Source organism: Nocardioides sp. Z24_21 (assembly GCF_058134345.1).
This window is the reverse complement of sequence record NZ_JBYTTH010000004.1, coordinates 166,184-278,002: the sequence shown is the minus strand read 5'-3', so window position 1 is coordinate 278,002 and position 111,819 is coordinate 166,184. Positions and strand designations below refer to the sequence as shown.

Here is a 111,819-nt window from a genome sequence, read left to right as displayed (position 1 = left end):
GTCCGCGCGAGCAGCGGGACTTCACCGTGCCCTCCGCGCACCCGAGCATCCGGGCGACCTCTGCGACGGGGTAGCCCTCCATGTCGACCAGCACGAGCGCGGCGCGCTGCTCGGCGGGCAGGGTCGCGAGCGCGTCGAGCACGCGCCGACGGCGCTCGGAGTCGACGGCGACCTCGTCGGGCCGGTCGTCGCGCACCGCGGCGGCCACCACGGTGCCGCGGTCCTCGACGTCGTCGGGCAGCGCCTCGAGGCGCCGGATCCGCGCCGACCGGATGCGGTCGAGGCACGCGTTGACCACGACCCGGTGCAGCCAGGTCGTGACGGCGGCCTCACCGCGGTAGGAGCCGGCGCGACGGAACGCCGCGATCATGGCGTCCTGGAGTCCGTCGGCAGCGTCCTCGGGGTTGCCCATCGTGCGCAGCGCGACCGCCCACAGGCGGTCGCGGTGGCGGGCGAACAGCACGCCGAACGCCTCCGCGTCGCCGTCGACGTGGGCCTGCAGCAGCGCCTGGTCGGAGCGCTCGTCGCTCGCGGCGGTGCTCACCCGAGCACCTGCACCTCGGTGATCGTGCCGCGGAAGCCGTCGTCGACCTGGGGCAGCAGGGTGAGCCAGACCGTGACGTAGCGCCCGGACACCGCCTCGTCGAGGTCGACCGTCAGGTCGCCGGTGCCGGAGGCGGTGCCGACCGGGGTGAGCTCGGCGACGCCGGTGGGCGGCTCGGAGGTGACGTAGGCGGCGAGCGAGGTCTGTCCGCCGGTGGTGGAGACGACCACCCGGCGCACCGCCTTGGTGGCGCCGAGGTCGACGACGAGGCCGACCCCGGTCTTGAGGCCGGCCGGGCCGAAGTTCTGCTCGTAGGTCGAGGTCGACCACGAGGTGGCCGGGTCGCCGTCGAGGACGTTGGGCACCGAGTCGGGGTTCTCCTCCTGCGGGGCGGCGCCCTGCGGGTCGAAGTCGACGGCACTCAGGTCGGCGAAGGCCGTCGGCTCGGCGACGCTGGGGCTGGCCGTGGCGGTCGGCTCGTCGCCCGAGCCGGGCGTGGGCGGCTTGAGCCCGAGCTGGTAGGCGGCGACGGCGGCCACCCCCACGAGCAGGCAGATGCCCATGATCAGCGCGAGCCGGATCCAGCGGCGTCCGGGCACCTGGTCGCCGGTGTCGTCGACGTCGCCGGTGTCCCAGCGGTCGTCCGACCACGACCCGGAGGCCCACGACCCGGTGTCGCGCCCGAGCGGACGTACGCCGGAGTCGGTGTTGGGGCCCGAGTCCCACGGCCAGTAGGACGAGTCGGTGACGGCCCGGCTGCCGGGGCGCGGGCGGCGTACGGGCTGACCGTCAGGCGGGTCGGGGGCGAAGAGCGGCTTGGGCTCCGGCTCGTCGAGCGGCGGCGGCGGCGCGGGCCGCTCCGCGCGCGCACGCAGCCAGTCGACCTCGTCGTCGTCGTGGAACACCGGCATCCCGGCCTCGGTGGGCAGGTCGGTCACCGACGGAGCGGGAGCGGGAGCGGGATCGGGAGCGGGCGCCGACGCCTCGGCAGGCGGCGACCCGGGGTCGGCGTCGGCCGCGGGACCGACCCGGGGGGCGACCTCGGTGTCGGTGTCCGAGCCGGACGGGACCACCAGCTCGACGTCGGTGCGGGTGCCGTCCTCGACCTCGGTGGCGGTGTGGGTGGCGGCCCCGGGGGCCAGGTCGGGGGCCAGGTCGGGGGCCACGTCGGGGGCCAGGACGGGGGTGGGCGGCGCGCCGGAGACGGTGGGCGGCGACGAGGTGGCGATGGGAAGCACGGCGTGGAGGGGGTGGGCGGGCACGTGGGTGCCGGTCGTCTCCCCGACGTGCTCGAGGAGCAGGTCGCGCACGGTGCGGGCCGAGGGCGGCGGGGCGTCCTCGCGCTGGGGGTTGAGCACCTGGTCGCAGAGCGCGTCGAGCATCCGCGGGATGCCGGCGCGGACCCGCCGTGGGCGCAGCACCCGCCCGTGCACCTCGGGTGCGGGAGGCAGGGCGGAGGGGGAGACCCCGGCCCACTTGCCGGTGAGCGCGCAGTAGAGCAGCCCCACCAGGTCGACGTCGTCGACCTGCGCCCGACCGGGCGGGAGGCCGCGCAGGGCGGCCTCGACGCCGAAGCCGATGATGCGTACCTGGCCGTGCTGGTCGACCAGCACGTGCTCGGGGGTCAGGCAGCCGTGGGCGAGCCCTGCCTCGTGCGCCCCGACGAGGCTGTCGGCCACCTCGGCGACGAGCCAGGCGGCGCGGCGGGGGGCGATCGGCCCCTCGCGGGTGAGCAGGATGTCGAGGGAGTCGCCCTGGCCCCACTCGTTGACCACGAAGCAGCGGCCGTCGGCCTCCTCGGCGTCGAGCACCCGCAGCAGCCGCCGGTCGATGACCGGGCCGGTGCGCCGCGCCGCCTCGAGGAGCGGCTGGGCGCGGTCGTCGTCGCGGCCGAGGATGTGGACGGCGACCGGGCGGTGCAGCACGAGGTCGTGGGCCCGCCAGAACCGGCCGGCACCCGACTCGGCCAGGAGGTCGTCGAGGCGGTAGCGCCCGGCGAGGACGTCACCGGCCTGCATCGACGCAGCCACCGCTCACCCCACCTCTCCTCACACGTCCGGTTGCGGGTCCACTCTAGGCAGTCTCACCCGCGCCGGAGGCGCGCCGCGACGGTGTCCAGCACGGTTGTCACCTCGCGGATGCGCAGCAACCGGGCGCCGCCGAGCACGACCACGAACCCGGCCAGCGCGCTGGCCCCGCCCCGGACCAGCCCGACCAGGGGCCCGGGACGCTCACCGAGGTCGGCCAGGGCGAGCCCGACCAGCCACGCCGTCGCGCCCGCGAAGGCGAGCACCACGGCCATCCGCACCAGGAACCGGAGCAGCTGGGGCGTCTCGAGCCCGCCCACCGTGCGCCGGAGCAGGGTGAAGCTCACCACCGCGCCCACGACGTACGACGCCAGGTAGGCGACGACGAGCATCGGCGCCGTCTCCTCGGCCGGGCGCGAGGGCACCAGCACGGTGGCGACCAGGACGTTGGTGGCCGACACCGCGACCTGGATGAAGAAGACCAGCCGAGTCATCTCCATGGCGTAGAAGCCGCGCAGCATGAAGTAGTGGATGGTGAAGAACACCAGCGCCGGACCGAAGAGGGCGAGGGTCGGGGCGAAGCTGGCGGCGGTGTCGGCGCCGCCGCCCCACCCGAACGCGAAGCCGGCCACGTCGCCGGCGACGACCGGCAGGATGACCGCGAAGGGGAGCACGAGCGCGAGCGCGGTGCGCAGCGTCGAGCCGACGGTGCTGCCGAGGTCACGCAGCCGGCCGTCGTGGGCGTGCACGGAGAGCTGGGGCAGGATCGCGGTGGCGAGCGACACGGTGATGATCGAGTGCGGCACCATCATGATCAGCAGGCTGCTGCTGTAGACGGTGTAGCCGGTGCCGTCGCCGCCCCCGGCCGTGCCGCCGGAGGCCAGCCTGACCACGACGAGGTAGGCCGCCTGGGTGACGATGACGAACAGGACCGTCCAGATGCCGAGCGACAGGGTGTGGCGCAGCTCGGGGTCGCGGAAGTCGAAGCGCGGGCGGTAGGTGAAGCCCGACGCCCGGAGGTAGGGCACGAGCACCACGAACTGGGCCACGATGCCCAGCGTCGAACCGAGGCCGAGCAGCACCTCCTGGTCGGTGCCGAGCGGCGCGTACTGCTCGGGGCCGTCGCCGACCGATCCCCAGACCACGAGGTAGACCAGCAGCATCACCACGGAGATGAGGTTGTTGGCGATGGGCGCCCACATCATCGGGCCGAAGCGACCGCGGGCGTTGAGCACCTGGCCCACCAGGACGTACATGCCGTAGAAGAAGACCTGCGGCAGGCACCATCGGGTCAGGTCGACGATCGACTCCAGGTGCGCGACCCGGTCGGGGGCGAGGAGGCGGCCGTCGAGGTAGAGGCGCAGCAGCTGGGGTGCGAGCACGACCAGCAGCACCGTGACGGAGCCGAGGAAGAGCGCCGAGAGGGTGATCACCCGGCTGGCGTAGGCGTCGCCGCCGTCGGGGTCGTCGGTGATCCGCCGGACCAGCTGCGGCACCAGCACGGCGTTGAAGATGCCGCCGGCCAGCAGGATGTAGACCATGTTGGGCAGGGTGTTGGCGATGGTGAACAGGTCGCCGCGCAGCCCCGCGCCGAGCGCGGCCACCAGCAGCGCGCTCCGGATGAATCCGGACGCGCGGGAGAAGATCGTGCCGGCCGCCATCACGGCCGAGTTGGCCAGGACCCGCTGGTCGCTCACGAACGCTCCCCGACGGGGGACTGCGGCGCGGGCTCGTCCCGCTGGTCGTCGGGCTCGTCGGGTGGGTCGTCGGCGTCGGCCTGCTCGCGCTCGGCTGCCTGGTCTGCGGCTTGGTCTGCGGCTTGGTCTGCCGCGAGCTGCGCGCGCCGCGCCCGGATCTGGCCCGGCAGCCGATAGCCGACCATCCCGAACAGCACGAGGCCGCCGAGGGCCATGACGATCCAGATGAGCGCGCTCACCCGGGCCGCGCGGATGGGGAGCTCGTCGGACGCGCCGAGCGGTACGCCCTCGAGGCTGGTGACCGCCAGCTGGACCTTGTGCACACCGGCGCGGCTCGTGGTGGCCTCGAAGCGCACCACGCTGCGCGCCCCGGGACCGAGGCGTCGTACGCCGCCGCCGCTGAGCGTCAGCGCGCCGTCGGTGCGCACCCGCACCCGCACCTCGACCGGCTGGTCGAGGCCGTTGACGAGGGTGACGCCGAGCGGGCCGGAGTCGCCGGAGAGGGTCACCGCGGGCGGTGCCTCGATCCCGATCCTGCCCAGGTCGGCCTGCAGGGACTCCTCGATCCGGGCGGCCGCGGTGCGCGCCATCCCCTGCTGCTCGCTGTGCTGCTGGGAGAGCGACACGAGCACCTCGTCGAGCACCGTCGCCTCGATGGTCGTCACGGGGACGAGCACCTGCTCGAGCAGGGTGGCGGCCGCGGTGGCCCGGGAGACGGCGGAGAAGACGGAGCCGCCGATCTCGGCGGCGAGGTCCTCCTCGGTGTAGGCCAGGCTGGCGGCCGGCACACCCTTGGCGGGGCGGCTCGCGATCTCGTCGACCGGCACCACCTCGAGCCAGCGTTGCTCGAGGTCGGTGAAGAACGACGCCGCGTCCTCGCCACGCCACACCGTCGGCAGGGTGACGACCAGGGGCGCGGTGTCGTCGGAGTCCAGCCGGAGGGCCGCCTCGCTGATCAGGCGCTGCCGCAGCGCGAGGGGGTCGTTGGCGGGGGTGGGGCCCGGGCCGCCCGCCTCGGCGCCGGTGCTGGTGACGACCACCTCGTGGCCCAGGAGCCGCACGACCGAGGTCGGGCTGGTCGGTGGGATCTCGAAGGCGTTGTCGCCCAGCAGGACGACCGTGCCCGCGGTGACCGCGGCGAGGGCCTCGGGGCTGAGCACGTCGTTGTCGGGCGCCACCGTGGGCTGGGAGGGGATCCCGAGCTCGGACATGACGGCGGCCGCACGGGCGACGGCCTGGTCGAGGCGGGTGCGGTCATGGCGGACCGCCGCCGAGACGTCGATGTCGCCGTAGGGAAGGGTCAGCACCGGGGTCGAGGCAACCAGTCCCCGGAAGCGATCCAGCCACGCCGCGGCGGCGGCGGCCAGCGCGGCCTCGCCCTCGGTCGGCTCGTCCGTGGGCGCCGCGTCGGTCGGGCTCCCCGTCTCGCCCGCGGGGTCGGTGGTCTCCTCCCCGTCGGGCTCGACCGGTGTCGGCTCCTGGCCGGGCACGGTGGGGTCGGGGGCGAGGTCTCGCGGGGGGTTGCCCGCCGCCAGGCGGGCGAGGGCGAGCAGCACGGCGGGGTCGACCAGCCAGCTGTAGGGCGTGGTGCCGGCCGACTCGGCCATGTCGAGCACGCCGTCGAGACTGCCGCCCTCGGCGAGGCGGCGGGCCCACCGCTCGGTGCCGGCGACGGAGCCGTCCTCGGCGAACCAGACGCGGCTGCGGATCGGCAGGATCACCGCCGCCTCCTGCACCCTGTCGCCGGTGGGCAGGCGGGGGATGAACGTACGGGCGCGGCCGTCGGCGACGAGGTCGCGCGGCACCGCCCCGTCGCCGAGGGCGTGGATGCCGATCCAGTAGACGCCGGGCTCTCCGGAGGTGGCCAGGAGCTCCACGGGGATGGAGTCGCTGAACTCGGCGGTGGCTCCGGGCGGGAGCTCCTCGATGGTGTCGAACGTGCCGGGCACCGTCACCCGCTCGCCGACGTACTCGGTCGCGTCGATGGTGGCCGAGGCGGCGAGGTTGGCCGCGTCGAGGATGGGGAGCTCGGAGGAGAACGCGTGCAGGTTGACCCGGGTGAAGGTGTCGTCGCTGACGTTGGTGACGGTGCCGGAGATCTCCACGTCACCGCGACGGGGCAGCACCGGACTGATGGTGTCGATGTGCACGACGAGGGGGTCCGACAGGGCCGCGGGGGCCGCCGGAGCGGGTGCGGTGAGCCCGGCGCCGGCGATGCCGACGGTCAGGAGGCCCGCCAGGGCAGCACGGAACGACGACGGGCGGGGCACGCCCCGATGCTAGTTGCTCGGCCCCGTCGGCCCGGCACGTAGACTGGCCTGTCGTGTCCGACGTCGCACTGCAGCCCCTCACGATCGTCGAGATCCAGCGACGGGTCGGTGACGAGCTCGACCGGATCGGGTCGGTCATCGACGAGCTCGGCACCCTGTTCGCCGACGCCGGCGAGGAGCTGGCGCTGGTCGGCGGTCCCGTGCGTGACGCGATGATCGGTCGGCTGCAGAACGACCTCGACTTCACCACCTCCGCCCACCCCGACGTGACCGAGCGGCTCGTGTCGGGCTGGGCCGACGCGGTGTGGGACATGGGCCGCGACTTCGGCACGATCGGCTGCCGCAAGGGGCCGTGGCAGGTCGAGATCACCACCTACCGCTCGGAGAGCTACGACGCCTCCTCCCGCAAGCCCGACGTCGACTTCGGCGACTCCCTCGAGGGCGACCTCGGGCGGCGCGACTTCACCGTCAACTCGATGGCGGTGCGGGTGCCGAGCCGTGAGTTCGTCGACCCGTTCGGCGGCATCGTCGACCTCGCCGAGCGCGTGCTCCGCACGCCCGGCGCCCCCGAGGACTCCTTCTCCGACGACCCGCTGCGGATGATGCGCGCCGCGCGGTTCTCCGCCCAGCTCGGCTTCACCGTCGCGCCCGACGTCGTCGAGGCGATGACCGCGATGGCGGGCCGGATCGAGATCATCTCCGCCGAGCGGGTGCGTGACGAGCTGGTCAAGCTGGTGTGCGCCCCGCACCCCCGCCTCGGCCTCACGCTCCTCGTCGACACCGGCCTGGCGTCCTACGTCCTGCCCGAGCTGCCGGCCCTGGCCCTCGAGCGCGACGAGCACCACCGCCACAAGGACGTCTACGAGCACACCCTCACCGTGCTCGAGCAGTCGATCGAGCTCGAGCACCGCCTCGGCGGCGGCCCCGACTTCGTGTCCCGCTTCGCGGCCCTGATGCACGACGTCGGCAAGCCGCGCACCCGGCGCTTCGAGCCCGGCGGCGTGGTGACCTTCCACCACCACGACGTGGTGGGCGCCAAGCTGACCCGCAAGCGGATGCAGGCGCTGCGCTTCTCCAACCACGACATCGACGCCGTCTCACGCCTCGTCGAGCTGCACCTGCGCTTCCACGGCTACGGCTCGGGCGAGTGGACCGACAGCGCCGTGCGGCGCTACGTCCGCGACGCCGGCGACCAGCTCGAGCGGCTGCACATCCTGACCCGCGCCGACTGCACCACCCGCAACCAGCGCAAGGCCGACCGGCTGCGGCGCACGTACGACTCGCTCGAGGAGCGCATCGCGCGGCTCTCGGAGGAGGAGGAGCTGGCCTCGATCCGGCCCGACCTCGACGGCAACCAGATCATGGAGGTCCTCGGGATCGGCCCGGGCCGCGAGGTCGGCGAGGCCTACCGCCACCTCCTCGAGCTGCGGATGGACGAGGGCCCGATGTCCCGCGAGGCCGCCGAGGCGGCCCTCCGCGCGTGGTGGGCCGCCCGCCAGGGGTAGCGCCTGGCGTCGTGCTCGTCCCGACCTGTCGGCCTCTGTCGGGTCCCCCTGTCGGAGTCCCCGCTGTCGGAGTCCCCGCTCGAGCGGGGACTCCGACACTCGGAGGGGGTTGCAACCCCCTCCAGGTGTCAGACTTCCCCACCAAGTACGCGCCACGCCCCCGTCGGGTCCGCGCCCGCCACGCCCCCTCCGGCCGGGGCACCGCCGTCACCGCCCACCCGCGCGGGTCCCGCCGTGCTCGCGTACGACGTGCAGCAACCGTTGGTGCCGCCCGCGGGGGGTCACGGGCCGGGGTCGGTTCGCCGCGCGGTAGAAGTGGCGCTTGAGCTGCTCCGCCGCCACGACGTAGCCGAGGGTGATCAGCAGGAGCGCGCCGACCACGGCCATGGGCAGGGACTCCAGGCCGAGCACCTCCGACACGCCGGGCACGAACGGGAGGGCCACGGTCAGCAGCCCGACGGCGAGCGAGGAGAGCAGGAGCGCGCGCCCCGGCCGGCTGCGGAACGCGGCGCGGCGGGTGCGCAGCACCATCAGCACCGCCAGCTCGGTCAGCGTCGACCCGACGAACCACGCCGAGCGGAACAGCGTCGAGCCGGCGTCGAAGACCTGCAGCAGGACCGCGAAGGTCAGCAGGTCGAACAGGGTGCTCAGCAGTCCGAAGACCACCATGAAGTCGCGCACGAAGCGCAGGTCCCAGTGCTGGGGCCGGGCCAGCTGCTCGGGGTCGACGCGGTCGACGGCGAGGGTGGTGCTCGGGATGTCGGAGAGGAAGTTGAGCAGCAGGATCTGGCGCGGCAGCAGCGGCAGGAAGGGTAGGAACGCCGAGGCGATCACCATGCTCGCGACGTTGCCGAAGTTGGCGCTGACGGTGGTGAAGACGTACTTCAGGGTGTTGGCGAAGGTCTGCCGCCCCAGGCGGACGCCGTGGCCGAGCACCGCGAGGTCCTTGTCCAGCAGCACGATCGAGGCGGCGCTCTTGGCCACGTCGACCGCGGTGTCGACCGAGATGCCGACGTCGGCGAGGTGGAGCGCGGCCGCGTCGTTGATCCCGTCGCCGAGGTAGCCCACCACCGACCCGCTGTCGCGCAGAGCCTTGATGATCCGCTCCTTGTGCAGCGGGTCGACCTCGGCGAAGACCTCGACGTCGCGCACCCGGCCGACCAGCTGGGCGTCGTCCAGCGCGTCGATGTCGTCGCCGGTCAGCACCGTCGCGGTGTCCATCCCGACCTGGCTGGCGATGTGGGCGGCGGCGAGGTGGTTGTCGCCGGTGATCATCCGCACGCTGATCCCGGCCTCCCGCAGCTCGCTCAGGGCGTCGGCGGCACCGGGCTTGGCCGGGTCGGCGAACGCCAGGAAGCCGACGAACTCCATCTCGCGCTCGTCGTCGGCGCGGAGGTCCTCGGCCCCCGGCATCGGCCGCCGGGCCAGGCCGAGCACCCGGTAGCCCTGGCTGCTGAGCGCGGCGAACCGGGCGTCGAGCGCGGCGCGGTCCACGCCGGCGCAGGCGTCGGCCACGGAGGCGTACGCCCCCTTGCACACCAGCTGCCGCCCGGTCGGGCCGTCGACCAGCACGCCGAGGCGCTTGCGCTCGAAGTCGTAGGGCAGCTCCGCCACCGCCCGGTGGTCCGGGTCCGGGCGGCGCCGCTCCACGATCGCCGCGTCGACGGGGTTGACGAAGCCGGTCTGCAGCCCGGCGTTGAGGGACGCCAGGGCGAGCACGAAGTCGCTCGGCGCGCCGTCGGCGTCCACCGCCGCGTGCAGCCGGGTCGTCCCGACCGTGAGGGTGCCCGTCTTGTCGGTGCAGAGCACGTCCATCGCGCCGAAGTCCTCGATGGTGTCGAGGCGGCGTACGACGACCCGATCGCGCGCCATCCGCCGCGCCCCGGCCGACAGGCTGACGGCGATGATCGCGGGGAGCATCTGTGGGGTCAGCCCGACCGCGAGCGAGAGCGAGAAGAGCAGTGAGTCGACGAACGGTCGCTCGAGCACGAGGTTGAGCAGCAGGATGACCAGCGCCAGCCCGGCGGTGACCCGGGCGAGCAGCAGCCCGAACTGACGGATCCCTCGCTGGAACCCGGTCGCGGGGGGCTGCTGCTCCAGGCGCTCGGACAACCGGCCCAGCTCGGTCCGGGCGCCGGTCGCCACCACCACCGCGAGGCCGCGGCCGCTGACCACGTGGGAGCCGAGCAGCAGGACTGCGTGCCGGTCGGCCGGCGAGGCGTCGGCGGACGTCGCCCCGGGGCGCTTGTGCCGGGGGAAGGTCTCCCCGGTCAGCGCGGACTCGTCGACCTGGAGGGCGTCGGCGCTCAGCAGCCGGCAGTCGGCCGGCACCACGTCGCCGGCGTGCAGCACCACCACGTCGCCGGGCACCACCTGCTCGAGGGCCACCTCGACCTCGGCGCCACCGCGGAGCACGTCGGCGTGGACCTGCACCAGCGCGAGCAGCCGGGCGACGGTGAGCGAGGCCCGGTGCTCCTGCCAGAAGCCGAGGACGCCGCTGAGGCCGACGATGGTCAGGATGATCACCGCGTCGGTGACGTCGTGCAGCACGAGGGAGATCAGGCTGGCGACGACCAGGATCAGGGTGATCGGCTCGGTGAACTGCATGGCCAGGGCGAGGGGCCAGGAGACCCGGTGCGGGGGCGCGAGCCGGTTGGGACCGGCCGACTCGAGCCGACGCGCGGCCTCGTCGGCGGCCAGGCCGGCGTCGGTGCTGCCGAGGGAGGTGAGGAGGTCGTCGTCGGGCAGCGCCCACCATGCCTCCGGCACCGCGGCCGCGGGTCGGTCGCCCTCCCCCATGCGCAAGCCCCTCGCCGTGCGGTGCCGTGCGGTGCCGTGTCGTTTCACGGTACGCCGACGCGCGCCGCAGCGACATGCCCCGCGCGCCGGACGTGGCGCGGGCGCAGCGGACACGCCAGCGGCCCCGCGGGTCCGGAGACCGGCCGCGGGGCCGCTGGTGGTGCTGGGTGGTGCTGGCGTCCGGGGACGCCGGGGTCACTCGCCCCTGATGAACTTCTCCAGCTCGGCGCGGCCGAGGTCGTCGGCCATCTGCACCGGCGGGGACTTCATCAGGTAGGCCGAGGCCGGCAGGATCGGGCCGCCGATGCCACGGTCCTTGGCGATCTTCGCCGCGCGGACCGCGTCGATGATGATGCCGGCCGAGTTGGGGGAGTCCCAGACCTCGAGCTTGTACTCGAGGTTGAGCGGGGCGTCACCGAAGGCACGGCCCTCGAGGCGGACGTAGGCCCACTTGCGGTCGTCGAGCCAGGCGACGTAGTCGGACGGGCCGATGTGGACGTTGCGGTCGCTGATCTTGTCGGCGAGCTCGCCCTTGAGGTTGGACGTCACGGCCTGGGTCTTGGAGACCTTCTTGGACTCCAGGCGCTCGCGCTCGAGCATGTTCTTGAAGTCCATGTTGCCGCCGACGTTGAGCTGGTAGGTGCGGTCCAGCGCGACGCCGCGGTCCTCGAACAGCTTGGCCATCACGCGGTGGGTGATGGTGGCGCCGACCTGGCTCTTGATGTCGTCGCCGACGATCGGGACGCCCGCGTCCTCGAACTTCTTGGCCCACTCGGGGTCGGAGGCGATGAAGACCGGCAGCGCGTTGACGAAGGCCACGCCGGCGTCGATCGCGCACTGGGCGTAGAACTTGTCGGCCTGCTCGGAGCCCACCGGGAGGTAGGACACCAGGACGTCGACCTCGGCGTCCTTGAGCGCCTGGACGACGTCGACCGGCTCGGCGGCCGACTCCTCGATGGTCTGGCGGTAGTACTTGCCGAGACCGTCCATCGTCGGGCCGCGCTTGACCTCGACACCCAGCGTGGGGACGTCGCAGATCTTGATCGTGTTGTTCTCCGAGGCGTCGATGGCCTCGGAGAGGTCCTTGCCGACCTTCTTGTCGTCGACGTCGAAGGCGAGGACGAACTCGACGTCCTTGACGTGGTAGTCACCGAAGACGACGTGCATGAGCCCCGGCACGGTCCCGGTGGGGTCAGCGTCCTTGTAGTACTCCACGCCCTGGATGAGGGACGTGGCGCAGTTGCCGACTCCCACGATCCCTACTCGTACAGAACCCATGGGGGTCTCCTTCTCTTTCTGGTGTTCCCGGCTGCTGGTCGGTGCTGCTGGTCGTGCTGCTGTGCCGTGCTGTGGTGCTCGGTGCAGGTGCTGGGGGAAGGTGCTCAGTGCAGGGGTTCGGTGGTGGGCCGCGCCGACTGGTTGAGCGCCTGGGCGGCCGCGGAGCCGCCGGCCTCGTCGCCGCGCTCGGCGCGGATCAGGTCGGAGAGCCAGCGGACCTCGCGCTCCACCGACTCCACGCCGTGGCGCTGGAGCTCGCCGGCGTAGCGGTCGACCTCGGCCTGGGTGCGGGCCAGCTCGTCCTGGACGCGGGCCAGCCGCTCCTGCAGGCGCGAGCGGCGACCCTCGAGGACCCGCAGGCGGATCTCCATGTCGGTGGAGGAGAAGAAGGCGAAGCGGATGTCGAAGTTGTCGTCCTCCCACGCCGTGGGTCCGACCTCCGACATCAGGCGCTGGAACTGCTCGTGGCCGGCCGGGGTGACCTCGTAGACGATGCGCGGGCGGCGGCTCGTCGTGGTGGTGGTGGTGCTCACCTCGGTGATGAGGTTGGCGCGGAGCATCTTCTTGAGGGCGGGGTAGAGCGAGCCGTAGGACAGCACGCGCCCCCAGCCGAGCATCAGGTTGAGCCGCTTGCGCAGCTCGTAGCCGTGCATGGGTCCCTCGTGCAGCAGTCCGAGGACTGCGAGCTCGATGGTGTCCCCGCGGCGTGCCATGTGACCTATCGTACCGATATATCCGCTGGCGACGAATCGGGATGCCCTGAGCGTTCCCCTTACCCTTGCCGCGTGAGTGTGAAGAAGCGGAGGGCCGACGGCAAGGCCCAGACCCGGCGGCCCCAGCCGCGGCGTACGGGGAAGCAGCGAGCGGCCAGGATCGCCAAGGTCCTCGCCGTCCTCGGTGTGGTCGGAGCCATCGTCCTCGGCGGCGTGGTGGTCGTGCTCTACCAGGCGATCAGCATCCCCGAGCCCAACGAGGACTTCGAGTCCCAGACCACCTTCGTCTACTACCGCGACGGCGAGCAGGAGCTCGGCACCTACTACGAGGAGCAGAACCGGGTCTCCATCCCGCTGTCGCAGATGCCCGAGACGATGCAGGACGCCGTCGTCGCCGCGGAGAACCAGACCTTCTGGACCGACAAGGGCCTCGACCCCAAGGGCATCGCCCGCGCGCTCTTCTCCAACGCCCGCGGCAACGCCCGACAGGGCGCCTCCACGATCACCCAGCAGTACGTCAAGATCCTCTACCTGACCAGCGAGCAGAGCTACAAGCGCAAGATCCGCGAGGCCGTCGTCTCGCTCAAGATCCAGCAGCAGCTGAGCAAGGAGGAGGTGCTCGAGGGCTACCTCAACACCATCTACTTCGGTCGCGGCGCCTACGGGATCGAGGCCGCGGCGGAGGCCTACTTCGACCGCCCGGCCAGCAAGCTCAACCTGCGCCAGTCAGCCGTCCTGGCGACGGTGCTCAACAACCCCTCCAAGTACGACCCCGCCAACGGCAAGGAGGCGCGGCAGGACCTCAAGGGCCGCTACGCCTACGTGCTCGACAGCATGGCCGAGATGGGCACCATCGACCCCGAGCAGCGCGACAAGGCGGTCAAGCGGCTGCCCAAGTTCCCCAAGATCGCCGCCCAGAGCCAGTACGGCGGGCAGCGCGGCCACATGCTCTCGCTGGTCAAGCAGGAGCTGCTGGCCCGCAACATCGCCAGCGAGGACGAGATCGACGGCGGCGGCCTGCGGATCACCACGACGTTCGACCCCGAGGTGATGAGCGACGTCGCGGAGGCCGTGACCGCGCAGCGCCCGGACGCCGGGATGCCCGGCCCCGCGGGCAACAAGGACCTGCACGTCGGTGCCGCCACCGTCGACACCGCCACCGGCGAGCTGCTCGGCTTCTACGGCGGCCAGGACTACCTCGAGTCGCAGATCAACTGGGCCGTCGCCGGCGGCATGGCGGGCTCGACGATGAAGGCCGCCACCAACGTCGCAGCCATCCGCGAGGGCTACTCCCTCAACGACACCTTCGAGGGCAACAGCCCGATCGACATCGCCGGCACCGAGTTCGGCAACCAGGGCGACACCGACTACGGCTCTGCGGTCTCCATGCTCGAGGCGACCGAGAACTCGATCAACACCGCCTACGTCGACATGGTCGACTCGATGGACGGCGGCCCGCAGAAGGTCATCCAGGCCGCCGAGGACCTCGGCATCCCGGGCAACGAGCCGCAGCGCTGGGGCATCCCGCGCAGCTCGATCGACTTCCAGGACAACATCGGCGTCACCCTCGGCACGGCGCAGGTGAGCCCGATCAACATGGCCAACGCCTACGCCACCCTGGCCAACGGCGGGGTGCGCAACGAGGTCCACGTCGTGCAGAAGGTCGTCGACCGCAGCGGCGAGGTGCTCTACGAGGCCAGCGAGCGGAGCAAGGAGACGGTGGACCCCGACATCGCGGCCGACGTGACCTACGCGCTGCAGAAGGTCGTCGAGTCCGGGTCGGGCACCGAGGCGCTCGCGCTGGGCCGCCCGGCCGCGGGCAAGACCGGCACCGCTACCAACGACAAGGAGGAGGTCTCCTCCTCGTGGTTCGTCGGGATGACGCCGCAGGTCTCCACCGCCGTCATGTACGTCCGCGGCCGGGGCCGTGAGGGCCTCGACGTCCCGCGACCCGACGGGGCCGACCTGTGGCTGCCGACCAGCTCGGACGGCAAGTCCGGTTACTTCGGCGGCAACTACCCCGCCAAGACGTGGACCGACATCATGCAGCGGGTGATGGAGGGCAAGGAGGTCGAGGACTTCCCCGAGCCGGTCTTCGTCGACGGCGACGCGCCCGAGGACGGCCACGAGTACACGCCGCCCCCGCCGCCGCCGTCCTCCTCGACGCCGCAGCCGTCCAACACGCCGTCGCCGACCCTCGAGCCGAGCGAGCCGAGCGAGACCCCCACGGAGACTCCCACCGAGACGCCGACGGAGACGCCGACGGAGACGCCGCTGCCGACCGAGACTCCGGTGCCCACGGAGACACCGACGCTGCCGACCGAGATCCCGACGCTGCCACCCGAGACGCCGCCCACGCCGGGCGTCCCCCCGCCGAGCGGGCGCCTCCAGCCCCGCTCCCCGTTGGCCGACGTCCGACCCTGACCCCGGCCGTGGACCGCGCCCAGCCCGAGCAGCCCGAGCCCGTCGAGGCGCCGACGCGCGTCGACCCGGTCGCGGCGGCCATGTCGGAGGTCGCGGGCGGTCCGCTGGGAGCGCACGCCGCCGGCCACCCCTGGTGGTCGGCCGCACGGGTGCTCGCCGGCGCCACCGCGGTCACCCTCGCCGCCGGGATGCTGGCCAAGACGGCCTGCGTGCCCACGGGCTGGGGCAACGAGCACCAGCCCCTCACCGAGCTGTGCTGGACCGACCTGGCCGGCAGGTCGGTCGACGCCGGGTCGCCGCCGCGGGTGGCCGCCTGGCTCACCGACGGGGTCGAGCGCGCCACCGCGGTGCTGCCCGGCTCGGGCACCGTCGCGACCACCGCGGGGCTGGCGGTCCTCCTCGCCGCGCTGGCCCTGCTGGCGACGGCGCTCCTCGTGCGGGTCGACCGCCGGCGGCCGTGGGCCGCCGCGGGCTGGGCGCTCGGCCCGGTGCTGCTCGTCCACTGGCTCTCGTGGGAGCTCGTCGCAGCCGTGGGCGTCGCCGTCCTGCTGTGGGGCTGGACCTCCGGGCGTCCGTGGCTGGCGGGGGTCGGCGCCGGCGTGGGGGCGGCGTTCGCGCTCCCCGTGGCGCTGGCGTTGGTGGGCGTGCTCGCCGTCGGAGGACGGCTGCGCGACCGGGTCGACGCGCTCCTCGCGGCGGGTGCGGCCTACGTCGTCCTCACCCTGCCCGGCCGGGCGACGGGGCCCGATCTCGACATCGGCTCGATCTGGCTGCTGCTCGACCAGACGGGCATCGGCGCCTCGACCACGGTCCGCACGCTCGGCCAGGTGGTCGTCCTCGCGCTCGCGGCGGCCGCGGCGTGGTGGCTCGTGCGCCGGGCCGGCCGGCCGACGGCGATGACGACCGCGCGCGCCGGGCTGGTGCTGCTGGCCGCCGGCCTGGTGGTGGCGCCGTCGGCCCCGCCCGAGTCGGCGCTGCTCCTGCTGCCGCTGGCCGCGCTGGCCGTCCGCCGCTGGCGCGACCTGCTGGTGTGGCAGGGGCTGCACCTGGTGAGCTGGGTGATCACGGGCTGGTACGTCGGGCTGGCCCTGGAGCCGACCGTGTCGGACGACGGCCGTGCCTACTGGGTCGCGGTGCTGCTGCGGGTCCTCGGTCTGCTCTGGCTCATCGGTGCGGTGCTGCGTGACGCCGCGTCCGGGCCCGTCGACGGGCCGGACGACGACGCCGGCTGGCGGCCGCCGGGGTCAGTCGACGACGACGCGGTCGAAGTGGGTCGCGGTGAAGCGCACCCGCACCTCGATGTCCTCACCGACGTGGGGGACGCGCGCCCCTGAGGGGACGAACAGCATCGAGGCCTGCATGTGGGGCGGCTCGGCGAACAGCCGCTGCTTGCCGTCGATGGAGAACGGCGAGCGTACGAAGCCGACGGCGTCGAGGCCGCCGCGGGCCAGCGTCGCGGCCCGCGCCTTCAGCGACTGGTCGCCGGTGGGGGCCTCGAGGCCGATGCCGTGGGCGGTGCCACCGCTGACCACCACGATGTGGCCGTGCTTGGGCGCGCTGCGGCCCCGGTAGCCGAAGGTGTCGCCGCGCTCGACCTCGTGCACGTCGAGGACCGTGGCGGTGACCGAGAGGGCGCCACGGTCGCCGAGCCAGAGGTCGGTGCCGATGCGCGGGCGCACGGTGAAGTCGGGATAGGTGGTGGCCAGGGCGGCGAGCTCGGCGCGCGTGAGGTGGGAGACGAAGACCGTGCGGGTCGGCAGCCCGGACGCGACGATCTCGTTGATGAGGCGGTTGACCTCGCCGAGGTGGGAGGTGGTGTTGAGCGGCAGGTGCATGGCCACCCCGCGCAGCCCGCTGCGCGCCGTGCCCAGCGTCGCGGCCGCCGTGGCGAGGTCGCGGCGGGTCATGCCGTGGCGCAGCATCGAGGTGAGCTGCTCCAGGACGAAACGGGCGCCGGGGTCGCGCTCGCGCAGCGCCACCAGGTCGTCGGGGCGGCTGACGGTGTGTACGACGCGCGAGGCGGTGCGGGCGTCGAGGTCGAGGGCCGCGCCGAACGGGCGCCAGGGGGTGAGCACCAGGAGGTCACCGGAGTAGCGGCTCGCCGCCGGCTCGACCTCGTCGTACGTGCCGACCGCGAGGGTGTCGAGCGGCGCGCCGGTCTCGTCGGCGTGGTCGGCCAGCCACTGCGCGCGCCGGGCGAGGCGGGGGAGCGAGAGGCCGTAGCCGTTGCCCTTGGCGACCGGGACGATGCCCGGGTGGTCGCGGACCGTGCGGAGCAGGTGCGAGCGCCACCGCTCGCCGTCCACCGTGAGGGTCAGGCTCATCCGCGCCTCACCCCCTGCGCGCCAGGTAGAGCTGGAAGGCCTTGTAGATCGCCCGGTTGAGCGGCAGGTCCCACTCGCCGGCGTGCTCGACCGCCTGGCCACCGGTGCCGACCTTGAACTGGATCAGACCGAGGTGCGGGTCGTCGGCGTCAAGGGTCTCGGTGATGCCGCGCAGGTCGTAGACGTGGGCGCCCGCGCCGAGCGCGTCGCGCATCATCGCCCACTGCACGGCGTTGGAGCCGCGGACCTCGCGCTTCTCGGTCGACGAGGCGCCGTAGGAGTACCAGGCGTGGGTGCCGACCCGGATGCCGATGGTCGCCGCGACCAGGTCGTGGTCGTGGCGCGCCAGCCAGACCTGGATCCGGCCGGGGTCCTCGGCGGCCAGGGCGTCGTACATCGTCTCGAAGTAGGACAGCGGGCGCGGGGTGAAGTGGTCGCGCTCGGCAGTGTGGACGTAGAGGTCGTGGAACGCCTTGAGGTCGGTGCGCTGGCCCGGGCTCACCTCGACCCCCGCCTTGTCGGCCTTCTTGATGTTGCGCCGCCACAGCTGGTTCATCCCGGCGAGGACGTCGGCCTCGGTGCGCGGGCGGCCCTCGTCGTCGACCAGCGGGACCTGGAAGTTGAACTGCGGCTGACCGGCGGAGAAGCCGCCCGCCGCCGACTGATGCTGCCAACCGAGCTCGTGGAGCTGGGCGACCACCCGGGCACCCTGCTGGGTGCGCTCGAGCGGAGGCACGTCGCCGAGGCGGTGCACCGCCGGGTCGGCGATCCCCGCCTTGACCTGCTCGGCCGACCAGCGGCGGGTGAGGACCGGCGGTCCCATCCGCACCGCGAAGGCGCCCTGGTGCCTGAGGTGCGCGACCATCGGCGCCAGCCAGTCGGCGAGGTCGTCGCCCGACCAGTCGATCACCGGGCCCTCGGGCAGGTAGGCGAGGTAGCGCCGGACCTTCGGCAGCTGGCGGTAGAGCACCAGGCCCGCGCCGACGAGCTCGTCGCCGCGGAACCAGCCGATCGACTCGGCGCGCCACTCGGCCTTCACGCTCGCCCAGGCCGGGGTCTGCAGGAAGCTCGCGGACGACCGGCTGGCGATCAGGTCTCGGTGCTGCAGCGCGGAGATCGGGCGCAGCGTCAGGGGGGTCGTCACTCCGGCAAGGCTACAAGGGACCAGACACGACCCCCGTGCGTGTCTGGTCCCTTCGCCAGGAGAGACGCACGCCACAACGGATCGGTTGCACGGCGTCCGCCCTTTTCCCGTGGGGCACCCCCGAACGGGTGTACCCAGGGGGATCGTCGGAGAAACCTCGGACTTCCCCAACGCATCGTCGAGGTCGGCCCCGGGGTGCTTCGGACCCGTAGCTGTCCGCGCCCCCGCCACGACGGCTCACCCGGCGCCGCGACCACCGTGCCGGGCACTGCGTCGACGGCCCCTCACGCGCTGAACGCCGCGACCGGTGCTCCCTCGACGGCCACGTCGACGCAGAACACCGCACCCGCCGCGGGGTCCTCGGACTCACCCAGGCCCTGTCGGGACGTGGTGATGTAGAGATGGGTGTCGCCCGGTCCGCCGAAGGCGCACGACGACACCTGGACCGCATCCACCTCGACGACCGCGGTGAGCGTGCCGTCGAGGGAGTAGCGGTGCACCGCGGACCCGCCCCACAACGCGACCCAGAGACCCCCGTGCGCATCCTGCGCCATGCCGTCGGGGTCCCCCCCGGACACGTGCGCCACCGGTCGCCGGTTCGCCAGGGCCCCGGTGTCGCCGTCGTGCTCCAGCACGTCGATCGAGCCCCGCGGGGTGTCGACGTGGAAGGCGCGGGTCCCGTCCACGGACCACACGAGCCCGTTGGGGATCGTCAGGTCCGTGATCGCCGGCGAGACCGTGCGGTCCGGGTCGAGCCTCCACAGGGTGCCCTGTCCGGGCATCGCATGCACGTCCATCGAGCCGCAGTAGAACCGCCCCTGCCGATCGCACCCTCCGTCGTTCATGCGGCGACCGGGGCCGAACAGCGAGGGCGAGGTCCACTCGAGGGCGCCCGTGGGGTCGAGCAGGACGAACCGGTCGTCCGTCGCGACCACGACGCCCCCGTTCGTGCGGGGACGCCACGCCCCCACGACAGCACCCACGTCGAGGCGTGACTCGAGGCGCTCCCCGTCGAGGGTGAGGAGGTCGCCCTCGGAGACGTCGACCAGGCGCAGCCGCGACAGGGCGGGGTCCCAGCAGATGCCCTCTCCGTGGTGCGTGACGACGTCGGTCAGCTGCGCGGCTCGGATGGCTTCCTCCGGAACTGGGACGAGGGCGAGGCGTACGCACGAATCCTAGAGAGAGGGTCCGTGAATGGAACCGATTGCACGCGCTCCCCGGCGGCGTTGTCAGCTGGTGCACGCGCAGCCCTTGACGCTGTGTGTGATGGCCGTCATAGTTTCACGGCAACAACGGTGGAACCGATTCCACCATCGGCTCGACCGCGAGGAGCACCAGACCATGCGCCACTCCACCACTCGACGAAAGGCCGCCGTCGGTGCCGCCCTGGCACTCGTGGCCGGCACCACGGCCGCCTGCGGAGGCGACTCCGACGCGAGCCAGGCCTCGCTCGGCAAGGACGACGTCCTCACCATCACGACGTTCAGCGACTTCGGCTACGACGCGCTCATCGAGCAGTGGAACGCCGACCCCGAGCGTCCCTTCTCGGTCAAGATGACCAAGATCGCCGACTGGGACCCGTGGAAGCAGACGATGACCCAGGCCCTGCAGGCCGGTGACGGCCTGACCGACGTCATCGCGATCGAGGGCGACGCGATGCCGCAGTTCCTCACCGATGGCGCCTCCGAGCAGTTCGCCGACCTCACCGACCCCTCGCTCGACGACCGCTGGGTGGAGTACGCGTACGAGAACGGCCAGACCGCCGACGGCAAGCAGGTCGCCTACCCGACCGACGCGGGACCCGAGGGTTTCTGCTACCGCGCCGACCTCTTCGAGAAGGCCGGGCTGCCGAGTGACCGCGAGGAGGTCAAGGCTGTCTTCGAGAGCTGGGACAGCTACTTCGCCGCCGGCGAGCAGCTCACCGAGGAGCTGCCCGGGACGAAGTGGTTCGACTCGAGCGGGGCGATCGCCCAGGCCATGCTCAACCAGACCGAGTTCCCCTTCCAGACCGAGGACAACGAGGTCGAGGTGAACAACCCCGAGTTGCAGAATGTCTGGGAGACCGTCACCAGCAAGGTCGACACCCTCTCCCCGCGCGTCGTGCAGTGGGACGAGGACTGGGAGGCCGGCTTCACGAACGACGGCTTCGCCACGATCCCCTGCCCCGGCTGGATGTTCTCCAACGTGAAGTCGGCCGCTCCGGACGTCGAGGGCTGGGACTTCGTCGACGCCTTCCCGGGCGGCGGCGGCAACTGGGGCGGGTCCTACCTCGCCGTGCCGATGCAGTCCGAGCACCAGGAGGAGGCCAAGGAGCTCGCCAACTGGCTGACCGACACCGAGCAGCAGCTCGCCGCCTTCGAGGCCGCCGGCAACTACCCGGCCAACATCGGGGCGCAGGAGTCCCTCGCCGCGGACAACATCACCGACCCCTACTTCAACGACGCCCCCACCGCGCAGATCCTCGCCAACCGGGCCGCCGCGGTGGAGCCCGGCCACCCCTACAAGGGTGACAAGTACTCCGACATCCTCGGCCTCTTCCTCACCGCGATCCAGCGCGTCGACGAAGGCACCTCGCCGGACAAGTCGTGGGCGACGTTCGAGCAGGCCGTCGAGAGCCTGTCCTGACCGATGTCCCCGTCCAGCACGGACGCCTCCGCCGGGGAGGTCCCGACGACCTCCCCGGCCCGGGGCACCGGCCCCCACCCACGAGAGGAGCAGCCCGATGACGACCGTCGAGGCGCTCAGGGCCGGTGAGTCGGAGGAGCGGGCCCGTCCGCCGACGCCGCCGCTGACGTGGCGCCAGAAGCTGTCCCGGTGGGACTTCCGGATCTCGCCGTACCTCTACTTCCTGCCGTTCTTCCTGGTGTTCCTGCTCGTCGGGGTCTACCCGATGGCCTACTCGGGGTATCTCTCCTTCTTCTCCTGGCCGCGCTACGGGGCCGACCACGGTGCCGGCGTCGGCTTCGCCAACTACGCCCACGTGCTCACGGACCCGGTGTTCCACAAGGCCTTCTGGAACACCATCGGCATCTTCCTGCTCTCCTCGGTGCCGCAGGTCGTCATCGCCACGGTCATCGCCGGGATGCTGGACACGCCGTTGCGGGGACGGACCTGGTGGCGGATGAGCGTCCTCCTGCCGTTCGTCGTCGCTCCGGCCGCGACCGCGCTGATCTTCGGCAGCCTCTTCGCCGACAAGTCCGGTCTGGTCAACGAGGTCATCCGCGCGGTCGGCCTCCCCGGCGTCAGCTGGCACTCCGACCGCTTCGCCAGCTGGACGGCCATCGCCACGATGGTCAACTACCGCTGGACCGGCTACAACACGCTCATCATCCTCGCCGCGATGCAGGCGGTCCCGCGCCAGATCTACGAGGCGGCGGCGATCGACGGCGCCAACCGCGTGCGGCAGTTCCTCCACGTCACGCTGCCGTCGATCCGCCCGACGATGTTCTTCGTCATCGTCACCGCGACCATCGGCGGGATGCAGATCTTCACCGAGCCCCGGCTCTTCGACACCAACCTGCAGTTCCAGGGCGGCGCGAACTACCAGTACCAGACGCTGACGATGTACGTGTTCAACACCTCCAACAGCGGCACCGACCCCTACCCGCGGGCCGCCGCGGCCACGTGGCTGATCGTGCTGCTCATCATCGGCATCGCGCTGCTCCAGTTCCTCCTCACCCGCCACCTGCAGAGGAGGGCCGAGCGATGAGCCGGCGTCCCGGGTTCCTCGTCTACGGCCTGCTCTCCGCCTTCGTGGCGGGCTCGGCCTTCCCCCTCTACTGGTCGTTCGTCATCGGCTCGGTGACCAAGGAGCGCGCGATCCAGAGCCCGCCGCCGCTCTACCCGGGCGGCCACTTCCTCGACAACGCGCGGCGCGTCTTCGACCAGATCGACTTCTGGTCGGCGCTGGGCAACTCGGTGATCATCTCGAGCCTCTCGGCGGCGTCGGTGGTGTTCTTCTCCACCCTGGCCGGCTACTCCCTCGCCAAGCTGCGGTTCCGGGGCGCCAACCTCGCCATGGGCTTCGTCGTCGCGACCTTGGCGGTGCCCACCCAGCTCGCGTTCGTGCCGCTGCTCAAGGAGTTCAGCAACCTGGGGCTCGCAGGGACCCGCACCGCCGTGGTCCTGCCCTTCCTGGTCACCGCGTTCGGCGTGTTCTTCATGCGCCAGTACCTCGTCGACGCGATCCCGGACGAGCTCATCGAGGCAGCGCGGATGGACGGCTGCACGCAGATGCGCACCTTCTGGACCGTCGCGGTGCCCGCGGCCCGACCGGCCATGGCCATCCTCGCCCTGTTCACGTTCATGCACACCTGGACCGAGTTCATGTGGCCGCTGCTGATCCTGCAGGGCTCCGACGTGCAGACCCTCCAGACCGCTCTCGACCAGCTCAAGATCGCGCCCGCGGGAGGCATCGCCGACATCGCGCTGCTCCAGGCCGGCACCCTGCTCGCGACGATCCCGCTGCTGCTTCTGTTCATCGCGACCGGCCGCCAGCTCGTGGCCGGCATCATGCAAGGAGCCGTCAAGGGATGACGACGATCCGACCGTTCCCCGCCGACTTCCTCTGGGGAGCCGCTGCGGCGGCCTACCAGATCGAGGGCGCCGTGGCCGCCGACGGGCGCACCCCGTCCATCTGGGACACCTTCACCCGGGTGCCCGGTGCGATCCTCCACGGCGACACCGGCGACGTGGCCTGCGAGCACTACGACCGGATGCCGCAGGACGTCGCGCTGATGAAGGCGCTCGACCTCGGGTCCTACCGCTTCTCCGTCGCCTGGCCGCGGGTGTGCCCCGACGGCGGCGCGGTCAACAGGGCCGGGCTGGACTTCTACAGCCGGCTCACCGACGAGCTGCTGGCGGCCGGGATCACGCCCTGGCTCACCCTCTACCACTGGGACCTCCCACAGGCGCTGGAGGACGACGGCGGCTGGACCAACCGCGACACGGCGCACCGCTTCCTCGACTACGCGATGGCCGTGCACGACGTCCTGGGCGATCGCGTCGACAGCTGGACGACCCACAACGAGCCCTGGTGCTCCGCCTTCATGGGCTACACCAGCGGTGGCCACGCGCCCGGACGCCGTGAGGGAGTCGCCGGCGTCGTCGCCGCGCACCACCTGCTCCTCGGGCACGGCCTGTTCGTCGACGAGTTCCGCCGCCGCGGCGGAACCCCCGACAACGGCAAGGCTGTAGGCATCACCCTCAACCCGACGGTGGCCGATCCCTTCGACCCGACCCGTGACGACGACGTCGACGCGGCCCGGCGCCTCGACGGCTTCCACAACCGGGTCTTCCTCGACCCGCTGTTCCTCGGGAAGTACGCCGACGACCTGTCCCGTGACACCGCGGGGATGCTCTTCCGGGGCCGGCCCTGGGAGGACTTCGTCCAGGACGGCGACCTCGAGCTGATCAGTGCGCCGACCGACTTCCTCGGTGTGAACTACTACCACCCCGACCTCCCGGCGGCCCTGCCGTGCGACGTCGCGCCGGACGAGCTCCTCGGGAGCCGCATCCAGCACTCCCCGCGTCCCCGCGAGTCGCCGTACCCCGGTGGTGGCTTCGTGTTCCCGCGCACCGGCCGGCCGACGACCGACCGCGACTGGGAGATCGACCCGGACGCGCTGACGCGCCTCCTCGTCCGGCTCGCGGAGACCTACGATGCTCCGCCGATCTACATCACCGAGAACGGTGCGATGGCCGACGACGTGGTGGTCGACGGTGCCATCCACGACACCGGCCGGCAGCAGTTCATCGAGCAGCACCTGCACGCGGTGCTGGACGCGGTGGACGCGGGCGTCGACGTGCGCGGCTACTTCGTGTGGTCGTTGATGGACAACTTCGAGTGGAGCTACGGCTTCGCCCACCGCTTCGGCATCGTCCACGTCGACTACGCCACCCAGGTGCGCACGCCGAAGGACAGCGCCCGGTGGTTCTCGGAGGTGGCCGTGGCGAACGGCCTGCCAGTAGCGTGACCCACGTGGTGGGGAAGGCGCACGCGTCCACGCTGGACGATGTGGCCAGGCTGGCGGGGGTCAGCAAGGCGACGGCGTCGCGTGCGATCAACGGCAGGTCCAAGGTGAGCGCGAAGGCGCAGGCCGCGGTCCTCGACGCCGTCCGGGAGCTCGGCTACACGCCGAACGGTGCCGCCCGCTCCCTCGTCATGCAGCGGACCGGCTCCGTCGCGGTGATCCTGCCCGAGTCGGACGAGCGCATCTTCTCCGACCCGTTCTTCGCGCGGATGCTGCACGCCGTGGCGCGCTCGCTGCGCGAGCACGACCTGCAGCTCGTGCTCCTGCTCGCCCAGCCGGGCGACGAGGCGCGGATGCTCCTCTACCTGCGCGGGCGCTACGTCGACGGCGCCATCGTCGCGTCCCACCACCGCGACGACCGTCTCGCCGAGCACCTCTCCGACCTCGGGCTCCCGTGCGTGTTCATCGGCACCCCGTGGGTCGGCGCCGACCGGGTCTCCGTCGTCGACAGCGACAACGCCGGTGCCGCCGCCCAGGCCGCACGGGTCCTGGTCGAGAGTGGTCGGCGCAGGATCGCCGCGATCGCCGGACCGCACGACATGCGCGCCGGCCACGACCGGCTCATGGGCTGGCGCCAGGAGCTGGACGCCGCGGGCCTGGACAGCAGCCGGGTCGCCTACGGCGACTTCACCGAGCACAGCGGGACCAAGGCCTGCGCCGAGCTCCTCGACATCGACGGCGACATCGACGGCATCTTCGCTGCCTCCGACCTGATGGCACTCGGCGCGATGCGCGAGCTCGAGGCCCGCGGCATCCGGGTCCCGGACGACGTCGCGATCGTCGGCTACGACGACCTCGGCGTCGCCGAACGCACCCAGCCGCCCCTGACCACGCTGCGCAACCCGATCGACCAGATGGTCACCGAGGCGGTCCGGCTCCTCACGGAGGCCATCGGCCAGGGTGGACGTGGCGCCCCGCGTCGCGTCGTCTTCGTGCCCGAGCTGGTGCGTCGGGACACCGTCTGAGCGTCGCGCCGGCAGGTCGGCGGCTTCACCACCGGGCGGTGCCCCACGGTGAGCGGCGGGCACACCACCTGGTCCCGCCCTCGCTCCGCCGTGTCGTCGGTCAGAGGTGCTCGCGGAGCCAGGCGAAGTCGGCCAGGTGCTCGCTCGCGCCGCCCGGCGTCTCGCAGATGACCGGGGCGCCCGCCTCCCGCACGACACCGGCGAACTCGTCGGGCGGGAGGTGGCCCGCGCCGAAGTTGGCGTGCCGGTCGGCGCCCGAGCCGAACGCGTCGCGCGAGTCGTTGGCGTGCACGAGGTCGATGCGGCCGGTGATGGCACGGACCCGCTCGACGGCGTCGCCCAGGTCGATCCCACCGGCCCACGCGTGGCAGGTGTCGAGGCAGAACCCGACCTGCTCCGCGCCCTCGGCCGCCGAGATCGCGTCCCACACGCCGGCGATGCGGTCGAGGTGGCGCGCCATGGCGTTGTCGCCGCCTGCCGTGTTCTCGATGAGGAGCGGGATCTTGAGGTCGGTGGCCTCGATCGCCTTGCGCCAGTTGTCGAAGCCGACCGCCGGGTCGTCGCTCTTGTTGACGTGGCCGCCGTGGACGATCAGCCCCTTCGCCCCGATCTCGGCCGCGGCGTCCATGTGCTGCTGGAGCAGCTTGCGGCTCGGGATCCGGATCCGGTTGTTGGTCGTGGCGACGTTGACGATGTAGGGGGCGTGGACGTAGAGGTCGACGCCGGCGTCCTCGGCCGCCGCGCGCAGCGCCGCCGGCCCGCCCTCGAACCGCACCTCGGGGCCCTGGTAGCCCTGGGGGTCGCCGAGGAAGAACTGCACGAGGCCGGTGCCGCGCGCGACGGCCTCGGCGACGGGGTCGGTCTGCTCGACGTGGGCGCCGATGGGGAGGGTGCTGGCGGTGCTCATGCGGCCCAGCCTAGGAGGACGTACAGACACCCGGCGACCACGCCGACCAGGGAGGCGACCGCCAGCCAGGCGAGCCAGTCCGCGCCGTCGGTGGGCACGGAGGGCGTACGCCGCGGGCGGGGAGCCGGCCCGAGCCGGTCGGGCACCGGCGGGCACTCGGGGGGCGGCACCGGGAGCCGCCGCAGCAGTCGCAGCGCCGCGTCGGCGGTGGCGATGCGCTGGGCGGGATCGGCGACCAGGAGCCGCTCGAGCAGCGGGCGGAGCGGGTGCGAGGGGATCGCAGGTTGGCCCGACGGCGGCAGCCCGGTGAGCAGCTCGAGGGCGACCCGCCCGACGGCGTAGAGGTCCTGCGCGGGGTTGGGCGGAGCGCCGCGCGCCTGCTCGGGCGCCATGTAGCCCTCGGTGCCGACGCCGCCGGGCACCGTGGTGAAGCGCCGGTCGGCCACGGGGGCCGCGACCCCGAAGTCGGCGAGCCGCAGGTGGGGCGGCCCGGTGCCGGTGGCCTCGAGGAGCAGGTTGGCCGGCTTGACGTCACGGTGCACCAGTCCCGCGGCGTGGACGGCACCGAGCCCCCTCAGCAGCTGCTCGACCAGCAGCGCCACCGTCCCCGCGTCGAGCGGGCCGTGCTCGCGCAGCAGCTGGGCCACCGAGCCGCCCGCCACCAGCTCCATCGCGAGCACGACGAGGTCGTCCTCCGCCGCCCAGCCGTGCGGTGCGACGACGTGCGGGTGCCGGACCCGCACCGCCTGCTCGCGCACGAAGCGCGCCAGCAGCGCGGAGCCGTGGCGCCCCAGCACCTTGAGCGCCACGTCGTGCCCGGTGCGCAGGTCACGCGCGCGCCACACCGAGCCCATCCCGCCGGCGCCGACCTGGTCGAGCAGCTGGTAGCGGCCCGCCACCACCGCGGGGGTGCGCGATCGGGTGCGGGAGGGGATGCGGGAGCGCGTCGGGACGGGCGTCATCGAGGAGGGGGTCGACGAGGGGGTCGCGGCCACCCGCCGACGCTAGCCCGGAGCGACGGCGCGTGGACCGTCCTCCACAGGCCGGTGCGACGATTCCAGCCGCCGGGGCGGTCGCTGATAATCTGCTCCGGTTGCCTTCGGGTGACCGTGCCGTGCGACCGATGTCGCCAGCCACGAACGCACAGTCCTCCTGCCACGGAGAGCCCGTGGCCGCTCTAGCCCAGAGGAGGTGGAGACCGCTATGCGTGCCTATGAAGTGATGGTCATCCTCGACCCGAGTCTCGACGAGCGCACCATCGAGCCGTCGCTCGACAAGTACCTCAACGTGATCCGCAAGGACGGTGGCTCGATCGAGTCGCTCGACGTGTGGGGTCGTCGCCGGATGGCGTACGAGATCAAGAAGAACGCCGAGGGCATCTACGCCGTCATCACGCTGACGGCCGAGCCCGCGACGGTCAAGGAGTTCGACCGCCAGCTCACGCTGAACGAGTCGATCCTGCGCACGAAGGTCATGCGTCCCGACGCCCACTGATCGCCCCGACGGGCGTCTGTGGATAGACCCTTCCCGCTGTCGGTGAGTGCCTGTTTGATGGGCGCAGCACCGGGAGCACCCGGATCAACCGGCACAGCAGCAGGACTTTCTGAGGAGACCTGACATGGCAGGCGAGACCACCATCACCGTGATCGGCAACCTCGTCGACGACCCGGAGCTGCGGTTCACCCCCTCGGGGGCCCCCGTGGCCAACTTCCGGATCGCGTCGACGCCGCGCACCTTCGACCGCCAGACCAACGAGTGGAAGGACGGCGACACGCTGTTCCTCTCCTGCGCGGTCTGGCGCCAAGCCGCGGAGAACGTCGCCGAGTCCCTCCAGCGGGGCATGCGTGTGATCGTCCAGGGTCGCCTCAAGTCCCGTCAGTACGAGACCCGCGAGGGTGAGAAGCGCACCGTCTTCGAGATCGACGTCGAGGAGGTCGGCCCGTCGCTGCGCAGTGCATCGGCCAAGGTCACCAAGACGACGCGACAGGGCGGCGGTGGCGGCTACTCCGGCGGCGGCGGTGGCGGCGGCGGCTACTCGGGTGGTGGCGGGCAGCAGTCCGCGCCGGCCGACGACCCGTGGTCCACCCCGGCGCCCGCCCAGGGCGGCGGCGGTTGGGGTGGCCAGCCCCAGGGCGGGCAGCCCCAGGGTGGCCAGTCCCAGGGCGGTCAGTCCGCTCCGCCCAAGGACCCGTGGGCCACGCCCGGGGTCAGCGGCGGCAACGACGAGCCCCCGTTCTGAACCGGTTCCTGATCCGGACCACCTGCACCACGTTCACATTCCATTCCGTCCCTGATTGCCTTCAGGGCCGGGCTCACTGAAAGGGAGCACCACAATGGCCAAGGCAATTCTGCGCAAGCCCAAGAAGAAGGTCTGCCAGTTCTGCAAGGAGAAGGCGACCGGTGTCGACTACAAGGACACCACGCTGCTCCGCAAGTTCATCTCCGACCGCGGCAAGATCCGCGCCCGCCGCGTGACCGGCAACTGCGTCCAGCACCAGCGCGACGTGGCCATCGCCGTCAAGAACGCGCGCGAGCTCGCCCTGCTGCCCTACACGTCCACCGGTCGCTGAGAGGAGCACGGATCATGAAGCTCATCCTGACCCAGGAGGTCGACGGACTCGGCGCTCCCGGCGACGTGGTCGAGGTCAAGGACGGCTACGGCCGCAACTACCTCGTGCCCCGTGGTCTCGGCATCCGCTGGACCCGCGGTGGCGAGAAGACCATCGAGTCGATCAAGGCCGCCCGCACCGCCCGCGCGGTGCGCGACGAGGACCACGCCAAGGACGTCAAGGCCAAGCTCGAGGCCAACGCGGTCAACGTGAAGGTCCGCTCCGGTGAGGGTGGCCGCCTGTTCGGCGCCGTCACCACCACCGAGATCGCCGACGCGATCACGGCCGTCTCGGGCGAGAAGGTCGACCGCCGCACCATCGTGGTGGCCAACCCGATCAAGTCGCTCGGCGCCCACGAGGTGTCGGTCAAGCTGCACGACGAGGTGTCCGCCGCGGTGGCCCTCAACGTCGTTCCCGCCTGACCCGGCGCACGACACGACCACGGCCCGCCGCCCCTTCGGGGGTGGCGGGCCGTGGTGCGTCCGCGACCGGGCGACGCGGGGGGCGGTGGGTCACTGCGTGGGGTGGTCGCAGCGCGTGGGGCGTCCGCTCGTGCCTGCGTGGTAGGCGTAGGTCCGGGAGCCGACGCGCAGCGTGATGCGTGAGCCCTCGACCACCGCCTGCGTGTAGGCCATCTCGGGCTCGGCGCAGCCGCGGCTGCCGTCTCGCCACGTCACGTCCTGGACCGCGACCACCTCGACCGTGTCGGGGTCGACGCCGAGGGAGGCGGCGAGGTCGGCGACCGCGTGCGTGACGGCCGCCCCGGCCGGCAGGGAGGACGAGGGGGAGGACGAGGGGCCGGTCGAAGGGCTGGTCGAGGGGGTGCGGTCCACGGCTGTCTGCTCGGGATCGGGCGATCCGCCCGGCGTCCCGCACGCGGTGAGGACCCAGGCCGCCGCGAGCAGGGTGAGGCGTCGGGGCGCGGTCGTCATGGCGGTGTGACGGGCGACCCGCTGGGAGCGTTCCGCGTGACCCCAGACGTCACCGGGGGAAGGTGTGGAGGCGGTCTCGGAGGCCCGGGGCGGAGGTCGTCCGCCGGGGTCGCCGGCCCTCAGCGGGCGGTGGCTCCGGTGACGAGCCAGTGGTCGCCACGGGCCCGCCAGCCGAGCAGCAGCCCGCGCGCGCCCATGAACACGACCGTCATCGCCACCCAGACGGCGACCAGGCCGTGGGGGAGGGTGGCCGCCCACAGCGCCGCGGGGGCGTACGCCGCCAGCACCACCAGGCCGGCCCACGCGAGGTAGGCGCCGTCGCCGGCCCCGATCAGGACGCCGTCGAGGACGAAGACCACGCCCGCGACCGGCTGGCCGAGCGCCGCCACGAGCAGCACGGGCACCAGCAGGTCGCGCACCGCCGGGTCGGGGGTGAAGAGGACGCCGACGAACGGGGCGAGCGCCGCGAGCGCCAGCCCGGCGACGACGCCGCTGCCCCAGCCCCACCGCACCATGCGCCGGGTGAGGCGGCGGGTGCTCTCGACGTCGCCGCTGCCGAGTGCCCGGCCGGTGAGGGCCTGGGCCGCGATCGCGATGGCGTCGAGGCCGAAGGCGAGGAAGGTCCACAGCGTGATGGCGATCTGGTGGGTGGCGACGTTGACGTCGCCCGCCCCGGTGCCCACCCGCGTGACCGCGTAGGTGCCGACGAGCAGGCACGCCCGCAGCGCCAGGGTGCGGACGACCAGCGCGACGGCGGCGTGCGCGGCCGCGAGGATGCCGGCGCGGTCGGGGGCCAGGGGCGCCTCGTGCTCGCGGGCGGCGCGGACGACGACGACCAGGAACCACGCCGCGCTGAGCACCTGCGCGAGCACCGAGCCGATCGCCGACCCGGCGATGCCGAGGTCGAGGCCGTAGACGAGGACGAGGTTGAGGACGATGTTGAGCCCGTTGCCGACGACGGCGACGAGCAGGGGCGTACGCGTGTCCTGCAGGCCGCGGAGCACCCCGGTCGCGGCCAGCATCACCAGCAGCGGCGTGGTGCCGAGGAAGGCGATGCGCAGGTAGGTCTCGGCGTGCCCGGCCACCTCGGCGCCGGTGCCGAAGGCGCCCACGAGGGCCGGGGTGAGCGCGACGCCCCCGACGGTGGCGAGCACCCCGATCAGCACCGCGAGCCAGATCCCGTCGACCCCCTGGGCGAGGGCGGCACGGAGGTCGCCGGCCCCGAGGTGGCGCGCGACGCTCGCGGTCGTGCCGTAGGCGAGGAAGACGCACAGCCCGACGACCGTCTGCAGGACCACCGCCGCGACGCCGAGCCCGGCGAGCTCGGGGGTGCCGAGGTGTCCCACGATCGCGGCGTCGGAGAGCAGGAACATCGGCTCGGCCACGAGCGCGAGGAAGGCGGGGACAGCGAGTCGCAGGATCTCCCGGTCGGTCCCGCGGGCGGTCTCCCGGGCCGTCTCCGGGGACGTCTCCGGTGCCGCGCCGGGATCCGACCCGGGGGTGGGGTGGGGTGGTCGACCCCGGGGCTGGGTCCGGGGCTGACTCCGGGGGGCGGGCCGTCACGGACCCAGCCTAGGAACCTCCCGGCGCGGTGGCGGGGCGGGGACCCGGGCACCTCGCGGTCGCGTCGTCCATAGTCCATTGGGACTACCTGTGCATGGCCGTGTGGATGACGGCCGGAGGCGGTCGTCGGGGTACGGCGACGACCCGGGCCGGCGGGCATCTTCCAGATGGCGGACAGATGAACGGTCCCGACGGCAACATATTTTCCCTCCACAGGGTGTGAGGCCCATCGGTGCAGGTCAGCGCGCTGAGCAGGGCTGATTCTCCACCTGTCTCCACAGCCTGTTCCACTGGCCGCCCGCGTGCTCACGCGTGTCGTCCACGGCGTTGCTCAGCTTGTCCACATGCCCTGTGGATAACTCGGCGTCGTCGGCTTCCCCCGGGACGCCGTGAGGACGTACGGTCCTGCGCGGGCCAGTGAGGAGACGACTGGTGGACCCGGGGGCGAGCGCGCCCTCGGCGACGAGGTCGTCGATGTCGGAGGTCGTCCCTACCGTCATGGTCGGCGGACCCGAGCGAGATGGAGGGAGCACCGGTGAGCGTCACCTTCGAGGGGGACACCGACGAGGCCTGGGGCGACGGCCCGGCGGCCTACGAGCCGGGCGCCTCGCCCCGCTCGCCGGGCAACCGGACGCCCCCGCAGGACAACGCCGCCGAGCAGAGCGTCCTCGGCTCGATGCTGCTGTCCAAGGACGCCATCGCCGACGTCGTCGACGTGATCAAGGGCGTCGACTACTACCGCCCCGCCCACGAGGTGATCCACGACGCGATCATCGACCTCTACGGCCGCGGCGAGCCGGCCGACCCGATCACCGTGGCGGCCGAGCTGGTCAAGCGCGGCGAGCTGCAGCGCATCGGCGGCGCCCCCTACCTCCACACCTTGTCGGCCAACGTGCCGATCGCGGCCAACGCCGGCTACTACGCCGAGATCGTGCGCGACAAGGCGATCCTGCGCCGCCTGGTCGAGGCCGGCACCCGCATCGCCGCCCTGGGCTACGCCGGCGAGGGGGAGATCGACGACGTCGTGGACCACGCGCAGGCCGAGGTCTACAAGGTCACCGACCGCCGGGCGAGCGTCGACTACGCCCCGCTGAGCGACATCATGAGCGGCGTCCTCGACGAGATCGAGGCCATCGGCAACCGCGAGGCCGGCCTCTACGGCGTGCCCACCGGCTTCGCCGACCTCGACGACCTGACCAACGGCCTGCACTCCGGCCAGATGATCATCGTCGCGGCCCGCCCGGCCATGGGCAAGTCGACCCTGGCCCTCGACTTCTGCCGTGCCGCGTCGATCCACAACAACCTGACCAGCTGCTTCTTCAGCCTCGAGATGACGCGCTCGGAGATCATGATGCGCCTGCTCTCAGCGGAGGCGAAGGTGCCGCTCAACCACATCCGCAACGGCACGATGCGCGACGACGACTGGGAGAAGCTCGCCCGCAAGATGGGCCAGGTCTCCGGTGCGCCGATGTTCATCGACGACAGCCCCAACATGACGATGATGGAGATCCGGGCCAAGGCGCGTCGGCTCAAGCAGCGCCACGACCTCAAGCTGATCGTGATCGACTACATGCAGCTGATGAGCTCGGGCAAGAAGGTCGAGTCGCGCCAGCTCGAGGTCTCGGAGTTCTCCCGCAACATCAAGCTCCTCGCCAAGGAGCTCGAGCTGCCGATCATCGCGCTGTCCCAGCTCAACCGTGGCCCCGAGCAGCGTGGTGACAAGCGCCCGATGATGAGCGACCTGCGTGAGTCGGGCTCGCTGGAGCAGGACGCCGACATGGTCATCCTGCTCCACCGCGACGACGTCTACGAGAAGGAGTCGACCCGCCCCGGCGAGGCCGACCTCATCGTGGCCAAGCACCGCAACGGCCCCACCCGCGACCTCACCGTCGCGTTCCAGGGCCACTACTCCCGCTTCGTGGACATGGCCCAGGGCTGATGCAGGCGCCGACGATGGTGTCACCGGGAGTGGACGGTCACCATCGACCGGCCCCGTCCCATGCGCGCGTCCCACGTCACGAAGGTTCCTCCGCGGTCGGCGTAGCGGCCGCGAAGGCCCACGTCGGGTCGCCGCCCGCTCTCCGTCGCGTCATCGGGAGCGCGGCCGTGTCGCGCTCTGGGGCGCCCGTGCCCATGCACGCCGGCCACCGCGCGTAGTCCCTGCCGCCCGTCTCGACGGGTGTCTCGACCCGGATTGCGTGGAATCCCCCACGTCCGCGCTCTGAGTCCCCGTCGCGACCTGTGACCGGCCCCGTCCGCGGATCCGGAGGCCGGGCCCGATCCCATGTCCCTGCGGCCGCGACGGGAGGGTGGCTCGACGGGTCGTCGGGCGGGCGGAATCTCGCCCGAAAGAAAAGATGGCAATGAATGCATAGATGGCATAGTGTGACGTCCGTCGCTCGCGCCGCTCCAGACGATCGGCCCGCGCCGCTCACAGCCCCAGGGAGGCACCCATGAACCGCGTCAGGATCACTTCGCTCGCTCTCGCACCGTCACTCGCCCTCGCCCTCGCTGCCTGCGGAGGCACAGGGGGCGACGACGCGTCCGCCGACTTCCCCAGCAAGGAGATCACCTGGGTCGTCCCGTACGACGCGGGCGGCAACACCGACTCGATCACGCGCACCGTGGCGGAGGCGATGTCCAAGGAGCTGGGCGAGGACATCGTGGTCGAGAACCGTCCCGGCGGATCGGGCGCCATCGGCATGCAGCACGTCCAGAACGCCGACCCCGACGGGCACACCATCGGGCTCTACACGACCGGGACGATGGTCGTCACCCCGCTGGTCAGCGACCTCGGCTACAGCGAGGAGGACTTCGACAACGTCGGCCTCATGCTCACCCAGCCCGTTGTCTTCCTGGCCATGCCCGACTCGGACTACTCCTCGATCGACGACCTCGTCGCCGCCGCGAAGGACGCGCCCGGCGACATCTCGATCGGCGTTCCGGGAGCGACCACGCCGCAGGGCTACGAGCTCGCCCGCATGGCCGAGGACTACGGCGTCGAGTTCACGCCGGTCCCGTTCGACTCCAACGCCGAGGTCGTGGCCGCGCTGCGCGGCGACAACGTCGACGCCATCGCGCTCAACGCCTCGCAGGACGTGGTGACCCAGATCGAGGCCGGCGACCTGACGCCGCTGGCGGTCGGTGAGCCCGAGCGGGTCACCTGGCTGCCCGACGTGCCGACGCTGAAGGAGTCGGGCTTCGAGGACCTCACGGTCTCGGGCACCCTGATCGGCCTCACCGCGCCCGCCGGGCTCGACGAGGACGTCCTGGCGGCTCTCGAGGATGCCCTCGAGGTCGCGCTGGAGGACGAGGCCGTCCAGGAGTTCCTCGGTGCGGACAACGTCCCGGACGAGTTCGTCGGGTCCGAGGCCGTGACCGAGCAGCTGGGCGAGCGCCGCGCGATCTACGAAGCGCTGATCGACAACTGAGCACAGAGCCCGGCTGGGTGAGGGCGGACCTCACCCAGCCGGGCCCCTGGGAGGGAGCAGGTGATGGTCCAGTCCGACGATGCGCCCGGCGACACCGCCGCGGCGGCGCCCGGGGCGGACGCGGGCGCTCGCTCGCCCCGCTCGTGGCGGCGGGAGCAGGCACACCGCCTGGCTCCGCTCCTGCTGACGGTCCTGGGCGGGCTCTGGGTCTGGCAGGCCTCGACGCTCGCCTTCGGTGAGGTCACCCGACCCGGTCCGGGGATGTGGCCGATGATCAACGCGGTCATCTTCACCGCCATCTGCGCGGCGCTGGTCCTGGTGGACCGGCGAGCCGACTACGAGAAGTGGTCGAAGCGCAGCCTGCAGGTGCTGGCCATGCTGGGGAGCCTGGTCGTCTACGTGGTCCTCTTCCAGGTGCTCGGCTTCCTGCTCGCCTCCACCCTGATGCTCGCGGTCTGGCTGCGGGTCTTCGGCCGGGAGTCGTGGCGGTGGACGCTCACGCTCTCGGTCGGCGGAGCCGTCGTGTTCTGGATCATCTTCGACCGGCTCCTCGGGGTGCCCTTCCCCGCCGGTGTGTTGCTCGAACGGATCGGAGGCTGAGCCATGAGCGGTCTTCTCGACGGCTTCGCGCAGATGATGGACCCGCAGACGCTCCTCTTCGTCTTCGTCGGTGTCACGATCGGCACCCTGGTGGGCGTCCTGCCGGGGCTCGGGCCCACGGCCACGATCGCGCTGCTCCTCCCGCTGACCTACACGATGGAGCCCACGCAGGCGATCGTGATGCTCGCGGGGATCTACTACGGCTCGATGTACGGCGGGACCATCACGTCGGTCCTGCTCAGGCTCCCCGGCGAGGCGGCCTCGGTCGTGACCACGTTCGACGGGTATGCCATGACGCGTGCCGGCCGGGCCGGCCCCGCTCTCGGGATCGCCGCGATCGGGTCGTTCATCGGCGGGACCATCGCCGTGGTGGGGCTCACCCTGCTGGCACAGCCCATGGCCGAGCTGGCCGTGAAGTTCGGGCCGCCGGAGTACGTCGCCCTCACGGTCGTCGGCATCACGCTGGTCACCTACCTGGGCAGCTCCTCGACGTGGAAGGCCCTCGCCATGGCGGCGCTCGGCCTCCTGCTGGCCACCGTCGGCTCGGACTCCATCACAGGCAGCTCCCGTTTCACGTTCGGTGAGGTCTCGCTCCTCAGCGGACTGGACTTCGTGGCCATCGCCATGGGCCTGTTCGGCGTCAGCGAGATCCTCTACTCCCTGGAGCAGACCGAGACCGCGCAGACCGTGAAGGCGAAGGTCAAGGGCGTGTGGCCCAAGCGCCAGGACCTCCGCGACTCCAGCGGGGCCATCGCTCGCGGCTCCGTCCTGGGCTTCTTCATCGGCATCCTGCCCGGCGGCGGCGGAGTCATCTCCTCGATGGCGTCGTACGCCCTGGAGAAGCGCCGGGCCAAGGACCCGAGCAGGTTCGGCCGCGGGGCCATCGAGGGCGTCGCCGGACCGGAGACCGCGAACAACGCGTCGTCCACGTCGGCGTTCATCCCCCTGCTGACCCTCGGCCTGCCGCCGAACGTCGTCCTGGCGCTGATCTACGGCGCGCTGCTGATCCAGGGGGTGACGCCGAGTCCCCGCCTGATCGAGGAGCACCCCGACGTCTTCTGGGCCGTCATCGCGTCGATGTACGTCGGCAACCTGATGCTGCTCCTGCTGAACATCCCCCTCGTCGGGGTGTTCATCCGCGTGCTCCAGGTGCGGCCCGGGATCCTTGCGGCGTTCACCCTGCTGGTGACGATGGCCGGCGTCTACTCGGTCAACAACGAGGTCTTCGACATGTGGGTCGTCATCGGCTTCGGCGTGCTCGGCTGGCTGATGAAGAAGACCGGCTTCGAACCGGGTCCGCTCGTGCTCGCCTTCGTGCTCGGCCCGATCATGGAGCAGGCCTTCCGCCAGTCGCTGCTGATGTCCGGGGGCGACCTGGGCATCTTCGTCAGCCGGCCGCTCTCCGGCGGCATCCTCGTGACGCTCGTCGTGGCCATGGTCGTCATGGGCGTCCTGCGCACCCGTCTCCTGCGGCGCGCCGAGGAAGACGTCGAGGAGATCCTCGCGAACGAGAACGAGGCGTCGTCCGTGACGCCCAGGAAGGAGGGGTGACGGGCATGGCCACCGTGCCTTCCTTCGATCCGGCCGCGATCACCGTGGCCGACGAGCTGCTGACCACCACGCGCGCGGTCCGCAAGCGGCTGGACCTCGAGCACGACGTCGACGACGCCCTTCTCCGCGAAGCGCTGGCCGCTGCCCGCCAGGCCCCCAGCGGGGGTGCGGAGGAGCCGCTGCGCTGGCTCGTGGTGAAGGACCCCGGCACCCGGGCGGCGGTGGGCGAGCTCTACCAGGCGGCGTACGCCGAGCTCGATCGCGCCCGGCCGGCCCCGTCGGGGGAGGCGGCCGGTCAGCTGACCAAGGTCCGGCAGAGCTCGGCCCACCTGGCCCAGGTGATGGGGAAGGTGCCCCGGATCGTCGTCGTCTGCTCGACCGCGCCCGCGCCGCAGGCGGCCGTCGGCGCCGAGGCGGCGAAGTTCTACGGCTCGGTGTACCCAGCGGTCTGGTCGTTCCAGCTCGCCGCCCGCGCCCGCGGTCTGGGCACCTGCCTGACCACGGTCGGCCTGCGGAGGTCCGGCGAGCTCGCCGGGGTCCTCGGGCTGCCCGACGACTGGACCCTGTGCGCGCTGCTGCCCGTCGCGCGCATCACCGGCACCACCCTGGGGGCGGCGCCCCGGCGCAACGGCGAGGAGGTCGTTCGATGGATCTGAGGTACACCGACCAGGAGGATGCCTTCCGCGCGGAGGTGCGCGGCTGGCTCGCCGAGAACGTCCCCCGGACGCCCCTGCCCTCGGGTGACACCGAGGAGGGATTCGCCGCCCACGTGGGCTGGGAGCGGACGCTCTTCCAGGCGGGGTGGTCGGCCGTGTCGTGGCCGCGGGAGTACGGCGGACGCGACGCCTCGCTGTGGGAGTGGCTGATCTTCGAGGAGGAGTACGCCCGTGCCGACGCGCCGGCGCGCGTCACCCAGAACGGCATCTTCCTGCTCGCCCCGACCGTCTTCGAGTTCGGCACCCCCGAGCAGCAGCGGCGCATCCTGCCGCGGATGGCCGCGGCGGAGGACCTCTGGGCGCAGGGCTGGTCCGAGCCGGGCGCCGGCAGCGACCTGGCCTCCGTGCGGAGCCGGGCGGTCCGCGACGACGACGCCCAGGGCTGGCGGGTGAGCGGCCAGAAGACCTGGAGCACCCGCGGCGGCTTCTGCACGCACCTCTTCGGGTTGTTCCGCACGGACCCCGAGTCCGCCCGCCACCGCGGGCTGACCTACCTGCTGGTGCCGCTGGACGCGCCCGGTGTGACGGTCCGCCCCTTCCCGCGCCTGGACGGCGACCCCGGCTTCGCGGACGTCTTCTTCGACGACGTCCTCGTGCCCGACCGCGACGTGCTGGGCGGCGTCGGGGAGGGGTGGCGCGTCGCGATGTCGACCACCGGCTCCGAGCGCGGCCTCACCCTGAGGTCGCCGGGACGGTTCCGGCGCACGGTCGCCCGGCTCCTCGAGCTGGCCGAGCAGCACCCCGAGCGGGTCTCCGGAAGCCTGCACGACCGCCTCGTCGAGGCGTGGATGGACGCCGAGGCCTACCAGCTGTTCACCCTCAGGCAGGTCACCCAGATCACGGAGGGCCACCAGGTGGGGGCCGAGTCGAGCCTGAACAAGGTCTTCTGGTCGGAGATGGACGTCCGGCTCCACGAGATCGCGATGGAGCTCCTCGGGGCCGAGGCGCAGGTCGACTCGGTGTGGCCGCGGGGCTTCCAGTTCGCGCTCGGCGGAACGATCTACGCGGGGACCAACGAGATCCAGCGCAACATCATCAGCGAACGCATCTTGAAGCTGCCACGGAAGTAGGAGCGGTGGGAAACACATGAGATTCGATCTGACCGAGGAGCACCGGGCGCTGGCCGAGGTGACCGCGTCCCTCCTCGCCGAGCTCTGCCCGCCGGAGCTGCTGGCGCGTGCGTGGGAGTCGGACCCGGGCGGAGCCCCGGACCCGGAGGTCGAGCGGCTCTGGGACGCCCTCGCCGAGCTCGGTGTCCACCGGCTCCTGCTCGACGAGGCGTCGGACGGGCTCGGCCTGGACGAGGTGGCGCTCGCCGTCGTGTGCGAGGAGCTGGGCCACAGCGCCGTTCCGCTCCCGGTCGCCGAGACCATCTGCGCCATGCCCGTCCTCGCCGCGGCCGGTCGCGACGACCTGGTCGATCCCGCCCGCGACCGCGCGCCGCTCGTGGCGTGGTGGCCGGAGCCCACCGCGCTCGCCGCGTGGGGTCACCAGGCCACCGTCGGGCTGGTCGGGGAGGACGGCGAGCGCCCCGCGCTCCGGCTGCTCGACCCGCCCGCGGCCCGCGTGGTCGACGTGCCGCTCGACAGGTGTCGGCCGCTCGCCCGGCTCGGGGACGCTCCGACCGGCGGACAGCCGTTGGAGCTCGCCGCGTCCGACGTCGCCGCCCTCCGCCTCCGCCTCCAGCTGGCCGCGGCGGCACAGCTGGTCGGCCTGGCGCGCCGGATGCTGGCGATGACCCTGGACTACGTCCGCGGTCGCGAGCAGTTCGGCGTCCCCGTCGGCAGCTTCCAGGCCATCAAGCACGCTCTCGCCGACGTCCACCTCCGCGTCGAGTTCGCGCGTCCCGCCGTGTGGCGGGCGGCGTGGTCGATGTCGAGCGGGGACTCGGCGGCCGAGTCGCACGTCTCGATGGCCGTGCTGGCCTCGGTGCGGGCGGCCAAGGAGGCGGCGCGGGTCACCATCCAGGCGCACGGCGCCATGGGCTACTCCGCGGAGTATCCGCTGCACATGTTCGCCAAACGCGTGTGGGCGCTGGAGGCCTCGGTGGCGCCCGCCGACCACCGCCGGATGCTCGGCCGAGCACTCGGCGTACCCACCACCACGAGAAGGGCAAGCGCCTGATGACTTCCGACGCGACCGTGCTGCACGAGCGGCTCGGGCAGGTCTCCATGATCACCATCAACCGCCCGGAACGGCGCAACGCGCTCGACCCCGCCACCCACCTGGAGCTGCGACGCGCGCTGCAGGAGGCGGACCTCGACCCGGCGACCAGGGTGATCGTGCTCACCGGCGCGGGCCAGGGCTTCTGCGCCGGGGGCGACGTCAAGGAGATGGCGGGCAAGGACAGCTACGGCTCCAAGGACCGGGTGCTGTCGGTGGGGCGGGACCTCATCGACATCCTGCTCCGGCTCGAGAAGCCGATCGTCGCGATGGTGAACGGCGCCGCCGTGGGACTCGGGGCGACGATCGCGCTGATGTGCGACATCGTCTACATGGCCGACGACGCGCGGATCGGCGACCGCCACGTCAACGTCGGGCTGGTCGCCGGCGACGGTGGCGCGGTCGTGTGGCCGCTGCTGATCGGTCCGGGCCGGGCCAAGGAGCACCTGCTCACCGGCCGCCTCATCGACGGGCGTGAGGCCGCGGCCATGGGCCTGGTCTCGCGCGCGGTCCCCGCCGCGGAGCTCCGTGCCGAGGTGCTCGCGCTCGCCGAGGAGCTCGCGGCCCAGCCCCCGTACGCCCTGCGCGCGACGAAGGCCTCCATCAACAAAGCCATCCAGGCCACGGCCAACCAGGTGCTGGACCTGTCCTTGGCCTACGAGCACCTCTCGATGCGCACGGCGGACCACCAGGAGGCGCTGAGCGCCCGTGCGGAAGGGCGTCCTGGTGTCTACACCGGTCAGTGAGGCACGCGAGGAGCTGGTGCCGCGCCTGTTCGACCCGCGCAGCATCGCGGTCGTCGGCGCGTCGTCGGACCCGGTGAAGGCGGCGGGGCGGACGCTGCGCTACCTCCAGCGGTACGGCTTCGCCGGACCGATCTACCCGATCAACCCCGCCCGCACGGAGGTGCAGGGCCTGCCGTGCTACCCCAGCCTCGAGGCCCTGCCGGAGGTCCCCGACCTGGCGGTGATCGTGCTCCCCAGCACGGCCGTCGTCGAGGCCGTCGAGAGGTGCGCCGTCGCCGGGGTAGCGGTGGCGGTGGTGTTCGCGTCCGGGTTCAGCGAGACCGGCGAGGAGGGCCGCCTGCTCGAGGAGCAGCTGGCTCGGGTCACCCGCGAGCACCCGATCCGGGTCGTCGGGCCCAACTGCAACGGCGTCATCGGGGTGGCGTCGGGTGCGACGACCACCTTCATGTCCGGTATCGACGACCCCGACCTCACCCTGCGCGACGACGGGGTCGCCTTCGTCTCGCAGAGCGGTGCCATGGGTGCCTTCATCCTCACCGAGGCGCAGTACTCGGCCCTCGGTGTCGGGCGGTTCGTCAGCACCGGCAACGAGGTCGACGTGAGCCTGGCCGAGGTCGTCGGCGCCCTGGCGGAGGACCCCGCGACCCGCGTGGTCCTCGGCTACGTCGAGGGCGTCCGGGAGCCGGGACGGTTCCGCGACGCGCTGGCCACGGCGCAGCGCCGTGGCGTCCCGGTGTGCCTGATGAAGGTCGGCCGCTCCGCCGCAGGCGCGGAGGCGGCCGCCTCCCACACCGGCGCCCTCGCCGGTGAGGACGTCGTCTTCGACGGTCTCCTCACCCAGCACGGGGTCATCCGCGCGCACAGCGTCGACGAGCTGCTCGACCTCGGGAGGGTCTTCGCCTTCACCCCGCGCCCCGCGGGGCGGCGGCTGTCGATCCTGACCCTGTCGGGCGGAGCGGGAGTGCTGATGACCGACGCCGCCGCGGACCACGGACTGGAGGTCGCGCCCTGGACCGGCAGCTGGGCGCAGGACATGCGGGAGGTCCTCCCGGCGTTCGCCAGCGTGCGGAACCCGATCGACCTCACCGGGGCCCTGGTCAGCGACACCGAGCTGCTGCGCCCGGCGCTGGAGCTGGCGGTCGAGCACCCGGAGACCGACGTCGTGATGGTGATGCTCGGCAACATGCAGAACCAGGAGGCGGACGCCTGCCGGCTGATCGCCGAGGTGGCCGCCACGACCCACAAGCCGGTCGTGACCGTCTGGGTCGGTGGCACCGGGAGTGCGGTACGCCGCCTCGCCGAGGCCGGGCTCCCCGCGTTCACCGACCCGGTCCGTGCCGTTCGCGCCGTGGCTCGGCTGGTGGACCACTTCTGCGAGCCGGCCACCTCGTCGACCCCGGTCGGTGGCGACGGGGACGGCGGGTCCGCGCACGCCGCCCCGGCGCCCAGCTCGGGCACGACCTCCTCGGCCCTCGACGAGGTCGCGGCCAAGGAGCTGGTCCGGCGGCACGGCGTGCAGACCGTCGCCGAGCGGGCGGTGCACACCTCTGCCGAGGCGGCCGAGGCGGCGGAGGCGCTCGGCTTCCCGGTCGTCGTCAAGCTGCTCTCCACCGAGGTCCCGCACAAGTCCGACCACGGACTGGTCGCGGTCGGCCTGCGCGACAGTGGGTCGGTGGCGACGACCGCCGAGGAGATCCTCGCCCGGGCCGGTGCCATGGGGGTGGCGGACCGGCGGCTGGTCGTCCAGGAGATGGTGGCGGGTGAGACTGAGCTGATCCTCGGAATGCGCCGGGACGCTATCTTTGGCCCCGTGGTGGTCCTCGGCGTCGGCGGCGTCCTCACCGAGCTGGCATCGGACGTCCAGGTCCGTCTCCCACCGCTCGAGGAGCGTGACGCGATCTCGATGATGGACGGCCTGCAGTACAGCGAGCTGCTCAAGGGCCCCCGCGGCCGGGTGCCGGTCGACCGCGACGCGCTCACCAGGACGATCCTGGCCTTCGGCGAGTTCGTCCTCCAGGAGGGCGACGCACTGGAGACCGCCGAGCTCAACCCACTGGTCGTCGACAGCGACGGGATCCCGGTCGCGGTGGATGCGCTGGTGGTGAGGGCGACCACCGACGTCCCGTGACGCCGCGCTGCGCCGGCCACCGGGGCCGAGAGAAGAGGATGAGGCATGGGCACGCGTAGACCTCGCATCCCCAAGGCCTCGGACATCGTGGTCTCGGCGGTCCGCGAGCGCATCATCGTCCACCGTCTCGCCGAGGGCACGGCGCTTCCCACGGAGACCGAGATGATGGCCGAGTACGGCGTGGGTCGGGTGACCGTTCGGGAGGCGCTCCGCCTGCTCGAGCACGACGGGCTCATCGAGGTCCGGCGGGGGGTGCACGGGGGTGTCTTCGTGCGCCACCCGCAGGTGCGGCAGGTGAGCGACGTGGTCTCGCTGGTCTTCGCGATGCGGAACACGACGCTGCGCGAGTTCGCCGAGTACCGCCAGCTCGTGGAGCCGGCGGCGGCCGAGCTGGCCGCACGCAACATCTCCGAGGAGCAGCGGACCGCCCTCCGCGGCCTGGTCGAGCAGGAGTCGGGCCTGGGGCAGGTGCAGGACCTGCACCAGCTGGTGGCCGAGGCCACGGGCAACGGTGTGCTCGGCACGGCGCTCAACGCCCTGCACCACCCGTTCCAGGAGCACTTCCGGCCCGGCAAGATCCACGCCAGCCACCTCGCCGAGACCGCGGCCTCCCACCGCAAGATCGCCGAGCGCATCCTGGCCGGCGACGGTGCGGCGGCCCGGCGCGCCATGGCTGTGCACCTGGAGGCCTACCGCGCCTACCTCGAGCGCGAGGACCTGCTCGAGGAGCCGATCATCCCCCGTGAGGTGTGGCGGGTCCCGGGGTAGTGCCGGCCCCAGCACGAGGTGCACGCCGGGTCACGTGAGCCCGACGCCAGTCTCGCCGATGCCTCCCGCCGAGCCGCGTGCCCCGAGGGCTCAGGCGTTGTACCGGTCGGCCACCGCGTCGAAGCGCTCGCGCGACGTCGCCACGATCTCGTGGTAGGCGCGGTCGTCGAGCTGCAGGACCTGCAGCAGCGGCGCCACCTCGTGGTGCCGGGTCACCTGGCTCTCGAGCTCCTCCGGGTCCTCGTCGCGCGTGGTGATCTCGTGCGACATCGCACACGCCAGCGCCACGGCCGCACTCACGGCGGACAGGTCCTCGTGTGCCTCGTGGTGCTCGCGGATGCCGTCGACGATCGTCAGCGGGAGTCCCCACGCCTCGGCGACCGCGGCGCCGATGTCGGCGTGGGTGAGCCCGAGGACCCGCCGCTCGGTCTCGACCAGGTCGAGGCCGTCGGTGGCGGCGGCCAGGGCGAGCATGTCCAGGATCTGGTTGCCGAAGTGCCGGGCCAGCACGACCATGCCGAAGTCGTGCAGCAGCGCTGCGGTGCCTGCCTCCGCCGGGACCGGGACGCGGGCTCGGGAGCGGATCACCTCGGCCGCGATCGACGCGGCCACCGAGCGCTCCCAGAGCGCTCCCGGCTTGAGGCCGTACGCCGGCAGCGCCGCCAGCATCCTGCCGCCGACACGTGAGGCCATGGTCAGCGACAGCAGGGTGCTGGACCCGAGCCGGACGACGGCGTCGCGCACCGACGTGATGTTGGCGCGGTGGCCGAGCGCCACCGAGTTGGCCCGGCGCAGCACGTCCGCGGCCAGCGAGACGTCGAGGGCCACGGTCTCGCTGATCTCGCGGATGTCGGAGTCCGGGTCCGCGACCAGCGTGGCGAGTCGGGCGATGGTGTGGGGAAGGGGTTCGACGGACTCGGCGGCGGCCAACAGGTCCGCCTGGTCCACGAGCGGTGCGGTGGTCACGTCGTCCCGATCGGCACGACGGCGCGAGACCTGAGGGATTGGTGGGGTCGGGAGCCGGTCGGGCGCTCAGGGTGCCACCGGGCGGAACGGACGCACCTCCTCCACGCCGTCGCGCACCACCAGGAGCGTGGACTCCGGGACCTCCTGCCACATCCCGACCAGCGTGCCGAGCGGCTCGGAGGCCACGATCCGGGAGCCGGCGGAGAGGTCGTGGAGCACGGGGTGGTCGGGGTGCTGCCTCTTGATCGTGTCGACGTCGGTGCTGTGGAACAGCGACCGGGCGTGCCCGTCGCTGGCGTAGCGGAACGCCCACGTGGTCTCGCCGTCGGTGGTGGCCACCGTCATCTGGAGCGGGTGCTCGACGCCGTGGCGACGCCCCGTCTGCTCGATCAGCGCGACGGCCCGGGAGACCGCGGCGGGCGGATCGTCCTCGAGGCCGAAGGTCAGCGCGAGGTAGAAGAAGATCTCGCTGTCGCTCGACCCGGCGATCAGCGGGAAGAGGTCGGGAGCCACCGCCAGCGTCAGGTCGCGCTTGACCCGCGAGAAGGAGGCGATGGCGCCGTTGTGCATCCACAACCAGCGGTCGTGGCGGAAGGGATGGCAGTTCGTCTGCTGCACCGGGGTGCCCGAGGTCGCGCGGACATGGGCGAAGAACCGGTGCGACCGGACCTCCGCGGCGACCTCGCGCAGGTTGAGGTCGTTCCAGGCCGGCTCGGTGCTGCGGTAGCGACCGGGCGTGCCCGTCGCGCCAAACCAGCCGACGCCGAACCCGTCGCCGTTGACGGCCTCGGCACCCATCTCGGATCGCTTGCTCTGCACCACGAGGGAGTTGGTGGGCCTGAAGAGGAGGTCCTCCAGCAGCAACGGCGAGCCGGAGTAGGCGAGCCAGCGACACATGGGCCCCTCCTCCTCGTCCCTCTCTGCACGATACGCCGGTGCCGCCGCGCCGCCCAGAGTCGTGGTGCCAGCCCTCCTGCGGTCGCCGTCCGCCTCGACGTACGACCCCGCGGCGCGCACCGGGCGCCCGCGTCACGTGCCCGGTGGCACCGCCCCGGTCGGCTCGGGGCTCCACGACTCCAGCCACGCAGGCCGCGGCCCGGGTGTCATCCCGGCGAGCAGGGTGGCGAGCAGTCGGGGGACCAGGTCGGGTGCCGCATCCCGGATGGCCTCCGGCAGCGGTCGGGTGACGAGCCCCAGGGCGAGCACCAGCTCCAGCGCTGCCACGTCGTCGCGGACCAGCCCGGCCCGCCGGCCCGCCGCGAGCACCCCCTCGACCCCGGCGAGCGTCTGCTCCTGGGCCTCTCGTACGGGGGCGGCGAGGTCGCGGGTCACGTGCTCGGTGAGGGCGGCGGAGACCGCGCCGAGGTCGAGGTCGGCGAGCCTGCCGACATAGCGCGTCCACGCGTGCGCCGGGTCGGTCTCGAGGTCGGCCATGGAGTCGGCGGCGGCCGCGCGCATGTCGAGCAGGATCGCGAGGACCACCTCGTCGGCCAGCGCCGACCTGGACGCGAAGTTGCGGTAGAGCGTGGCGATCCCGACCCCGGCGGCGTCGGCGACGGCCTCCAGGGCGACCTCGCCGCCCTCGGCCGCGAAGAGGTGCCGGGCCGCTCGGATGATCCGGGCGCGCCGCTCGGCTGCGTCCGATCGCATGGGGGTCTCCTGGTGCCGGGCGGGTCGGTGATTTGACTCGACCAGCATAAGCGGAGGATTGTTCTCCACATAAGCGGAGGAAAAGCCTCCGGCCGGCTTCTCCGCGAGGACCTCCGTGACCACCCCCACGCCCGTCTCCATCCCCACCGCACCCACTATTACCGGGGAGGGCGTGGACGACGACGGCTCACAGCCGAGCACGCCGGCACGCCGGACGCCTCCGCCGCTGGTGGCCGCCATCGGGATGACGGCCGGGCTGGGGGCGCTCCTGGTGCTCCTCCTCGCGCTCTTCATCCTCCCCTCGCTCAAGAGCGGCGCGCACGACCTGCCGGTCGGCGTGGTGGGATCCGCGGCGATGACCACGCAGGTCGAGCACGACCTCGCCGCGACGGCGCCCGAGGCCTACCGCCTCGAGCGCTTCGACTCCGCGCAGGCACTCACCGACGCGGTCCGTGACCGGGAGGTGGCCGGCGGCTTCGTCGTCGGTAGCGACGAGGTCCGCGCCGTCGTCGCGAGCGCGGGCTCGGCGGCGATCTCCTCGGCCGTCACCGCCACGGCCCAGAGCCTCGGCCAGGCCCTCGGCGCCGAGGTCAGCACCAGCGACGTCGTCGCGCTGCCCGAGTCGGACCCCACGGGCATCGGCATCGGCGGGCTCGCGTTCCCGCTGGTCTTCGGCGGCATCGTCCCGGCGGTCGCCTTCCGCACGATCTTCCCCCGCCGCCCGACGTGGCGGCTCGCCGGCGTCCTGGGCTTCTCCGTCGTGGGCGGCCTGGTGGTCTCCGGCGTGCTGCGCTTCTGGTTCGGCAGCATCGAGTCGGCGTTCTGGCCCGTCGCCGGCGCCATGGCCCTGGGCATCGCCGCGCTGGCGTTCCTGCTCAGCGGGCTCCAGCAGGCCTTCGGCGGCAAGGGCTTCACGATCGGCGCGATGACCATGATGTTCCTCGGCAACCCGCTCGCCGGCATCGCCACCACCGGGGCCTGGCTGCCCGCAGGCCTGGGCACCGTCGGACAGGTCCTCCCGCCCGGCGCCGCCGGCACCCTCGTGCGCTCCGCGGCCTACTTCGGCGGCGCGGGCGGGCTCACCGCCGCCCTCACCCTCGGCGCCTGGGTCGTCGCCGGCCTGGCCCTCCACGTCGTCGGCGTCGCTCGCCAGGCGCCTGAGCCCGCCTGATCCCGCCTGATCCCGCCTGATCCGACGGGGGCAGCAGGCGTGCACGGCACCTGGCATGACCTGACCAGCTGACCAGACCAGCGACCAACGGCTTGCCCACCGGCAACCCACGCGAGGGTAAAACGGACACCCTGCTGCGGGGTGGCCGCAAGGGTGGGCGTCTCGTCAGCTGATCCTCGTGGGGAGAACTCGATGGGCCAGATCCCGGTCGCACGCGCCCCGGCGCTGCCGGGTCGCGCGACCGCGCCTGCCCGGTGGTCCCCGTGGCGCTCGCTGGCGCACCTGGCCGCGGAGCGTCCCCACGACGTCGCCTTCGTCCTGACGTCCGGGGCCGGCGCGACGCGCACCTGGGCTGAGGTGGCCGAGACGGTCGAGCGCGCCGCCGCGGGCCTGGTCCGCAGCGGGCTGCGGGTGGACCAGGTCGTCGTGTCGCTGCTGTCGGCGGACCACGCCCACCCCGAGCTCGACCTCGCGCTGCGGGTCGTCGGCGCCGTGGTGGTGCACGTCGCCCCCGGTGCCCCCGCGGGCGACCTCGCCCGCGAGCTCGGCGACGCCGACGTACGCCTCGTGGTGGCCGAGGACTCCGACGACCTGTCGCGCCTCGACGGGGTCACCCTCCCGCGGGCGGAGCTGTTCGCCGTCGACGGTGGCCGCGGGTGGGACCGCCTGCTCGAGCTCGGCGCGGAGCGCCTGGTGATGGACCCCACGCTGGTGGAGCGCTCGGACGACATCGTCGACCCGGACGACGCCGACCCCCGGATGATCTCGGAGCGGGCGCCCCTGGGTCGCGTCCCGGTGGCCGGGCTGCGCGACGGCCTGGTGGAGGCCCGGTCGAGTGCCCTCGTCGTCGCCGACGCCGCCGACGCGCTGCTCCAGGTGGTGCGGCGCACGCAGCTCGACCTCGGGTTCGCCCTCTGCGTGGTCGAGGACCCCGCTCGCCTGCCGGGCGTCATGGCCGCCGTGCGCCCCTCGGTCGTCGTCGTGCCCGAGCGGCACGCCGGGGCCGTCCTCGACTCCCTCGGCGACCTCGGTGGGGCGGTCGAGGTCGTCGAGCTCGCCGACCTGCGCGCCGCGGACCTGCCCCAGCCGCCGCCGCTCGTCCTCGGTGATGCCGCCGACCTGCCGCGTCGTTCGCGCCGGGCGCGCGGGGACGACTTCGACCTCCGGCTCCCCCCTGAGCCGGGCGCCTCGGCCTTCCTGCCGGCGTTGCCGACCCGGACGTGAACCTTCGACGAAGCCCTCGGCATCGAGGGCCCGGTGGCCACGCTGCTCGTCGACCACCAGCCGCCGGCTGACTCGCCCGAGCAGTGCCGTGACCGGTGCCGTGACGGCGCCCCGTCCGGAGCCCGGACGCACGAGGGGCCGCCGGTGTCGCCACCGACGGCCCCTCGTCACTCACGATCGCGTCAGCTGGCGCGACCCCGGTCGACCACCGAGAACCGGATCGTCTTCGTGCCGGCCCGGACCTGGTCGTCGCCGCGGTAGCGCACGACGAGCCTGACCTTGCCGGTGCGCGCGAAGCGCGGCAGCTTCACGATGGCGCGGCCGCCGGCGTCGAGCGTCTTCGTCCAGGCCTTCGACCGGCCCGCGCCCTTCACCGTCACCCGCACCTTGCCCGACGGCGTGACGTCGTGGGCGGCCACGGCCACCCGCAGCTTCACCCGGCTGCCCAGCTCCACCGGCTTGACCATCTTGGTCGAGACCCGCGCCGCGACCTTGTCGGCACTCGGCGTGGTGGGGGTGGGGGTCGGCGTCGGGGTCGGGGTCGGCGTCGGCGTGGTGGTGCCACCATCACTCGGCACGTTGTCGGACAGGATCGTGATGTCCGCGTCGTTGACGTCGAAGAAGTAGTTCTCCACCGCCTCGACCTTGATCCGCGCCGTGGTGCTGGGCACGTCGGGCCACGTCACCTGGGCGTTGCCGTCGTTGGGCGTGCTCTCGGCGAGCACCGTCGGGAACGTCTTGCCACCGTCGAGCGAGAGGCTGATCCTCACGTTGGGCGACAGGGCCGCGGTGTTGGCGGTCCAGTAGACGGTCTCCGTGCGACCACCCACCGCGGCGGCGCTGGCGGCGCTCTTCGACGTCACGCGGAACGGGCCGGTGGTCTTGTCGATGAGCAGCTTGACGTCGCTGTAGGCGTAGCCGCCGCCCTCGGGGGCGAGGTCACGGGCGGTGAAGCGGAAGTTGAGCGACGGCTCGGCGTTGCCGTCCCACCCGACGCCGGGCTGCGCGGCGGAGCCCACGTAGTCGGCGGTCGGCAGCCACTCCGCGAAGCACTCGGTGACGGGGACCGTCGGGAGCGGGACGGGGGTCGGGCTGCCCACCGGCGGCTTGGTCGGCATGGCCGGGCAGGTGCCGTCGATCGCGTTGGTGTTGTTGGCCAGGATCTGCGCCATGTCCGGGAACACCCGCGTGGGGCTGGACGTGGCGAGGTTCTCGCCGGGGGAGTTGATCTGCAGCGCGCCGGCCGGGGTCACCGGGGCGTGCACCCCGAAGATCCGGAACAGCGGGCCGTCGACCTTGGTCTGGTTGCCCAGCGCGGTGCCGGCGGCGCCGCCGCGGTCGTTCTGCTCCCAGATGTGGACCAGCGGGTCGCCGTCGGGGTCGCTGGCCTCGCCCGTCAGCGCGAACGGCGTCCGGATCGGGATCGTCTTCGTCACCGGGGCCTGCACCTCCGGAGCGTGGTTGCCCGACGGCGTGACGGTGAAGCCGCCGTTGCGCTGCGGGCCGCCCTGGGCGGTCTCGCCGACGAAGCCCGTGACGTCACCGGAGGCCGGCGCGAAGCCGAGCGCGGCGACGTCGGTGCCGGCGTACGGGGCACCGGTGAAGCGCACCTCGAAGCCGGTGTCGTCGAGCGTCGGGACGTTGCCGGGCGCGGGCGCAACCACCCGCAAGTCACCGAAACCTCGCACCTCCACGCTCCCGACGCCGGTCACGGCCTCGATGGCGGCGTCGATCCCGTCGAGGGTGTAGTTGGTGCCGCGCACGATCGGCGGGGTCTGCTGGGCGTTGAAGCTCAGCGTGAACGACTCGGCGTCGCTGAAGCCGCGCAGGGACACCGTCTGGACCTCGTTGATCGGCGCGCGGTTGGCGGTCATGGTGGTCGTCATGTCCGTGATGCTGCGCTGCGAGAAGTACGGGTCGCTGTGCGGCTGGAGGTTGTCCTGCTGGCAGATGCCGGCGTAGGCCATGACCGAGCTGCCCGAGCCCGGCTCGTACGGCGATCCGCCGCGGTTGCCGGAGCAGTTGAGCTCGGTGCCGTTGAAGGTGTGCGGACCGCCGAACTGGTGGCCGATCTCGTGGGCGACGTAGTCGACCGCGAAGTAGTCGCCCTCGGGGGCGGGGAGGCCGGTGCAGCCGCGGGCCTTGCCGTCGCCGCCGATGACGCCCAGGCCGGCGACGCCGCCCCCGTTGACGCCGAGCGCGATGTGGCCCACGTCGTAGGCCGACGCGCCGACGAGCTGGCCGAGCACGATGCGGTTGCGGTTGAGCAGACCGCCGGTGCAGCCGCCGGCGAGCGTGGCGGGCGGGAAGCACGGTGCCGAGCCACACGGGCCGTTGGCCTCGGTCGCCTTGGCGGCGGTGTCGAGGTTGAGCTTGTCGGTGTCGTTGATCAGCAGCATCCGCACGGCGAGGTCGTCGTTGTAGATCTGGTTGACCCGGTTCATCAGGGTGACCTTCTCGGCCAGCACGTTGGCGGTGCCGAAGTAGGTCGCGTAGGACGGGTCGGTCACCAGCGCGAGGCGGAAGGTCCGCAGCGAGACCTCGGTGCCGGGGGCCTCGCCCGCGGACTTGTCGCCGAGACTCTTGACGAGGTCGTCGTCGAGCTCGGGCTCGACGAGTCCCCGCTCGCTCGCGGGAAGGTCGCCGTGGCGGTAGGAGAGGTAGAGGCTGTCGTCGCCGTTCCAGGCGGGGTCGACGTACCAGGCGGCACGCTCACCGGAGCCGCGCACCGAGGCGTGGAAGCCCATCGGCGTGAGGTCGAGGCGGATGGTCGCGGTCGGGTCGCCGACGGCGCGGCCGGCGTAGGTCGCGATCTCGGGGTGACGGGCGGCGAGCTCGGCCTCCATGACGGCGACCTCGTGCACGCGGAAGTCGACCAGCTCGCCGTTGGGAGCCGGAACGCTCACCACGGTGCCGGTGCTGTCGGAGCGGGCGGCGTCCTCGGCGGGGGCCCGGTCGAGCGCGGCGCTGATGGCGTCGCGGTCGAGGGTGAAGGCGGCGTAGCGGGTCGGCTCGACGCGGCGTTCGGCGTCGCCGCGGTCACCGCCGGGACGCTGCTGGCTGGCGGTCCAGTAGCCGTCGTCGGGCGGTGGGGCGGCGGTGCCGGACAGGGCCAGGGCCTGGAGCCCGACGAGGGCGAGGGCGACGGAGACGAGCAGGGACAGGTAGCGGAGCGGACGGGACATGCAGCCTCTGATCTCACGGGGGGTGGAAGTCCGAAACGTAAGGCAGGTCGCCCCCGAAAGGGTGCACCCCGAGGGGGGTGTCCTCCCCCCTCCCGCATCGTGGGACGGCGCGCCCGGAGCGGCCGTCGTGTGCCGGGTGATGAGTTCCGGGTCCGGCAGCGGTCACACGGGTGTCAGGCAACGATGGACGAAAGGTTGGACGATGACGCTCGAGACGATCACCCAGGAGGTCGACATGGACGCGTGGCAGGCCATGGACCAGACGGAGTTCGCGGCGCTCGCCGAGCGGCACCGCCGCGAGCTCCACGTGCACTGCTACCGGATGCTCGGGTCGTTCCAGGACGCCGAGGACGCCGTGCAGGAGGCCTACCTCCGGGCCTGGCGCGCCCGGGCGACCTACGAGGGGCGCTCCCCGGTGCGGGCCTGGCTCTACCGGATCGCCACCAACGTGTGCCTCGACCTGCTCGCCCGGCGCCGCCCCGAGCCGGCCTCCGGGGGCGAGGTGCCGTGGCTGCAGCCCTACCCCGACCGGCTGCTCGACGAGCTGAGCGCCGACGGCGCCGACGAGCCCGAGGCGCTGGCCGTCGCCCGGGAGACCATCGAGCTCGCCTACCTCGTCGCGGTGCAGCACCTGGCTCCGCGTCCGCGGGCCGTGCTGATCCTCCGTGACGTGCTCGGCTGGCCCGCCAAGGAGGTCGCCGAGCTGCTCGGCGACTCGGTCAACTCCGTCAACAGCGCCCTCCAGCGTGCCCGCGCGGGCATGCGGCAGCACCTGCCGGCCGAGCGCCAGGACTGGACCGGCGAGGACGACGACACCGCGACGCGCGACCTGGTCCGACGCTTCACCGAGGCCAGCATCGCCACCGACATCGACGCGCTCGCCACGATGCTGCGCGACGACGTCCGGCTCGCGATGCCGCCCTCGCAGGGGCTGCTGGTGGGTCGCGAGGCGGTCGTGGCGGACTGGGTCGCCCAGGGCTACCCGCAGATGAGCGGCTTCCGCGCGCTGCCGACCGCGGTCAACCGGCAGCCGGCCGTCGCCCACTACCTGTGGAACGAGCAGGAGGCGGCCCATCTCCCGCTGACCCTCGACGTGCTCCGCATCTCCGGCGGGGCGGTGACCGAGGTGACCATCTTCGACGCCGACCGCTTCGCCTCCCTCGGCCTGCCCGACCGGCTCCCCGGCGAGGGAGTGCAGCGGTGAGCGGGCTCGCCCGGACCGCCCTGGTCGGGCTCGGGGCGGCCGCCGCGGCCGCGGCCGTCAACGCCGCAGTCGCCGCCGCCGCCCGCGGCGCGGGCGTCACCCTCGAGGTCGACGGGGGCGAGGCGATCCCGGTCTCGGGCATCGCCTTCGTCACCCTGGTCCTCGCTGCCGCCGGGGTGCCGATCGCGGCGGCACTGTCGCGGTGGAGCACCCGCCCGGTGGCGTGGTGGCTGCGTACGACGACCGCGCTGACCGCGTTGTCGCTCATCCCGCCGTTCGTGGCGGCCGCCGACGCCGCCACCGCGGTGACGCTCGTCGTGCTGCACCTGCTCGCCGCCGCGGTCGTCGTCCCGGTCGTCGCACGCACCCTGCGCACGCCGGCCCGCGCGGCCTCGGCCTGACGGGCGTCGGCCCCTGGCCTCCGGCAGCAGCCCGAGGTCCCGGCCCAGGGGCGTGGCGAGGGAGCGTGCGTAGACCGTCCCTCACTACCGCGCCGCCGCGCCCGCTGCGGCCCCTCGAGCTCCTCGAGCTCCTCGAGCTCCTCGAGGCGCTCGGGCCCCGGCGGCTCACCCAGCGGCTCACCCAGCGGCTCAGGCGGTCGACCGTAGGGTCGGGACATGAAGACGCGCACTCTCGGCAACCAGCAGGTCGGCGCCGTCGGCCTCGGCCTGATGACCTTCGACCAGACCGGCACGCAGCCGCGCCAGCAGCTGCTCGACACCGTCTCGGCGGCCCTCGACGCCGGTGTCACCCTCTTCGACAGCGCCGACGCCTACGGGCCCGGCGACGAGCTGGGTGCGGACGCCCAGGGTGAGAACGAGCGCCTGATCGCCTCGATCCTCGACGAGCTCGGCGTACGTGACCGCGTCCTCCTCGCCACCAAGGGCGGCCACGTCCGCACCGACGGCGGCGGCTGGGACACCGACAGCTCCGCGACCCACCTCCGCGAGGCTGTCGACGCCAGCCTGCAGCGCCTCGGCGTGGAGCAGATCGCGCTGTGGCAGCACCACCGCCCCGACCCGAAGGTCCCCTACGAGGAGGTCATCGGCACGCTCAAGGAGATCGCCGACAGCGGCAAGGTCGCGCACATCGGCCTCTCCAACGCCGACCCGCAGCAGATCCGCGACGCCCACGCCGTGCTGGGTGACGCGCTGGTGAGCGTGCAGAACCAGTTCAGCCCCAAGTTCCGCTCCAGCCGGCCCGAGATCGACGTCTGCGACCAGCTCGGCCTGGCCTTCCTCCCGTGGAGCCCGCTGGGCGGGCTGTCCGACGCCAAGGAGCTCGCCGACAAGCACCCCGCCTTCGCCGAGGTCGCCCGCGAGCGCGGCATCAGCGCGCAGCAGGTCGCGCTGGCCTGGGAGCTCGCCCAGTCGCCGGTCGTGATCCCCATCCCCGGAGCCAAGCGGCCCGCCTCGATCGTCGACTCCGCCGCCGCGGCAGACATCGAGCTCACCGCCGACGAGCTCGCGCGCCTCGACGCGAGCTGACCTGCGCGGGCCGGCCCGGCGCGCGCGAGGCGTCGCCGGGCGGCCCTAGGGTGGCGCGCGTGCTGAGCCTGCAGATCGACGACGCCCGCCTGTGTGACCTCGAGCCCTGGCACGCCGAGCAGCTCGCCGGCCTGTTCCGCGCGCACGGCGCCGACTTCTACGAGTGGCTGCCGTGGGAGGGCTTCGAGGACGTCGACGCCGCCCGCGGGTTCATCGAGGGCTTCGCCAAGGCCCGCGGGGAGGGCACCCGGCGTCTCCTCGGCATCTGGGTCGGGGACGAGCTCGTCGGCGGCACGCTGTTCCCGAGCATCAACGCCCGCTCCCGCACGGCCGAGGCGGGCGTCTTCCTCGCCTCGCCGGCGCGCGGGCGGGGCATCGTCACCCGGGCGGTCGCCGCGATGCTCGACTGGGCCTTCACCGAGCGGGGGATGCACCGCGTCGAGTGGCGCTGCGCCCCGGGCAACCACGCCAGCCGGCGGGTGGCGCAGCGGCTCGGATTCACCCACGAGGGCACCCTGCGCGAGGCGTTCCCGGTCCGCGACCAGCGCCAGGACCTCGAGGTCTGGTCGCTCCTGGCCCGCGAGTGGGCCGGCCCGCCCCCACGCGACTGAGGCGTCGCCACAAACTTGACTCGTTCAAGAAAACGGGGCAGGGTGGGCGCGATGGACGACGTCGACTTCGAGCACCTCCTGCGCAGTGCTGACCTCCGGGTCACCCGGCCGCGTCTGGCCGTGCTCCGCGCCGTACGCCGTCACCCGCACGCCGACACCGGCAACCTGCTCGCCGCCGTGCGCACCGAGGAGCCGACCGTCTCCCACCAAGCGGTCTACGACGTCCTCGGCGCGCTCGCCGACTCCGGGCTGGTGCGCCGGATCCAGCCGGCCGGCTCCACCGCGCGCTACGAGCTGCGCGTCGGCGACAACCACCACCACGCCGTGTGCCGCTCGTGCGGCGTCGTCGCCGACGTCGACTGCGCGATCGGTGCCCGCCCCTGCCTCGACGCCTCCGGCACCGGCGGCTTCGTCGTCGACGAGGCCGAGGTCACCTACTGGGGCCTGTGCGCCGACTGCTCCACCGACCGGGCCGTCGTCACCTGACGCCTCCCCGCCGCATCCCCCGTCCCACCCCACGCCACGCACCGATCCCCTCTCGAAAGGTTTCACCATGACCGACAGCCAGGACACCACCCCCGAGAGCCCCCAGGGGGTCGACCGGAAGGCCGAGGCCGGGTGCCCGGTCATGCACGACTCCGCCACCGCCCAGGGCAGCGAGAGCGAGAACCCGGCGATCGACTCGCCGCAGCCCAAGACCGGCGGCCGTCCCCACAGCCTCCAGGACTGGTGGCCCGACATGCTCGACCTCTCGGTCCTGCACGCGCGCTCGCCGAAGGGCAACCCGCTCGGCGCCGACTTCGACTACAAGAGCGAGTTCGAGAAGCTCGACGTCGAGGCGCTCAAGGCCGACCTGGTCGAGCTGATGCACTCCTCGCAGGACTGGTGGCCCGCCGACTTCGGCCACTACGGCGGCCTGTTCGTGCGGATGAGCTGGCACGCCGCCGGCACCTACCGCATCTACGACGGCCGCGGCGGCGCGGGCGACGGCGGCCAGCGCTTCGCCCCGCTCAACTCCTGGCCCGACAACGCCAACCTCGACAAGGCGCGGCGCCTGCTGTGGCCGGTCAAGCAGAAGTACGGCCAGAAGATCTCCTGGGCCGACCTGATCGTCCTGGCCGGCACGGTCGCCATGGAGGACATGGGCTTCGAGAACTTCGGCTTCGCCTTCGGCCGCGAGGACGTCTGGGAGCCGGAGGAGATCTTCTGGGGCCCCGAGGACACCTGGCTCGGCGACGAGCGCTACTCCGGCGAGCGTGAGCTCGACGAGGTCCTCGGCGCGGTCCAGATGGGCCTGATCTACGTCAACCCCGAGGGCCCCAACGGCAACCCCGACCCGATCGCGTCCGCGCGCGACATCCGCACCACGTTCGCGCGGATGGCGATGAACGACGAGGAGACCGTCGCGCTGATCGCCGGCGGCCACACGTTCGGCAAGACCCACGGCGCCGGCGACGCCTCCCTCGTGGGCCCCGAGCCCGAGGGCGCGCCGCTCGAGCAGCAGGGCCTGGGCTGGAAGAGCGAGTTCGGCAGCGGCAAGGCCGGCGACACGATCACCTCCGGCCTCGAGGTCACCTGGACCTACCACCCGACCCGGTGGGACAACGAGTTCTTCCACATCCTCTACGCCTACGACTGGGAGCTGATGGAGTCCCCGTCGGGCGCCCACCAGTGGCGCCCGAAGAACGGCGCCGGCGCCGACATGGTGCCGGGTGCCCACGAGGGCGACCCGCGTCGCGAGCCCCGCATGCTCACCTCCGACCTGGCGCTGCGCATGGACCCCGAGTACGACAAGATCTCGCGTCGCTTCAAGGACAACCCCGAGGAGTTCCGCCTGGCCTTCGCCAAGGCCTGGTACAAGCTGCTCCACCGCGACATGGGCCCGGTCAGCCGCTTCCTCGGCCCCTGGGTGCCCGAGGCGCAGCTCTGGCAGGACCCGGTCCCGCCGGTCGAGGGCGAGCTCGTCGGCGACGCCGACATCGAGACCCTCAAGGCCGCCGTGCTCGACTCCGGCCTCTCGGTCTCCGAGCTGGTCTCCACCGCGTGGGCCTCGGCCGCGAGCTTCCGCTTCACCGACAAGCGCGGCGGCGCCAACGGCGCCCGCATCCGCCTCGAGCCGCAGCGCACCTGGGAGATCAACCAGCCCGAGCAGCTCTCCCGCGTGCTCGACACGCTCGAGTCCATCCGGTCCGACTTCAACGCCAAGGGCGGGGCGCAGGTCTCGCTCGCCGACCTGATCGTGCTCGCGGGCAACGCCGCGGTCGAGAAGGCCGCCCGCGACGCGGGCGTCGAGGTCACGGTGCCGTTCCACGCCGGTCGCACCGACGCGACCCAGGAGCAGACCGACGTCGACTCCTTCCGGGTGCTCGAGCCGCGCGCCGACGGGTTCCGCAACTACGTGCGCCCCGGCGCCAAGCTGCGGCCCGAGACGCTGCTGGTCGACCGCGCCTACATGCTCGACCTCACCGCGCCCGAGATGACCGTGCTCGTCGGCGGCCTGCGGGCCCTGGGCAACAACGTCGGCGGCGTCCAGCACGGCGTCCTCACCGACCGCCCGGGCGTGCTCACCAACGACTTCTTCGCCAACCTGCTCGCCCCCGGCGCGCAGTGGAAGGCCTCGGAGTCCGAGGAGGGCGTCTACGACATCCGCGACGCCGCGACCGGTGAGCTGAAGTGGACCGCCACCGCGGTCGACCTGATCTTCGGCTCCAACTCGCAGCTGCGGGCGCTGGCCGAGGTCTACGCGAGCGACGACGCCCGCGAGAAGTTCGTGGCCGACTTCGCCGCGGCCTGGGCCAAGGTCATGGAGCTGGACCGCTTCGACCTGCGCTGACCCGCCTGCGACGGCCCGGACCCCTCTGCGGGGTCAGGGCCGTCGTCGCGTCCGGGCGGCTCCCCGCCCGGAGAGCGGGGCCGGAAGTCGGAGGCGCGGTGTCGGTGGGGGCGCCTAGGGTCGCGGTGTGTCCAAGGACGACCTCGACCCGGTGCCGGCGGCCCCCGCGGCCCCGCTCGTCGAGGCACATCTCCCGCCGGGGGTGACCCGCGGCCAGGAGACCCTGCGCACGTTCCGCCACGTGCTCGTCAACACGCTGGTCGCCAACGTCACCTCGAGCTATCTCTGGTTCGCCCTCACGTTCTGGGCCTACCTCGAGACGCGCTCGGTCATGGCCACCGCGATCATCGGCGGCGGCTACATGCTGTTCACCGCCGTCTGCGGCACCTACTTCGGCACCCTGGTCGACCACCACCGCAAGAAGCAGGTGATGGTCGCCTCCTCGACGGTCACGCTCGTCGCCTACGCGGCGTCGGGCGGGCTGTGGGTGCTGCTGGGCGAGGAGCGCCTGGCCGACTGGGGCAGCGCGTGGTTCTGGCTGTTCGCCGCCGTCGTGCTGGTCGGCGGCGTCGTGGAGAGCCTGCGCAACATCGCCCTCTCCACCACCGTGACGCTCCTCGTCCCCGAGGACGGCCGCGACAAGGCCAACGGCCTGGTGGGCACCGTCCAGGGCGTCGCGTTCATGATCACCAGCGTCTTCAGCGGGCTCAGCGTCGGCCTGCTCGGCATGGGCTGGACGCTCGCCGTCGCGATCGCGCTCACCGCGGCCTCGCTGCTCCACCTGCTGCCGATCCCGATCCCCGAGCTCGACCCGGTGCCCGAGGCGGGTGCCTCCCGCTTCGACGTGCGCGGCGCGGTCGCCGCCATCCGAGCCGTGCCCGGACTGGTCGCGCTGATCCTCTTCTCGACGTTCAACAACCTCGTCAACGGCGTCTACATCGCGCTGATGGACCCCTACGGCCTCACGCTGTTCAGCGTGGAGGCCTGGGGCGTCGTGCTCGGGGTCACGGGCATCGGATTCGTCGTCGGCGGCGGTCTGGTCGCCCGCTTCGGTCTCGGCGCCAACCCCGTGCGCACCCTGCTGCTGGTCAACGTCGCCGTCGCCGTCCTCGGGATGACGTTCACGCTGCGGGAGTCGGCGTGGCTCTACGTCGTGGGCCTCTTCGTGTTCATGTGCATCATCCCGGCCGCCGAGTCGGCCGAGCAGACGATCCTCCAGCGCGTCGTCCCGTTCCGCACCCAGGGACGGGTGTTCGGGTTCGCCCAGAGCGTCGAGCTGGCCGCCAGCCCGATCTCGGCGTTCCTCATCGGTCCGGTCGCCGAGTTCGCCCTCATCCCCTACATGGAGTCGCCGGAGGGCCGCGACACCTGGCGGTGGCTGCTCGGCGACGGCGACGCGCGTGGGATCGCGCTGGTGTTCCTGATCGCCGGCGCGATCATGTTCGTCACCGTGCTCGCCGCGCTGGCCTCCGCGCCCTACCGACGCCTCTCGGACGCCTACGCCTCGGCGCCTCCCCAGGAGCTCGAGGCGCCCCCCATGCACTGACCGATCGGTCAGTTTCCCCAAGGTTGGCCCTGTTCAAGACCCCGCCTCCGCGCTTAGTGTCCGCAGGGCAGGGAGTTGTCGTGGCCGATCCCGCCCGCCTTCCTGCCTCTCGGAAAGGAAGTCTCGTGAGATCCACGACCCTTGGGCTGTCCCTGGCCCTGATCACCGGGGCCGGGGCACTGAGCCTCGCTCCCTCGTACGCCGCCCCGGCGGACGACCAGCGCAGCGCCGATGAGGCGCGTGCGGCCACCGCCGAGCACGTCCTGCCCAACCCGGCAGCGGAGAAGCAGGAGGCGCTCCGGCAGCAGGCCTGGGCCGACGTGCTGAGCGGCGAGGCCGCGCCGCAGACCATCAACGGCAACAGCGTGCTCAAGGTCGGCACGGAGCCGGCCGCCGCACGTTCCACCAACGCCCGTGGCCGCAAGGCCAAGGCCGCGGCCGCCACCCAGGACCAGTACGTCGAGCTGAGCAACGAGCGCACCGACAAGGTGTTCGTGTTCCTCGTCGACTACGGCACCCAGCGCCACCCCGACTTCCCCGACCGTGACACCGATCCACTGACGGCCGGGCCCACGCGCTTCGACGGACCGGGGTTCAACGAGATCCCCAAGCCCGGAGCCGATGACAACTCCACTCAGTGGCGCCCCAACTTCAACAAGCGCTACTACCGCGACCTCTACTTCGGTGAGGGCGAGGGCGTCGAGTCGCTCAAGACCTACTACGAGCGTCAGTCCTCGGGCCGCTACAGCGTCGAGGGCATGGTCACCGACGTCACGACGGTGCCCTACAACCAGGCGCGCTACGGCCGCAGCAACGGCTACCCCTGCGGCGGCACCAACTGCACCAACGTCTGGAACCTCGTCTCCGACGGCATGAACGCCTGGGTCGCCGACCAGAAGGCCGCCGGCAGGACCGACGCCCAGATCAAGCGCACGGTGTCGCAGTACGACATCCGTGACCGCAACGACTTCGACGGCGACGGCAACTTCGACGAGCCCGACGGCTACATCGACCGCTTCCAGATCATCCACGCCGGCGGCGACCAGGCCGACGGCGACCCGCTCTACGGCGAGGACGCGATCTGGAGCCACCGCTGGAAGGCCTTCCAGAACACCGGCCAGGGCCCGACCCCCGGCGGCGTCGCCAACCCCGACGGCGGCACGCAGATCGGCAACACCGGCATCTGGGTGGCCGACTACACCGTGCAGCCGGAGAACGGCGGCCTGTCCGTCGTCGCGCACGAGTACGGCCACGACCTCGGCCTGCCCGACCACTACGACACGGCCGCCTCGGGCGACAACCCCGTCAGCTGGTGGACCCTGATGGCCCAGAGCCGCGTGTCGGCCGCGGGCGACCAGGGCATCGGCACCCGCACCGCCGACCTCGGCGTGTGGGACAAGCTGCAGCTGGGCTGGCTCGACTACGAGACCGTGGTCGCGGGCCAGGACCGCACGATCGACCTCGGCCCCCACGAGTACAACTCCGCGAAGGCCCAGGGCGTCGCGGTCGTGCTCCCCGACAAGCAGATCCCGACCGCGCTGCTCACCCCGACCGAGGGCGCCAAGCAGTGGTACAGCGGTCGCGGCAACAACTACCGCTCGTCGATGTCCCGCGCCGACCTGGCCGTCCCGGCCGGCACGACGTCCCTGTCGCTGAAGGCCGCGTGGAACATCGAGGAGGACTACGACTACGCCTGGTTCGAGGTCGAGTCCCCCGCGGGCAGCGGCACCTGGACGGCGCTCGACACAGCGTCGATCGACCCGGACACCGACGGTGACGCCAACCCCGACAACGACCCGGTCAAGGAGCCGGGCATCGACGGGGTCAGCAACGGCTACGTCACGGCCACCTTCGACCTGTCGGCCTACGCCGGCACGACGATCGGGTTCCGCGCCCGCTACGCCACCGACGGTGCCGTCGAAGGACAGGACCCCGCACTCGGCTGGTCCGGTCTGCTGGTCGACGACATCAAGGTGACCAACGGCACCACGACCGTGCTCGCCGACGGCGCCGAGACCTCGCCCAACGGGTGGGCCCTGGCCGGCTTCTCCTCGGTGGGAGCCAGCTACAACACCGCCTACGACCAGTTCTACCTGGCCAGCAACCGCCAGTACGTCTCCTACGACAAGTACCTCCAGACCGGTCCCTACAACTTCAGCTTCGCCGACCGGCCCGACTTCGTGGAGAAGTTCCCCTACCAGGACGGCCTGCTGGTCAACTACTGGGACTCGTCCTACACCGACAACAACACCAGCCAGCACCCCGGCAGTGGCCTGGTGCTGCCTGTCGACGCCAACCCGGAGCCGCACTACAACCTCCAGGGGGCCGCGTGGCGCGGACGAATCCAGACCTACGACGCGCCGTTCAGCCTGCAGACGTCCGACTCCTTCTACCTGACGGCCAACGGTCGGCGCAGCTACATCCGTGGACGAGCGGCCAACCCGCTCTTCGACGACAGCGACCCCAACCGCTACTTCGCGCCGTACGCCGCCGCGGGCCTGCCCCGGGTCGGCGTCAAGGTGGCCGGAGTGGGTGTGAAGATCCAGGTGCTCTCCCAGAGCGGCACCAGCATGCGGATCCGCGTGCGCTGATCCCCGTCGGGCCGACGCCGTCGGCCTGACGACCAGGTCGCAGCGAGGGCCGGGAGCCGCATGGCTCCCGGCCCTCGCTGCGTCACCCGGTGCGTCAACCCAGGACCCGGACCGCCGACGCCCGGACGACCGACCCGGCGCACCCGGTCGCCGCCAGGTCGGGCGCACCCGTCACCGCGACCCGGTCGCCGGGCACCAGGTCGGCGGCCGGACCGCCGGTGATCGTCCACGTGATCGCGTGGTCGTCGCGCACCGCGAGGCAGTCGCCGATCAGCACGACCTCGCCGACCACCCGCACCTTCTGCAGGGCCTCGCTCGGCGGGGTGGTGCTGCCGGTGGTCGGCGCCCCAGTGGGCTCCGAGCTGGGATCGGAACTGGGCTCGGTGCTGGGCTCGGTGCTGGGCTCGGTGGCGGTCGGCTTCGTGGTCGGGTCGGAGTCGCCCGGCTCGCGATCGCCACACCCCGAGACGGACACCGTGAGCAGGAGGGCGAGGAGGGCGACGGTCCGAGAGCGCATGGTGGTGGGACGCCGGGAGGTGGTCGACGGCTCCGTCAGGCCGGCATCCGGGCGTCGAGGAAGCGCACCGTGCGATCCATCGCAGCGATGAACGCCGGGCCGAACGCGTGCCCGTCGTCGTACCACTCGAGGGTCGCGTCGACCCCGGCCCGCGTCATGGCGCGCTGGGTGGCTCGCGCCCACGCGGGCGGGCAGGTGTCGTCGAGGCGTCCGTGCACCATCAGCACCGGCTCGGTGACGTCGCCGAAGCGGGGTCGCGCCGAGATGCCGCGCCAGAACCCCGGGTCGTCGGCCGGCAGGCCGTGCCGGCCGCGGAAGCCGGCCTCGAGCTGGGCGAGTGGCGCGTCGGGGCGCTGGAACTGCGCGAAGTTGTCGGCCTCCAGGCTCGAGACCGAGGCCCAGCCGACGCCGGCGGCGAAGAGGCCCGGCTCGGCGGCCAGCGCGCGCATCATCACCCCTCCGCCCATCGACCGGCCGAACAGCGCGACCCGGTCGGGGTCGACGCGCACATCCCGCGACTCGCGCAGCGCGTGCAGGGCGGCGATCGCATCTGCGGCGTAGCCGAGCCGCACCGCGGTCTCGATGCGGGGGTCGTCGCTCGACTCGGCGTGGTTGCGGTAGTCGACGTGGAGCGCGACGTAGCCGCGCTGGGCCAGGAAGCCGCGCTCGCGGGTCATGCCCTGGCCGCGGACGTAGGAGGCGGGATCGATGTAGCCGTGGGCCAGCACGACCGCCGGGAACGGCCCGCGCCCCCGCGGCACGTTGAGCACCCCGCTGATCCGCAGCGGGCGGGTGCCCTCTCCCGCGGTCGTCGAGGCGAAGGTGACGTCGTACGACGTGTAGGCGGCCGTCTGCTCGCGCACGGCGCCGAGCCGGAGCCCACCACCGGTCAGGTCGGCCCGGGACAGGGCGGCCATCGAGATGGGATGGGCCGGCGCGAGCTCCTCGCTGGGCTCCTCGGACGGCTGCTCGGACGGTTGCGCGGTGGGCTCCTCGGACGGGTCCTGGGTGCGTTCCTCGGTGGGCTCGGCGGACGGCGTGCCGCTGGATCTCGGCGCCTCGCCGCCGCCCGCGTCGCCATCCGCGCCGCCGCCGTTGCAGCCGGTGAGCAGCACCAGGAGCGCGACGACGGTCGCCATCGGGGCCGCGGCCCGGAGCCGGAGAGCCTGCATGTCCTCCAGTGTGCAAGGCGGCCGGTCGCGCGGGTGTCACGTCCGCGGCCGCTGGTGCGTCGACTGGTCGAGACGTCGTGCACGCGCAAAGGTGGACCCATGGACCGGACGGAGGCCTTCGAGGCCGAGCGGCCACGGCTGCTCGTGCTCGCCGCGCGGGTGCTCGGCGACCACGCCGAGGGCGAGGACGTCGTCCAGCAGGCCTGGCTGCGGCTCGAGCGCGCCGCGGACCGCGACGGCACCGAGATCGACAACCTGGCCGCCTGGCTCACCACTGTCACCACCCGGCTGTGCCTCGACCGGCTCCGCGCGCGTACGCCCGTCCCCGTGGAGGACCCCGTGCTCGACGACGCGACGGCCGAGCTCTGGGTCGAGGCCCCGCCCGACCCGGCGGACGACGTCGCGCTCGCCGACACCGTCGGGATCGCCCTCCAGGCGGTGATCGACCGGTTGTCGCCGCGCGAGCGGGTCGCGTTCGTGCTGCACGACAGCTTCGGGTTCGACTTCGCGACCATCGGCGCCGTCCTCGACACCACCGAGGTCTCGGCCCGCAAGCTCGCCTCGCGGGCCCGCGCCAAGGTGTCCCAACCCGCCCCGGAGGACGCGCTGGCCGACTGGGAGGTGGTCGACGCGTTCATGGCCGCGGCCCGGGGCGGCGACTTCCAGCGGCTGCTGCGGCTGCTCGCGCCCGACGCGGTGGTCGGTGCCGACGAGGCGGCCGTCCTGATGGGCACGCCCGCGTCCATCGAGGGCCGCGACGAGGTGGCGACCTTCTTCAACGGCAGCGCCCAGGCGGCCCTGGCCGTCTTCGTCGGCGACCGTCCCGCCTCGGCGTGGTTCCACCGCGGGGCGGCTGCCGTCGTCTTCGACTTCGAGGTGGCCGACGGCCGGGTCCGGGCGATCACCTTCCGCGCCGATCCTGCCGTGCTGGAGCAGGTCGTGCGGCGCGAGGGCGACGCAGCGAGGTCGTGACGCGCGCCGTGGCGCGGACGGCCCGGTGGAGGCGGTCAGTGGTGGACGGGCGGCTTGTGGGGCACGGCGATCCGCTCGCGAGGCGTGCTGAGCGCGAGCCCGGCGATGAGCACCCCGGCGACCAGCAGCACCGCCCACACCCACCCGCCCATGTGGTCGAACGCCAGTGCGTCCGACGACGTCTGCGGTATGGCGAGGATCGAGCCGACGCCGGCGATGCCGATCAGCTGGCCGGTCTGCTTGGAGGTGGAGATGAGGCTGGACGCCAGCCCCGCCTCCGCGGTCGGCAGCTCGGAGAGCGCGGTGACGCTGACGGGATCGGCGATGAGGCCGAACCCGAGACCGAAGACGAAGTAGGGGACGACGACCGTCCACAGCGCCGCCGACTCGGTCGTCCACAGACCTCCGGCGCCGAGGGCGATGAGCACGCCGCTGGCGACCAGTGCCGCACGGGAGTGGCCGCCGGCCACGAGGCGCGCCGCCAGGAGGGCCGAGGCGGTGGCGCCCGCGGCCAGCGGGATCGTCATGAGACCGGCCTGCGTGGCGTCCAGCCCGCGCTCGGACTGCAGGTAGAACGTGTTGACGAACAGCAGGCCCGCGAGCGCGAGGTAGCCCGCCACCGCCATGGACAGCGCGGTGACGAACGGCCGGTCGCCCAGCAGGTGCAGCGGCAGCAGCGGGTCGGAGCGGCGCAGCTCGTAGGGCGCGAGGGCGACCAGTGAGGCGACGGCGACGAGGGCGGCAGCGAGCACCGGCGCGGACGTCCACCCGAGGTGCGACCCTTCGATGAGGGTGAACGCGACCGCGGCGAGGAGGAGGGTCAGCAGTACCTGGCCGACACCGTCGAACGGGGTCGGGCGCTCGGAACGCGACTCCTGCAGGAGCGCGACCGCGAGGACTGACGCGACCCCCCCCAGCGGCACCCCGGCCCAGAAGACCGATGTCCAGCCGAGGTCCTTGACGAGCAGACCGCCGAGGATCGGGCCCGCGGCGAGCGACGCGGTGCCGATCGTCGTCCACCACATCACCGCGACGGCGCGCCGGGCGGTCTCGGGGAACGCCGCCGCCAGCAGGGACAGGCCGGCCGGCGCGATCAGGGCGCTGCCGACACCCTGGACGACCCGCCCGACGACGAGCGATGGCACCGAGGTGCTGAGGGCGCAGACGATCGAGCCGACGACCATCACCACGTTGCCCAGCACGAGCACGCGCCGTCGGCCGATGCGGTCGGCGAGGTTGCCCGCGAAGACCAACAGGCTCGCCAGGCTCAGCACGTAGGCGCTCACCACCCACTGCAGGGAGCCCAGTCCGGCGCCGAGGTCGCGCGAGATGTCGGGCAGGGCGATGTTGGCGACGCTGCCGTAGACGGTGTGCAGGAACTGCGAGAGGCAGCAGACGACGACCAGCCACCCGCCCGCGACGCTGCGTGACCTCGCCATGTGCGCGCCCCCTGTCCGAGGCGTCGACTCTACCGGCGCGGTCGGCCATGCGCAGGGCACGCGAGGGCCCGCGCCGCGACGCCGCGTGTCACGTCCGTGGCGTCCCGCTCGTCGACCGGGCAGAGTCACCACCAACACGAAGGAGGAGGACGGCATGAAGACCATGACCTGCCGCCAGCTCGGCGGACCGTGCGACCGCGCCCACCGCGGCGAGACCCACGACGACGTGATCGTCGCGCAGGACGCGCACCTCAAGGAGGCCGAGAAGGAGGGCGACGAGGCCCACCTGCCGGCCCGCAAGGAGATGAAGGGCCGCTGGCGTCACCCCAAGCGGTCGCTCGGCTGGTATCGCGAGATGCAGGCCGCCTTCGCCGCGCTCCCCGACGACTGACGGTTCATCAAGGTATGTCGCTGGACCCGCACTTCCCACGGCGAGCTGACCGTGGGAAGTGCGGGTTGCCCTACATACCTTGATGAACCATCACGGGCGGGCGGGGGGAGCGACCGTCAGGGGCGGGCGCGACGGTCGGCGAGCAGCCACGCCGCGCCGGAGGCGGCGGCGGTGACGCCGAGGACGGACGGCCAGGTGCCGACCTTCTTCGCGAGCGGGTGCGAGACGCCCATGGCGGTCCAGTAGGCCGCGCTCAGCCCGGCCACCAGCGGCGCGCCGCCGACGGCGTACCACTGGCGCGCGGCGAGCACGTTGGCGCCGAGCATCGCCGCCCCACCGAGGGGTCGTACGCCGGTGCGCTGGGCGAGCGTGAAACCACCGACGAGGCCGGCGGCGAGCAGGGGGGCGGTCGGGACGCGGGAGAGGTCGGCCATCCCTCGACCCTAGCGAGACGGCGTACGCGGCTCAGCCGCGCCCGACGCGGCCCTTCGACCCTGCCGCCCAGCACACCGTCGCGACGCACTCGATGGCGTGGTAGCCCAGCTTGCTGACGCGCTTCCACGTGGCCCCGCCGTCGGAGGTGATGCTCGATCCGGCCGAGCCGCCGTAGTCGCCGGTGGCGACGGCGTAGCGGGTGCCGCGCAGGAAGGACACGTCCTCGCCGACGTGCCTCAGGTCGGCGCCGACGGTCCACGTGCGACCGTCGCGGGTGAAGGCCGTCGTGTCCTCGGTGTCGTCGGCGTCGGCGAAGTCGCCACCGACCGCGATGCCGTGGCGGGGCGAGGCGAAGTCGCCGGCGAACCCGCCGGCGGCCTCACCGGCCGGGATGCCGGAGGGGGTGGCGGTCCAGGTCAGTCCACGGTCGTCGGAGCGCAGCACGCGCGAGCGCTTGCCGCCGGTGATCAGGAACGCCGACCGGCCGGCGGTGACCAGGCAGTCGCCGCTGGCGGCGAAGCCGAACTCGCCGCCCGAGGCCGGCATGCCCCTGCTGGGCAGCACCGACCAGCTCCGGCCGCGGTCCGCCGTGGACAGGATGCGGAGCTTGCCGTCGACGGGGTCGCTGACGGCCAGGCCGCGCTTGCCCCCGCCGTAGAAGGCCATGCAGTCGTAGAACGCATCCTCGTCGGTGTTGCGGAACGCCTCGGTCCAACTGGCACCGCCGTCGGTGGAGCGGTAGATCCGCGAGGCCTCGCCGGGACCGATCGCCAGGACGTGGGCCACGCGACCGTGGACCTCGATGTCGCGGAACGACAGGTCCTCGGTGAGCTCGGGGCTCACGTCGACCCACGTCCGGCCGCGGTCGGTCGTGCGGAAGACCCGGGCGGGCCCACCGTCGGTCAGGCTCTCGCCCGTCACCCACGCCTCGCTGCGGCTCACGGCGGCCAGGCCGCGGAGGTTCTGGTCGGCGTCGACCACGGTCTCGGACCACCCGTCGCGGAACGGGTCGGGCCCACCGGGCCCACCGGGCCTGGCGTCGGAGGTGGCGTCGGGGGAGACGCCGGGCGGCGCCGCGGTCGCCGGGAGGGCGAGCGCGAGGGCCAGCGCTGGGGTGAGGGCTGAGGTGAGGGTGACGCCGAGTCGTCGCATCCGCACACCATGGCGCGAGGCGCGCATCGGTGTCCACACCCCGTGCCCGGTGAACCGGTCGCGGAACGTCCGCAACCGGGTCTACGGTCCCGGCATGAGCACCGAGGACGACGAGCACGACACCTGGGTCCCGCCGCCGTGGGAGCCGCCGATCGACGGCACCGAGGCCGAGCACGTGGTCGGCGCGCTCGCCCGTCAGCGCGCGACGCTGCGGTGGAAGGCCGACGGTCTCGACGAGGCGGGCCTGCGACATCGACTGCCGTCGTCCGCGCTCTCCCTCGGCGGCCTGCTGCTCCACCTGGCGATGGTCGAGGACTACTACCTGACGACCAAGCTCCGCGGCGAGGTGCTCGACGAGCCGTGGCGCTCGCTCGGCCACGACGGCACCGACGACTGGGAGTTCACCACCGACCGGCTGGGCGCCGCCGAGACGTACGCCGCCTACGACGACGCGGTCGTGCGCAACACCGCCCGGATCGAGGCGGCCCTCGCCGAGGGCGGCCTGGACCTCCTCGCCCACGTCGACGACGGCGACGGCCACCACCCGCGCCTGCGCCGCCTGCTCCTCGACCTGCTGGAGGAGTACGCCCGGCACACCGGCCACGCCGACCTGCTGCGCGAGGCCGTCGACCGGCGCGTCGGCGAGGACCCGCCCGACGGCTGGACGCCTCCCTGGGTCTCCTGAGTCGTCCACAGGCGCTGGTCGCCGCGGTTTGGCGCGCGGCGCGGCGGGGCATCCACTCTCCATGTCGACCTACCAGGTGGAGCCCGCCGAGCTCCGGAGCACCGCGAGCGACCTCCGCTCCGCGGCCAAGGACGCCCGGGCGGCGGACGCCTCGGACGCCGTCGCAACGCTCGGGGGTGCGCTGCCCGGCAGCAGCACCGCGAGCGTGATGCCGAAGTTCGCCACCGCGTGGGACGAGGGCATCGACGGATGGGCGTCGTCGGTCGACGACTTCGCCGACGGACTCGAGGCGGCAGCCACCGACGCGGAGGCCGCCGACGCGAAGGCCCAGGCGTTCCAGGAGTGGCTGCGCAGCTTCGTGGGAGGCAGGTGATGATCACCTTCGGCGACCTGAGGTCCTGGCGCGCCGCGGGCGTGAGGGCGGCGAGCGACGCGCTCCGCGTCGACATCCTGTCCCTGGAGAAGGCCCGCGACGCCGTGGAGTCCGACGCGGTCCCCGCCGGCTGGACGGGCCTCGCGCGGTTGTCCGCCCTGACCCGGCAGGTGGGGCTCGTGGCCCAGATGACGAGGCACATCGACGGCCTGGCCCGCTTCGAGCGCGAGGTCTACGCCCAGATCGGCCAGGTCACCCGGATCGAGCAGGCCGTGCAGGACATCCTCAGCGACGCGGCGGCGCAGGACCTGGCCGTCGACGCCGCCGGCACCGTCAGCGACGTCGGGCCGCGGCGCACCTTCGACAACCAGTTCGAGGCGCGCGAGCACCTTGCGATCCGCCAGAGCGCGGTGTCCGCCCTGGCGGCGCGGGTGGGCGACGCCCTCGACCAGGCCTACGCCGTCGACTCGGCGCTCGTGGCCGCCCGTCCGCAGGGGTCCTTCAGCGACGACGGCCCGGAGTACGTCGCCGACCCCGAGGTCGCGCGCGACTGGGCCTCGATGTCCGACGCCGAGCGCCGTCGGGTGCTGACGCACATCGCCGAGCAGCAGGCCCGCGACGCCGGCGTGGACGACTTCGAGGTGCGCATCGAGGACCTCGAGGACCGGAACGGCGACGGCAAGGACGACGACCCCTCCACCGACTCCCGCGGCAGCTGGAGCGAGAGCGACCGGGTGCTGCGCATCGACGAGGGCAACCTCGACGACCCCACCATCCTCGGCACGGTCGCCCACGAGGTCCGCCACGCCGAGCAGCACAAGGCGGTCGACGACCTGCCCTGGTGGTGGTGGGAGGACTACGACGGACCCCCCGGCGTCAGCCAGGAGGAGGTCGAGCAGTGGCGCGACAACTTCGACGACTACAAGACATCGAAGGTCGACGGCTTCGAGGCCTATCGTGACCAGCCCGTCGAGAGGGACGCCCGTGAGACCGGTGGCGACTACCTCGACGACCTCGACGAGGACGACCTCGACCGGATCAGGAAGGACGCACGATGAGCGCGCACACCGCGCACCCCCCGCCCGACGGGCCGGCACTGTCCGACCTCGCGCTGGTGTGGGCCCGCACCCGGTCGGCCGCCGACCTCGCGGCGCTGCGCGAGGCCGTACGCGGTTCGGCCGGGTTCGATCCGGGCCTCGACGTGGTCGCCCTCGCGGGCCCGGCCCTCGCTCGCGGTGACCATGCCGAGGCGGCCTCGCTCGTGCACGCCGCGATGCCGGGCGCGTTCTTCTCGCCGTCGGCGCACGCGGCGCTCGCCGCCGCACACGCCGGACTCGGCGACGACGCCCGGGTGCGCGCCGAGCGCACCCTCCAGGCGCTGGCGCTCGAGTCGATCCGGAGCACCGGCGACGGCACCCGCGAGCGCCCGTGGAGCGTGCTGCGGGTCAGTGACGAGTACGACGTGCTGCGTGCCGACCGGCGGACCTCGCGGCAGCAGAGCCTCCTGACCGTCCACGGCCGCTCGCTCGACCGCCATGAGTGTGACGACGGCAGCGAGGCGTGGTTCGACGTCAGCGGCCTGGTGCGTGCATGAGGTCGGGCCTCCCCGTGGCGGCGGTGCTGACCGTGGCGGCCCTGGCGCTCGCCGGCTGCTCCTCCGGCGACGGGCCCGAGGCGGACCGCAGCGGGGGCGGTGACGGTGGTGACGCCGGGTCGGGTGACGTGGCGCAGGTGCCCGGCGTGGCGTTCACCGGCGACTCCGCGGCGCTGAGCCCCGACGGTGCGCGACTCGCGGTGCCGTGCGACGGCGAGCTGTGCGTGTGGTCCACCGGCGAGGGGACCCTCGACGGGCGGTGGGACGGGGGCGGCGTGGTCGCGTGGAGCACCGCCGGGCTCGTCGCGACCGACCGGATCGACGGCGGGACCGTGTCGGTGGTCCTCCTCGACGACACGACCGGCGAGGAGGTCGGCTCGGTCGAGGCCTACGACGCCGCCGTCGTCCAGGACGCCGCGGGCGGCGGTCTGCGCGACCTCGAGTTCTCACCGGACGGCGACACCCTCGCCGGGGCGGGAGCCGACGGCGTCGTACGCCTCTGGTCGGTCGCCGACCCGGCGGAGGTGGCCGCGGTCGAGCCCGGGATCGACGCGGGGGGCGACGCCGTGGCGGTCGCGTGGTCCCCGCGCTCGCCGACGCTGGCCGTGGCCGCGTCCGACGCTCCGGCGAGCCTCCACGACACCGTGACCGGCGAGCAGGTGGGCGAGCTGGACGCGCCGCCCCAGGGGCACGTGGCCTGGGCCCCGGACGGCACCACCCTCGCCACCTCGTCCTTCGCCCTCGACGACGGCGCCGCCGTCACCGTCTGGGACAGCGCCACGCGCCAGGAGGAGGCCGCGCTCCCCGCCGCCGGCGACCACCTGGCGTGGCTCGGCGCCGACACCGTCGTGGCGAGCGTCAAGGACGATCCGGAGGTGCAGCTCTGGGACTGGCGCGACGACGCCGTGCGGGCGCTCGTCGGCGCCGACGACACCCCGCGCGCGGTGCTGGTGTCGCCCGACGGCTCGCGCATCTACGCGATCAGCCCGCGCGACGGCATCCTCGCCTGGCGGGTGTCGGGCGACCCGGCGACCACGTTCGAGAAGCCGGGGGCCTGACTACTTGCTCGGCTCGGGGGTGTCGATGTCGACGTCGACGCAGTCGACCTTGGGGTTGAGGCCGGTGTAGTTGAGCGGCCCGGCGACGATGTTGAGCGCGATGTCGCTGGCCTCGGAGCAGTTGGTCTTCGTGTCGTCGAAGTAGCCGCGCTGGAACGCCGCGAACGCGCCGATCACCAGCCAGATCACCAGCAGAATGCCGATCAGTCGTCCCATGTGGTCCTCCTCGAGGATCGGGGGCGGGGTTGCCGGGAGGGAGTCTGGGCCGTCTCGGTGCCCGCGTGCCACCCACTCAGGGGTAGGCGAGCCCAGGGTGGGTCGATGACGGTCCTCGCCGCCGTGCTCGCCGCCGCCGCCGCACTCCTGCACGTCTACATCTGGGTGCTGGAGTCGTTCCGGTGGACCGAGCCGGCGACGCGTCGCGCGTTCGGGGTGGCGGAGGCCGATGCGCCGCTGCTGGCGCCGATGGCGTACAACCAGGGCTTCTACAACCTCTTCCTGGCGATCACGACAGGCGTGGGTGTCGTCCTGCTCGGCAGCAACGAGGACGTCGGCCGCGCCCTCGCGCTCGCCGGCACCGGCTCGATGCAAGGCCCGCGCCGCACTCATCCAGGGCACGCTTCCCGCGGTGGCGGTGGTCTTCCTGCTGCTGACGCTCTGAGCGGCTATCGGCCGAGCCAGGCATGGACCGAGGCCACCACCGAGGCCCCCTCGCCGGTCGCCGACGCCACCCGCTTCATCGAGCCCGCACGGATGTCACCGCCGGCGAAGACGCCCGGCAGCGTGGTGGCCAGCTCGGCGGGAGGAACGCCGTCGAGCCAGTGCTCCGACCCGACGTCGCGACCGGTGAGGACGAACCCGCGGTCGTCGCGCAGCACGGTCGGGGGCAGCCAGCCGCACTCCGGTGACGCGCCCAGCAGGAGGAACAGCCCGCGCGCCTCGACCCGCTCCCGCGCGCCGCTGTCGACGTCCTCCACGTCGAGCCAGGCCAGCTGCCCGACGTCGTCGGGGCCTCCGTCGACGACGCGGGTGCACGTGCGCACGGTGACGCGGGGGTTCCACTCGATCTCGTCGATCAGGTAGGACGACATGGTCGCCCGGAGGTCGGGGCGCCGCACGACGAGCGTCACCGCGGAGGCGAACCGGGCGGCGTGGACCGCCGCCTGGCCGGCGGAGTTGCCGCCGCCCACGACCACCACGTGGTCGCCGGCCAGCTCGCGGGCCGCTGCCATCGCCGCGCCGTAGTAGACCCCACGCCCGACGAGGTCCTCCAGCGACTCCACGCCGAGGCGGCGGTAGTCGACGCCGGTCGAGACGAGCACGGTGCGGGCGTGCACGTCGCCGCCGTCGGTGTGGACGACGTGGTGGTCGCCGTCGGCGCACGGGGAGATGCCCGTCGCAGGCCAGCCGGTGAAGAACCGGGTGCCGAAGCGCAGCGCCTGGCCGCGGGCGCGCTGGGCCAGGCGCATGCCGGAGATGCCGCGCGGGAACCCGAGGTAGTTGCGGATCATCGAGCTGGTGCCGGCCTGCCCGCCGATGGCCTCGGCCTCCAGGCAGACGGTGGACAGTCCCTCGCTGGAGGCGTAGACGCTCGCGGCGAGACCGGCCGGCCCGGCGCCGACGACCACGAGGTCGACCACCTGGTCGACGTCGATCTCGTCGGGGCGGCCGTAGAGCCGGATGGCGAGCGAGCGGACGTCGGGGCAGTGCCCCGACCAGCCGGCCAGCGAGGACACGACCGGCCAGTGGCCGACCTCGTCCGGGCAGGTCGCCATCACCCGGCGCCCGACCTCGCTGTCGGGGTGGTGCACCCCGGCCGGCATGCCGACCCGGGCGAGGTAGTCGAGGAGGTCGCGGGCGAGGGCGTCCTTCTCCGGGGTGATGATGCGCACGCCCTCGACGACCGGTGTCGCCACCGTCGCGTTCCACTCGTTGAGCAGCTCGCCGACGGCGAGGTGGAACTCCTCGTCGCGGGGGCCCTGCGGCATCAGCAGCAGCGCGTCGACCTTGCCGGCCGCGACGGCGTGGCGGAAGGTCTGGTTGTCCTCGCGGAAGCGGCTGACGTGGGTGACGATCAGCCGGCGCGAGGTGGGCACCGCCTGGCGGGTGCCGTTGATCAGTCCGACCAGCTTGTCGCGGTCGTGGTCGCTGTCGACGACGAAGAGGGCGACCTGGTGTCCGGAGTGGACCAGCTCCTTGGCCGTGGCCTTGGCCATCACCTCGTCGCTGACGTGGCGGACGTCGTACTCCCGCTCGTAGCGGGCGAACGCCTCACCCAGCTCGGCGGCGTGGTGGGTGGAGGCGATGACGATCGCGGGCGCTCCCATCCGCCGAGCGTAGTCGCGCCCGGACTGGGTAGTGAGGGACGGTTTGGTCGGTTTTCGGGCCCCGGAGCGACCAGTCCGTCCCTCACTACCCAGGACGAGGGGTCAGTCAGCCGGTGATGTCGTGCACGTAGCACCAGCGCCACGACTCGTCGGGCTCGGCCGACTGCACGACCGGGTGCAGGCTCTCGTGGAAGTGGCCCGTGGCGTGCCTGCCGACCGAGGAGTCGCAGCAGCCCACGTGCCCGCAGCTCAGGCACTGGCGCAGCGACACCCACCGGGTGCCCTCGACGAGGCACTCCGCGCAGGCCGGGTCGCTCGCGGTCCGCGTGACCGGGTGCTCCGCGAGATCGCGGCAGGAGCGGCCGCCGGTGGGGGCCAGGCTGCTGCGGCGTACGTCGGCGCGCGCCGAGGTGGCGGCGTCGAGCATCGACTCCTCGATGTCAAGCATGCCGAGCACCTGGCTCACGACCTCCGACGGCACGTGGCCCCTGCTCCGCACGCGCAGCACCTTGGCCCGCTCCGCCTCGATCATCTCGCCGCGGATGCGGGCGTAGAGCTCCGACGGCGTCTCCTCCCCGGACGCGGTGGCCAGCTGCTCCCACGCCGCGAAGGTCCGCTGGTCGACGCGCGCGCGGACCTGGGCGGCGACGCCGTGGTGGTCGTCGTACTCCAGCTCGTCGAGCCGGGCGAAGCCCGCGTCGGCGGCCTGCTGGAGCAGCGAGGCCCGGGCGAGGGCGTCCTCGGCGGGGTCGGGCGCGGGGACGTCGAGCAGCCGGGTCACCAGCGGCAGCGTGAGCCCCTGCACGAGCAGGGTGCCGGCCACGACGGTGAAGGCGATGAGGAGCAGCACCTCACGGTGGGGTGCGTCCTCGGGGATGACGAACGCGGCGGCGAGGGTGACCACGCCCCGCATGCCGGCCCAGCCGATGAGGAAGCTCCACGAGGCGGGGATGGGGTCGCGGCGCCGGAGGAAGCCGGTGGCCTGCATGTAGACGAGCCGGACGACCACGACGGTCAGGAGGGTCGCGCCGCACACGAGCGCGATGCGGGACCCGGGCAGGCTGGAGGCGCGGGCGCCCTCGAGGATCCAGTCGAGCTGGAGGCCGATGAGGAGGAAGACGGTGTTCTCCAGCACGAACGCGACGGTGCGCCAGGTGATCCGCTCGGTGATCCGGGACTGGGCGGTCTGGATGAGCGGCGCCTTGTGGCCCAGCAGCAGCCCGGCGACGACGACCGCGATGACGCCGGACGCGTGGATCTCCTCCGCAGCCACGAACGCCGCGAAGGGGGTCAGGAACGAGACGGCCGTGTCCATCAGCGGGTCGCGCAGGCGCGTGCGCAGGGCGGCGACGAGCAGGAAGGCCGCGGCCCCGATGAGCACGCCCCCGCCGGCCGCCAGCGCGAAGTCACCGGCCACCGCGGCGACCGTCACGCCGGCGGACAGCGCGGCGACGGCCGTGCGGAGGACCACGAGGGCGGTCGCGTCGTTGAAGAGGGACTCGCCCTCGAGGATCGTGACCACGCGGCGGGGGAGCCCGATGCGTCGCGCGACGGCGGTGGCCGCGACGGCGTCGGGCGGCGCGACGACGGCGCCGATCGCGATGGCAGCCGCCCAGCCCAGGCCGGGCACCAGTCGGTCCACGACGACGGCGACCGCCAGCGCCGTGACCACCACGAGCAGCACCGACAGCCGCAGGATGGCGCCTCTGTTGGCGTTGAAGTCGACCAGCGAGGTCTGGATCGCGGCGGCGTAGAGCAGCGGCGGCAGCAGTCCCAGCAGGACCACCTCGGACTCGAGGTGGATCGTGGGCACGCCCGGCACGTAGGCCGCGGCCGCGCCGACGACGACGAGCAGGAGCGGCGCCGGCACGTGCAGCCGCTCGCTGACGGCGGTCACCGCGAGGACGACGGCCGCCATCGAGACGAGCAGCAGGGCGAGCTCCACCGACACAGGGTCCGGCAGAACCGGACGTCGCGCCAGAGGATCAGTGCACGACGTCGTAGCGCTGCAGCAGGATGCCGTTGTCGTAGGCGGCGTGCTCGACGAGCTCGAGCCTGGTCTTGTCGCTCTCGCCGAAGAGCCGCTTGCCGCTGCCGAGCAGGAGCGGGTAGACGAGGAGGGTGTAGCGGTCGACCAGCCCGGCCTTCGCCAGGCCCTGGGCGAGCTGGGCGCTGCCGTGGACGTGGATCTCCCCGCCCTCGGTCTCCTTCAGCGCCGCGACGTCGTCGAGGGAACGGAGCACGGAGACGGTGCCCTCGCCCCACGGGACCGTGTCGCCCTCGAGCGTGGTGGAGACGACGTACTTCGGCATCGCGTTGTAGGTGGTGAACTCCTTCATCGAGGGCCACACGGGAGCGAACTCGTCGTAGGAGCGCCGGCCCAGGAGCAGGGCGCTGGCCTCCTCGGTCTCGCGGCCCTTGATGTCGTAGGCGGCCATGTCGGGCTCGACGTCCTTGAAGGTCCAGCCGGCGTGGGGGTGGTCGCCGCCGCCGGGCGCCTCCATGACGCCGTCGAGGGAGAGGAACGTGGTGATGACGATCGTGCGCATGGGTGGAGCCTCCTGTGCTCTGGGGCTGGCGGGGCTGGCGGGCCGGCTGGGCTGGCGGGGCCGGCTGGGCGGAGCGGCGTCAGGGGGCGAGCAGGCCGTCGATCTGGTTGATCGCCTGCGTGGAGCCCTCGACGACGCCCATGGCGAGCACCTTCTGGAGGGAGGCGGCGTCGGCGTAGGTCGAGACGAACGTCGCCCGCGTGCCGTCCGCGGTCTCGCTGAAGTCGTAGACCTGCTGGGACTCGGGCAGGTCGGGGTTGGCGGCGAACGTCTCGTCGACGGCGAAGCCGTCGGTGAACGTGAACCGGTGGGGCCGCTCGACGGTCGCGACGTCCCAGTAGGCGTAGAACCGGTCGCCGCCGGGGCTGGTCATGTAGTAGGTCATCCGCCCGCCCGGGACCAGGTCGTGGTCGACGAACGTGGCGGGGTAGCCGGGAGGTCCCCACACGCGCTCGAGCTGGCGCGGGTCGGCGTAGACCTGCCACACGCGCTCGGGAGGGGCGGCGAAGTCGGCGGTGATGGTGAGCGTGAGGGCGTCGAGGTCATGGGTGACGTCGGTGACGGGCATGGTCTGGTCCGTTCTTCAGGTGGTCCCCGTGCTGGTGGTCCGGCTGGGACGGGTTGGTGGTGCGGGGGCGGGCTCGGCGAGGAGCTCGTCCATGCGGGCGATGCGGCCGCGCCAGAGGCCCTCGAGCTCGGTGAGCATCGCGCCCACCGACCGCACGGCCTCGACGTCGCCGCTGGCCAGGGCCTCGCGGCCCCGACGGCGCTTGGTCAGCAGTCCGGCACGCTCGAGGACGGCGACGTGCTTCTGCACGGCGGCGAAGCTCATGTCGTAGCTGCGGGCCAGGGCGGAGACGGAGTGCTCGCCGGCCAGCACGCGCCGCAGGATGTCGCGCCGGGTGCGGTCGGAGAGCGCGTGGAACCAGGCGTCCGCGCGGTCCTCGTCGCTGTCCATGCCACAATATACAACCGGTCGGTTGTATGTTGTCAAGGCACCCGTGGGGGTGGGAGGCGCGGTCGTCGGCGCGGGAACGGGGTACCCAGCGGAGTAGCATCTGAAGCCTGGGCGCCCTCACGCGCCTCCTCCGAGGGAAGTGGGACACGCCCGTGCACAGGCTCGTGGAAGGACTCCGCCTCGGTGACCGCTACGTCCTGCAGGAGCGCATCGCCTCCGGCGGGATGGCGGACGTCTGGCGCGGCCTCGACGACGTCCTGCAGCGTGAGGTCGCCGTCAAGGTGATGCGGGCCGATCCCGACAACGAGGAGATCTTCGCCGAGCGCTTCCGCGACGAGGCGCTCCACTCCGCGGCTCTCCTGCACCCCAACATCACCACCGTCTTCGACTACGGCCACGACGACCACCTGACCTACCTCGTGATGGAGCTCGTGCCGGGACTGCCGCTCTCGGCGGTCATCCGCGAGCACGGGGCGATGCAGCCCGAGGCGGTGCGCTCGATCCTCGGCCAGGCCGCCCTCGCGCTCGGCACCGCCCACGAGGCCGGCGTGGTCCACCGCGACGTCAAGCCGGCCAACATCCTGGTCCGCGAGGACGGCCTGGTGAAGCTGACCGACTTCGGCATCGCCCGCGCGATCGACGCCATCGGCCACACGCGGGTGGGCGAGATGCTCGGCACGCCCAACTACATCAGCCCCGAGCAGGCGGTCGGGGAGCAGGCCACGGGCGCCAGCGACCTCTACGCCCTCGGCGTGGTGGGCCACGAGATGCTCACCGGCAAGCGTCCCTTCGACCGCGGCACCCCGATCGCGACGGCGCTGTGCCACGTCAACGAGCCGCCCCCGCCGCTGGGCGAGGACGTGCCGGAGGACCTGCGCGCCGTCGTCGCGTCGCTGCTCCAGAAGGACCCGGCGGACCGACCCGACAGCGCGGTCGCGGTGGCGGTGGCGCTGGGGATGGCCCCGGCGGAGCTCGTCGAGGTCGGCGTCGACCTCGCCTCGGGCGTGCACAGCGGCTACGTCGTGCTGCCGGTCACGCCGCTCACCCCGGCGACCCCGCTCGAGGCGGTGCAGCCCGCCGGCCGGGCGCCCGCCGACGTCCCGACGGTGGCGGCCGGGCCCGAGGAGCTGCTGCGCTGAGTCCCGCCGGGCCGACCCCGCTCAGCCGATCCGTGAGCGGGTGGCCGCGGCGTCGAGCAGCGCCGCCAGGGCGGCCGGCCGGGTGAACATCGGCCAGTGGCCGGAGTCGAGGTCGACCAGCTCGAGGGCCGTCGCGGCGGCGAGCTCGGGGACGTCGCCGCCGTCGATCCACTCCTGCGCCTGGGCGGGGCTGAACTCCGGGCAGACGAGGGTCAGCGGCACGCCGTGACGCCGCTCGTCGGTCCAGCGCACCACGCCCTTGGTCACCCCGACGGGCACCGGGTGGGTGCCTGCGGCGACCTCGGCCTTGAGCTCGGGGGACATGTCGTCGGAGTCGGGTCCGGCGAACGGCTCCCAGCCCGGGAACGCGACGGCGTCGCCGTCGGTCTCGAAGAAGTCGGCATAGGTCTCGCCGTCGGTCGTCGGGAAGCCGCCGATCAGCACGACGCCCGTCACGGCGTCGGGGCGCCGGTCCGCGGCCACCCACGCCAGCGTGGACGCGGCGGAGTGCCCCACCACGACGGGTGCGCCCCCGGCGGCGTCGACGGCGGCGAGCACCGCGTCGGCCTGCTCGTCGTACGTCGCGGTGGGGGCGCCGTCGCCCTGCCCGGGCAGCGTCACCGGTACGCCTCGGTGGCCGAGCGCCTCGAGCTCGGGCAGCACGTCGTCCCAGGCCGAGCCGTCGAGCCAGAGTCCGGGGATGAGCACGATGTCCATGGGTCCTCCTTGGTGGTGGGTGTCGACCCTCGACGCCCACGCTAGGACCGGTTGCGGACGTTTTGCGTCCGGAACCGGTGCGAGGATGTCCGGGTGAGCGACATCAGCCCCACCGCCCGCGCGCTGCGGGCGCTCGACATCCTGCAGGCGCGGCCGGGCACGACCGCGGCCGACCTGGCGGCACGGCTCGGGGTCACCGAGCGGGCCGCGCGGCGCTACGTCGCGATCCTGCGCGAGGCCGACATCCCGGTCGAGTCCACCCGCGGTCCCTACGGCGGCTACACCCTCGGGCGCGGGCTGCGCCTGCCACCGCTGGTCTTCTCCGCCACCGAGGCGCTGGGTCTCGTGATGGCCGCCCTCGACTCCCACCACGCGGTGGCCGACTCAGGCGACCCGGTCGGCGCTGCGCTGGGCAAGATCCTGCGGGTGCTGCCCACCAACGTCGCCCGCCAGGCCGTCGCGGTGCGGGAGACGGCGCGAGCCGTCCCCGAGCGCACCCCGGTGCGTCCCGACCCCGAGGTCACCACCGAGCTGGTCGCGGCGGTGGCCGCCCAGCGGCAGGTCGAGGTGGGCTACCGCACCGCGGCCGGCAGCGAGCGCACGTTCGTCGTCGACCCCTGGTCGGTCGTGGTCCGCCACGGCCGGTGGTACCTGCTGTGCCACTCCCACCACGCCGACGCGCTGCGCACCTTCCGCGTCGACCGGATCACCGCCGTGGAGCTGCTCGACGGCACGTTCGAGGTGCCGGCCGACCTCGACCCGGCCGCGGCGCTGGAGGCCAACCTCGCCAAGGGGTGGGAGCACGACACGCACGTCGTCTTCGACGCGCCCCTCGACGAGGTACGCCCGTGGATCCGGCCGACCATCGGCGAGCTGCGCGAGCTGCCGGGCGGGCGCTGCGAGCTGCTCGGCAGCACCAGCAACCCCGAGGCCTACGCCGGGGAGTGGCTGGCCGGCGTCCCGTTCCCGTTCACGGTGGCCGGTGGGGCGGAGCTCCGGGCGGCGGTGGCGGTGGTGGCCGAGCGGCTCGGGCGCGCGGTCAGCGACTGACCGCGACCTCCGTGCCGAGCGTCCAGCCGGGCGCGACGGGCAGGTGGTCGCCGCTCCAGAACGTGCCCGGGTCGTACCAGGTGGCCCGCCGGTCGTCGCGCAGGATGCCCATCTCCATGTAGCAGGTCGCCACGACCTCGGCGCAGAACGCCGCCTCCGGGGTGACCCGCCGACCCCGCTCGCGGTGGGGGACGTAGGCGTCGCGGCCGCGCAGCCAGCGCGCTCCGAGCCGCGCCATGCTCGGGAAGGAGACCCCGTCGAGCCGGGCGACGGCGCGCAGCATGCCGTCCTCCTCCTCGGCACCGATCTCGGGCGCGAGCTGGCGCACCCAGGCGTCCTGGTCGTAGTCGGTGTGCCACCGCCCGACCGCCTCGCGCAGGTCGTGCAGCTGCACGCCGCGGTGGTGGGCGCCGGTCCACACGTCGAGCTGCGACCGGCCGAGCTCGGCGTGGAAGATCAGGGGCGGCAGGTCGTCGACGACGACCGCCATCCCGACGTGGTTGACCGGGGCGTTGGTGACGGCGCGGATGGCGCGGTCGGGCGCCCGCCGGCCGCGGAACAGCCAGATGTCGCCGCTGCGCGTCAGGTCGACCGCCTGGTCGAGGGTCAGGGCCGATGCCATGCGCGCAGTCTGCCGCAGGAACGGCGCTAGGCTCGCCGCATGCGCGTGTGGAAGTGGCTCGGCCTGGCGGGGATCCTCGCGGGCGTCGCCACGGGCGCCGCCGTCGCGCGTGACGAGCGGGCGCGCCGCCACTACGAGCCCGACGAGATCCGCGAGCGGCTGCGCGCGCGCCACGACGAGGCGCTCGCCCGGCAGGGCGGCGGGTCGGGCGACGGGTCGGGCACGACCGAGGCCTGAGGCGGCGCGGCCGCGCGGCTCAGGCCCCGAGGGCGAGGCGGACGGCGATCGCCAGCATGACCAGCCCGACGAGCACGTCGAGCACCTGCCACGCCCGCGGGCTCGCCAGGCGCGGCGCGAGCAGCCGGGCGCCGTACCCGAGCCCGGCGAACCACGCGAGGCTCGCCGCGCACGCCCCGAGCGCGAACCACCAGCGACCGGACGCACCGTGGGTGCCCGCGATCGAGCCGAGCAGGAGCACGGTGTCGAGGTAGACGTGGGGGTTGAGCCAGGTCAGCGCCACCGCCCGGACCACCACGCCCCGCCGGGCCTCGACCTCCCCGCCCGCCGCGTCGAGCGCCTGCGGCCGCCGAGCACGCAGCAGCGACGCCGCGCCGTAGCCGGTGAGGAACGCGACGCCGAGCCAGCGCACCACCTCGACGGCCCACGGCGCACGGTCGACGACGACCCCGATCCCGGCGACCCCGGCGACGATGAGCACGACGTCGGACAGCGCGCACACGCCCACCACCAGCCCGACGTGGCTGCGGCGCAGCCCCTGGCGCAGGACGAACGCGTTCTGCGCGCCGATCGCCACGATCAGCGCCAGACCGGTCAGCAGCCCTGCGACGACGTCTCCCACGCGTGCCAACCTAGGGCGCCGGACCCTCGCCGGCCCTCACCGGACCCTTGCCCCGGCCCTGACACATGTCAGGGTCCGCTGCGGGTGTTATCCCATGGCCCTGCTGCGTGGCCCCCTGTCAGACTTCCTCACATGAGTGAGCAGCCCACGGGAGAGGCGCCGCAGGGCGTGGCGGCACGTGCACGTGACCTGGTGAAGGTCTACGGCTCGGCGGAGGCGCAGGTGCGGGCCCTCGACGGCGTGACCGTCGACCTGATGAAGGGGGAGTTCACCGCCATCATGGGTCCCTCGGGGTCCGGCAAGTCCACGTTGATGCACTGCCTGGCGGCACTCGACGCCCCGACGTCCGGCGAGGCGGTCGTCGACGGCACGTCGCTGGGAGCCCTCAAGGACAAGGCGCTCACCACGCTCCGCCGCGACCGGATCGGCTTCGTCTTCCAGGCGTTCAACCTCGTGCCGACCCTGACCGCGCGCGAGAACATCGTCCTCCCGCTCGACCTGGCCGGCAAGAAGGCCGACAAGGAGTGGTTCGACGCAGTCATCGACGCCGTCGGCCTGCGCCCGCGGCTGGGCCACCGGCCCAGCGAGATGTCGGGCGGGCAGCAGCAGCGCGTCGCCTGCGCACGCGCGCTGGTGAGCCGCCCGTCGATCGTCTTCGCCGACGAGCCCACCGGCAACCTCGACTCCACCAGCTCGGCCGAGGTGCTCGGCTTCCTGCGTCGCAGCGTCGACGAGTTCGCCCAGACGGTGGTCATGGTGACCCACGACCCGGTCGCGGCGGCCTACGCCGACCGGGTCCTGTTCCTCGCCGACGGCAAGCTCGTCGACGAGCTGCGCGACCCCGACCGCGACGCGATCCTCGAGCGCATGGGCCGCCTCGGCGACGCCGCGGCCCGCAAGGCGGGCTGAGCATGCTCCGCCTCACCTGGCGCAACCTGGTGGCCCGCAAGGTCCGCCTGGTGATGAGCACGCTGGCGATCGTGCTGGGCATCGGCTTCCTCGCCGGCGTCCTCACCTTCAGCCACGGCCTCGGCGCGACCTTCGACAACATCATCGAGGGCTCCACCTCCGACGCCGTCGTGCGCACCGAGGGCGAGGTGTCGTTCCAGGCCTCCGGCGCCGGCACCACCAGCCTGATCAAGCCGAAGGCCGTCGACCGGTTGGCCGCGCTGCCCGAGGTCGCCGCGGCCGACGGCTCGGTCGACGGGGTCGGCGCCTACCTGCTCGGGGAGGACGGCAAGCTCGTCGGCGGCACCGGCGCGCCCACCCTGGTCTTCAACCACAACGACGGCGTCAACATCGCGGGCGAGCCGATCCTGGTCCTCGAGTCGGGCGAGTGGCCGGACGCGCCCGGCCAGATCAACCTCGACGCGTCCTCGGCCGAGCGCGGCGGCTACGAGCTGGGCGACCAGGTCACCCTCCTGCTGCCCACCGGCCAGCTGCGCAAGGAGTTCGAGCTCGTCGGCACGTCCAACTTCAACGGCGGCGGCACGGCCGGCGCCACGCTCGCGCTGCTCGAGACGAGCGAGGCCCAGGACGTCTTCCTCGACGGCGAGGACGCCTACACCACGGTGGCCCTCACCGCCGCCGACGGGGCCAGCCAGACCGAGCTCGCCGACGCGGCGAAGACCGTCCTGCCCGACGGCTTCACCGCCGTCACCGGGCAGGAGGTGATCGACGAGTCCGACGAGCAGATCGGGCAGTTCCTCGACGTCATCGGCTACTTCCTGGTGGCCTTCGCGGTGATCGCGATCGTCGTGGGCGCGTTCATCATCTTCAACACCTTCTCGATCCTGGTCTCCCAGCGGGTGCGCGAGTCGGCGCTGCTGCGCGCGCTCGGGGCCAGCCGTCGGCAGGTGACGCGCTCGGTGCTCGTCGAGGCGTTCCTGATGGGGGTCCTGGGCTCCACCCTGGGCCTCCTGATCGGGCTCGGGCTCTCGCGCGGGCTCGCCGCGATCTTCCGCTCGCAGGGCCTCGACATCGCGTCCGAGGTGCTGGTGCTGACCCCGTCGACGGTGATCGCCGCCTACGTCGTCGGCATCGTGGTGACGATGGTCGCGGCGTTCGTGCCCGCCCGCCGCGCCGCGAAGGTGCCGCCGGTGGCGGCCCTCCGCGACGACCTCACCGTCCAGGAGAAGGCACTCGGTCGCCGGCGCCTCGTGCTGGGCACCCTCGCCCTCGTCGTCGGCGGCGCGCTCATGGTCGCGGGCCTGGTCGGCGCACCGGGCGCGGACCCGGGGTGGATCGGCGCGGGCGCGGTGATCTGGGTGATCACCGTCGCGGTGATGGCGCCGGTCCTCGGGCACCCGGTGCTCCTGGCCTGCCGCACCCTGTTCGACAAGCTCTTCGGCACCACCGGCAAGCTCGCCGGCGAGAACGCGCTGCGCAACCCACGGCGCACCGGGGCGACCGCCTCGGCGCTGATGATCGGCCTCGCCGTGGTCTCGGCCGTGGGCGTGCTGGCGTCGTCGTTGAGCGCGACCAACGACGAGCTGGTCGACCGCGAGTTCCGCAGCGACTTCCTCGTGCAGGCGCCGAGCTTCCAGGGCTTCCCCACCCAGGTGGGCGACGAGATGGCCGAGGTCGACGGCGTCGGCACGGTCTCCCGGATGCAGGGGTCGGTGGCCCTCGTCGACCAGGACCAGAGCTTCGTGGCGGGCGTCGACGACGCGTTCGGCGACATCTACGACCTCGACATGCGCGCCGGCACCCAGGACATGAGCGGCGACCAGACGATCCTCAGCACGTCGACCGCGAGCGACCTCGGCGCCGACGTGGGCAGCACGATCCCGGCGTCCTTCCCCGGAGGTCGGACCGTCGCCCTCGAGGTCGTCGGGATCTTCGAGGACACGCCGATCACCAACGGCGTGACGATGCCCATCGGCGTCCTCGAGGACGCCGGGCTGCGGCGCAACGACAGCACGCTCAGCATCAACGTCACCGACGGCGCCGACGTCGACGCGGTGCACGACGCCCTCGACGAGGTGGTCGCGGACCTGCCGATCGTCACGGTGCAGGACAAGGAGGGCTTCTCCGAGCTGATCAAGCAGCAGGTCAACCAGCTGCTGTTCATGATCTACGGCCTGCTCGCGCTCGCGGTCGTCATCGCCGTCATCGGCATCGTCAACACCCTCGGCCTCAGCGTCATCGAGCGCACCCGCGAGGTGGGCCTGCTGCGCGCCGTGGGGCTCTCGAGGCGGCGCCTGCGGCTGATGATCACGCTCGAGTCGATCACCATCGCGGTGCTCGGGGCGGTCCTCGGGCTCGTGGTCGGACTCCTCATCGGGGTGGCGCTGCGCCAGTCGCTCTCCGAGGACCTGACCGTGCTGGCCCTGCCGCTCGGCTCGCTCGCGGTCTTCCTGGTGATCGCGGTGGTGTTCGGGGTGCTGGCCGCGATCGTGCCCGCCGTACGGGCGTCGCGGATGAAGGTGCTCGACGCGATCGCCACGGAGTAGCACGACGGAGTAGCACCTGGTCGTCCGCCGCTCCCACCGGCCCCGGGTGCTGACGCATCCGGGCGTCGGTGGCACCGTGGACAGGTGAGCGACTCACGCGACGCGCAGGGAACCCGTCTCGAGGACCGGTCCGACACCCGCTTCTTCGGCCAGCCGGGAGTGCTGGCCAACCTCTTCGGGGTCGAGCTGTGGGAGCGGTTCAGCTTCTACGGCATGCAGGGCATCCTGCTGATCTACCTCTACTACTCCGCCTCCCGGGGCGGGCTGGGCATCGACGAGGGCGTCGCGACCGGCATCGTGGGCGCCTACGGCGGCGGGGTCTACCTCTCGACCATCCTCGGCGCGTGGCTCGCCGACCGGGTGATCGGACCCGAGCGGACGCTCTTCTCCTCCGCGGTCTGCGTGATGGCCGGCCACCTCGCCCTCGCCCTGCTTCCCGGCCTGCTCGGCGTCGGCGTGGGCCTGGTGCTCATCGCCCTCGGCTCGGGCGGGGTGAAGGCGACGGCGACCTCCCTGGTCGGCTCGCTCTACGACGAGCACGACACCCGCCGTGACGCCGGCTTCTCGCTGTTCTACATGGGCATCAACATCGGTGCGCTGCTCGGGCCGTTGCTGACCGGCCTGCTGCAGAAGGAGGCCGGCTTCCACTGGGGCTTCGGGGCGGCGGCGGTCGGGATGGCGCTCGGCCTGGCGCAGTACGCCGCCACCCGCAGCAAGCTGCCCGAGAAGACGCACCGCGTCGCCAACCCACTGCCCCCGGGTCGGTGGCCGCGCTACGTCGCCGTCGCGGTGCTCGCCCTCGCCCTGGTCGCCGTCCTGGTGTGGGTCGACGTGATCACCGCCGCCCGCCTCTCCACCATCGTCATCGGCATCAGCCTGGTGGCCGCGATCGCCTACTTCGCGGTGATCCTCGCCGACCGGGAGGTGCAGGGTGCGGAGCGAAGCCGGATCTTCGCCTTCATGCCGCTGTTCGTGTGCAACGTGATGTTCTGGTCGCTCTACCAGCAGCAGTTCACCGTGGTGACGATCTACGCCGACAAGCGCCTCGACCGCGACATCCTCGGGTGGGAGATGCCGGTCTCGTGGGTCACCAGCATCAACCCGGTCTTCATCATCGTGCTGGCCGGGGTGTTCGCGGCGCTGTGGACCCGGTGGGGGACACGGCAGCCGGCCACACCGCTCAAGTTCGGCGCGGGCACGGCGCTGATGGGCGTGGCGTTCTTCGGCTTCCTGCTGATGCCGAGCGGCCAGAACACCGCGCCGCTGCTCGGCCTCGCAGGCATCCTGCTCGTCTTCACCCTGGCCGAGCTGCTGATCTCGCCGGTGGGACTCAGCGCCACGACCAAGCTCGCGCCGCGCAAGTTCGCGACGCAGATGATCGCGCTCTACTTCCTCTCGATCGCCCTCGGCACGGCGCTCGCCGGCACGCTCGCCGGCTTCTACGACGAGACCGACGAGGCCCCGTTCTTCCTCTGGGTCGGCCTCGCCTCGGTCGTCACCGGGGTCGTGGTGATGCTCGCCTCGAAGCCGATCCACCGGCTGATGGCGGGGGTCGACTGACCGTGCTCGCGGCACCGAGCGGTCAGTAGCCGCCCTCCGGCGCCACCATCTCCCCGCGCACCCCCAGCAGCCGCACCGGGCGCGCGTCGTCCAGGGCGAGGTAGAGCTCGTGGGCCGTCCGGGCGACCACCTCGACGTCGTACGTCGGCTCGGCGAGCTTGCGGATCCGGGTGACGGTGAAGAACGGGGCGAAGCGCACCTTCAGGTGCACCCGCATGACCGCCCGGCCCTCCTTGCGGACGTCCTCCACGACCCGCCCGGCGAGCTCGCGGAGGGCGGTGCGCACCTCCTCGGGCGTCGCGAGGTCGGACTGGAACGTCGTCTCGCGGCCGTGGGCGCGGGCCACCCACGGGGTGTCGTCGGGGCGCGAGCGGCCGCCGCCGCGCCCGAGCCGGCCGAGGTGGGGGCCGTTGGTCGGGCCGAACGCCGCGACCAGGGCCTCGTCGTCGGCACCGGCGAGGTCGGCGACGGTGCGGATCCCGATCGCCTCGAGCCGCGCGCCGATCCTGTTCCCGACGCCCCACAGCGCGGTGGTCGGGCGGTCGCCCATGACCTCCATCCAGTTGTCGCGGGTCAGCACGAACGTGCCCTGCGGCTTGCCGAAGTCGGTCGCGATCTTGGCCCGGACCAGCGTGTCGCCGATGCCGACCGAGCAGTGCAGCCCGGTCGCTGCGAGCACCGCGGCCTGCACGGTTCGCGCCGTCGCGACCGGGTAGTCGGTCTCGACCCCGACGAACGCCTCGTCCCAGCCGAGCACCTCCACGACCGCGCCGGGCGTCGCGCGCAGCGTCTCCATCACCCGCGCCGACGCCTCCTCGTAGACGGGGAAGTCGACCGGCAGGAAGACCGCGTCTGGCGAGCGCCGCTTGGCCAGCTTGAGCGCCAGCCCGCTGCGCACGCCGTGGGCGCGGGCCTCGTAGGACGCGGTGGAGACGACGGCCCGCTCGGTCGGGTCGCCCCGTCCGCCGACCACCACGGGCAGCCCGACCAGCTCGGGGCGCCTGAGCAGCTCGACGGCGACGAGGAACTGGTCCATGTCGACGTGGAGGACCCAGTGCTGTGGCACCTCGCCATTGTGGCCGCAAGCCCTTCGTCCGCGCGTCTGCGACCACCCGTCGGCGTACGGTGGAGACATGACGAGCGACGAGCAGACCGGGCGCGATCCCTACGCCGAGCACCCGGAGGAGTCGGTCTTCCCCGGAGCGGGCGAGCGGGTCAGCGACGCCGACCGCCAGCGCGCGCTCGACGCCCAGCCGCGCGGCAACGCGACCGTCGGCGACACGGTCGACACCGACGACGTCGACTCCGAGGCCCATGAGCACGGTCCCGGCGCCGCGGACGTCGCCGACCAGGCCGACGGCGGCCACATCAGCGACTGAGTCGGCCCTCAGCCGAGGGCGTCGGCCAGCCCGTCGAGGAGCCGGTCGACGTCGGAGTCGTCGTTGTAGGCGGCGAGACCGATCCGCAGGCCCGAGTCGACCGGGAGCCCGAGGGCCCGGAAGGTCTCGTGGGCGTAGAACGTTCCGGCCGGCACCAGCACGTCGCGGCGGGCGAGCCGCTCGAAGACCTCCCCGGGCGCGTGGTCGCGCAGGGTGAGGAACAGCGTCGAGGTGCGCGAGGCCGCCCGCGAGTGCAGGGTGAGCCGGTCGCCGAGGCCGACGAGCCCGTCCTCGATCCGCTCGCGCAGGCGCAGCTCGTGGGCGGCGATGCGGCCGGCCGCGTCGACCAGCCGCTCGCGACGCGTGTCGCCCGAGCCCAGCGAGGCGATCAGGTCGACGGCGGCGGTGACGCCGGCGAGCAGCTCGTAGGGCAGCGTGCCGAGCTCGAAGCGCTCGGGGACCACGTCGGTGGAGGGGAGCAGCTTGTCCGGCCGCAGCGTCTCCAGCAGCGCCGGGTCGGCGACCAGGGCGCCGCAGTGGGGACCGAAGAACTTGTAGGGCGAGCACACCAGGAGGTCAGCGCCCATCGCGGTGATGTCGGGGGCGGCGTGGGCCGTGTGGTGCACCGCGTCGACGTGGACGAGCGCCCCGACCTCGTGGGCGCGGGCGGCGACGGTGGCGACCGGCGGCCGGGTGCCGAGCAGGTTGGAGGCCGCGGTCAGCGCGACGAGGCGGGTCCGCTCGGTGATCTCCTCGAGCGAGGTGAGGTCGAGCTCGCCGGTCGCGGGATCGAGGCGCAGCCAGCGCACGGTGACGCCGGCCCGCTCGGCGGCCTGGAGCCACGGGCGCACGTTGGAGTCGTGGTCGAGCTCGCTGACCACGATCTCGTCGCCGGGCGACCAGGTGCGAGACAGGGTGCGCGAGACGTCGTAGGTCAGCGCGGTGGCGCTGCGCCCGTGGACCACGCCACCCGGTCGGCCCGCGACGAGGTCGGCGACGGCGGCGCGGAAGCCGACCACGGCGTCCTCGGCGTTGCGCTGGCTGACCAGCGCGGAGCCGCGCTGCGACAGCGGGCCGGTGAGGGTGCGCGCGATGGCGTCGCCGACGACGCGGGGCGTCTGCGTGCCGCCCGGGTTGTCGAAGTGGGCGATGCCCGACTCGAGCGAGGGGAACTCGGCACGGAAGGCGGCGACGTCGAGGACGGGCAGGTCGGCAGGCATGCTGCGCACTCAACCAGACGCCCCGACCGGGCGCTCACCCGGCGATGTGCACCACCGCGTCCCCGGAGTTGACCAGGGGGGCCTCGGTGCGGCCGATCACGACGCCGTCACGGTTGGCGTAGACCGCGCGGAGCGTCTTGCCGAAGGAGTCGAAGAGGGTGCCGAGCCGCTCGCCGTCGCTCACCTTCTGGCCGAGGTGGGCGTCGAGGTGGAGGATGCCCGAGCGCCGCGCACGCACCCAGCCGCTGGAGCGGCACTCCAGGCTCGGCTCGACCGGCGGCTCCTCCACCGGCTCGGTCATCCCCAGCGCGGCGAGCACCCGGCGTACGCCGACCACGCCGGCCTCGACGGCGTAGTCGTCGAAGCGGAGGTTCTCCCCGGCCTCGTAGAGCAGCACCCGCGCGCCGTGCTCGCCCGCCGCGTGGCGCAGCGAGCCGTCACGGATCCGGGCGTGGAGCATGACCGGCGCACCGAAGGCGGCCGCCAGCTCGCGGGTGCGGGGGTCGTCGAGGTCGGCCCGCACCTGGGGCAGGTTGCTGCGCTGGTCGGAGCCGGTGTGCAGGTCGATGCCGACCTCGCAGCCGGCGACGATCTCGCGCATGAACAGGTGGGCGATGCGGCTGGCCAGCGAGCCGCGGGGCGAGCCGGGGAACGACCGGTTGAGGTCGCGGCGGTCGGGCAGGTAGCGGTCGCCCGTCATGAAGCCGAGCACGTTGACGATCGGCACCGCGACGAGCGTGCCGCGGAACGTCTTGGGGTCGAGTCCGGCCATCACCTGGCGCACTACCTCCACGCCGGCCACCTCGTCGCCGTGGATGGCGGCGTCGATCCAGATCCGCGGACCGTCCTCGCGCCCGTGCACCACGCGCACCGGCAGCGTGACCTCGGCGCCGGTGACGAGCCGGGTGATCGGCAGCTCGAGAGCACGCGCCGACCCGGCGCGGATCCGGACCCCGCCGATGGCGAAGGACTCGCGCGCCACCTACCTGCCCCAGTTCTTGCGGCGCACGGCGCGGCGCGGCCGCCCACCGGCGTACGACACCGACGCGTCGACGAGGAAGCCGCGCGCCAGCGCCTCGCGGCCGATCAGCATCCGGAAGCCCATCTCGTCGCGGTTGCTGAGCGTCATCTCGGTCGTGATGGTGCGTCCGGCGAGCGTGACGTCGAGCGCGACCGCGTAGCGCTGCTCGGCCTGACCGTTGCTGGAGCGCACCTCACGGCGGTCGAGGACGGGCAGGTCGAGCTCGACGAGGTCGTCGTCGGAGCGCTGCCAGGGGTGGATCGAGAAGCGCACCCGCTGCTGCCCGTCACGCTCGTGGGCCTCGAGGTCGAAGGCGTGCATCGACGACGATCGGGCGCCCGTGTCGATCTTGGCCTTGACCCACGGCACCCCGGCCTGGGGCAGCGCCACCCACTCGCGCCAGCCCAGCACGACCTTGTCGAGCGCGGGTGGCTGGGGGGCTGTGGACACCGGGCCATCTTGGCAGGTGGGCGCCGCGGAGGGGGTGGTTGGATGCTGCCCATGAAGCTCGCCATCCTCTCCCGGGCCCCGCGGTCCTACAGCACGCAGCGGCTGCGCACGGCCGCCGTGGACCGCGGTCACGACGTGAAGGTGCTCAACACCCTGCGCTTCGGCATCGACCTCTCCGGCGAGGAGCCCGACCTGCTGTTCCGCGGCAAGCAGCTCTCGACGTACGACGCCGTGCTGCCGCGCATCGGCAACTCGATCACCTACTTCGGCACCGCCGTCGTGCGCCAGTTCGAGCAGATGGACGTCTACACCCCCAACACGAGCTACGGCATCGCCAACAGCCGCGACAAGCTGCGCGCGACGCAGATCCTCTCGCGCCACAAGATCCCGATGCCGGCGACGACCTTCGTGCGCGACCGCGCCGACGTGATTCCGGCGATCGAGCGGGTCGGCGGCGCGCCGGTCGTGATCAAGCTCCTCGAGGGCACCCAGGGCATCGGCGTGATCCTGGCCCCGACCATCAAGGTGGCCGAGGCGATCATCGAGACCCTGCAGAGCACCCGGCAGAACGTCCTCATCCAGCGCTTCGTCAAGGAGAGCAAGGGCCGTGACATCCGCGCCCTCGTCGTCGGCGACCGGGTGGTCGCGGCGATGCGCCGGGTCGCGCAGGGCGACGAGTTCCGCTCCAACGTCCACCGTGGTGGCACCGTGGAGGCGGTCGACCTCGACGAGGAGTTCGAGCGCGTGGCGGTGCGGTCCGCGCAGATCATGGGCCTGCGGGTGGCGGGCGTCGACATGCTCGAGGGACGCAAGGGACCGCAGGTGATGGAGGTCAACTCCTCACCCGGCCTCGAGGGCATCGAGTCCGCGACCAAGCTCGACGTGGCGGGCGCGATCGTCGACTACATGGCCAACCAGGTCGCCTTCCCCGACATCGACGTGCGCCAGCGGCTGACCGTCTCGACCGGCTACGGGGTCGCCGAGATCGTCGTCCACCACGGCTCCGACATGGTCGGCAAGAAGCTCGGCGACTCCGGCCTCGACGACCGCGACATCACGGTCCTGACCCTGCACCGCGGCCCCCATGTCATCCCCAACCCGCGCAACAAGACGGTGCTGGAGGGCGAGGACCGGCTGCTGTGCTTCGGCAAGCTCGAGGAGATGCGCTCGATGATCCCCGACCGCAAACAGAAGCGCGTGCGGCGGCTGATGAAGAAGCACCTGCCGCCGGAGAGCCTCTGACCTCCACCCGCGTCCCTGGCCGGGCATCCGCGCTGCACGGTGCCCTGGTGCGGTGTCGGTGGCCGGGCCTAGCGTGCCGGGCATGAAGCGGTTCGTGGACGAGGACCTGACGGGCGCGGAGCTCCGCGAGTGCGACCTGAGCGGGGCGCGCCTGGTCGGCGTGGTCATGCAGGGCGCCGTGATCGACGGGCTGGTGACCGACCTCGTCGTCAACGGCGTCGAGGTCATGGCCTACGTCGAGGCCGAGCTCGACCGTCGCCATCCGGTCCGACGGCTCATCCGCTCCGACGACGTGGCCGACCTCCGCCGGGCCAGCCGCGAGCTGCGCACCGACTGGGCGGCGACCGTGGCACGCATGCGCGAGTCGCCCGGCATCGAGCACGAGAGCGTCGACGACGAGTGGTCGGCCGTGCAGACGCTGCGTCACCTGGTCTTCGTCCACGACTCGTGGTTCCGGCGCTGCTGCCTCGGGTCGACCGACCTGTTCACCCCGATGGGCCTCGGCATCGAGTCCGTGCCCCACCGCGAGGAGCAGGGGCTCGACCCGTCGGCGGACCCGACGCTCGACGAGGTGCTGGCTGTCCGTGCAGCACAGGCCGCCGAGCTCGAGCGTTGGCTCGACGCGGTCACGTCCCGAGAGCTCCAGGAGCCGGCACCGGTCCCCGCCGACGACAGGTGGCCGACCTATGCCCGCGGACGGTCGCTGCGGCAGTGTCTGGGCACGGTGCTCCGCGAGGAGTTCGAGCACCGTCGGTTCTGCGTGCGCGACCTCGACCTCCTCGCGGGGCCGGACCGGCGCCTGTCGTCCTAGTCCCGCGCCCGCGTGTGCCAGAGCCACGCGATCCCCACGAACGGCAGCACCAGCGGCAACCAGCCATACCCCGCGCCGTAGTCCGACCACACGGTCGCGTCGGGGAACAGCTCGGGGTCGAGCACGGTGAGCGTGCCGACGGTGAGCACGCCGACCAGCTCGAACCCGACCGCGGCCCAGGCCAGCCGGCGGGCGGTCGCGGCGCGGAGTCGCTCAGGAGAAGCGCACGGCGATGCCGGGATAGTCGAGCACGAGCAGGTGGTCGTCGACGTGCAGCTCGGCCTCGAAGCCGCCCTCGGACGTGTAGTGAAACCGCTTGGCGTCGATGCGCCGGTAGGTCTGGTCGAGCCGCCTGACCTTCAGGTCGAGCGCCTGGACGTAGACCGCCGAGGCCGTCACGGTCTCGCCGACAGGCAGGTCCAGGCGGTGCACGGGGAAGGTGTTGGTGCAGGCAGACGCCTCGAGGTCCACGTCCACGAGCCCGTCGAGGTCCGGTCGAGGCACGTCGTCGACCGTCCAACGACCGTCGCCGTTCACAGACAGGATGACCGTACGTCGGCCGTCGCGGGTGTCACTGCTGACGACGGCCGACGTGGTGCGCCACCCGCGAGAGAACGCGATGCGGTAGTCCACGGCATAGGGCATGCCACCCTCTACGGCGCTGGTGTGACCACGAAGCTCGCCGTCACTGGCGTAGACGACCTCGAACCCGGCGACGGCGTCGGCGAACCGCCAGGCGGCGAATCTGGGTAGCTGCGGCATGCGTCCAGTCGTTCCGTGCGAGATCGCGAAGGGCCGGAGAGTCGAGACTGACACGCCGCAGGCGCGGGTGTCACCAGTCGAGCCCGCTCTGCGAGCGGGATCGTCAGTGGCTGCGCGGGGGTGGCTCGCGTCCCTCGCCCGAGCCGCCGCGACGCTCACCCGAGGCGCAGCCGCGCGAGCGCCTCGCCGTCGTCGTGCTCGCCGGTGGGCACGAACCCCGACGCGAGGTAGAACGCCTCCGGTCCGCCCGGCGCCTGCACCCAGCTCGTCTCCGCCTCGGCGTGCCCCCGCTCCCGCATCGCCCGCACCCACAGGTCGAGCGCGCGGCGGCCGATGCCGCGGCCCTGGTGGCGCCGGTCGACGAGGAAGCGCCAGAGGTAGGGCCGTGGCGGCGACTCGGACCACATGAGGAAGCCGGCAGGATCGCCGTCGGCCTCGATGCCGCGACAGTCCGCGACGAGCGGCACGCCGTCGCGGGTGCCGGGGAAGAGCGCGTCGACGAACGACTGCTGCACCGTCGCGACGAAGCGCTGCTGCGTGTGGTGGACACCGACCCGCGTCCACCTCCGGAACGTGTCGTCGGTGATCTCCACGAGCCGCACGTCGGTCGGCGGCGTACGCGGCCGGTCCCGCCAGGCGCGCCACTGCGCCGCGCTCATCGCGTAGACGAGGTTGTCGTCCCACCCGCCGCGCCACCAGAACGAGCGGTGGGTCTCCACCTCGAACGTCATCCCCAGCCGCTCGAGCAGCCGCGCCGACGCGAGATTGCGCGGCGACAGCTCGGCGACGACCCGGTGCACGCCGAGGCGTTCGACGAGGTCGGCGACGACGGCGCTCGCCGCCTCGGTGGCGATCCCCTGCCCCTGGGCCGCCCGCGCCAGGGTGAACCCGAGGTGGGCCACCCCGCCGTGCTCGTGCAGGCCGACGAAGAGGTCGCCGACGACCCGGCCGTCCTGCTCGATCAGGACCTGGTGGCGGCCGCCGTCGGCGAGGTCGGTGAGGCCGGCGTGCCGGGCGACGAGCTCGAGCGCCCGCTCCTCGCTCCACGGCAGCTCCCAGACCTGCAGCGCGGCCACCTCGGGGTCGTTGCGGTAGGCCGTCAGCGCCGGCACGTCCTCGGCGCGGGGCAAGCGCAGCGTCAGCCGCTCGGTGCGCATCGGGTAGGGCGACGGGATCACCCGTACAGGCTCTCGCCCGCCACCGCGACCGGGCAACGGGGTTTGCACCCGTCGTCAGTCCCGCGCCCGCGTGTGCCAGAGCCAGGCGATGCCCACGAACGGCAGCACGAGCGGGAGCCACCCGTAGCCCGCGCCGTAGGCCGACCACACGGTCGCGTCGGGGAACAGCTCGGGGTCGAGCACGGTCAGGGTGCCGACCGTGAGCACGCCGACCAGCTCGAACCCGACCGCCGCCCAGGCCAGCCGGCGGGGGCTGGGGCCGACCTCGGCGAGGCCGAGGGTGGCGGCGACGTAGACGAGCGCGGCCAGGGCCGAGAGGGCGTACGCGAGGGGCGCCTCGTCGGCCTTGGTGGCCAGCTGGACGAGCGAGCGGGCGGTCGCGGCGAGCGCGAAGACGCCGTAGACGGCGACGAGCGTGCGGCCCAGGCCCGACGACGTCGAGGCGGCGCGGCTCACGCGGTCCACACCGCCACCGCGCGGACGACGATGAACGCCTGCGCCAGCGCGGCGATCATCAGCACGGCCGTGGCGCCGCGACTGCGCTCGGCGAGCGACCAGGCGAACCCGATCGGCAGCAGCACGAGCCCGGCGACGAGGTAGCCGAACACCGTGATCGCCGAGGGGCCGCTGAGGTCGGCGCCGCCGACCTGGAACGCGGCGACGACGATCAGCGCCAGGGTCGTGGCCTCGATGACGGCGGCGAAGCCGAGCAGGCCCCAGTCGGGCGTGCGGTCGAGCGCGACGTAGACCAGCACCACCAGCGCGAGGAGCAGCGAGGCGGCGAGCAGCACGAGGGGCAGGGGTCCGTCCACGAGGGTCGATTGTCCCAGAGTGGCCCGCACGTCCCGCCGGAGGACCGAGTCAGCCCTCGACCGGGGGGAGCTCGCGCATGGCGTGGTCGGCGATCTTCTTCATCATCCACCCGTCGATGCCGCCGCCGACCAGTCCGCCGGCGACCGGGACGCCCCGGCCGAGGCGGGCCAGCGCCTTCTCGCTCACCCCGCGCACCAGCCGGAAGCCGACGGCCTTGTTGACCATCATCAGCGCCGCGGGCGGCAGGCCCTTGAGGGCGTAGGTCGTCACCCGGCTGCCGGCGGTCGACATGCCGGTCCTGCGGAGCACCTCGTCGGCGTCGGAGCCGACCAGCGTGAGCAGGATCGCCGTACGCACCCGCGGGTCGTCGATGTCGTGGCCGCGCAGCACCGCGATGCCGCCGACCATCCGAACGGCCTGGAGGTAGAACTCCGCGACGTTGACCGGCAGCGACACCGGCATCGTGACGAAGCCGCCGATCCCGGTGACGAAGCCGCCGACGCCGCCGGTGACGGTGCTCCGGCGGGCCAGCGCCGCGATCGCCTTCTCCCGGTCGCCGCCGGCCTTGCGCAGCGCCTCGCCGGCGACCGAGCGGACCGGGCTGAGCGGCCCCCGGCCGTCGAGGCCGACGTCGAGGAGCAGCGCGACCATCCGGTCGACCGCCCCCGGGTCGGGTCGCGGGTCACCGGCGGCGTCGAGTGCCGACGTCCTCGACGTCTCGGAGCCGCCACGGCGCACCAGGTCCTTGAGTCCCATGCTGGCCACCCTACGAAGCGGTCGGGCACCCGACCCCTGGTCCCGCTCAGGAGGTCGCGGAGCGGAAGCCGCGCAGGCGCAGGCTGTTGGTCACCACGAAGACGCTCGAGAACGCCATCGCGGCACCGGCGAGCATCGGGTTGAGGAGGCCGGCGGCGGCCAGCGGCAGGGCGGCGACGTTGTAGGCGAAGGCCCAGAACAGGTTGCCCTTGATCGTGGCGAGCGTGCGGCGCGCGAGCCGGATCGCGTCGACGGCGACCAGCAGGTCGCCGCGCACGAGGGTCAGGTCGCCGGCCTCGATGGCCACGTCGGTGCCGGTGCCCATCGCCAGGCCGAGGTCGGCCTGGGCGAGGGCGGCGGCGTCGTTGACGCCGTCGCCGACCATCGCCACGACCTTGCCGGCCGCCTGGAGCCGCTGCACCTCGGCGACCTTGTCGGCGGGCAGCACGTCGGCCACGACGGTGTCGATGCCGACCTGCGCGGCGACGTGGCGGGCGGCGGCCTCGTTGTCGCCGGTGAGCAGGACCGGCGTCAGGCCCAGCTCGCGCAGCGCGGCGACGGCTCGTGCGGACGTCGGCCTGACGGTGTCGCCGACGACGACGACGCCCCGGGCGCCGCCGTCCCAGCCGACCGCCACCGCGGTGCGGCCCTCGGCCTGCGCCCGCTCCACGGCAGCCTCCAGCGACGGCGGCAGGTGCTGTGCCCAGTCGGCCAGCAGGCTCGGCCGGCCGACCACGACGGCGTGTCCCTCGACGACGCCCTGCACGCCCAGGCCCTCCCGGCTGGCGAACTCCGTCACGGGGGGCAGCGGACCCTCCACGGCGGCGATGGCCCGGGCGATCGGGTGCTCGGACGCCGACTCGAGGGCCGCGGCGAGGCGGCGTACGTCGTCGGGCGACTCGCCCTCTGCGGCCACCACCTCGTGGACGGTCATCTCCCCGGTCGTCACGGTGCCGGTCTTGTCGAGCACGATCGTGTCGACGCGGCGGGTGGACTCCAGCACCTCGGGGCCCTTGATCAGGATGCCGAGCTGCGCGCCGCGGCCGGTGCCGACCATGAGGGCGGTCGGCGTCGCCAGGCCGAGGGCGCACGGGCAGGCGATGATCAGCACCGAGACGGCGGCGGTGAACGCCGCGGTGGCGCCGCCCCCGGCGCCGAGCCAGAAGCCGAGCGTGGCCACGGACAGCGCGATGACGACCGGCACGAAGACGCCGGACACGCGGTCGGCGAGGCGCTGCACCTCGGCCTTGCCGTTCTGGGCGTCCTCCACCAGCCGCGCCATCTGCGCGAGCTGGGTGTCGGCGCCCACGCGGGTGGCGCGCACGACGAGCCGCCCGCCCGCGTTGACGGTGGCCCCGACGACGGCGTCACCGGGGCCGACCTCCACCGGCACGGACTCGCCGGTGAGCATGGACGCGTCGACCGCCGACGTGCCCTCGACGACCTCGCCGTCGGTCGCGACCTTCTCGCCGGGGCGGACCACGAACAGGTCGCCGACCGCGAGCTGCTCGACCGGGATCCGGACCTCGGCGCCGTCGCGCAGGACGGCCACGTCTCGCACACCGAGCTCGAGCAGCGCCCGCAGCGCCGCGCCCGCGCGCCGCTTCGACCGGTGCTCCAGCCACCGCCCGGCGAGCAGGAACGTCGTCACGCCGGCGGCGGCCTCGAGGTAGATGTTGCCCGCGCCGTCGGTGCGGTCGATCGAGATGCGGAACGGGTGGGTCATGCCCGGCTCGCCGGCCGTGCCGAGGAACAGCGCCCACAGCGACCAGGCGAACGCGGCTAGCACCCCCACCGAGACGAGGGTGTCCATCGTCGTCGCGCCGTGGCGCAGGTTGGTCCAGGCGGCGCGGTGGAAGGGCAGCGCGCCCCAGACCACGACGGGAGCGGCGAGGGCGAGGGAGGCCCACTGCCAGTAGGTGAACTGCCATGCCGGCACCATCGCCATCGCGATCACCGGGACGGTGAGCACGGTGCTGACCAGCAGCCGCTGCAGGAGCGGGTCGCGCTCGGGGACGTCGTCGGGTGTGGGCGCACCGGGGGGCGTCGGCAGCGCGGCGGAGTAGCCGGCGGCCTCCACGGTGCGCAGCAGGTCGTCGGTGCTCACGGTGTCGGGGAAGGTGACCTTGGCCTTCTCGGTCGCGTAGTTGACCGTGGCCGTCACGCCGTCGAGCTTGTTGAGCTTGCGCTCGATGCGGTGGGCGCACGACGCGCAGGTCATGCCGGTGATGGCCAGCTCGACGTCGGCCCGGGGGCTCGTGGTGGTCTCAGTGCTCATGGTCGCCGCCCTCGGCGTGGTCGCCGGACGGTGCCCCGCCCGACTCGACGGTGAACGCGGCGGTGTGCACGGTGCCGCGGTGCTTGAAGTCCAGGAAGAGCCGGTAGGTCCCCGGCTCGGGGAACGCGGTCGCGAAGTCGATGCCCGGGCCCGCGGCGCCGTCCTCGGGGTGCACGTGGAGGTAGCCCAGGTCGCCGGCGCGCATCGCGACGAGGTGGCCGTGGGCGCCGAGGTAGGGCTCGAGGTCCGTGACGGGCTCGCCGTCGAGCTCGATGCGTGTGGTCAGCACCGTCGACGCTCCCGGGGCCGTGTCGCCCTGGAGCGTGACGGCGTACGTGCCCTCGTCCGTGCGGATCCGGTCGGTGCGGTCGTCGGCGGGCAGCGGGCGCGGGGAGAAGTCGCCGGCCACCGCCACGTCGTCGGCCAGCGTGATGCCGTCCCAGCCCTCGGGCACCAGGTCGGCGACCACCCGCCACACCCCGGGGGTCAGGTCCACGTCCACCGACCAGGTGCCGCTCGCGCGGTCGAGGCGCGGGTGCACGTGCTGGAAGCCGGTCAGGTCGCGGCGTACGACGATGAGGTGCAGGTCCTTCTCGTGCTCACGGGTGTAGTCGAGGAGGGGCCGCCCGCTGGAGGTCAGCACCTGGAAGTCGAGACGGGTGCGCCCGGCGGGCAGCGTGCGATCGGCGATGGCCAGCGAGAAGCCGTCGGCTCGGGAGGTGAGCCCGGCGACGTCGGCGACCCCCGACGCGTGCTCCGCGTGCCCGTCGGCCTCCCCGGCTCCGTCCTCGGCAGGGTGGTCCGCGTCGTCCCCGGCACCGTGACCCGCGTCGTCCGTGTGGGCGCCGACGGCCGGCTCGGTGTCGAGCGGGCCGACGAACCGGCCGCCGACCCAGGCCAGCGCGAAGGCGGTGGCGAGGGAGGCGACGAACGCGACGACGCGCAGGGGGGTGCTCATGCTCGGGTCCTCCGGGAGGTGAGGGGTGGAGGGTGCAGGCGCGCTCAGGCGAGCGCGTAGCCGGCCTCCTCGACGGCGGCACGGACGGCCGACTCGTCGAGGGGGGCGGTGCTGGTGACGGTGACGGCTCCGGTCTCGACGACGACGTCGACGTCCTCGACGCCCGCGATCTCGGAGATCTCCTCGGTGACCGACGCGGCGCAGTGGCCGCAGGTCATGCCGGTGACGGTGAAGGTCTGGGTGCTCATGGGTGCTCCTCGGTGGTGGGGATCCGGACTGGTGGTGGCTGGTGGCTCAGGAACGCACGAGGCGCGCGATGGCCTCGGACGCCTCCTGGAGCTTCTGCTCCTGCTCGGGGCCGCCCTGGCGCGCCGCTTCGACGAGGCAGTGCGCCATGTGGTCGTCGAGGAGCGAGAGGGCGAGCGACTGGAGCGCCTTGGTGGCCGCGGAGACCTGGGTGAGGATGTCGATGCAGTACTTCTCCTCCTCGACCATCCGCTGGATCCCGCGGACCTGCCCCTCGATCCGGCGCAGGCGCTTGAGGTGGGCCTGGACGGCCGCGTCGTTGCCCTCGAGGTGTCCGTGCTGCTCGCTCATGCGTCCACCATACCCCTTGGGGGTATGCGCGGCTCCGCGAGGCTCGCCCGTAGGGGTGGAAACGCTCGTGCTGGCACCACCATGAACCGGTGCGGGGTACCGGCTCGGGCTACTGTCGCGGTGACGGTCGGGGGGTCGTCGGGGGTGGATCGTCCATCCCCCTCCGGACGACACCATCAGGAACACCATGGACATCCGAGTCGCACTTCTCGGCAGTGACGAGCTCGTCAAGCGAGGCCTCGACAGCATGCTCAAGACGCTCGGCGGCTTCGAGCTCGGCACCATCAAGGACCGCGCCCGCCAGCCCATCGACATCGCGCTCGTGGAGACGTTCGGGACGCCTCGCGGCGACACGTCCCTGCAGCGCGCGGTCGCCGATCCGCACATCCGCCGCGTGGCGGTCTACACGTGGAACCACCAGCCGGGGCTGGCGCACGAGCCGCTGGGCCAGGGCGTCACCGGCTACCTCGCCAAGAGCCTCAACGCCCCCCAGCTCGGGCGGGCGCTGCGCGCGATCCACCTCGGCGAGACGGTGGTCGCGCCGCTGCTGCCGGTGCTGCCGACCAAGGCCCTGCGCTCGAGCACGCAGGCCGACCTGCTGACCGCCCGCGAGCGCGAGACGCTGTCGCACATCGCCACCGGCAAGAGCAACGACGACATCGCGCGACAGATGCAGATCTCGCTCAACTCGGTGAAGTCCTACATCCGCAGCGCCTACCGCAAGACCGGTGTGCAGAGTCGGAGCCAGGCCGTGCTGTGGGCCGTGTCCCACGGCCTGGCCGCGGAGGCCTTCGGCGGCGTCGACGACGCCCGTCAGCTCCGGTAGCCGCCCAGCAGCTCGGCCAGGCGCAGGTGCGGCTGGGCCTCCTGGCGCCGTCCCTGGCGCTGCAGGGCGCGCCCGAGCAGCAGGTGGGCGTAGGGCTCGTTGGGGTCGTGCTCGAGCAGCTCGGTCGCGACCCGGATCGTGCCCTCGAGCTGCGCGGAGTGGAACAGCGCACGCGCCAGCAGCAGGCGTACGTCGGTCAGCTCGTGCCGCACCTCGCCGGGGTCGTCGAGCAGCTCGGTCAGCAGGACCGCCGTCTCGCGGTAGGCGCGCTCCTCGAAGAGCGCCTGGGCACGCAGCCAGCGGTCGTGGGTGCTGTCCTCGAGCAGGCCGGCGTGCCCGCGGAGCAGGTCCTCGAACGGGGTGAAGTCGGTCATCGTCGCTCCTCTCGCGGCGCTCGACCCGGGTGTCGTCACCGGGTGCCGTCCTCCGAGCGTGCACCCGGGGACCGGTGCAACGCGCCATCCCGCCCGGCGATTCCGCAGGTCGAGGCGCGGACGTCAGCGGGCGACACGGAAGGGGCGCTTCAGGACACCACCTGTCCTGAAGTGCGGGGAGGCTGGTGCCCATGACGAACTCCCGCATCACCCAACTGGCTGAGCAGCTCGACCGGCACTGGACGGCCCAGCTGCGTCCCCGGCTCGACGGGCTCACCGACGACGAGTACCTCTTCGAGCCGGTGCCCGGCTGCTGGACGATCCGCAGGCACGGCACACGCATGGTCCCCGACTTCGCCGATCCGCCCCCGCAGCCCGAGCCGCTGACGACGATCGCCTGGCGGATGACCCACGTGATCGTCGGCGTCCTGGCGACGCGGGCGCACTCCCACTTCGGCGGTCCGCCGGCCGACTACGAGTCGTGGGACTACGCCGCCGACGCCGACACCGCGCTGCGGCAGCTCGACGACGCCTACCGGCTCTGGCGCGACGGGGTGCACGGCCTGGCCGACGCCGATCTCGACACGCCCGTCGGGCCGGCCGAGGGGCCGTGGGCGGCCGCACCGATGGCGACGCTGATCTTGCACATCAACCGCGAGGTCATCCACCACGGAGCCGAGATCGCCCTGCTCCGTGACCTGTACGCCCACACCCCGCCCACCGCCGCGTCCTGACCGGTTCCTCGGAATACTGGGGACGGCAGCCCGGTTGGAGGTGATACAACCTTCAACCAGCCGTTCCCCATGTTCGGAGGACACCATGCAGTTCGGCATCTTCAGCGTCGGCGACGTCACCACGGACCCGACCACCGGACGCACCCCGTCCGAGGCCGAGCGCATCGCAGCGATGACGCAGTACGCCCTCAAGACCGAGGAGGTCGGACTCGACGTCTTCGCGACCGGCGAGCACCACAACCCGCCGTTCGTCGTGTCGTCGCCGACCACGCACCTCGGCTTCATCGCGGCGCAGACCGAGCGGCTCCTGCTCTCGACGAGCACCACGCTCATCACCACCAACGACCCGGTGAAGATCGCCGAGGACTACGCGTTCCTCCAGCACCTCTCCGGCGGTCGCGTCGACCTGATGATGGGCCGCGGCAACACCGGGCCGGTCTACCCCTGGTTCGGCAAGGACATCCGCGACGGCATCAAGCTCGCGGTCGAGAACTACCACCTGCTCCGCACGCTGTGGCGCGAGCCCGTCGTCAACTGGCAGGGCCAGTTCCGCACCCCGTTGCAGGGCTACACCTCGACGCCGGCTCCGCTCGACGGCACGCCGCCGTTCGTCTGGCACGGCTCGATCCGGAGCACCGAGATCGCCGAGCAGGCGGCCTACTACGGTGACGGCTTCTTCCACAACCACATCTTCTGGAACAAGGAGCACACCGAGCAGATGGTGAGGCTCTACCGCCGCCGCTTCGAGCACTACGGCCACGGCTCCGCCGACCAGGCCTACGTCGGGCTCGGCGGCCAGGCGTTCATGGCCTCGACCGAGGCCGAGGCCAAGCGGGTGTTCCGGCCCTACTTCGACAACGCCCCGGTCTACGGCCACGGCCCGTCGCTGGAGGACTTCTCCGAGATGACCCCGCTGACCGTCGGCACCCCCGAGCAGGTCATCGAGCGCACGCTCGGCTTCGCCGACTACGCCGGCGACTACCAGCGCCAGCTCTTCCTGATGGACCACGCCGGTCTGCCCACCTCGCTGGTCCTCGAGCAGATCGAGATGCTCGGCACCGAGGTCGTGCCGGTGCTGCGCGCCGAGTTCGAGCGGCGCCGTCCCGCCCACGTGCCCAGCGACCCGCCCACCCACAGCTCGCTCGTGACGGCCGGTCCCGAGGCCCCCCACCACCTCGTCGAGCCCGCCCGGGCCCGCATCGAGGCGCAGCAGGCCGCGCAGGTCGACGCATGAGCCGACGCATCGTCGTCGTCACGGCCGGGGTGACGGTGCCGTCGTCGACCCGGCTGCTGGCCGACCAGCTCGCCGAGGCGACCCTCGCGCAGGTCACCGCGCGCGGCGAGGCCGCCGAGACCGAGTTCATCGAGGTGCGCGAGGTCGCGGGCGAGCTGGCGACGTTCATGGTCACCGGCGGCATCCCCACCCCGCGGCTCACCGAGCTGCGCGAGCTGGTGGCGTCCGCCGACGGCCTCATCGTGGTGACGCCGGTCTTCAACGGCAGCTACAGCGGGCTGTTCAAGATGTTCTTCGACGCCCTCGACAAGGATGCGCTGGTGGGCACGCCGGTGCTCATCGCCGCGGCCGCCGGCAGCTCGCGGCACTCGCTGGTGCTCGACCACGCGATGCGCCCGCTCTTCGCCTATCTCCGCGCGGTGGTCGTCCCCACCGGCGTCTTCGCCGCCACCGAGGACTTCGGCAGCCACGGTCTCTCCCACCGCATCACCCGCGCGGCCGCCGAGCTGGCCGCGCTGGTGCTGGGCCAGGGCGGCTACGCCGTCGGCGGGTTCGCCCCCGACCTCGCCGCCCGCCCGCGGCGTACGTCCGGCACGCAGGTGGAGGCCGACGTGACGCCGTTCGGCGACCTGCTGCGGGGCCACACCGGCACCGACTGACGGCCCGGACCGGGACACCGCCCCACGGGTGTGCTCTCCGCCGTCGGGCGGTGGTTGTGTCGGTGGGTGCAGACCGCCCGTGTCGAAGTCCCCGCCTGAGCGGGGACTCCGACGGGATCGGGGAGGATCCGAGCCACTGGGTGACGTGGATCTTCCACGATCGCGCCGGGACGCCGGATCCGGCTCCCCGGGGGCGTACGCGTGTGACGAGCCGGCACCACCGACCAGACCCCTCGGGAGGACACATGAGCGACACCGTCTGGAGCTACCGCGACAGCGAGTGGGCGCACGACCGCGACCTCGTCGGCTACGACGTCGAGGGCGAGGACGGCCCGATCGGCAAGGTCGACCGGGCCACCGCCGAGACCGACGGCTCCTGGCTCGTCGTCGACACGGGCTTCTGGATCTTCGGCAAGCAGCGCCTGATCCCCGCCGGCACCGTCGTCGGCATCGACCACGACGGCAGGCGGATCATCGTCAACGTCGGCAAGGAGCAGGTGAAGGCCGCGCCCGACTACGACGACGACACCTGGGACGAGCACGCCCGCGGCCGGCACGCCGAGCACTACGGCCGGCACATCGGCCACGACACCCGGAAGCACCTGCCCCGTACGTCGACCGGCGAGGGCGTCGGCGTCGACCCCGGCCACGAGCCCGGTGCGGGCGCGGGGCCGACGCCGCCGCGATGAGGGTGTGGCGAGGCGGGCCGAGCGCGGAGGAGGACCGCTAGGCCCGCAGGTGGGCCGCCAGCCGGGCGGCGAGGTCGACCGACGCCGCGATCTCGTCACGTCGGATGGAGACGCTCTCCACGTTGACGCCGATGGGCACCTCGAGGCGGCGGCAGAAGTCGATGAGCTCGACGGCCGTCGCCTGCGCCTGGTCGAGCGAGGCGGCCAACGGGTCGGTCGAGTGCCGCAGGTCGTTCTCGATCCACCGGGGGACGTCGACGCCGAGCCAGCGGAGGAACTCGAGGGTCTTCATCGAGCCGCACACGGAGAACGTGAACACCATCGGGACCGGAGCCAGGCCACGGGCCGCGCACTCGTAGCGGTAGTCGGAGACGAGGTTCTTGGCGGCGTTGAGGTCGTAGACGACCTGGGACACGAAGAACCGGCAGCCGGCCTCCTGCTTGGCGATCAGGCGCAGGTGCTCGTTGTCGCGTCGGCTGTGCCGCTCGGGGATCGCCACCCCTCCGCACAGCAGGTCGGGGTTGAGCTCGGTCCGCAGCGCCTGGGCGTCGGCGAGGGACACCGGGGCGGCCAGGCCGCTGGAGGCGGCACCGACCAGCACGGTCAACGTCCGGCGGGGATCCTGCGCGCTGAGCCAGGTCTGCAGCTCGTCGCGCTGGTACTTGCCGACCGCGCGGTAGACGATCGTCGGAGTCCGCCAGCCCCCGAGGTGCTCGGAGCGGTAGTCGGACGGGTCGACGGTCGGGCTGAAGGGGAACGGGCGCTCCGCGGGGTTGCGCGACCGCTCGTCGTCGATGTCGTAGAGGACCAGCCCGTCGAGGTCGAGGTGGTCGAGGCGCTCCATGGTGGCGCGCGCGATCTCCGGGAGCCGCTCGGCGGGCGTCGACCGCCGCGGCGGGGTGATCGCGAAGAGGATGAAGTCACCGTGGCCGGCGCCGATGCGCGTGGTGATCTCCACGCCGCCACGGTAGCGGTGGCGGCGCCCCACCTCCGAATGCGAGGGCTGCGGACGGCCGGGCCCGCGCTCGGGTCGGCCGCGTCTCGACCGTGCTCCTAGGGTGTGCGGAGCCGTCCCACCACCGAGGGAGCCCTGTGCCCGAGACCGAGCTCGTCCCGTGGCGCGCCGAGCCCGCGGTGCCTCGCGTCCACGCCGGCACCGTGCGCGCCGACCGGCTGCGGGTCCGCGCGGACTACCCGGTCATCGGCGTCGCCCTCGTGCTGCTGGTGCTGCAGGCGGTGTTCCTCCTCCCGCTCGTCTGGCAGCTCGACGTGACCGCGGTCGCGGTGCCGGCCCTGCTGGGGCTCGACGCGCTGGGCTTCGGCGGGCTGTGGCTGCTGCGCGAGCGGGCCCGCCGCGACGTCGGCCGGCTCGAGCCGTCGTACGCCGACAGCGAGCGCGACGGCGTCACCCGCGACCGGTCGCTGGCCGGGCTGCTCGCGGTCTCGCGCGAGCGGCACGAGGCGATCCGCGAGGAGTGGACCCGCGCGCTCACCGACCCGCTCGCGTCGCTCGCCCCGGCGGCCGCGACCGACGTCGCCGACCCCGACACCGCGGCGTTCCTCGAGTCCTACGCCGCGTTGGAGGACTTCCTGGCCGCCCACCCCCGCGGCGTGCCGCCCGAGCTGGTCGCGGTCTACGGCGAGGACGTCCGCGAGTGCCGGCGGCGCTGGGACGCGGCCCGGGCGCGCTCGGGCTGAGCGCTCCTCACCGCTCCCACGCCGGCCCGTCGCCGCCCAGGCGCTCGACCAGCCGCCGCCCGACGTGAGCGGCGTTGGCGAGGCGTACGTCCTCGGGGACCTCCGGGAGGTTCTCCTCCCAGTCGAGCAGGCACGACCCGCGCAGCTGCGCCATCCGGGCCGGGCGGCCGAAGAAGAAGGGGTGGGCGTGCGCGCCGCCGTCGCCGTAGCGACCGATGTGGCAGCGACCCACGCTCGGCAGCTCCTCGACCGCGGCGGTGATCCGGGCCATCAGCACGCCCATCTCGGCGGCCAGCTCGTCGGGCAGGTCGGCGACGTCGTGGTGCTCGACCGGGCGCAGGATGAAGGAGACCGGCAGCCTCATGTCGAGGGTGACGAGCAGCCAGCGCTCGTTGCGCCACGCCACCAGCGCGGCGCGCTCGGGCGGCATCGGCTGACGGCAGGAGCAGTCGGCCGGGTCCTCGCCGTCCCGCGGCGGCTCGGCGTCCTGCAGCGCCTCGAGCGGCTTGATCCGCAGCCCGTCGAGCTCGAACGGGAAGACGTCCCACCCCGGCATCGCCTCGATGGCGACCGGAAGCCTGCCCTCGGCGTCGGTGGCCGCGGCGACGCGGGCGTGGAACTGCTCGGCGGTCTCGAGGCTCATGCCGCGCAGTCAACCAGCCGGACCGGCCGGACGGGAGGCCGCGACGCGCCGGGTCGGCAGCGGGTGGGCGCCGACCCGGCACCTCGGGGGACGCCGTCACGCAGCGGGGGTGAGCTCGGGCTCGGACTCGGGCCCCGCGACGAGGTCGCCGGTCGGCCGGGCGGGGCGACGCGGCCACCAGACGCGATCGCCGAGCAGCACCAGGGCGGCGGGCAGCATCACCAGCCGGATCAGGGTCGCGTCGAGCAGGATCGCCACCGCCAGCGCGACCCCCATCATCTTCATCTCGAGCATGCTCAGCGTCGCGAAGATGGCGAACACCGAGACCATCACCGCTGCGGCGCTGGTGACGACGGACGCGCTGTCGCGGATGCCCTGCTCGACGGCCAGCCGGGTCGGCAGCCCGCGCCCCACCAGCTCGCGGATCCGCCCCGTGACGAACACGTGGTAGTCCATCGACAGCCCGACCAGCACGACGAGCACGAACAGCGGGATCCAGTCGATCACGAAGCCCGGGCTGGTGAAGCCGAGCGCCCCCTCCAGCCAGCCGTGCTGGAACACGAGGGTCAGCACGCCGAAGGCCACGCCGACCGAGACCAGGTTGAGCGCGGTCGAGACCAGCGCCAGCGGCACGCTGCGGAAGGCGACCCCCATCATCACCAGGGTCAGCAGCAGGACGAACCCGATCACCACAGGCATCCACGTGGTGAGGTGCTCGTCGAAGTCGAGGTTGGACGCCGCGTCCCCGCCCACCGCCCACTCCAGGCCGTCGGCGTCGAGCGCCGCGGGTGCGATCTTCTCGCGCAGGTCGGTGATGGCCTCTGTGGTCCGCTCGTCGGAGTCGGGCCACGGCAGCGCCAGGGTGAGGGACGAGGTGTCGCCGTCGTCGGAGGTGGCCAGCCCGCCGGGCACCTCGCTGAACGCGCCGGCTCCGGTCGCGGTGGACGCCAGCTCGCCCAGGGCCGTCGCCGACCCCGGGCCATCGGCCAGCACCGTCACGGTGGTGCCCTCGCCGGGGAAGTCCGCTGCCACGTCGCGCATGGTCTGCACCGCCGCGATCTCGCCCGGCAGCGTCTCCAGGGTGGCGGCGTGCATCGTCATGCCGAGCGCCGGCAGGGCGAGGGCGGCGCACACCGCGAGCGACCCGCCGAGCGCGAGCGCGGGTCGGCGTACGACCGGGGCCAGGATGCGGCGACTGATCCCGCCGGCGCCGATGCGGCGGTTGAGTCGCCACAGCAGCGGCACGCGGGGCCGGTCGACCCACCGGCCGAGCTTGACCAGCAGCGCGGGCAGCACGGTGATCGAGCCGACGACCGCGACCGCGACGACGATGATCGCGCCGAGCGCCAGCGAGGTGAAGGTGACGAAGCCGACGAGGAAGAGTCCCGACATGGCCGCCGCCACGGCGAAGCCGGAGACGAGGATCGAGTGTCCGGAGGTCTGTGCCGCGATCTCGACCGCGTCGAGCGTGCTGCGCCCGCGAGCCCGCTCCTCACGTTCGCGCTTGAGGTAGAACAGCGAGTAGTCGACGCCGACGGCCATGCCGATCAGCACGATCATCGAGCCGACGGTCGGCTCCGCCGGCACGAGGTGGGACACCGCCGCTGAGATGCCCATCGTCGCCGCCACGCTGCCCAGGGCCAGCAGCACCGGGATGCCGGCGGCGATCAGGGCTCCGAAGGCCAGCAGCATCAGCACCAGCGTCACCGGGATGCTGATCCCCTCGGCCGAGGCGAGGTCGTCGGCGACCTGGTCGTTGATCGCCTCGTCGAGGCTCGGTCCGCCGGTCTGGCGCAGCGTCAGGTCGGGGTGCGCGGCGGCGACGGCGTCCGTCACCTCCTGGAGCGGGCCGGCGTCGTCGACGCCCTCGGCCAGCGAGGCCGACACCAGCATCGCGGAGCGGTCGTCGTCCCACACCGGCGGAGCGACGTCGCTGACCCCCTCGGCGCGGGCCATCTGCTGGGCGAGGTCGCGAGCCGCCTCCGGCACCCGGGCCGGATCGCCGCTGATGAGGACGACCTCGGACTCGGGTGCGGCCAGTCCCGCCCGCTCGGCCATCGCGTCCGCGCGACCCGACTCGCCCATGCGGTAGTCGGCCGGCTCCGCCTCGTGCGTCGGTACGAGGACGGCGAGGCTGGTCGCCGCCGCCACCAGCGCCAGCCAGGTGAGGATCGCGCGCCACGGGTGCTCGGCGCTCCAGCGCGCGGCGCGCTGGGGGATCCGGGTGATCAGGTCGGCTGCCATCGACGTGCTCCATTCCGTGTGCGTCCGGGCGGGTGGTGCCCGTGGATCGGTCGATCCCCACGCTCCCGGCGATCGCCGCGTCCGGCAGGGGTGGCACCTCCCGGCGCGAGGTGGGGAAAACCCCACCGACCGGGGCCTCGCGATCGGTGAGGATGGGGACATGGCGCACCGACCCGGCCCCCTCCGGCTGACCGGCTTCGCGCTCGCGCAGGTGGCGCTGGCCGTGCCGACGCTGGTCGCCGCCACGCTCGTCGCCCTCGGCGCCGGCACCGCGGTCGTCGTCGTCGGGATCCCGGTCCTGCTCGTCGGCCTGCCCCTGCTGCGCTGGATCGCCGACCGGCACCGCGCGATGGCGGCCGCCACCCTCGCCCACCCCGTACCGGCCGACCGCCTGCCGGACGACGACCTGCCCCTGCCGGCCCGGCTCGCCACCTGGGGTCGCGACCCGATGACCTGGCGCGAGCTGGTGTGGGCCGTGGCGTCGGCGAGCGTCGGGCTCGCGCTCTCGCTGGCCGTGGTGGTGCTGATGCTCGGCGTGGTCACCCTGGTGCTGTGGTGGTTCGCGACCCCGCACCTGATGCGGCTGCGCTCGGTCCTCGACGCCCGCCTGCTGAGCCGGGGCAGCCACGAGCTCCTCGCGGAGCGGGTGCAGGTGCTCACCGAGACCCGTGCCGAGACGGTGGAGGACTCGGCGGCGGAGCTGCGCCGCATCGAGCGTGACCTCCACGACGGGGCACAGGCCCGCCTCGTCGCCCTCCAGATGAGCCTCGGGCTGGCGCGCCAGCTGATCGACACCGACCCCGTCGCCGCCCGACACCTTCTCGCCGAGGCGTCGACCACGACGGGGGCGGCGCTCGGCGACATCCGCGACGTCGTACGCGGCATCCACCCGCCCGTGCTCGCCGACCGCGGCCTCGCCGGCGCGGTGCAGGCGCTCGCTCTCGACCTGACCGTCCCGGTCGCGGTGGCCGGTGACCTGCCCGACCGGCCCTCGGCCCCCGTCGAGACCGCGGCCTACTTCGCGGTGCTGGAGTGCCTGGCCAACGTCGCCAAGCACGCCGGGGCGCAGCAGGCCTGGGTCGAGCTGGAGCGCCGCGGCGACCTGCTGGTCGTGGTGGTGGGCGACGACGGGCGGGGCGGCGCCGACCCGTCGGGCGGCACCGGGCTGCGGGGGGTGGCGCGGCGGCTGGCGGCGCTCGACGGCAGCGTGAGAGTCTCGAGCCCTGCGGGTGGTCCCACCCTGGTGACGCTGGAGGTGCCGTGCGAGTCGTCCTCGCCGAGGACAACGCCCTCCTCCGCGACGGGCTGACCCGGATCCTCACGGCGCACGGCTTCACGATCGTCCACTCGGTCGACAACGCACCCGCTCTCGCCGAGGCGCTCGCCGACCCCGACGTCGAGGCGGCGATCCTCGACGTACGCCTCCCGCCGACGCTCACCGACGAGGGCCTGCGCGCCGCGATCGCCTGCCGCGCGGCCCGCCCGGGCTTCCCCGTCGTGGTCCTCTCGCAGTGGGTGGAGCACCTCTACGCCCGCGAGCTGCTCGCCGGTGGCGGGGGCGGCATCGGCTACCTGCTCAAGGACCGGGTCGGTGACATCGGTGAGTTCGTCGACGCCGTGCGCCGGGTGGCCGCCGGCGGCACCGTGCTCGACGCGGAGGTGGTCTCCACGATCATGGCGCGGCCGCGGGCGCGCGCGGTCGACCGGCTGTCCGAGCGCGAGCGCGAGGTGCTGGCGCTGATGGCCGAGGGGCGCTCCAACGCCGCCATCGCGGCTCGGCTCCACATCACGCCCAAGGCCGTCGACAAGCACGCCAACAGCATCTTCACCAAGCTCGACCTGCCCGTCGCCCCCGACGACAACCGGCGGGTGCTCGCGGTGCTGGCCTGGCTCGAGTCCTGAGCCTGCCCCGAGCCGGCCCTGAG

Annotated in this window: 106 protein-coding genes and 1 pseudogene (1 of these 107 running past the window's edge); 57 read left to right on the top strand and 50 right to left on the bottom strand. The window is 73.0% G+C overall.

The window, feature by feature from the left end; all coding sequences use genetic code 11:
• The 4 genes in view from sigM to AC3X7Z_RS14840 are tightly spaced (at most 53 nt apart) and all read right to left on the bottom strand, a layout consistent with a single transcriptional unit that may run on beyond the window.
• On the bottom strand, positions 1–544 hold the 5' portion of the coding sequence (sigM, locus tag AC3X7Z_RS14855; RefSeq protein ID WP_489976403.1) for an RNA polymerase sigma factor SigM. It extends 125 nt beyond the left edge of the window; only the first 544 of its 669 coding nucleotides appear in the window; the start codon lies at positions 542–544; its stop codon lies beyond the left edge, outside the window.
• Positions 541–2,574 carry a protein kinase family protein gene (locus AC3X7Z_RS14850; protein ID WP_489976402.1) on the bottom strand — a complete coding sequence of 678 codons (2,034 nt, stop codon included), beginning with the start codon at positions 2,572–2,574 and terminating at the stop codon, positions 541–543. Before AC3X7Z_RS14850 ends, sigM begins: the two co-directional genes overlap by 4 nt.
• A gap of 53 nt (positions 2,575–2,627) precedes the next feature.
• Positions 2,628–4,268, bottom strand: a complete 1,641-nt coding sequence (murJ, locus tag AC3X7Z_RS14845) for a murein biosynthesis integral membrane protein MurJ (RefSeq protein WP_241005268.1) — start codon at positions 4,266–4,268, stop codon at positions 2,628–2,630.
• Positions 4,265–6,538, bottom strand: a complete 2,274-nt coding sequence (locus AC3X7Z_RS14840; protein WP_489976401.1) for a DUF6049 family protein — start codon at positions 6,536–6,538, stop codon at positions 4,265–4,267. Before AC3X7Z_RS14840 ends, murJ begins: the two co-directional genes overlap by 4 nt.
• Positions 6,539–6,630: 92 nt before the next feature.
• On the opposite strand from AC3X7Z_RS14840, the gene AC3X7Z_RS14835 reads away from it, so the two are divergent.
• Positions 6,631–8,043 (top strand): CCA tRNA nucleotidyltransferase, encoded by a 1,413-nt coding sequence (locus AC3X7Z_RS14835; protein WP_489976478.1) that lies wholly within the window; start codon positions 6,631–6,633, stop codon positions 8,041–8,043.
• Between the two features lie 207 nt (positions 8,044–8,250).
• Here the strand turns inward: AC3X7Z_RS14835 and mgtA are convergent, their stop codons facing one another.
• The 3 genes from mgtA to AC3X7Z_RS14820 form a co-directional block, all read right to left on the bottom strand.
• Positions 8,251–10,842 carry a magnesium-translocating P-type ATPase gene (mgtA, locus tag AC3X7Z_RS14830; RefSeq protein ID WP_489976400.1) on the bottom strand — a complete coding sequence of 864 codons (2,592 nt, stop codon included), beginning with the start codon at positions 10,840–10,842 and terminating at the stop codon, positions 8,251–8,253.
• 195 nt (positions 10,843–11,037) lie between these two features.
• Complete coding sequence (locus AC3X7Z_RS14825) at positions 11,038–12,120, bottom strand: inositol-3-phosphate synthase (RefSeq protein ID WP_186339670.1); 1,083 nt, start codon at positions 12,118–12,120, stop codon at positions 11,038–11,040.
• A 104-nt stretch (positions 12,121–12,224) separates the two neighbouring features.
• Positions 12,225–12,833, bottom strand: coding sequence for a PadR family transcriptional regulator (locus tag AC3X7Z_RS14820; RefSeq protein WP_186339669.1), 609 nt, complete (start codon positions 12,831–12,833; stop codon positions 12,225–12,227).
• Positions 12,834–12,905: 72 nt separating this feature from the next.
• Here AC3X7Z_RS14820 and AC3X7Z_RS14815 point away from each other — a divergent pair, with 72 nt between their 5' ends.
• On the top strand, positions 12,906–15,257 hold the full coding sequence (locus AC3X7Z_RS14815) for a transglycosylase domain-containing protein (RefSeq protein ID WP_489976399.1): 2,352 nt from the start codon (positions 12,906–12,908) through the stop codon (positions 15,255–15,257).
• Positions 15,258–15,265: 8 nt separating this feature from the next.
• Positions 15,266–16,591 (top strand): hypothetical protein, encoded by a 1,326-nt coding sequence (locus tag AC3X7Z_RS14810; RefSeq protein ID WP_489976398.1) that lies wholly within the window; start codon positions 15,266–15,268, stop codon positions 16,589–16,591.
• On the opposite strand, the gene AC3X7Z_RS14805 is transcribed toward AC3X7Z_RS14810, so the two are convergent.
• The 3 genes from AC3X7Z_RS14805 to AC3X7Z_RS14795 form a co-directional block, all read right to left on the bottom strand.
• Positions 16,502–17,581: an alanine racemase gene (locus tag AC3X7Z_RS14805; RefSeq protein ID WP_489976397.1), complete on the bottom strand. Its 1,080-nt coding sequence runs from the start codon at positions 17,579–17,581 to the stop codon at positions 16,502–16,504. The two genes, AC3X7Z_RS14810 and AC3X7Z_RS14805, sit on opposite strands and share 90 nt — an antisense overlap.
• A gap of 7 nt (positions 17,582–17,588) precedes the next feature.
• A complete protein-coding gene (locus AC3X7Z_RS14800) occupies positions 17,589–18,725 on the bottom strand; it encodes a lipid II:glycine glycyltransferase FemX (protein WP_241005267.1) in 1,137 nt (378 codons plus the stop codon).
• Positions 18,726–19,009: 284 nt separating this feature from the next.
• Entirely contained in the window at positions 19,010–19,807 is a 798-nt protein-coding gene (locus AC3X7Z_RS14795) for an SMP-30/gluconolactonase/LRE family protein (RefSeq protein ID WP_489976477.1), read from the bottom strand.
• 259 nt (positions 19,808–20,066) lie between these two features.
• Here AC3X7Z_RS14795 and AC3X7Z_RS14790 point away from each other — a divergent pair, with 259 nt between their 5' ends.
• The 5 genes from AC3X7Z_RS14790 (at position 20,067) to AC3X7Z_RS14770 (ending at position 25,722) form a co-directional block, all read left to right on the top strand.
• The gene (locus AC3X7Z_RS14790; RefSeq protein WP_186339665.1) at positions 20,067–21,350 is read left to right on the top strand and encodes an ABC transporter substrate-binding protein; all 1,284 of its coding nucleotides are present in this window, start codon (positions 20,067–20,069) and stop codon (positions 21,348–21,350) included.
• 97 nt (positions 21,351–21,447) lie between these two features.
• Positions 21,448–22,434 carry a carbohydrate ABC transporter permease gene (locus AC3X7Z_RS14785; protein ID WP_489976396.1) on the top strand — a complete coding sequence of 329 codons (987 nt, stop codon included), beginning with the start codon at positions 21,448–21,450 and terminating at the stop codon, positions 22,432–22,434.
• Positions 22,431–23,261, top strand: coding sequence for a carbohydrate ABC transporter permease (locus AC3X7Z_RS14780; protein WP_489976395.1), 831 nt, complete (start codon positions 22,431–22,433; stop codon positions 23,259–23,261). The genes AC3X7Z_RS14785 and AC3X7Z_RS14780 overlap by 4 nt, the downstream gene beginning before the upstream one ends.
• Positions 23,258–24,700 (top strand): glycoside hydrolase family 1 protein, encoded by a 1,443-nt coding sequence (locus AC3X7Z_RS14775; RefSeq protein ID WP_489976394.1) that lies wholly within the window; start codon positions 23,258–23,260, stop codon positions 24,698–24,700. The genes AC3X7Z_RS14780 and AC3X7Z_RS14775 overlap by 4 nt, the downstream gene beginning before the upstream one ends.
• Before the next feature lie 5 nt (positions 24,701–24,705).
• On the top strand, positions 24,706–25,722 hold the full coding sequence (locus AC3X7Z_RS14770) for a LacI family DNA-binding transcriptional regulator (RefSeq protein ID WP_241005265.1): 1,017 nt from the start codon (positions 24,706–24,708) through the stop codon (positions 25,720–25,722).
• Positions 25,723–25,822: 100 nt separating this feature from the next.
• On the opposite strand, the gene AC3X7Z_RS14765 is transcribed toward AC3X7Z_RS14770, so the two are convergent.
• Together AC3X7Z_RS14765 and AC3X7Z_RS14760 are read right to left on the bottom strand one after the other, a co-directional pair.
• On the bottom strand, positions 25,823–26,629 hold the full coding sequence (locus AC3X7Z_RS14765; protein WP_186339660.1) for a deoxyribonuclease IV: 807 nt from the start codon (positions 26,627–26,629) through the stop codon (positions 25,823–25,825).
• Positions 26,626–27,624, bottom strand: coding sequence for a serine/threonine-protein kinase (locus AC3X7Z_RS14760; protein WP_489976393.1), 999 nt, complete (start codon positions 27,622–27,624; stop codon positions 26,626–26,628). Before AC3X7Z_RS14760 ends, AC3X7Z_RS14765 begins: the two co-directional genes overlap by 4 nt.
• Before the next feature lie 208 nt (positions 27,625–27,832).
• On the opposite strand from AC3X7Z_RS14760, the gene rpsF reads away from it, so the two are divergent.
• The 4 genes from rpsF to rplI all read left to right on the top strand — a co-directional run bounded on the left by rpsF (position 27,833) and on the right by rplI (position 29,660).
• Positions 27,833–28,123 carry a 30S ribosomal protein S6 gene (gene rpsF, locus AC3X7Z_RS14755; RefSeq protein WP_186339658.1) on the top strand — a complete coding sequence of 97 codons (291 nt, stop codon included), beginning with the start codon at positions 27,833–27,835 and terminating at the stop codon, positions 28,121–28,123.
• A 124-nt stretch (positions 28,124–28,247) separates the two neighbouring features.
• On the top strand, positions 28,248–28,868 hold the full coding sequence (locus tag AC3X7Z_RS14750) for a single-stranded DNA-binding protein (RefSeq protein ID WP_489976392.1): 621 nt from the start codon (positions 28,248–28,250) through the stop codon (positions 28,866–28,868).
• A gap of 94 nt (positions 28,869–28,962) precedes the next feature.
• A complete protein-coding gene (gene rpsR / locus AC3X7Z_RS14745; RefSeq protein ID WP_056603689.1) occupies positions 28,963–29,199 on the top strand; it encodes a 30S ribosomal protein S18 in 237 nt (78 codons plus the stop codon).
• Positions 29,200–29,213: 14 nt separating this feature from the next.
• Positions 29,214–29,660, top strand: coding sequence for a 50S ribosomal protein L9 (gene rplI / locus AC3X7Z_RS14740; RefSeq protein WP_186339656.1), 447 nt, complete (start codon positions 29,214–29,216; stop codon positions 29,658–29,660).
• Positions 29,661–29,750: 90 nt separating this feature from the next.
• Here rplI and AC3X7Z_RS14735 read toward each other — a convergent pair whose 3' ends face one another.
• Positions 29,751–30,071: a DUF8738 domain-containing protein gene (locus AC3X7Z_RS14735; RefSeq protein ID WP_489976391.1), complete on the bottom strand. Its 321-nt coding sequence runs from the start codon at positions 30,069–30,071 to the stop codon at positions 29,751–29,753.
• 218 nt (positions 30,072–30,289) lie between these two features.
• Positions 30,290–31,543 (bottom strand): MATE family efflux transporter, encoded by a 1,254-nt coding sequence (locus AC3X7Z_RS14730; protein WP_489976476.1) that lies wholly within the window; start codon positions 31,541–31,543, stop codon positions 30,290–30,292.
• Between the two features lie 725 nt (positions 31,544–32,268).
• Here AC3X7Z_RS14730 and dnaB point away from each other — a divergent pair.
• The 10 genes from dnaB to AC3X7Z_RS14680 all read left to right on the top strand — a co-directional run bounded on the left by dnaB (position 32,269) and on the right by AC3X7Z_RS14680 (position 43,836).
• Positions 32,269–33,672, top strand: a complete 1,404-nt coding sequence (gene dnaB / locus AC3X7Z_RS14725) for a replicative DNA helicase (RefSeq protein WP_241005264.1) — start codon at positions 32,269–32,271, stop codon at positions 33,670–33,672.
• Between the two features lie 514 nt (positions 33,673–34,186).
• Complete coding sequence (locus AC3X7Z_RS14720) at positions 34,187–35,164, top strand: Bug family tripartite tricarboxylate transporter substrate binding protein (RefSeq protein WP_186339652.1); 978 nt, start codon at positions 34,187–34,189, stop codon at positions 35,162–35,164.
• A gap of 63 nt (positions 35,165–35,227) precedes the next feature.
• Positions 35,228–35,764 carry a tripartite tricarboxylate transporter TctB family protein gene (locus AC3X7Z_RS14715; RefSeq protein WP_186339651.1) on the top strand — a complete coding sequence of 179 codons (537 nt, stop codon included), beginning with the start codon at positions 35,228–35,230 and terminating at the stop codon, positions 35,762–35,764.
• Positions 35,765–35,767: 3 nt separating this feature from the next.
• Complete coding sequence (locus AC3X7Z_RS14710; protein ID WP_489976390.1) at positions 35,768–37,315, top strand: tripartite tricarboxylate transporter permease; 1,548 nt, start codon at positions 35,768–35,770, stop codon at positions 37,313–37,315.
• Positions 37,316–37,320: 5 nt separating this feature from the next.
• The gene (locus tag AC3X7Z_RS14705; RefSeq protein ID WP_489976389.1) at positions 37,321–37,971 is read left to right on the top strand and encodes a nitroreductase family protein; all 651 of its coding nucleotides are present in this window, start codon (positions 37,321–37,323) and stop codon (positions 37,969–37,971) included.
• Complete coding sequence (locus AC3X7Z_RS14700) at positions 37,962–39,101, top strand: acyl-CoA dehydrogenase family protein (protein ID WP_186339648.1); 1,140 nt, start codon at positions 37,962–37,964, stop codon at positions 39,099–39,101. The genes AC3X7Z_RS14705 and AC3X7Z_RS14700 overlap by 10 nt, the downstream gene beginning before the upstream one ends.
• Before the next feature lie 16 nt (positions 39,102–39,117).
• On the top strand, positions 39,118–40,155 hold the full coding sequence (locus AC3X7Z_RS14695) for an acyl-CoA dehydrogenase family protein (RefSeq protein WP_489976388.1): 1,038 nt from the start codon (positions 39,118–39,120) through the stop codon (positions 40,153–40,155).
• Complete coding sequence (locus tag AC3X7Z_RS14690) at positions 40,155–40,940, top strand: enoyl-CoA hydratase/isomerase family protein (RefSeq protein WP_186339646.1); 786 nt, start codon at positions 40,155–40,157, stop codon at positions 40,938–40,940. Before AC3X7Z_RS14695 ends, AC3X7Z_RS14690 begins: the two co-directional genes overlap by 1 nt.
• Entirely contained in the window at positions 40,921–43,068 is a 2,148-nt protein-coding gene (locus tag AC3X7Z_RS14685) for an acetate--CoA ligase family protein (RefSeq protein ID WP_489976387.1), read from the top strand. The genes AC3X7Z_RS14690 and AC3X7Z_RS14685 overlap by 20 nt, the downstream gene beginning before the upstream one ends.
• Before the next feature lie 45 nt (positions 43,069–43,113).
• Positions 43,114–43,836, top strand: a complete 723-nt coding sequence (locus AC3X7Z_RS14680; RefSeq protein ID WP_186339644.1) for a FadR/GntR family transcriptional regulator — start codon at positions 43,114–43,116, stop codon at positions 43,834–43,836.
• 90 nt (positions 43,837–43,926) lie between these two features.
• Here the strand turns inward: AC3X7Z_RS14680 and AC3X7Z_RS14675 are convergent, their stop codons facing one another.
• From AC3X7Z_RS14675 to AC3X7Z_RS14665, 3 genes are all read right to left on the bottom strand, one after another.
• Complete coding sequence (locus AC3X7Z_RS14675) at positions 43,927–44,802, bottom strand: HDOD domain-containing protein (protein WP_489976386.1); 876 nt, start codon at positions 44,800–44,802, stop codon at positions 43,927–43,929.
• A gap of 66 nt (positions 44,803–44,868) precedes the next feature.
• Entirely contained in the window at positions 44,869–45,699 is an 831-nt protein-coding gene (locus AC3X7Z_RS14670) for a class II glutamine amidotransferase (RefSeq protein WP_489976385.1), read from the bottom strand.
• A gap of 132 nt (positions 45,700–45,831) precedes the next feature.
• Entirely contained in the window at positions 45,832–46,452 is a 621-nt protein-coding gene (locus AC3X7Z_RS14665; protein WP_489976384.1) for a TetR/AcrR family transcriptional regulator, read from the bottom strand.
• Between the two features lie 115 nt (positions 46,453–46,567).
• Between AC3X7Z_RS14665 and AC3X7Z_RS14660 the strand changes: the two genes are divergently transcribed.
• Positions 46,568–47,623, top strand: a complete 1,056-nt coding sequence (locus AC3X7Z_RS14660) for a hypothetical protein (protein ID WP_489976383.1) — start codon at positions 46,568–46,570, stop codon at positions 47,621–47,623.
• Between the two features lie 192 nt (positions 47,624–47,815).
• A complete protein-coding gene (locus AC3X7Z_RS14655; protein WP_489976382.1) occupies positions 47,816–48,847 on the top strand; it encodes an AMP-binding protein in 1,032 nt (343 codons plus the stop codon).
• A gap of 182 nt (positions 48,848–49,029) precedes the next feature.
• Here AC3X7Z_RS14655 and AC3X7Z_RS14650 read toward each other — a convergent pair whose 3' ends face one another.
• Positions 49,030–52,032, bottom strand: a complete 3,003-nt coding sequence (locus AC3X7Z_RS14650) for a reprolysin-like metallopeptidase (protein ID WP_489976381.1) — start codon at positions 52,030–52,032, stop codon at positions 49,030–49,032.
• Positions 52,033–52,234: 202 nt separating this feature from the next.
• Between AC3X7Z_RS14650 and AC3X7Z_RS14645 the strand changes: the two genes are divergently transcribed.
• The 8 genes from AC3X7Z_RS14645 to AC3X7Z_RS14610 all read left to right on the top strand — a co-directional run bounded on the left by AC3X7Z_RS14645 (position 52,235) and on the right by AC3X7Z_RS14610 (position 62,304).
• Complete coding sequence (locus AC3X7Z_RS14645; RefSeq protein ID WP_489976380.1) at positions 52,235–53,236, top strand: RNA polymerase subunit sigma-70; 1,002 nt, start codon at positions 52,235–52,237, stop codon at positions 53,234–53,236.
• The gene (locus tag AC3X7Z_RS14640) at positions 53,233–53,637 is read left to right on the top strand and encodes a DUF6069 family protein (RefSeq protein WP_489976379.1); all 405 of its coding nucleotides are present in this window, start codon (positions 53,233–53,235) and stop codon (positions 53,635–53,637) included. Before AC3X7Z_RS14645 ends, AC3X7Z_RS14640 begins: the two co-directional genes overlap by 4 nt.
• 216 nt (positions 53,638–53,853) lie before the next feature.
• Positions 53,854–54,723 carry an aldo/keto reductase gene (locus AC3X7Z_RS14635; RefSeq protein ID WP_489976378.1) on the top strand — a complete coding sequence of 290 codons (870 nt, stop codon included), beginning with the start codon at positions 53,854–53,856 and terminating at the stop codon, positions 54,721–54,723.
• Between the two features lie 59 nt (positions 54,724–54,782).
• Positions 54,783–55,334 (top strand): GNAT family N-acetyltransferase, encoded by a 552-nt coding sequence (locus AC3X7Z_RS14630; protein ID WP_489976377.1) that lies wholly within the window; start codon positions 54,783–54,785, stop codon positions 55,332–55,334.
• A 51-nt stretch (positions 55,335–55,385) separates the two neighbouring features.
• Entirely contained in the window at positions 55,386–55,820 is a 435-nt protein-coding gene (locus tag AC3X7Z_RS14625) for a Fur family transcriptional regulator (RefSeq protein ID WP_186339630.1), read from the top strand.
• Between the two features lie 67 nt (positions 55,821–55,887).
• Positions 55,888–58,167, top strand: a complete 2,280-nt coding sequence (gene katG, locus AC3X7Z_RS14620) for a catalase/peroxidase HPI (RefSeq protein WP_186339629.1) — start codon at positions 55,888–55,890, stop codon at positions 58,165–58,167.
• A 127-nt stretch (positions 58,168–58,294) separates the two neighbouring features.
• On the top strand, positions 58,295–59,713 hold the full coding sequence (locus tag AC3X7Z_RS14615) for an MFS transporter (RefSeq protein WP_489976376.1): 1,419 nt from the start codon (positions 58,295–58,297) through the stop codon (positions 59,711–59,713).
• A 125-nt stretch (positions 59,714–59,838) separates the two neighbouring features.
• Positions 59,839–62,304: an immune inhibitor A domain-containing protein gene (locus tag AC3X7Z_RS14610; protein ID WP_186339628.1), complete on the top strand. Its 2,466-nt coding sequence runs from the start codon at positions 59,839–59,841 to the stop codon at positions 62,302–62,304.
• Positions 62,305–62,398: 94 nt separating this feature from the next.
• Here AC3X7Z_RS14610 and AC3X7Z_RS14605 read toward each other — a convergent pair whose 3' ends face one another.
• The gene (locus AC3X7Z_RS14605; protein WP_186339627.1) at positions 62,399–62,821 is read right to left on the bottom strand and encodes a hypothetical protein; all 423 of its coding nucleotides are present in this window, start codon (positions 62,819–62,821) and stop codon (positions 62,399–62,401) included.
• A 35-nt stretch (positions 62,822–62,856) separates the two neighbouring features.
• Complete coding sequence (locus tag AC3X7Z_RS14600) at positions 62,857–63,993, bottom strand: alpha/beta hydrolase family protein (RefSeq protein ID WP_489976375.1); 1,137 nt, start codon at positions 63,991–63,993, stop codon at positions 62,857–62,859.
• Positions 63,994–64,092: 99 nt separating this feature from the next.
• On the opposite strand from AC3X7Z_RS14600, the gene AC3X7Z_RS14595 reads away from it, so the two are divergent.
• The gene (locus AC3X7Z_RS14595) at positions 64,093–64,965 is read left to right on the top strand and encodes a sigma-70 family RNA polymerase sigma factor (RefSeq protein ID WP_489976374.1); all 873 of its coding nucleotides are present in this window, start codon (positions 64,093–64,095) and stop codon (positions 64,963–64,965) included.
• A 35-nt stretch (positions 64,966–65,000) separates the two neighbouring features.
• Here AC3X7Z_RS14595 and AC3X7Z_RS14590 read toward each other — a convergent pair whose 3' ends face one another.
• Entirely contained in the window at positions 65,001–66,404 is a 1,404-nt protein-coding gene (locus AC3X7Z_RS14590) for an MFS transporter (RefSeq protein ID WP_186339625.1), read from the bottom strand.
• A gap of 154 nt (positions 66,405–66,558) precedes the next feature.
• On the opposite strand from AC3X7Z_RS14590, the gene AC3X7Z_RS14585 reads away from it, so the two are divergent.
• Positions 66,559–66,795, top strand: a complete 237-nt coding sequence (locus tag AC3X7Z_RS14585; RefSeq protein ID WP_489976373.1) for a hypothetical protein — start codon at positions 66,559–66,561, stop codon at positions 66,793–66,795.
• Between the two features lie 116 nt (positions 66,796–66,911).
• Here the strand turns inward: AC3X7Z_RS14585 and AC3X7Z_RS14580 are convergent, their stop codons facing one another.
• Both AC3X7Z_RS14580 and AC3X7Z_RS14575 read right to left on the bottom strand, forming a co-directional pair.
• Positions 66,912–67,229, bottom strand: a complete 318-nt coding sequence (locus AC3X7Z_RS14580) for a hypothetical protein (RefSeq protein WP_186339623.1) — start codon at positions 67,227–67,229, stop codon at positions 66,912–66,914.
• A gap of 31 nt (positions 67,230–67,260) precedes the next feature.
• Positions 67,261–68,382, bottom strand: coding sequence for an oxidoreductase (locus tag AC3X7Z_RS14575; RefSeq protein ID WP_489976372.1), 1,122 nt, complete (start codon positions 68,380–68,382; stop codon positions 67,261–67,263).
• A 94-nt stretch (positions 68,383–68,476) separates the two neighbouring features.
• On the opposite strand from AC3X7Z_RS14575, the gene AC3X7Z_RS14570 reads away from it, so the two are divergent.
• From AC3X7Z_RS14570 to AC3X7Z_RS14550, 5 genes are all read left to right on the top strand, one after another.
• On the top strand, positions 68,477–69,067 hold the full coding sequence (locus tag AC3X7Z_RS14570; protein ID WP_489976371.1) for a mycothiol transferase: 591 nt from the start codon (positions 68,477–68,479) through the stop codon (positions 69,065–69,067).
• A 61-nt stretch (positions 69,068–69,128) separates the two neighbouring features.
• The gene (locus AC3X7Z_RS14565; RefSeq protein WP_186339620.1) at positions 69,129–69,440 is read left to right on the top strand and encodes a hypothetical protein; all 312 of its coding nucleotides are present in this window, start codon (positions 69,129–69,131) and stop codon (positions 69,438–69,440) included.
• Entirely contained in the window at positions 69,440–70,498 is a 1,059-nt protein-coding gene (locus AC3X7Z_RS14560; protein ID WP_489976370.1) for a hypothetical protein, read from the top strand. The genes AC3X7Z_RS14565 and AC3X7Z_RS14560 overlap by 1 nt, the downstream gene beginning before the upstream one ends.
• A complete protein-coding gene (locus AC3X7Z_RS14555; RefSeq protein WP_186339618.1) occupies positions 70,495–71,034 on the top strand; it encodes a DUF4919 domain-containing protein in 540 nt (179 codons plus the stop codon). The genes AC3X7Z_RS14560 and AC3X7Z_RS14555 overlap by 4 nt, the downstream gene beginning before the upstream one ends.
• A complete protein-coding gene (locus AC3X7Z_RS14550) occupies positions 71,031–72,092 on the top strand; it encodes a WD40 repeat domain-containing protein (protein ID WP_489976369.1) in 1,062 nt (353 codons plus the stop codon). Before AC3X7Z_RS14555 ends, AC3X7Z_RS14550 begins: the two co-directional genes overlap by 4 nt.
• On the opposite strand, the gene AC3X7Z_RS14545 is transcribed toward AC3X7Z_RS14550, so the two are convergent.
• Complete coding sequence (locus AC3X7Z_RS14545; RefSeq protein ID WP_186339616.1) at positions 72,093–72,308, bottom strand: hypothetical protein; 216 nt, start codon at positions 72,306–72,308, stop codon at positions 72,093–72,095.
• 105 nt (positions 72,309–72,413) lie between these two features.
• Between AC3X7Z_RS14545 and AC3X7Z_RS14540 the strand changes: the two are divergent.
• A pseudogene (locus tag AC3X7Z_RS14540) lies at positions 72,414–72,620 on the top strand (DUF1304 domain-containing protein); the annotation flags it as partial.
• Between the two features lie 137 nt (positions 72,621–72,757).
• Here AC3X7Z_RS14540 and AC3X7Z_RS14535 read toward each other — a convergent pair.
• From AC3X7Z_RS14535 to AC3X7Z_RS14515, 5 genes are all read right to left on the bottom strand, one after another.
• The gene (locus tag AC3X7Z_RS14535) at positions 72,758–74,419 is read right to left on the bottom strand and encodes an NAD(P)/FAD-dependent oxidoreductase (RefSeq protein ID WP_489976368.1); all 1,662 of its coding nucleotides are present in this window, start codon (positions 74,417–74,419) and stop codon (positions 72,758–72,760) included.
• Between the two features lie 106 nt (positions 74,420–74,525).
• Entirely contained in the window at positions 74,526–76,364 is a 1,839-nt protein-coding gene (locus AC3X7Z_RS14530) for a Na+/H+ antiporter (RefSeq protein WP_489976367.1), read from the bottom strand.
• A 40-nt stretch (positions 76,365–76,404) separates the two neighbouring features.
• Positions 76,405–76,968 (bottom strand): dihydrofolate reductase family protein, encoded by a 564-nt coding sequence (locus tag AC3X7Z_RS14525; RefSeq protein WP_186339612.1) that lies wholly within the window; start codon positions 76,966–76,968, stop codon positions 76,405–76,407.
• A gap of 79 nt (positions 76,969–77,047) precedes the next feature.
• Positions 77,048–77,536 carry an SRPBCC family protein gene (locus tag AC3X7Z_RS14520; RefSeq protein ID WP_186339611.1) on the bottom strand — a complete coding sequence of 163 codons (489 nt, stop codon included), beginning with the start codon at positions 77,534–77,536 and terminating at the stop codon, positions 77,048–77,050.
• Between the two features lie 15 nt (positions 77,537–77,551).
• Positions 77,552–77,926: an ArsR/SmtB family transcription factor gene (locus AC3X7Z_RS14515; RefSeq protein WP_489976366.1), complete on the bottom strand. Its 375-nt coding sequence runs from the start codon at positions 77,924–77,926 to the stop codon at positions 77,552–77,554.
• Between the two features lie 152 nt (positions 77,927–78,078).
• Here AC3X7Z_RS14515 and AC3X7Z_RS14510 point away from each other — a divergent pair, with 152 nt between their 5' ends.
• The gene (locus AC3X7Z_RS14510) at positions 78,079–79,065 is read left to right on the top strand and encodes a protein kinase domain-containing protein (protein WP_206054458.1); all 987 of its coding nucleotides are present in this window, start codon (positions 78,079–78,081) and stop codon (positions 79,063–79,065) included.
• Positions 79,066–79,086: 21 nt separating this feature from the next.
• On the opposite strand, the gene AC3X7Z_RS14505 is transcribed toward AC3X7Z_RS14510, so the two are convergent.
• On the bottom strand, positions 79,087–79,782 hold the full coding sequence (locus AC3X7Z_RS14505) for an alpha/beta fold hydrolase (protein WP_489976365.1): 696 nt from the start codon (positions 79,780–79,782) through the stop codon (positions 79,087–79,089).
• Positions 79,783–79,875: 93 nt separating this feature from the next.
• On the opposite strand from AC3X7Z_RS14505, the gene AC3X7Z_RS14500 reads away from it, so the two are divergent.
• Positions 79,876–80,832 (top strand): helix-turn-helix transcriptional regulator, encoded by a 957-nt coding sequence (locus AC3X7Z_RS14500; protein ID WP_186339608.1) that lies wholly within the window; start codon positions 79,876–79,878, stop codon positions 80,830–80,832.
• Here AC3X7Z_RS14500 and AC3X7Z_RS14495 read toward each other — a convergent pair.
• On the bottom strand, positions 80,822–81,454 hold the full coding sequence (locus AC3X7Z_RS14495) for a hypothetical protein (protein ID WP_186339607.1): 633 nt from the start codon (positions 81,452–81,454) through the stop codon (positions 80,822–80,824). The two genes, AC3X7Z_RS14500 and AC3X7Z_RS14495, sit on opposite strands and share 11 nt — an antisense overlap.
• Before the next feature lie 39 nt (positions 81,455–81,493).
• Between AC3X7Z_RS14495 and AC3X7Z_RS14490 the strand changes: the two genes are divergently transcribed.
• Positions 81,494–81,691: a hypothetical protein gene (locus AC3X7Z_RS14490; protein ID WP_489976364.1), complete on the top strand. Its 198-nt coding sequence runs from the start codon at positions 81,494–81,496 to the stop codon at positions 81,689–81,691.
• Positions 81,692–81,710: 19 nt separating this feature from the next.
• On the opposite strand, the gene AC3X7Z_RS14485 is transcribed toward AC3X7Z_RS14490, so the two are convergent.
• Positions 81,711–82,313, bottom strand: a complete 603-nt coding sequence (locus AC3X7Z_RS14485) for a LysE/ArgO family amino acid transporter (RefSeq protein WP_241005261.1) — start codon at positions 82,311–82,313, stop codon at positions 81,711–81,713.
• A 132-nt stretch (positions 82,314–82,445) separates the two neighbouring features.
• Here AC3X7Z_RS14485 and AC3X7Z_RS14480 point away from each other — a divergent pair, with 132 nt between their 5' ends.
• The 3 genes from AC3X7Z_RS14480 (at position 82,446) to AC3X7Z_RS14470 (ending at position 87,328) form a co-directional block, all read left to right on the top strand.
• Complete coding sequence (locus tag AC3X7Z_RS14480) at positions 82,446–83,222, top strand: ABC transporter ATP-binding protein (protein WP_186339604.1); 777 nt, start codon at positions 82,446–82,448, stop codon at positions 83,220–83,222.
• Between the two features lie 2 nt (positions 83,223–83,224).
• Positions 83,225–85,768, top strand: coding sequence for an ABC transporter permease (locus AC3X7Z_RS14475; RefSeq protein WP_489976363.1), 2,544 nt, complete (start codon positions 83,225–83,227; stop codon positions 85,766–85,768).
• Between the two features lie 84 nt (positions 85,769–85,852).
• Positions 85,853–87,328, top strand: coding sequence for a peptide MFS transporter (locus AC3X7Z_RS14470; RefSeq protein WP_489976362.1), 1,476 nt, complete (start codon positions 85,853–85,855; stop codon positions 87,326–87,328).
• A gap of 22 nt (positions 87,329–87,350) precedes the next feature.
• Here AC3X7Z_RS14470 and AC3X7Z_RS14465 read toward each other — a convergent pair whose 3' ends face one another.
• Positions 87,351–88,394 carry a DNA polymerase IV gene (locus tag AC3X7Z_RS14465; RefSeq protein WP_489976361.1) on the bottom strand — a complete coding sequence of 348 codons (1,044 nt, stop codon included), beginning with the start codon at positions 88,392–88,394 and terminating at the stop codon, positions 87,351–87,353.
• A gap of 67 nt (positions 88,395–88,461) precedes the next feature.
• Between AC3X7Z_RS14465 and AC3X7Z_RS14460 the strand changes: the two genes are divergently transcribed.
• The gene (locus tag AC3X7Z_RS14460; RefSeq protein ID WP_186339600.1) at positions 88,462–88,707 is read left to right on the top strand and encodes a hypothetical protein; all 246 of its coding nucleotides are present in this window, start codon (positions 88,462–88,464) and stop codon (positions 88,705–88,707) included.
• 8 nt (positions 88,708–88,715) lie between these two features.
• On the opposite strand, the gene AC3X7Z_RS14455 is transcribed toward AC3X7Z_RS14460, so the two are convergent.
• The 3 genes from AC3X7Z_RS14455 to AC3X7Z_RS14445 are packed head-to-tail and all read right to left on the bottom strand — an operon-like array spanning position 88,716 to position 91,398.
• Entirely contained in the window at positions 88,716–89,927 is a 1,212-nt protein-coding gene (locus AC3X7Z_RS14455) for a cysteine desulfurase-like protein (RefSeq protein ID WP_489976360.1), read from the bottom strand.
• A 34-nt stretch (positions 89,928–89,961) separates the two neighbouring features.
• The gene (locus tag AC3X7Z_RS14450) at positions 89,962–90,909 is read right to left on the bottom strand and encodes a succinylglutamate desuccinylase/aspartoacylase family protein (protein WP_186339598.1); all 948 of its coding nucleotides are present in this window, start codon (positions 90,907–90,909) and stop codon (positions 89,962–89,964) included.
• Positions 90,910–91,398: an ATP-dependent zinc protease family protein gene (locus AC3X7Z_RS14445; RefSeq protein ID WP_489976359.1), complete on the bottom strand. Its 489-nt coding sequence runs from the start codon at positions 91,396–91,398 to the stop codon at positions 90,910–90,912.
• 51 nt (positions 91,399–91,449) lie between these two features.
• Between AC3X7Z_RS14445 and AC3X7Z_RS14440 the strand changes: the two genes are divergently transcribed.
• Together AC3X7Z_RS14440 and AC3X7Z_RS14435 are read left to right on the top strand one after the other, a co-directional pair.
• A complete protein-coding gene (locus AC3X7Z_RS14440; RefSeq protein WP_186339596.1) occupies positions 91,450–92,640 on the top strand; it encodes a RimK family alpha-L-glutamate ligase in 1,191 nt (396 codons plus the stop codon).
• Positions 92,641–92,722: 82 nt separating this feature from the next.
• Positions 92,723–93,451 (top strand): DinB family protein, encoded by a 729-nt coding sequence (locus tag AC3X7Z_RS14435; RefSeq protein ID WP_489976358.1) that lies wholly within the window; start codon positions 92,723–92,725, stop codon positions 93,449–93,451.
• Here the strand turns inward: AC3X7Z_RS14435 and AC3X7Z_RS14430 are convergent.
• From AC3X7Z_RS14430 to AC3X7Z_RS14385, 10 genes are all read right to left on the bottom strand, one after another.
• Positions 93,448–93,600, bottom strand: coding sequence for a hypothetical protein (locus tag AC3X7Z_RS14430; protein ID WP_206054456.1), 153 nt, complete (start codon positions 93,598–93,600; stop codon positions 93,448–93,450). The two genes, AC3X7Z_RS14435 and AC3X7Z_RS14430, sit on opposite strands and share 4 nt — an antisense overlap.
• Positions 93,601–93,664: 64 nt before the next feature.
• Complete coding sequence (locus AC3X7Z_RS14425; RefSeq protein ID WP_489976357.1) at positions 93,665–94,213, bottom strand: putative glycolipid-binding domain-containing protein; 549 nt, start codon at positions 94,211–94,213, stop codon at positions 93,665–93,667.
• A 155-nt stretch (positions 94,214–94,368) separates the two neighbouring features.
• The gene (locus AC3X7Z_RS14420) at positions 94,369–95,391 is read right to left on the bottom strand and encodes a GNAT family N-acetyltransferase (RefSeq protein ID WP_186339593.1); all 1,023 of its coding nucleotides are present in this window, start codon (positions 95,389–95,391) and stop codon (positions 94,369–94,371) included.
• A 54-nt stretch (positions 95,392–95,445) separates the two neighbouring features.
• The gene (locus AC3X7Z_RS14415) at positions 95,446–95,847 is read right to left on the bottom strand and encodes a hypothetical protein (RefSeq protein WP_489976356.1); all 402 of its coding nucleotides are present in this window, start codon (positions 95,845–95,847) and stop codon (positions 95,446–95,448) included.
• The gene (locus tag AC3X7Z_RS14410; protein WP_489976355.1) at positions 95,844–96,203 is read right to left on the bottom strand and encodes a hypothetical protein; all 360 of its coding nucleotides are present in this window, start codon (positions 96,201–96,203) and stop codon (positions 95,844–95,846) included. Before AC3X7Z_RS14410 ends, AC3X7Z_RS14415 begins: the two co-directional genes overlap by 4 nt.
• A gap of 49 nt (positions 96,204–96,252) precedes the next feature.
• Positions 96,253–96,960 (bottom strand): EcsC family protein, encoded by a 708-nt coding sequence (locus AC3X7Z_RS14405; RefSeq protein WP_489976354.1) that lies wholly within the window; start codon positions 96,958–96,960, stop codon positions 96,253–96,255.
• A gap of 46 nt (positions 96,961–97,006) precedes the next feature.
• On the bottom strand, positions 97,007–99,238 hold the full coding sequence (locus AC3X7Z_RS14400) for a heavy metal translocating P-type ATPase (RefSeq protein ID WP_489976353.1): 2,232 nt from the start codon (positions 99,236–99,238) through the stop codon (positions 97,007–97,009).
• Positions 99,228–100,196 carry a DUF8832 domain-containing protein gene (locus AC3X7Z_RS14395; protein ID WP_489976352.1) on the bottom strand — a complete coding sequence of 323 codons (969 nt, stop codon included), beginning with the start codon at positions 100,194–100,196 and terminating at the stop codon, positions 99,228–99,230. The genes AC3X7Z_RS14400 and AC3X7Z_RS14395 overlap by 11 nt, the downstream gene beginning before the upstream one ends.
• A 44-nt stretch (positions 100,197–100,240) precedes the next feature.
• The gene (locus AC3X7Z_RS14390; protein ID WP_186339587.1) at positions 100,241–100,444 is read right to left on the bottom strand and encodes a heavy-metal-associated domain-containing protein; all 204 of its coding nucleotides are present in this window, start codon (positions 100,442–100,444) and stop codon (positions 100,241–100,243) included.
• A 46-nt stretch (positions 100,445–100,490) separates the two neighbouring features.
• The gene (locus AC3X7Z_RS14385; RefSeq protein WP_186339586.1) at positions 100,491–100,793 is read right to left on the bottom strand and encodes a metal-sensitive transcriptional regulator; all 303 of its coding nucleotides are present in this window, start codon (positions 100,791–100,793) and stop codon (positions 100,491–100,493) included.
• 187 nt (positions 100,794–100,980) lie between these two features.
• Between AC3X7Z_RS14385 and AC3X7Z_RS14380 the strand changes: the two genes are divergently transcribed.
• The gene (locus tag AC3X7Z_RS14380; protein WP_489976351.1) at positions 100,981–101,619 is read left to right on the top strand and encodes a response regulator transcription factor; all 639 of its coding nucleotides are present in this window, start codon (positions 100,981–100,983) and stop codon (positions 101,617–101,619) included.
• On the opposite strand, the gene AC3X7Z_RS14375 is transcribed toward AC3X7Z_RS14380, so the two are convergent.
• Entirely contained in the window at positions 101,607–101,993 is a 387-nt protein-coding gene (locus AC3X7Z_RS14375) for a hypothetical protein (RefSeq protein ID WP_206054454.1), read from the bottom strand. The two genes, AC3X7Z_RS14380 and AC3X7Z_RS14375, sit on opposite strands and share 13 nt — an antisense overlap.
• Before the next feature lie 191 nt (positions 101,994–102,184).
• On the opposite strand from AC3X7Z_RS14375, the gene AC3X7Z_RS14370 reads away from it, so the two are divergent.
• The 4 genes from AC3X7Z_RS14370 to AC3X7Z_RS14355 all read left to right on the top strand — a co-directional run bounded on the left by AC3X7Z_RS14370 (position 102,185) and on the right by AC3X7Z_RS14355 (position 105,309).
• Complete coding sequence (locus AC3X7Z_RS14370) at positions 102,185–102,727, top strand: DinB family protein (protein ID WP_489976350.1); 543 nt, start codon at positions 102,185–102,187, stop codon at positions 102,725–102,727.
• A gap of 85 nt (positions 102,728–102,812) precedes the next feature.
• A complete protein-coding gene (locus AC3X7Z_RS14365) occupies positions 102,813–103,961 on the top strand; it encodes an LLM class flavin-dependent oxidoreductase (protein ID WP_489976349.1) in 1,149 nt (382 codons plus the stop codon).
• Positions 103,958–104,620, top strand: coding sequence for an FMN reductase (locus AC3X7Z_RS14360; protein WP_489976348.1), 663 nt, complete (start codon positions 103,958–103,960; stop codon positions 104,618–104,620). Before AC3X7Z_RS14365 ends, AC3X7Z_RS14360 begins: the two co-directional genes overlap by 4 nt.
• Before the next feature lie 245 nt (positions 104,621–104,865).
• Positions 104,866–105,309: a PRC-barrel domain-containing protein gene (locus tag AC3X7Z_RS14355; RefSeq protein ID WP_489976347.1), complete on the top strand. Its 444-nt coding sequence runs from the start codon at positions 104,866–104,868 to the stop codon at positions 105,307–105,309.
• A 37-nt stretch (positions 105,310–105,346) separates the two neighbouring features.
• Here AC3X7Z_RS14355 and AC3X7Z_RS14350 read toward each other — a convergent pair whose 3' ends face one another.
• Positions 105,347–106,267, bottom strand: coding sequence for a methylenetetrahydrofolate reductase (locus AC3X7Z_RS14350; RefSeq protein ID WP_489976346.1), 921 nt, complete (start codon positions 106,265–106,267; stop codon positions 105,347–105,349).
• A 134-nt stretch (positions 106,268–106,401) separates the two neighbouring features.
• Here AC3X7Z_RS14350 and AC3X7Z_RS14345 point away from each other — a divergent pair, with 134 nt between their 5' ends.
• On the top strand, positions 106,402–107,007 hold the full coding sequence (locus AC3X7Z_RS14345; protein WP_489976345.1) for a hypothetical protein: 606 nt from the start codon (positions 106,402–106,404) through the stop codon (positions 107,005–107,007).
• Positions 107,008–107,014: 7 nt separating this feature from the next.
• Here AC3X7Z_RS14345 and AC3X7Z_RS14340 read toward each other — a convergent pair whose 3' ends face one another.
• Together AC3X7Z_RS14340 and AC3X7Z_RS14335 are read right to left on the bottom strand one after the other, a co-directional pair.
• On the bottom strand, positions 107,015–107,650 hold the full coding sequence (locus AC3X7Z_RS14340) for a hypothetical protein (RefSeq protein WP_186339579.1): 636 nt from the start codon (positions 107,648–107,650) through the stop codon (positions 107,015–107,017).
• A 96-nt stretch (positions 107,651–107,746) separates the two neighbouring features.
• The gene (locus AC3X7Z_RS14335; RefSeq protein ID WP_489976344.1) at positions 107,747–109,894 is read right to left on the bottom strand and encodes an MMPL family transporter; all 2,148 of its coding nucleotides are present in this window, start codon (positions 109,892–109,894) and stop codon (positions 107,747–107,749) included.
• Between the two features lie 160 nt (positions 109,895–110,054).
• Here AC3X7Z_RS14335 and AC3X7Z_RS14330 point away from each other — a divergent pair, with 160 nt between their 5' ends.
• Complete coding sequence (locus AC3X7Z_RS14330; protein WP_489976343.1) at positions 110,055–111,203, top strand: sensor histidine kinase; 1,149 nt, start codon at positions 110,055–110,057, stop codon at positions 111,201–111,203.
• Positions 111,155–111,796, top strand: a complete 642-nt coding sequence (locus AC3X7Z_RS14325) for a response regulator transcription factor (protein ID WP_489976342.1) — start codon at positions 111,155–111,157, stop codon at positions 111,794–111,796. The genes AC3X7Z_RS14330 and AC3X7Z_RS14325 overlap by 49 nt, the downstream gene beginning before the upstream one ends.
• Positions 111,797–111,819: the final 23 nt, after the last annotated feature.

Excerpts from the sequence above, each read along its gene's own strand:
- mgtA (WP_489976400.1), bottom strand. The coding sequence starts at position 10,842 with ATGGGGGAGGGCGACCGACCCGCGGCCGCGGTGCCGGAGGCATGGTGG.
- AC3X7Z_RS14825 (WP_186339670.1), bottom strand. The coding sequence starts at position 12,120 with ATGGGTTCTGTACGAGTAGGGATCGTGGGAGTCGGCAACTGCGCCACG.
- AC3X7Z_RS14820 (WP_186339669.1), bottom strand. The coding sequence starts at position 12,833 with ATGGCACGCCGCGGGGACACCATCGAGCTCGCAGTCCTCGGACTGCTG.
- AC3X7Z_RS14805 (WP_489976397.1), bottom strand. The coding sequence starts at position 17,581 with ATGAGCCTGACCCTCACGGTGGACGGCGAGCGGTGGCGCTCGCACCTG.
- AC3X7Z_RS14790 (WP_186339665.1), top strand. The coding sequence starts at position 20,067 with ATGCGCCACTCCACCACTCGACGAAAGGCCGCCGTCGGTGCCGCCCTG.
- AC3X7Z_RS14785 (WP_489976396.1), top strand. The coding sequence starts at position 21,448 with ATGACGACCGTCGAGGCGCTCAGGGCCGGTGAGTCGGAGGAGCGGGCC.
- AC3X7Z_RS14780 (WP_489976395.1), top strand. The coding sequence starts at position 22,431 with ATGAGCCGGCGTCCCGGGTTCCTCGTCTACGGCCTGCTCTCCGCCTTC.
- AC3X7Z_RS14775 (WP_489976394.1), top strand. The coding sequence starts at position 23,258 with ATGACGACGATCCGACCGTTCCCCGCCGACTTCCTCTGGGGAGCCGCT.
- AC3X7Z_RS14765 (WP_186339660.1), bottom strand. The coding sequence starts at position 26,629 with ATGAGCACCGCCAGCACCCTCCCCATCGGCGCCCACGTCGAGCAGACC.
- rpsF (WP_186339658.1), top strand. The coding sequence starts at position 27,833 with ATGCGTGCCTATGAAGTGATGGTCATCCTCGACCCGAGTCTCGACGAG.
- AC3X7Z_RS14750 (WP_489976392.1), top strand. The coding sequence starts at position 28,248 with ATGGCAGGCGAGACCACCATCACCGTGATCGGCAACCTCGTCGACGAC.
- rpsR (WP_056603689.1), top strand. The coding sequence starts at position 28,963 with ATGGCCAAGGCAATTCTGCGCAAGCCCAAGAAGAAGGTCTGCCAGTTC.
- rplI (WP_186339656.1), top strand. The coding sequence starts at position 29,214 with ATGAAGCTCATCCTGACCCAGGAGGTCGACGGACTCGGCGCTCCCGGC.
- AC3X7Z_RS14730 (WP_489976476.1), bottom strand. The coding sequence starts at position 31,543 with ATGTTCCTGCTCTCCGACGCCGCGATCGTGGGACACCTCGGCACCCCC.
- AC3X7Z_RS14720 (WP_186339652.1), top strand. The coding sequence starts at position 34,187 with ATGAACCGCGTCAGGATCACTTCGCTCGCTCTCGCACCGTCACTCGCC.
- AC3X7Z_RS14715 (WP_186339651.1), top strand. The coding sequence starts at position 35,228 with ATGGTCCAGTCCGACGATGCGCCCGGCGACACCGCCGCGGCGGCGCCC.
- AC3X7Z_RS14710 (WP_489976390.1), top strand. The coding sequence starts at position 35,768 with ATGAGCGGTCTTCTCGACGGCTTCGCGCAGATGATGGACCCGCAGACG.
- AC3X7Z_RS14705 (WP_489976389.1), top strand. The coding sequence starts at position 37,321 with ATGGCCACCGTGCCTTCCTTCGATCCGGCCGCGATCACCGTGGCCGAC.
- AC3X7Z_RS14700 (WP_186339648.1), top strand. The coding sequence starts at position 37,962 with ATGGATCTGAGGTACACCGACCAGGAGGATGCCTTCCGCGCGGAGGTG.
- AC3X7Z_RS14695 (WP_489976388.1), top strand. The coding sequence starts at position 39,118 with ATGAGATTCGATCTGACCGAGGAGCACCGGGCGCTGGCCGAGGTGACC.
- AC3X7Z_RS14690 (WP_186339646.1), top strand. The coding sequence starts at position 40,155 with ATGACTTCCGACGCGACCGTGCTGCACGAGCGGCTCGGGCAGGTCTCC.
- AC3X7Z_RS14680 (WP_186339644.1), top strand. The coding sequence starts at position 43,114 with ATGGGCACGCGTAGACCTCGCATCCCCAAGGCCTCGGACATCGTGGTC.
- AC3X7Z_RS14670 (WP_489976385.1), bottom strand. The coding sequence starts at position 45,699 with ATGTGTCGCTGGCTCGCCTACTCCGGCTCGCCGTTGCTGCTGGAGGAC.
- AC3X7Z_RS14665 (WP_489976384.1), bottom strand. The coding sequence starts at position 46,452 with ATGCGATCGGACGCAGCCGAGCGGCGCGCCCGGATCATCCGAGCGGCC.
- AC3X7Z_RS14655 (WP_489976382.1), top strand. The coding sequence starts at position 47,816 with ATGGGCCAGATCCCGGTCGCACGCGCCCCGGCGCTGCCGGGTCGCGCG.
- AC3X7Z_RS14650 (WP_489976381.1), bottom strand. The coding sequence starts at position 52,032 with ATGTCCCGTCCGCTCCGCTACCTGTCCCTGCTCGTCTCCGTCGCCCTC.
- AC3X7Z_RS14645 (WP_489976380.1), top strand. The coding sequence starts at position 52,235 with ATGACGCTCGAGACGATCACCCAGGAGGTCGACATGGACGCGTGGCAG.
- AC3X7Z_RS14635 (WP_489976378.1), top strand. The coding sequence starts at position 53,854 with ATGAAGACGCGCACTCTCGGCAACCAGCAGGTCGGCGCCGTCGGCCTC.
- AC3X7Z_RS14625 (WP_186339630.1), top strand. The coding sequence starts at position 55,386 with ATGGACGACGTCGACTTCGAGCACCTCCTGCGCAGTGCTGACCTCCGG.
- katG (WP_186339629.1), top strand. The coding sequence starts at position 55,888 with ATGACCGACAGCCAGGACACCACCCCCGAGAGCCCCCAGGGGGTCGAC.
- AC3X7Z_RS14605 (WP_186339627.1), bottom strand. The coding sequence starts at position 62,821 with ATGCGCTCTCGGACCGTCGCCCTCCTCGCCCTCCTGCTCACGGTGTCC.
- AC3X7Z_RS14600 (WP_489976375.1), bottom strand. The coding sequence starts at position 63,993 with ATGCAGGCTCTCCGGCTCCGGGCCGCGGCCCCGATGGCGACCGTCGTC.
- AC3X7Z_RS14595 (WP_489976374.1), top strand. The coding sequence starts at position 64,093 with ATGGACCGGACGGAGGCCTTCGAGGCCGAGCGGCCACGGCTGCTCGTG.
- AC3X7Z_RS14590 (WP_186339625.1), bottom strand. The coding sequence starts at position 66,404 with ATGGCGAGGTCACGCAGCGTCGCGGGCGGGTGGCTGGTCGTCGTCTGC.
- AC3X7Z_RS14585 (WP_489976373.1), top strand. The coding sequence starts at position 66,559 with ATGAAGACCATGACCTGCCGCCAGCTCGGCGGACCGTGCGACCGCGCC.
- AC3X7Z_RS14580 (WP_186339623.1), bottom strand. The coding sequence starts at position 67,229 with ATGGCCGACCTCTCCCGCGTCCCGACCGCCCCCCTGCTCGCCGCCGGC.
- AC3X7Z_RS14575 (WP_489976372.1), bottom strand. The coding sequence starts at position 68,382 with ATGCGACGACTCGGCGTCACCCTCACCTCAGCCCTCACCCCAGCGCTG.
- AC3X7Z_RS14570 (WP_489976371.1), top strand. The coding sequence starts at position 68,477 with ATGAGCACCGAGGACGACGAGCACGACACCTGGGTCCCGCCGCCGTGG.
- AC3X7Z_RS14565 (WP_186339620.1), top strand. The coding sequence starts at position 69,129 with ATGTCGACCTACCAGGTGGAGCCCGCCGAGCTCCGGAGCACCGCGAGC.
- AC3X7Z_RS14560 (WP_489976370.1), top strand. The coding sequence starts at position 69,440 with ATGATCACCTTCGGCGACCTGAGGTCCTGGCGCGCCGCGGGCGTGAGG.
- AC3X7Z_RS14555 (WP_186339618.1), top strand. The coding sequence starts at position 70,495 with ATGAGCGCGCACACCGCGCACCCCCCGCCCGACGGGCCGGCACTGTCC.
- AC3X7Z_RS14550 (WP_489976369.1), top strand. The coding sequence starts at position 71,031 with ATGAGGTCGGGCCTCCCCGTGGCGGCGGTGCTGACCGTGGCGGCCCTG.
- AC3X7Z_RS14545 (WP_186339616.1), bottom strand. The coding sequence starts at position 72,308 with ATGGGACGACTGATCGGCATTCTGCTGGTGATCTGGCTGGTGATCGGC.
- AC3X7Z_RS14535 (WP_489976368.1), bottom strand. The coding sequence starts at position 74,419 with ATGGGAGCGCCCGCGATCGTCATCGCCTCCACCCACCACGCCGCCGAG.
- AC3X7Z_RS14525 (WP_186339612.1), bottom strand. The coding sequence starts at position 76,968 with ATGCGCACGATCGTCATCACCACGTTCCTCTCCCTCGACGGCGTCATG.
- AC3X7Z_RS14520 (WP_186339611.1), bottom strand. The coding sequence starts at position 77,536 with ATGCCCGTCACCGACGTCACCCATGACCTCGACGCCCTCACGCTCACC.
- AC3X7Z_RS14515 (WP_489976366.1), bottom strand. The coding sequence starts at position 77,926 with ATGGACAGCGACGAGGACCGCGCGGACGCCTGGTTCCACGCGCTCTCC.
- AC3X7Z_RS14505 (WP_489976365.1), bottom strand. The coding sequence starts at position 79,782 with ATGGACATCGTGCTCATCCCCGGACTCTGGCTCGACGGCTCGGCCTGG.
- AC3X7Z_RS14495 (WP_186339607.1), bottom strand. The coding sequence starts at position 81,454 with ATGGCATCGGCCCTGACCCTCGACCAGGCGGTCGACCTGACGCGCAGC.
- AC3X7Z_RS14490 (WP_489976364.1), top strand. The coding sequence starts at position 81,494 with ATGCGCGTGTGGAAGTGGCTCGGCCTGGCGGGGATCCTCGCGGGCGTC.
- AC3X7Z_RS14480 (WP_186339604.1), top strand. The coding sequence starts at position 82,446 with ATGAGTGAGCAGCCCACGGGAGAGGCGCCGCAGGGCGTGGCGGCACGT.
- AC3X7Z_RS14475 (WP_489976363.1), top strand. The coding sequence starts at position 83,225 with ATGCTCCGCCTCACCTGGCGCAACCTGGTGGCCCGCAAGGTCCGCCTG.
- AC3X7Z_RS14460 (WP_186339600.1), top strand. The coding sequence starts at position 88,462 with ATGACGAGCGACGAGCAGACCGGGCGCGATCCCTACGCCGAGCACCCG.
- AC3X7Z_RS14455 (WP_489976360.1), bottom strand. The coding sequence starts at position 89,927 with ATGCCTGCCGACCTGCCCGTCCTCGACGTCGCCGCCTTCCGTGCCGAG.
- AC3X7Z_RS14440 (WP_186339596.1), top strand. The coding sequence starts at position 91,450 with ATGAAGCTCGCCATCCTCTCCCGGGCCCCGCGGTCCTACAGCACGCAG.
- AC3X7Z_RS14435 (WP_489976358.1), top strand. The coding sequence starts at position 92,723 with ATGAAGCGGTTCGTGGACGAGGACCTGACGGGCGCGGAGCTCCGCGAG.
- AC3X7Z_RS14425 (WP_489976357.1), bottom strand. The coding sequence starts at position 94,213 with ATGCCGCAGCTACCCAGATTCGCCGCCTGGCGGTTCGCCGACGCCGTC.
- AC3X7Z_RS14405 (WP_489976354.1), bottom strand. The coding sequence starts at position 96,960 with ATGGGACTCAAGGACCTGGTGCGCCGTGGCGGCTCCGAGACGTCGAGG.
- AC3X7Z_RS14400 (WP_489976353.1), bottom strand. The coding sequence starts at position 99,238 with ATGAGCACTGAGACCACCACGAGCCCCCGGGCCGACGTCGAGCTGGCC.
- AC3X7Z_RS14395 (WP_489976352.1), bottom strand. The coding sequence starts at position 100,196 with ATGAGCACCCCCCTGCGCGTCGTCGCGTTCGTCGCCTCCCTCGCCACC.
- AC3X7Z_RS14390 (WP_186339587.1), bottom strand. The coding sequence starts at position 100,444 with ATGAGCACCCAGACCTTCACCGTCACCGGCATGACCTGCGGCCACTGC.
- AC3X7Z_RS14385 (WP_186339586.1), bottom strand. The coding sequence starts at position 100,793 with ATGAGCGAGCAGCACGGACACCTCGAGGGCAACGACGCGGCCGTCCAG.
- AC3X7Z_RS14380 (WP_489976351.1), top strand. The coding sequence starts at position 100,981 with ATGGACATCCGAGTCGCACTTCTCGGCAGTGACGAGCTCGTCAAGCGA.
- AC3X7Z_RS14375 (WP_206054454.1), bottom strand. The coding sequence starts at position 101,993 with ATGACCGACTTCACCCCGTTCGAGGACCTGCTCCGCGGGCACGCCGGC.
- AC3X7Z_RS14370 (WP_489976350.1), top strand. The coding sequence starts at position 102,185 with ATGACGAACTCCCGCATCACCCAACTGGCTGAGCAGCTCGACCGGCAC.
- AC3X7Z_RS14365 (WP_489976349.1), top strand. The coding sequence starts at position 102,813 with ATGCAGTTCGGCATCTTCAGCGTCGGCGACGTCACCACGGACCCGACC.
- AC3X7Z_RS14360 (WP_489976348.1), top strand. The coding sequence starts at position 103,958 with ATGAGCCGACGCATCGTCGTCGTCACGGCCGGGGTGACGGTGCCGTCG.
- AC3X7Z_RS14355 (WP_489976347.1), top strand. The coding sequence starts at position 104,866 with ATGAGCGACACCGTCTGGAGCTACCGCGACAGCGAGTGGGCGCACGAC.
- AC3X7Z_RS14340 (WP_186339579.1), bottom strand. The coding sequence starts at position 107,650 with ATGAGCCTCGAGACCGCCGAGCAGTTCCACGCCCGCGTCGCCGCGGCC.
- AC3X7Z_RS14335 (WP_489976344.1), bottom strand. The coding sequence starts at position 109,894 with ATGGCAGCCGACCTGATCACCCGGATCCCCCAGCGCGCCGCGCGCTGG.
- AC3X7Z_RS14330 (WP_489976343.1), top strand. The coding sequence starts at position 110,055 with ATGGCGCACCGACCCGGCCCCCTCCGGCTGACCGGCTTCGCGCTCGCG.